This window comes from Azospirillum sp. TSH58 (assembly GCF_003119115.1).
Classification (GTDB): domain Bacteria; phylum Pseudomonadota; class Alphaproteobacteria; order Azospirillales; family Azospirillaceae; genus Azospirillum.
In genome coordinates this window covers 1-90,000 of sequence record NZ_CP022366.1, presented here as the reverse complement: position 1 = coordinate 90,000, position 90,000 = coordinate 1, and the positions used below count along the sequence as shown (strand labels likewise).

At 69.4% G+C, this 90,000-nt stretch carries 79 protein-coding genes, 1 tRNA gene, 2 rRNA genes, 3 pseudogenes and 1 riboswitch (1 of these 86 only partly in view); of the genes and pseudogenes, 35 read left to right on the top strand and 50 right to left on the bottom strand.

Features of this window, described 5'->3' with window-relative positions; translation table 11 throughout:
• From TSH58p_RS19065 to TSH58p_RS19055, 3 genes are all read left to right on the top strand, one after another.
• A 23S ribosomal RNA gene (locus TSH58p_RS19065) occupies positions 1 to 1,175 on the top strand; it begins 1,584 nt to the left of the window's first position.
• A gap of 136 nt (positions 1,176 to 1,311) precedes the next feature.
• Positions 1,312 to 1,427, top strand: a 5S ribosomal RNA gene (gene rrf / locus TSH58p_RS19060).
• 288 nt (positions 1,428 to 1,715) lie between these two features.
• On the top strand, positions 1,716 to 2,876 hold the full coding sequence (locus tag TSH58p_RS19055) for a PQQ-dependent sugar dehydrogenase (protein WP_109072344.1): 1,161 nt from the start codon (positions 1,716 to 1,718) through the stop codon (positions 2,874 to 2,876).
• An 8-nt stretch (positions 2,877 to 2,884) separates the two neighbouring features.
• Here the strand turns inward: TSH58p_RS19055 and TSH58p_RS19050 are convergent, their stop codons facing one another.
• On the bottom strand, positions 2,885 to 3,112 hold the full coding sequence (locus TSH58p_RS19050) for a DUF1127 domain-containing protein (protein WP_109072341.1): 228 nt from the start codon (positions 3,110 to 3,112) through the stop codon (positions 2,885 to 2,887).
• A gap of 149 nt (positions 3,113 to 3,261) precedes the next feature.
• On the opposite strand from TSH58p_RS19050, the gene TSH58p_RS19045 reads away from it, so the two are divergent.
• Positions 3,262 to 4,101: an RNA methyltransferase gene (locus TSH58p_RS19045; protein WP_109072340.1), complete on the top strand. Its 840-nt coding sequence runs from the start codon at positions 3,262 to 3,264 to the stop codon at positions 4,099 to 4,101.
• Here TSH58p_RS19045 and TSH58p_RS19040 read toward each other — a convergent pair.
• Positions 4,087 to 5,022: a LysR substrate-binding domain-containing protein gene (locus tag TSH58p_RS19040; protein WP_109072339.1), complete on the bottom strand. Its 936-nt coding sequence runs from the start codon at positions 5,020 to 5,022 to the stop codon at positions 4,087 to 4,089. The genes TSH58p_RS19045 and TSH58p_RS19040 overlap by 15 nt on opposite strands.
• A gap of 115 nt (positions 5,023 to 5,137) precedes the next feature.
• Between TSH58p_RS19040 and TSH58p_RS19035 the strand changes: the two genes are divergently transcribed.
• Positions 5,138 to 6,607, top strand: coding sequence for a catalase (locus TSH58p_RS19035; protein ID WP_109072338.1), 1,470 nt, complete (start codon positions 5,138 to 5,140; stop codon positions 6,605 to 6,607).
• A 75-nt stretch (positions 6,608 to 6,682) separates the two neighbouring features.
• Here the strand turns inward: TSH58p_RS19035 and TSH58p_RS19030 are convergent, their stop codons facing one another.
• Positions 6,683 to 7,096 carry a helix-turn-helix domain-containing protein gene (locus tag TSH58p_RS19030; RefSeq protein WP_109072337.1) on the bottom strand — a complete coding sequence of 138 codons (414 nt, stop codon included), beginning with the start codon at positions 7,094 to 7,096 and terminating at the stop codon, positions 6,683 to 6,685.
• A gap of 117 nt (positions 7,097 to 7,213) precedes the next feature.
• Between TSH58p_RS19030 and TSH58p_RS19025 the strand changes: the two genes are divergently transcribed.
• Positions 7,214 to 8,062, top strand: coding sequence for an SDR family oxidoreductase (locus TSH58p_RS19025; protein ID WP_109072336.1), 849 nt, complete (start codon positions 7,214 to 7,216; stop codon positions 8,060 to 8,062).
• Between the two features lie 79 nt (positions 8,063 to 8,141).
• On the opposite strand, the gene TSH58p_RS19020 is transcribed toward TSH58p_RS19025, so the two are convergent.
• Genes TSH58p_RS19020 through TSH58p_RS19010 form a run of 3 tightly spaced genes read right to left on the bottom strand, consistent with a single transcriptional unit; the run spans position 8,142 to position 13,132 of the window.
• Complete coding sequence (locus TSH58p_RS19020) at positions 8,142 to 11,219, bottom strand: MexW/MexI family multidrug efflux RND transporter permease subunit (protein ID WP_109072335.1); 3,078 nt, start codon at positions 11,217 to 11,219, stop codon at positions 8,142 to 8,144.
• 10 nt (positions 11,220 to 11,229) lie between these two features.
• Positions 11,230 to 12,426: an efflux RND transporter periplasmic adaptor subunit gene (locus TSH58p_RS19015; protein WP_109072334.1), complete on the bottom strand. Its 1,197-nt coding sequence runs from the start codon at positions 12,424 to 12,426 to the stop codon at positions 11,230 to 11,232.
• Positions 12,416 to 13,132: a TetR/AcrR family transcriptional regulator gene (locus TSH58p_RS19010; protein ID WP_109072333.1), complete on the bottom strand. Its 717-nt coding sequence runs from the start codon at positions 13,130 to 13,132 to the stop codon at positions 12,416 to 12,418. Before TSH58p_RS19010 ends, TSH58p_RS19015 begins: the two co-directional genes overlap by 11 nt.
• A 217-nt stretch (positions 13,133 to 13,349) precedes the next feature.
• Between TSH58p_RS19010 and TSH58p_RS19005 the strand changes: the two genes are divergently transcribed.
• The 4 genes from TSH58p_RS19005 (at position 13,350) to TSH58p_RS18990 (ending at position 17,952) form a co-directional block, all read left to right on the top strand.
• Complete coding sequence (locus TSH58p_RS19005) at positions 13,350 to 13,718, top strand: hypothetical protein (protein ID WP_247874273.1); 369 nt, start codon at positions 13,350 to 13,352, stop codon at positions 13,716 to 13,718.
• A gap of 76 nt (positions 13,719 to 13,794) precedes the next feature.
• Positions 13,795 to 15,342: a multicopper oxidase family protein gene (locus TSH58p_RS19000; protein ID WP_109072332.1), complete on the top strand. Its 1,548-nt coding sequence runs from the start codon at positions 13,795 to 13,797 to the stop codon at positions 15,340 to 15,342.
• 224 nt (positions 15,343 to 15,566) lie between these two features.
• A complete protein-coding gene (locus tag TSH58p_RS18995) occupies positions 15,567 to 16,604 on the top strand; it encodes a polysaccharide pyruvyl transferase family protein (protein ID WP_109072331.1) in 1,038 nt (345 codons plus the stop codon).
• A 73-nt stretch (positions 16,605 to 16,677) separates the two neighbouring features.
• Complete coding sequence (locus TSH58p_RS18990) at positions 16,678 to 17,952, top strand: hypothetical protein (RefSeq protein WP_109072330.1); 1,275 nt, start codon at positions 16,678 to 16,680, stop codon at positions 17,950 to 17,952.
• Here TSH58p_RS18990 and TSH58p_RS18985 read toward each other — a convergent pair.
• From TSH58p_RS18985 to TSH58p_RS18930, 12 genes are all read right to left on the bottom strand, one after another.
• Entirely contained in the window at positions 17,915 to 18,721 is an 807-nt protein-coding gene (locus TSH58p_RS18985) for an ABC transporter permease (RefSeq protein ID WP_109072329.1), read from the bottom strand. The two genes, TSH58p_RS18990 and TSH58p_RS18985, sit on opposite strands and share 38 nt — an antisense overlap.
• 3 nt (positions 18,722 to 18,724) lie before the next feature.
• Positions 18,725 to 19,492: a molybdate ABC transporter substrate-binding protein gene (modA, locus tag TSH58p_RS18980; RefSeq protein WP_109072328.1), complete on the bottom strand. Its 768-nt coding sequence runs from the start codon at positions 19,490 to 19,492 to the stop codon at positions 18,725 to 18,727.
• Between the two features lie 284 nt (positions 19,493 to 19,776).
• Complete coding sequence (locus TSH58p_RS18975) at positions 19,777 to 21,282, bottom strand: tagaturonate reductase (RefSeq protein ID WP_109072327.1); 1,506 nt, start codon at positions 21,280 to 21,282, stop codon at positions 19,777 to 19,779.
• A 41-nt stretch (positions 21,283 to 21,323) separates the two neighbouring features.
• Positions 21,324 to 22,397, bottom strand: a complete 1,074-nt coding sequence (locus tag TSH58p_RS18970; RefSeq protein ID WP_109072326.1) for an aldose epimerase family protein — start codon at positions 22,395 to 22,397, stop codon at positions 21,324 to 21,326.
• A gap of 136 nt (positions 22,398 to 22,533) precedes the next feature.
• Positions 22,534 to 23,586, bottom strand: coding sequence for a GNAT family N-acetyltransferase (locus TSH58p_RS18965; RefSeq protein ID WP_146205961.1), 1,053 nt, complete (start codon positions 23,584 to 23,586; stop codon positions 22,534 to 22,536).
• Positions 23,587 to 23,803: 217 nt separating this feature from the next.
• Complete coding sequence (locus tag TSH58p_RS18960) at positions 23,804 to 24,604, bottom strand: MetQ/NlpA family ABC transporter substrate-binding protein (protein WP_109072324.1); 801 nt, start codon at positions 24,602 to 24,604, stop codon at positions 23,804 to 23,806.
• A 10-nt stretch (positions 24,605 to 24,614) separates the two neighbouring features.
• Positions 24,615 to 25,283, bottom strand: a complete 669-nt coding sequence (locus TSH58p_RS18955; RefSeq protein WP_109072323.1) for a methionine ABC transporter permease — start codon at positions 25,281 to 25,283, stop codon at positions 24,615 to 24,617.
• Entirely contained in the window at positions 25,249 to 26,313 is a 1,065-nt protein-coding gene (locus TSH58p_RS18950) for a methionine ABC transporter ATP-binding protein (RefSeq protein ID WP_094304187.1), read from the bottom strand. The genes TSH58p_RS18955 and TSH58p_RS18950 overlap by 35 nt, the downstream gene beginning before the upstream one ends.
• Positions 26,310 to 27,980, bottom strand: a complete 1,671-nt coding sequence (locus tag TSH58p_RS18945) for an acyl-CoA synthetase (RefSeq protein ID WP_109072322.1) — start codon at positions 27,978 to 27,980, stop codon at positions 26,310 to 26,312. The genes TSH58p_RS18950 and TSH58p_RS18945 overlap by 4 nt, the downstream gene beginning before the upstream one ends.
• Before the next feature lie 68 nt (positions 27,981 to 28,048).
• Positions 28,049 to 28,828 (bottom strand): MetQ/NlpA family ABC transporter substrate-binding protein, encoded by a 780-nt coding sequence (locus tag TSH58p_RS18940; protein ID WP_094304184.1) that lies wholly within the window; start codon positions 28,826 to 28,828, stop codon positions 28,049 to 28,051.
• A 73-nt stretch (positions 28,829 to 28,901) separates the two neighbouring features.
• On the bottom strand, positions 28,902 to 29,102 hold the full coding sequence (locus TSH58p_RS18935) for a hypothetical protein (RefSeq protein ID WP_109072321.1): 201 nt from the start codon (positions 29,100 to 29,102) through the stop codon (positions 28,902 to 28,904).
• A 413-nt stretch (positions 29,103 to 29,515) separates the two neighbouring features.
• A complete protein-coding gene (locus TSH58p_RS18930; protein ID WP_109072320.1) occupies positions 29,516 to 30,655 on the bottom strand; it encodes a c-type cytochrome in 1,140 nt (379 codons plus the stop codon).
• A 150-nt stretch (positions 30,656 to 30,805) separates the two neighbouring features.
• Between TSH58p_RS18930 and coxB the strand changes: the two genes are divergently transcribed.
• Genes coxB through TSH58p_RS18915 form a run of 3 tightly spaced genes read left to right on the top strand, consistent with a single transcriptional unit; the run spans position 30,806 to position 34,754 of the window.
• A complete protein-coding gene (gene coxB / locus TSH58p_RS18925; RefSeq protein WP_109072319.1) occupies positions 30,806 to 31,843 on the top strand; it encodes a cytochrome c oxidase subunit II in 1,038 nt (345 codons plus the stop codon).
• The gene (ctaD, locus tag TSH58p_RS18920) at positions 31,840 to 34,371 is read left to right on the top strand and encodes a cytochrome c oxidase subunit I (RefSeq protein ID WP_109072318.1); all 2,532 of its coding nucleotides are present in this window, start codon (positions 31,840 to 31,842) and stop codon (positions 34,369 to 34,371) included. Before coxB ends, ctaD begins: the two co-directional genes overlap by 4 nt.
• Before the next feature lie 23 nt (positions 34,372 to 34,394).
• A complete protein-coding gene (locus TSH58p_RS18915; protein ID WP_109072317.1) occupies positions 34,395 to 34,754 on the top strand; it encodes a hypothetical protein in 360 nt (119 codons plus the stop codon).
• A 10-nt stretch (positions 34,755 to 34,764) separates the two neighbouring features.
• Here the strand turns inward: TSH58p_RS18915 and TSH58p_RS18910 are convergent, their stop codons facing one another.
• Positions 34,765 to 35,628, bottom strand: coding sequence for a DUF2189 domain-containing protein (locus TSH58p_RS18910; RefSeq protein WP_109072316.1), 864 nt, complete (start codon positions 35,626 to 35,628; stop codon positions 34,765 to 34,767).
• A 245-nt stretch (positions 35,629 to 35,873) separates the two neighbouring features.
• Here TSH58p_RS18910 and TSH58p_RS18905 point away from each other — a divergent pair, with 245 nt between their 5' ends.
• Positions 35,874 to 36,167, top strand: a complete 294-nt coding sequence (locus tag TSH58p_RS18905; RefSeq protein ID WP_109072315.1) for an acylphosphatase — start codon at positions 35,874 to 35,876, stop codon at positions 36,165 to 36,167.
• A 189-nt stretch (positions 36,168 to 36,356) separates the two neighbouring features.
• Entirely contained in the window at positions 36,357 to 36,866 is a 510-nt protein-coding gene (locus tag TSH58p_RS18900) for a hypothetical protein (RefSeq protein ID WP_247874272.1), read from the top strand.
• A 3-nt stretch (positions 36,867 to 36,869) separates the two neighbouring features.
• Here TSH58p_RS18900 and lipB read toward each other — a convergent pair whose 3' ends face one another.
• Positions 36,870 to 37,625, bottom strand: a complete 756-nt coding sequence (gene lipB, locus TSH58p_RS18895; protein ID WP_109072313.1) for a lipoyl(octanoyl) transferase LipB — start codon at positions 37,623 to 37,625, stop codon at positions 36,870 to 36,872.
• Positions 37,626 to 37,750: 125 nt separating this feature from the next.
• Between lipB and TSH58p_RS18890 the strand changes: the two genes are divergently transcribed.
• A tRNA-Leu gene (locus TSH58p_RS18890) sits at positions 37,751 to 37,837 on the top strand.
• A 105-nt stretch (positions 37,838 to 37,942) separates the two neighbouring features.
• On the opposite strand, the gene TSH58p_RS18885 is transcribed toward TSH58p_RS18890, so the two are convergent.
• The gene (locus tag TSH58p_RS18885; protein ID WP_014199893.1) at positions 37,943 to 38,245 is read right to left on the bottom strand and encodes an STAS domain-containing protein; all 303 of its coding nucleotides are present in this window, start codon (positions 38,243 to 38,245) and stop codon (positions 37,943 to 37,945) included.
• Positions 38,246 to 38,542: 297 nt separating this feature from the next.
• Between TSH58p_RS18885 and mgtE the strand changes: the two genes are divergently transcribed.
• The 7 genes from mgtE (at position 38,543) to TSH58p_RS18850 (ending at position 44,085) form a co-directional block, all read left to right on the top strand.
• A complete protein-coding gene (mgtE, locus tag TSH58p_RS18880) occupies positions 38,543 to 39,982 on the top strand; it encodes a magnesium transporter (protein ID WP_109072312.1) in 1,440 nt (479 codons plus the stop codon).
• A gap of 46 nt (positions 39,983 to 40,028) precedes the next feature.
• A riboswitch (TPP riboswitch) is annotated at positions 40,029 to 40,132 on the top strand.
• Positions 40,124 to 41,308 carry a glycine oxidase ThiO gene (thiO, locus tag TSH58p_RS18875; RefSeq protein WP_109072342.1) on the top strand — a complete coding sequence of 395 codons (1,185 nt, stop codon included), beginning with the start codon at positions 40,124 to 40,126 and terminating at the stop codon, positions 41,306 to 41,308. It overlaps the preceding riboswitch by 9 nt.
• On the top strand, positions 41,305 to 41,514 hold the full coding sequence (gene thiS / locus TSH58p_RS18870) for a sulfur carrier protein ThiS (protein ID WP_109072311.1): 210 nt from the start codon (positions 41,305 to 41,307) through the stop codon (positions 41,512 to 41,514). The genes thiO and thiS overlap by 4 nt, the downstream gene beginning before the upstream one ends.
• A gap of 61 nt (positions 41,515 to 41,575) precedes the next feature.
• Positions 41,576 to 42,346, top strand: coding sequence for a thiazole synthase (locus TSH58p_RS18865; protein ID WP_109072310.1), 771 nt, complete (start codon positions 41,576 to 41,578; stop codon positions 42,344 to 42,346).
• A 50-nt stretch (positions 42,347 to 42,396) separates the two neighbouring features.
• Positions 42,397 to 42,840 (top strand): PaaI family thioesterase, encoded by a 444-nt coding sequence (locus TSH58p_RS18860; protein WP_109072309.1) that lies wholly within the window; start codon positions 42,397 to 42,399, stop codon positions 42,838 to 42,840.
• 38 nt (positions 42,841 to 42,878) lie between these two features.
• Positions 42,879 to 43,352, top strand: a complete 474-nt coding sequence (locus TSH58p_RS18855) for a hypothetical protein (RefSeq protein WP_109072308.1) — start codon at positions 42,879 to 42,881, stop codon at positions 43,350 to 43,352.
• A gap of 34 nt (positions 43,353 to 43,386) precedes the next feature.
• On the top strand, positions 43,387 to 44,085 hold the full coding sequence (locus tag TSH58p_RS18850; RefSeq protein ID WP_109072307.1) for an NnrU family protein: 699 nt from the start codon (positions 43,387 to 43,389) through the stop codon (positions 44,083 to 44,085).
• Between the two features lie 37 nt (positions 44,086 to 44,122).
• On the opposite strand, the gene TSH58p_RS18845 is transcribed toward TSH58p_RS18850, so the two are convergent.
• The gene (locus TSH58p_RS18845; RefSeq protein ID WP_109072306.1) at positions 44,123 to 46,252 is read right to left on the bottom strand and encodes a hypothetical protein; all 2,130 of its coding nucleotides are present in this window, start codon (positions 46,250 to 46,252) and stop codon (positions 44,123 to 44,125) included.
• 271 nt (positions 46,253 to 46,523) lie between these two features.
• Here TSH58p_RS18845 and TSH58p_RS18840 point away from each other — a divergent pair, with 271 nt between their 5' ends.
• Positions 46,524 to 46,925, top strand: a complete 402-nt coding sequence (locus TSH58p_RS18840) for a Rid family hydrolase (RefSeq protein ID WP_109072305.1) — start codon at positions 46,524 to 46,526, stop codon at positions 46,923 to 46,925.
• Between the two features lie 18 nt (positions 46,926 to 46,943).
• Here TSH58p_RS18840 and TSH58p_RS18835 read toward each other — a convergent pair whose 3' ends face one another.
• On the bottom strand, positions 46,944 to 47,129 hold the full coding sequence (locus TSH58p_RS18835; protein WP_109072304.1) for a hypothetical protein: 186 nt from the start codon (positions 47,127 to 47,129) through the stop codon (positions 46,944 to 46,946).
• A 230-nt stretch (positions 47,130 to 47,359) separates the two neighbouring features.
• Between TSH58p_RS18835 and TSH58p_RS18830 the strand changes: the two genes are divergently transcribed.
• From TSH58p_RS18830 to TSH58p_RS18820, 3 genes are all read left to right on the top strand, one after another.
• Positions 47,360 to 48,073, top strand: coding sequence for a response regulator (locus TSH58p_RS18830; RefSeq protein WP_109072303.1), 714 nt, complete (start codon positions 47,360 to 47,362; stop codon positions 48,071 to 48,073).
• 120 nt (positions 48,074 to 48,193) lie between these two features.
• A complete protein-coding gene (locus TSH58p_RS18825; RefSeq protein ID WP_014199879.1) occupies positions 48,194 to 48,796 on the top strand; it encodes a 2-hydroxychromene-2-carboxylate isomerase in 603 nt (200 codons plus the stop codon).
• Between the two features lie 99 nt (positions 48,797 to 48,895).
• A complete protein-coding gene (locus TSH58p_RS18820; RefSeq protein WP_109072302.1) occupies positions 48,896 to 49,882 on the top strand; it encodes a potassium channel family protein in 987 nt (328 codons plus the stop codon).
• Between the two features lie 6 nt (positions 49,883 to 49,888).
• Here TSH58p_RS18820 and ccoG (TSH58p_RS18815) read toward each other — a convergent pair whose 3' ends face one another.
• The 4 genes from ccoG (TSH58p_RS18815) to TSH58p_RS18800 all read right to left on the bottom strand — a co-directional run bounded on the left by ccoG (TSH58p_RS18815) (position 49,889) and on the right by TSH58p_RS18800 (position 57,491).
• Positions 49,889 to 51,433 carry a cytochrome c oxidase accessory protein CcoG gene (gene ccoG / locus TSH58p_RS18815; protein WP_109469335.1) on the bottom strand — a complete coding sequence of 515 codons (1,545 nt, stop codon included), beginning with the start codon at positions 51,431 to 51,433 and terminating at the stop codon, positions 49,889 to 49,891.
• A gap of 190 nt (positions 51,434 to 51,623) precedes the next feature.
• Positions 51,624 to 53,090 carry a PLP-dependent aminotransferase family protein gene (locus TSH58p_RS18810; protein ID WP_109071521.1) on the bottom strand — a complete coding sequence of 489 codons (1,467 nt, stop codon included), beginning with the start codon at positions 53,088 to 53,090 and terminating at the stop codon, positions 51,624 to 51,626.
• 410 nt (positions 53,091 to 53,500) lie between these two features.
• Positions 53,501 to 56,308 (bottom strand): phosphoenolpyruvate carboxylase, encoded by a 2,808-nt coding sequence (gene ppc / locus TSH58p_RS18805; RefSeq protein WP_109071522.1) that lies wholly within the window; start codon positions 56,306 to 56,308, stop codon positions 53,501 to 53,503.
• 298 nt (positions 56,309 to 56,606) lie between these two features.
• Positions 56,607 to 57,491 carry an SMP-30/gluconolactonase/LRE family protein gene (locus TSH58p_RS18800; RefSeq protein WP_109071523.1) on the bottom strand — a complete coding sequence of 295 codons (885 nt, stop codon included), beginning with the start codon at positions 57,489 to 57,491 and terminating at the stop codon, positions 56,607 to 56,609.
• A gap of 252 nt (positions 57,492 to 57,743) precedes the next feature.
• Between TSH58p_RS18800 and fbaA the strand changes: the two genes are divergently transcribed.
• Positions 57,744 to 58,823 carry a class II fructose-bisphosphate aldolase gene (fbaA, locus tag TSH58p_RS18795; protein ID WP_109071524.1) on the top strand — a complete coding sequence of 360 codons (1,080 nt, stop codon included), beginning with the start codon at positions 57,744 to 57,746 and terminating at the stop codon, positions 58,821 to 58,823.
• A 45-nt stretch (positions 58,824 to 58,868) separates the two neighbouring features.
• Here the strand turns inward: fbaA and TSH58p_RS18790 are convergent, their stop codons facing one another.
• From TSH58p_RS18790 to TSH58p_RS18735, 13 genes are all read right to left on the bottom strand, one after another.
• Positions 58,869 to 59,687: a hypothetical protein gene (locus tag TSH58p_RS18790; protein WP_109071525.1), complete on the bottom strand. Its 819-nt coding sequence runs from the start codon at positions 59,685 to 59,687 to the stop codon at positions 58,869 to 58,871.
• Between the two features lie 68 nt (positions 59,688 to 59,755).
• Complete coding sequence (locus TSH58p_RS18785; protein WP_109071526.1) at positions 59,756 to 60,610, bottom strand: glycosyltransferase; 855 nt, start codon at positions 60,608 to 60,610, stop codon at positions 59,756 to 59,758.
• Positions 60,611 to 60,891: 281 nt separating this feature from the next.
• Positions 60,892 to 62,370 carry a cytochrome c oxidase accessory protein CcoG gene (gene ccoG, locus TSH58p_RS18780; protein ID WP_109071527.1) on the bottom strand — a complete coding sequence of 493 codons (1,479 nt, stop codon included), beginning with the start codon at positions 62,368 to 62,370 and terminating at the stop codon, positions 60,892 to 60,894.
• Between the two features lie 173 nt (positions 62,371 to 62,543).
• On the bottom strand, positions 62,544 to 65,084 hold the full coding sequence (locus TSH58p_RS18775) for an extracellular solute-binding protein (protein WP_109071528.1): 2,541 nt from the start codon (positions 65,082 to 65,084) through the stop codon (positions 62,544 to 62,546).
• Positions 65,071 to 65,745: a response regulator transcription factor gene (locus tag TSH58p_RS18770; RefSeq protein WP_109071529.1), complete on the bottom strand. Its 675-nt coding sequence runs from the start codon at positions 65,743 to 65,745 to the stop codon at positions 65,071 to 65,073. The genes TSH58p_RS18775 and TSH58p_RS18770 overlap by 14 nt, the downstream gene beginning before the upstream one ends.
• A gap of 61 nt (positions 65,746 to 65,806) precedes the next feature.
• Positions 65,807 to 66,685: a universal stress protein gene (locus TSH58p_RS18765; RefSeq protein WP_109071530.1), complete on the bottom strand. Its 879-nt coding sequence runs from the start codon at positions 66,683 to 66,685 to the stop codon at positions 65,807 to 65,809.
• A gap of 13 nt (positions 66,686 to 66,698) precedes the next feature.
• Entirely contained in the window at positions 66,699 to 67,370 is a 672-nt protein-coding gene (locus tag TSH58p_RS18760) for a TerC family protein (RefSeq protein ID WP_109071531.1), read from the bottom strand.
• Between the two features lie 38 nt (positions 67,371 to 67,408).
• On the bottom strand, positions 67,409 to 68,953 hold the full coding sequence (locus TSH58p_RS18755) for a tripartite tricarboxylate transporter permease (protein ID WP_109071532.1): 1,545 nt from the start codon (positions 68,951 to 68,953) through the stop codon (positions 67,409 to 67,411).
• Between the two features lie 27 nt (positions 68,954 to 68,980).
• Positions 68,981 to 69,469, bottom strand: coding sequence for a tripartite tricarboxylate transporter TctB family protein (locus TSH58p_RS18750; RefSeq protein ID WP_014199998.1), 489 nt, complete (start codon positions 69,467 to 69,469; stop codon positions 68,981 to 68,983).
• A 69-nt stretch (positions 69,470 to 69,538) separates the two neighbouring features.
• A complete protein-coding gene (locus TSH58p_RS18745) occupies positions 69,539 to 70,516 on the bottom strand; it encodes a tripartite tricarboxylate transporter substrate binding protein (RefSeq protein WP_247874196.1) in 978 nt (325 codons plus the stop codon).
• A 61-nt stretch (positions 70,517 to 70,577) separates the two neighbouring features.
• On the bottom strand, positions 70,578 to 71,549 hold the full coding sequence (locus TSH58p_RS18740; RefSeq protein ID WP_109071533.1) for a tripartite tricarboxylate transporter substrate binding protein: 972 nt from the start codon (positions 71,547 to 71,549) through the stop codon (positions 70,578 to 70,580).
• Positions 71,550 to 71,601: 52 nt separating this feature from the next.
• A complete protein-coding gene (locus tag TSH58p_RS33645; RefSeq protein ID WP_199230197.1) occupies positions 71,602 to 71,769 on the bottom strand; it encodes a hypothetical protein in 168 nt (55 codons plus the stop codon).
• A 276-nt stretch (positions 71,770 to 72,045) separates the two neighbouring features.
• Complete coding sequence (locus tag TSH58p_RS18735; RefSeq protein ID WP_247874197.1) at positions 72,046 to 72,798, bottom strand: TSUP family transporter; 753 nt, start codon at positions 72,796 to 72,798, stop codon at positions 72,046 to 72,048.
• A gap of 125 nt (positions 72,799 to 72,923) precedes the next feature.
• Here TSH58p_RS18735 and gcvA point away from each other — a divergent pair, with 125 nt between their 5' ends.
• Entirely contained in the window at positions 72,924 to 73,838 is a 915-nt protein-coding gene (gcvA, locus tag TSH58p_RS18730) for a transcriptional regulator GcvA (protein ID WP_109071535.1), read from the top strand.
• 128 nt (positions 73,839 to 73,966) lie between these two features.
• Here the strand turns inward: gcvA and TSH58p_RS18725 are convergent, their stop codons facing one another.
• The 3 genes from TSH58p_RS18725 to TSH58p_RS18710 form a co-directional block, all read right to left on the bottom strand.
• Positions 73,967 to 75,490 (bottom strand): UxaA family hydrolase, encoded by a 1,524-nt coding sequence (locus tag TSH58p_RS18725; RefSeq protein ID WP_109071536.1) that lies wholly within the window; start codon positions 75,488 to 75,490, stop codon positions 73,967 to 73,969.
• Between the two features lie 168 nt (positions 75,491 to 75,658).
• Positions 75,659 to 77,062, bottom strand: a complete 1,404-nt coding sequence (uxaC, locus tag TSH58p_RS18720) for a glucuronate isomerase (RefSeq protein WP_109469334.1) — start codon at positions 77,060 to 77,062, stop codon at positions 75,659 to 75,661.
• Positions 77,063 to 77,268: 206 nt separating this feature from the next.
• Positions 77,269 to 77,703: a methylglyoxal synthase gene (locus tag TSH58p_RS18710; RefSeq protein ID WP_109469332.1), complete on the bottom strand. Its 435-nt coding sequence runs from the start codon at positions 77,701 to 77,703 to the stop codon at positions 77,269 to 77,271.
• A gap of 260 nt (positions 77,704 to 77,963) precedes the next feature.
• On the opposite strand from TSH58p_RS18710, the gene TSH58p_RS18705 reads away from it, so the two are divergent.
• Both TSH58p_RS18705 and mgrA read left to right on the top strand, forming a co-directional pair.
• Positions 77,964 to 78,770 (top strand): GntR family transcriptional regulator, encoded by an 807-nt coding sequence (locus TSH58p_RS18705; RefSeq protein WP_109469331.1) that lies wholly within the window; start codon positions 77,964 to 77,966, stop codon positions 78,768 to 78,770.
• A 96-nt stretch (positions 78,771 to 78,866) separates the two neighbouring features.
• Entirely contained in the window at positions 78,867 to 79,907 is a 1,041-nt protein-coding gene (mgrA, locus tag TSH58p_RS18700) for an L-glyceraldehyde 3-phosphate reductase (protein ID WP_109469330.1), read from the top strand.
• A gap of 73 nt (positions 79,908 to 79,980) precedes the next feature.
• Here the strand turns inward: mgrA and TSH58p_RS18695 are convergent.
• The 6 genes and pseudogenes from TSH58p_RS18695 to TSH58p_RS18670 all read right to left on the bottom strand — a co-directional run bounded on the left by TSH58p_RS18695 (position 79,981) and on the right by TSH58p_RS18670 (position 84,922).
• A pseudogene (locus TSH58p_RS18695) lies at positions 79,981 to 81,263 on the bottom strand (TRAP transporter large permease).
• Entirely contained in the window at positions 81,254 to 81,793 is a 540-nt protein-coding gene (locus tag TSH58p_RS18690) for a TRAP transporter small permease (RefSeq protein WP_109469329.1), read from the bottom strand. Before TSH58p_RS18690 ends, TSH58p_RS18695 begins: the two are co-directional and overlap by 10 nt.
• A gap of 73 nt (positions 81,794 to 81,866) precedes the next feature.
• A pseudogene (locus TSH58p_RS18685) lies at positions 81,867 to 82,854 on the bottom strand (TRAP transporter substrate-binding protein).
• Between the two features lie 130 nt (positions 82,855 to 82,984).
• Positions 82,985 to 83,320 carry a cupin domain-containing protein gene (locus TSH58p_RS18680; protein WP_109469328.1) on the bottom strand — a complete coding sequence of 112 codons (336 nt, stop codon included), beginning with the start codon at positions 83,318 to 83,320 and terminating at the stop codon, positions 82,985 to 82,987.
• A gap of 34 nt (positions 83,321 to 83,354) precedes the next feature.
• Positions 83,355 to 84,113, bottom strand: coding sequence for a 2-dehydro-3-deoxy-D-gluconate 5-dehydrogenase KduD (kduD, locus tag TSH58p_RS18675; protein WP_109469327.1), 759 nt, complete (start codon positions 84,111 to 84,113; stop codon positions 83,355 to 83,357).
• Entirely contained in the window at positions 84,110 to 84,922 is an 813-nt protein-coding gene (locus TSH58p_RS18670; protein WP_109469326.1) for a GntR family transcriptional regulator, read from the bottom strand. The genes kduD and TSH58p_RS18670 overlap by 4 nt, the downstream gene beginning before the upstream one ends.
• Positions 84,923 to 85,306: 384 nt before the next feature.
• Between TSH58p_RS18670 and TSH58p_RS18665 the strand changes: the two genes are divergently transcribed.
• The 4 genes from TSH58p_RS18665 to TSH58p_RS34120 all read left to right on the top strand — a co-directional run bounded on the left by TSH58p_RS18665 (position 85,307) and on the right by TSH58p_RS34120 (position 87,574).
• The gene (locus TSH58p_RS18665; RefSeq protein WP_109469325.1) at positions 85,307 to 86,152 is read left to right on the top strand and encodes a bifunctional 2-polyprenyl-6-hydroxyphenol methylase/3-demethylubiquinol 3-O-methyltransferase UbiG; all 846 of its coding nucleotides are present in this window, start codon (positions 85,307 to 85,309) and stop codon (positions 86,150 to 86,152) included.
• Positions 86,153 to 86,357: 205 nt separating this feature from the next.
• Positions 86,358 to 86,810 carry a hypothetical protein gene (locus tag TSH58p_RS34130; RefSeq protein WP_247895542.1) on the top strand — a complete coding sequence of 151 codons (453 nt, stop codon included), beginning with the start codon at positions 86,358 to 86,360 and terminating at the stop codon, positions 86,808 to 86,810.
• Complete coding sequence (locus TSH58p_RS34125) at positions 86,750 to 87,220, top strand: S9 family peptidase (RefSeq protein WP_247895541.1); 471 nt, start codon at positions 86,750 to 86,752, stop codon at positions 87,218 to 87,220. Before TSH58p_RS34130 ends, TSH58p_RS34125 begins: the two co-directional genes overlap by 61 nt.
• A gap of 69 nt (positions 87,221 to 87,289) precedes the next feature.
• The gene (locus tag TSH58p_RS34120; protein WP_247895540.1) at positions 87,290 to 87,574 is read left to right on the top strand and encodes a hypothetical protein; all 285 of its coding nucleotides are present in this window, start codon (positions 87,290 to 87,292) and stop codon (positions 87,572 to 87,574) included.
• A 19-nt stretch (positions 87,575 to 87,593) separates the two neighbouring features.
• Here TSH58p_RS34120 and TSH58p_RS18655 read toward each other — a convergent pair.
• A pseudogene (locus TSH58p_RS18655) lies at positions 87,594 to 89,409 on the bottom strand (IlvD/Edd family dehydratase).
• Between the last annotated feature and the right edge of the window lie 591 nt (positions 89,410 to 90,000).

Sequence of the window (90,000 nt, the reverse complement as noted above, 5' to 3'; positions counted from 1 at the left end):
ACTTCGGAAGAAGAGGGCCCCGTTCGTGCGCAAGCGCGGGCGGGGGGCACAGACCAGGGGGTGGCGACTGTTTACTAAAAACACAGGGCTCTGCGAAGCCGTACAAGGCGACGTATAGGGTCTGACGCCTGCCCGGTGCCGGAAGGTTAAGAGGAGGGGTTCACGCTCCGAATTGAAGCCCCGGTAAACGGCGGCCGTAACTATAACGGTCCTAAGGTAGCGAAATTCCTTGTCGGGTAAGTTCCGACCTGCACGAATGGCGTAACGACTTCCCCGCTGTCTCCAACACCAACTCAGCGAAATTGAACTCTCCGTGAAGATGCGGAGTACCCGCGGTCAGACGGAAAGACCCCGTGCACCTTTACTACAGCTTTGCAGTGGTGCTAGGGATCTCATGTGTAGGATAGGTGGGAGGCTAGGAAACCCGGGCGCCAGCTCGGGCGGAGCCAACCTTGAAATACCACCCTTGAGGTCTCTGGCATCTAACCGCGCTCCGTTGATCCGGAGCCGGGACCCTGCATGGCGGGTAGTTTGACTGGGGCGGTCGCCTCCCAAAGTGTAACGGAGGCGCGCGATGGTGGGCTCAGAGCGGTCGGAAATCGCTCGACGAGTGCAATGGCATAAGCCCGCCTGACTGCAAGACAGACAAGTCGAGCAGAGACGAAAGTCGGCCATAGTGATCCGGTGGTTCCATGTGGACGGGCCATCGCTCAACGGATAAAAGGTACGCCGGGGATAACAGGCTGATGACTCCCAAGAGTCCATATCGACGGAGTCGTTTGGCACCTCGATGTCGGCTCATCACATCCTGGGGCTGGAGCAGGTCCCAAGGGTTCGGCTGTTCGCCGATTAAAGTGGTACGTGAGCTGGGTTTAGAACGTCGTGAGACAGTTCGGTCCCTATCTGCCGTGGGTGTCGGAGTTTTGCGAGGATCTGTCCCTAGTACGAGAGGACCGGGATGGACATACCTCTGGTGCACCGGTTGTCACGCCAGTGGCATGGCCGGGTAGCTAAGTATGGACGGGATAACCGCTGAAAGCATCTAAGCGGGAAACCCACCTCTAAACCAGAACTCCCTTGAGAGCCGTGACAGACCATCACGTCGATAGGAGGCATGTGGACGGGCGGCAACGCCTGAAGCTGAGCCTTACTAATCGCTCGATCGGCTTGATCCTTCCCAGCAGGCGGCCCGCGCGCAGCGGCAAGCCCTGGGCGCACGAGCCAACACCGCAAGAATGCAAGAACGCAAACGTCCTCGATCATTGACACCTCTGCCGTCCCTGTCTGGATGGTTCGCGTGTGCCTTGGTGACCTGGTGGTCATGGCGAGGCTCCCAACACCCGATCCCATTCCGAACTCGGCCGTGAAACGCCTCAGCGCCGATGGTACTGCGTCTTAAGACGTGGGAGAGTAGGTCGCCGCCAGGTCACCACGGCACACGCCAAACCAGCCAGGACGTGGACGGACAAGGCTTCAAACACACTTGACAATCGGCTTCATGAACGACAAAGCCGGCGCTTTTCCCTGTGGGAAGCGCCGGCTTTTCGTTGTGTTTGTTGTGCCTGGGGTGTCGGCACGGGCCCCCACCCTAACCCTCCCCCGCGGAGCGGGGGAGGGGATCAAAGAGGGAAACTAGGGGCCGGGCGTCTTGTTCGTGGCCGTGGCGCCCCCACCTACCCATCGAAAGCGACGATGCGGGAGGACGAGGAATGCGCATGGGCCGAACCGCCGCCCTGATGACCGCCACCACCCTTGCGGCTTGCCTGAGCGTCACCGACGCGAGCGCCGTGGACAAGGTGTTCAAAACCGAAAAGGCGATGGTGTCGGTGAAGACCGTTGCCAGCGGCCTCAGCCATCCCTGGGGACTGGCCTTCCTGCCCGACGGGCGGATGCTGGTGACCGAGAAGGACGGCCGGTTGCGCATCGTGGCGCCGGACGGCACGGTGTCCGGCCCGGTGAAGGGCGTGCCGAAGGTCGACGACCGAGGGCAGGGTGGCCTGCTCGACGTGGCGCTGGACCCGGACTTCGCGCAGAACCGCTTCGTTTATCTCAGCTTTTCCGAGCCTGGGACGGAGGATGGCACCAACTCCACCGCCGTGGCGCGCGGCGCGCTGAACGCCGACGAGACCGCCCTGACCGACGTCCAAGTGATCTTCTCGCAGAAGCCCAAGGTGGAAAGCCGCATGCATTACGGGTCCCGGCTGGTCTTCGACCGCCAGGGCCACCTGTATGTGACGCTGGGCGAACGCTCGCTGGAGCAGTTCCGGACGCAGGCGCAGGATCTCGACTCGCATCTGGGCAAGGTGGTGCGGATCAACCGCGATGGCTCCGTGCCCGCCGACAACCCCTTCGTGAACCGGTCCGGCGCGCTGCCGGAAATCTGGTCCTACGGTCACCGCAACATCCAGGGGGCCGCGCTGAACCCGCAGACCGGCGCGCTGTGGATCAACGAGCACGGCCCGCGCGGCGGCGATGAGGTCAATGTGCCGGAGGCGGGGAAGAATTACGGCTGGCCCGTGGTGTCCTACGGCGTGAACTACAACGGGACGCCAATCGGCACGGGGAAGTCGAGCGCCCCCGGCATGGAGGAGCCGGTGTACCAGTGGACCCCGGTCATCGGCTCCTCCGGCATGACCTTCTACACGGCGGACACGGTGCCCGGCTGGAAGGGCAGCCTGTTCAACGGCGGGCTGGCGACCAAGGAGGTCGTCAGGCTCGAACTCGACGGGAACAAAGTGAAGCACGAGGAGCGCATGTTCCGCGATCTGGGTAAGCGCATCCGGCAGGTCAGCCAGGGTCCCGATGGCGCGCTCTATCTGCTGACCGACGAGAACAGCGGCGAGATCCTGCGGGTGACCCCGGCGGGCAAGTCGTAAGCGCCGGTTCAGCGGCCCCCGCTGCGCCGGGGCGGCTTCGTCAGGCGTTCGGCGGCCATCAGGTCGCTGCGGCTGACGCCGATGTCCCTCAGCAATCGGTCGTCAAGGCGGCCAGGGGCGACCGCGGCCCGCCGGTTCCGGCGCTCCCTCAGTTTGCGGCAGGCTCCCAGCAGGGCGGCGGTGAGTGATTTCGGCAGGGTTGCGCCGAAGGCGTGGACGGCGGACAGGGTCGGCATGGGCGATTCCTCCGTTCGGGCGGGGACTGCCGCCCCGCGTTGCCGGACCTGTCTAGCGGGCTTTGGCCGATGGTGAAGTGGCGCCCTTCACACCGGCACCATGCTTTCCGGTCTTCCGGTGGGGCGGCTGGGGCGCTACACAGGCGCCCATGCCATCCATCATTCCCCCTTCAATCATCCCTATCGACGACCCGGACGACCCGCGGATCGCCGCCTACCGCGACGTGAAGGAGCGCGACCTCGTGGGGCGGGAGGGGCGCTTCATCGCCGAGGGGGCGGTGGTGCTGCGGACCCTGCTGACCGCTTCGCGCCACGAGACCCTGTCGCTGCTGATCGCCGACAAACGGATCGCCGGGCTGGCGCCGATGTTGGAGGCGTTGCCCGCCGCGGTGCCCGTTTACAGCGCCCGGCAGGAGGTTCTGGACGCCATCGCCGGCTTTCCCCTGCACCGCGGCATCCTGGGGCTGGGTCGGGCGGCGCCGATGCCGGAGCCGGACGCGCTGCTGGCCGGGCTGGGGCCGCGGGCGACCGTGCTGGTGCTCTGCGGGATCGGCAACCACGACAATGTGGGCGGCATCTTCCGCAACGCGGTGGCCTTCGGGGTGGACGCGGTGCTGCTCGATTCCGGCTGCTGCGACCCGCTCTACCGCAAGGCGATCCGCGTGTCGGTCGGGGCGGCGCTGCGGGTGCCCTTCGTCCGGATTCCGGCGGGGACCGACCCGGTCGCCCTGCTGGAACGGCACGGATTCGCGGCCATCTCGCTGAGCCCGGCGGGGGCGGTGACGCTGGCGGGCCTGCGCCGTCCGGAGCGGGCGGCGCTGCTTCTGGGGGCGGAGGGGCCGGGCCTGCCGGCGTCCGTGCTGGCGCGGACGCGGACGGTGCGCATTCCCATGGCGCCGGATTTCGATTCCCTGAACGTCGCCACGACCAGCGGGATCGTCCTGCACCACCTCGCCTTCATGGCGGAGCCGGACTCAGCAATCGGCTGAGCCGTCGATCCGGCGCAGGCCGGGCGGGGTGGCGTCGCGCAGGCTTTGGGCGAGCGCGTGGAAGCCGGCGGCGCGCGGGTCGCTGGCCCGCCAGACCAGACCGATGGTGCGGCCGGGCGGGTCGCCCTGGAAGTCGCGGTAGGCGACCAGACCGCCCACCGTCGCCGCCTCCCCGTCGCCGGTGGCGAGCCGCGGCATCAGCGTGTAGCCGGTGCCGCTGGCGACCATGTGGCGCAGCGTCTCCAGCCCGGTGGCGTGGCGCATGCCGCGGGTGGTGGCGCCGCAGGCGGCCAGCGCCTGGTCGCGCAGGCAATGTCCTTCCTCCAGCAGCACCAGCTCGCCGGGGTCGAGGTCGGCCAGGGCGATGGAGGGCAGGCTTTCCAGCCGGTGGCCGGTGGGGTGGGCCAGCACGAAGGGTTCGAAGAACAGGGCGTCGCAGGTCAGCCCCTCGGCCTCGACGGGCAGGGCGAGCAGGACCGCGTCCAGCCGCCCCTCGCGCAATTCCTCCAGCAGGCCGTCGGTGCGGCCTTCGGACAGCACGAGTTGGACATCGGGCAGGTGCCGGCGCATCGCGGGCAGGACATGGGGGAACAGGTACGGCCCCAGCGTCTGGATCGCCGCGATGGAGAGCGGACCGTGCAGGGCACCCGCCGTCCCGCGGGCCAGCGCCAGCAGGCGGCGCGCCTCCTCCAGGACGACGCGGGCCTGCCGGATCACCACCTCCCCCTGCGCGGTGGGCAGCACGCGGCGGCTCGTCCGCTCGAACAGGGGGATGCCGAGAAGGTCTTCGAGCTTGCGGATCTGCGCGCTCAGCGACGGCTGGCTGACCGAGCAGCGCTCCGCCGCCTTGCCGAAATGCCGCTGCTCGGCCACCGCCACCACATATTCCAGATCGCGAAGGGACAGGCCGGCGAGATTCATAGGATCAAGCTATCGAAGCATTTGAAACGATGTCTTGGATATATCAACGACGCGGCGGGATAACCAGAGGGCAAAGCGGACGAGCCGACCGATAAGAAACGCAAGGAGTTGAGCCATGAGCACCCTGACCACCGCCGCCGGCATTCCCGTCGCCGACAACCAGAATTCGCTGACCGCCGGCCCGCGCGGTCCGGTGCTGATGCAGGATTTCCACCTGATCGAGAAGCTGGCCCACTTCAACCGCGAACGCATTCCGGAGCGGGTGGTCCACGCCAAGGGGGCTGGCGCCTACGGCGTGTTCCGGGTGACCCGGGACGTGACGCCCTACACCGCGGCCAAATTCCTGTCGGCGGTCGGCAAGGAAACGGAAGTCTTCCTGCGCTTCTCCACCGTCGGCGGCGAGAAGGGCTCCGCCGACGCCGAGCGCGACCCGCGCGGTTTCGCCGTCAAGTTCTACACCGAGGACGGCAACTACGATCTGGTCGGCAACAACACGCCGGTCTTCTTCATCCGCGACCCGCTGAAATTCCCGGACTTCATCCACACGCAGAAGCGCAACCCGGCGACCAACCTGAAGGACCCGACCGCGGTCTGGGACTTCTTCTCGCTGTCGCCGGAGACGATGCACCAGCTGACCATCCTGTTCAGCGACCGCGGCACGCCGCGCGGCTACCGCCACATGGACGGCTTCTCCAGCCACACCTTCTCCTGGATCAACGCGGCGGGCGAGCGCTTCTGGGTCAAGTACCACTTCAAGACCCGCCAGGGCATCCAGAACTTCACGGCGGAGCAGGCCGTGCGCATGGCCGGCGTCGATCCCGACCACGCCACCCGCGACCTCTTCGCCGCCATCCGCGACGGCGATTACCCGGCCTGGACCGTGTCGGTGCAGATCATGCCGGAGCTTGAGGCCGACGCCTACCGCATCAACCCGTTCGACCTGACCAAGGTGTGGCCGCACGCCGACTATCCGCTGGTCGAGATCGGCGAACTGGTGCTGAACCGCAACCCGGAGAACTACTTCGCCGAGGTCGAGCAGGCCGCCTTCAGCCCGGCCAACGTCGTCCCCGGCATCGGTTTCAGCCCGGACAAGATGCTGCAGGGCCGGCTGTTCGCCTACGCCGACGCGCACCGCTACCGGCTGGGCGCCAACCATCAGGCGCTGCCGGTCAACCGCCCGCACGCCGCGGAGGTCCGCAACCACCAGCGCGACGGGGCCATGCGCTTCGACGGCAACGGCGGCGGCAGCCCGAACTACGAGCCGAACAGCTTCGGCGGGCCGGTGCAGAACCGCGCGGTGGCCGAACCGCCGCTGCGCATCGCCGGCGACGCCGCCCGCTACGACCACCGCGAGGGCAACGACGACTACGCCCAGGCCGGCGCGCTGTTCCGCCTGATCGGAGCGGAGGCGCAGGCGCGGCTGATGGACAACATCGCCAACGCGCTGGGAGAGGCGCCGGGCTTCATCCAGCAGCGCCAGTTGAAGCACTTCTTCGCGGCGGACCCCGCCTATGGCGCGGGCGTCGCGAAGCGGCTGGGGGTGACGGCGGCGGCGCTGCCTGAAGAGGCCGCCGTGTCCGGCTGAGGTCAACTCCCAAACACTTGGCACCGCCGGACGCACCCCCTCGCGTCCGGCGGTTTTTTTTGGGGGAAGACGGGTTCAGTCCGCAGAGGCGTCCTGCCGGTTCGCCCAGCCTTCGGCGATTCGCGGCAGGTTGAACTCGATCCAGTCGGCGAGGAGGCGCACCTTCTCCGCGGCCTCCCGTCCCAGCGGCGTCAGGCTGTAGTCGACATGCGGCGGCACCACGTCGTGGGCGGTGCGCCTGACCAGCCCGTCGCCCTCCAGCCATTGCAGCGTCTGGGCCAGCATCCGCTCGCTGACCCCGCCGATGGTGCGGCGGAGTTCGCTGAAGCGGAGCGTTCCACTTTCCAGGGCGATCAGGACCAGGACGCCCCAGCGGCTGGTGACGTGCTTCAGCACCTCCCGCGAGGGGCAGGCCGCCGCCATCAGGTCGCCGCGCTGCATGCGCTCTGACAGCGGCAGCGGAATGTAGCCATCGTCCGGTTCCGGCATCGCCGCCCTCCCGTTGGAAAAAATCTTCACACTTACATTTATGTACGTACTTACGAAAAGTAAGCAAGTGCCTTAGGTAGATGGTCACCACCCAACCGCAAACGGGACACCCGACCCATGACCATCGCCGTCACCGGTGCCACCGGCCAGCTTGGCCGCCTCGTCATCGCCCGCCTGAAGGAGACGGTTCCGGCCTCCGGCATCGTCGCCCTGGCGCGCTCCCCCGCCAAGGCCGCCGACCTGGGGGTCGAGGCCCGCGAAGCCGACTATGGCAATCCCGACGCGCTCGCCCGCGCGCTGGCCGGCGTCGACACGCTGCTGCTGATCTCGTCGAACGAGATCGGGCAGCGGGCGGCGCAGCACCGCAACGTCGTCAACGCCGCGAAGGCGGCGGGCGTCGGCCGGATCGTCTACACCAGCCTGCTCCACGCCGACCGCTCGCCGCTGAGCCTCGCCGAGGAGCATCGCGCGACGGAGGCGGACATCAAGGCGTCGGGCATTCCCTTCACGATCCTGCGCAACGGCTGGTACACCGAGAACCACACCGGCTCGGTCGGCGCGGCGCTGGCCGGGGGCGCCTTCATCGGCAGCGCCGGCGACGGGCGGATTTCCTCGGCCACGCGCGCCGACTACGCCGACGCCGCGGTGGCGGTGCTGACCGGCAGCGGCCATGAGGGCAAGACCTACGAGCTTGCCGGGGACGAGGCGGTGACTCTGGCCGATCTGGCCGCGGAAATCTCCCGCCAGTCCGGCACGGACATCCCCTACCGGAACCTGCCGGAGGCGGACTACGCCGCCATTCTCGCCGGCTTCGGCCTCCCGGACGCCTTCGCGAAGGGCATCGCCTCCTGGGACGTCGACGCGTCGAAGGGCGCGCTGTTCGACGACGGGCGCCGGTTGTCGGCCCTGATCGGGCGCCCGACCACGCCGCTTTCCGCCGCCGTGGCCGCGGCTCTGCCCCGATAAACGCGGGCTGGCAAGGAAAAAGCCCCCCTCGCCTTGCCGGGCGAGGGGGGCTTTTTTCAAGAGTACAGTCCGACGGCGGTTACTGCGAGGCCGCCGCGATCTCCCGCGCGCGGCGGGACACCGACGCCGCGTAGTGGTCCTTCGCCAGCACGGTGTAGACCGCCGGCAGGACGAACAGCGTGAACAGCGTGCCGATCAGCATGCCCGACACGATCACCAGACCGATGGAGAAGCGGCTGGCCGCACCGGCCCCCGCGGCGGTCAGCAGCGGCAGGAGGCCCACCACCATCGCCGCCGTGGTCATCAGGATCGGGCGCAGGCGGACGCGGGCCGCGTGCTCAATGGCGGTGCGGCGGTCCACCCGCTCGTTGATCTGCATCTCGCGGGCGAACTCCACCATCAGGATGCCGTGCTTGCTGATCAGGCCGATCAGCGTCACCAGACCCACCTGGGTGTAGATGTTCATGGTGGACAGGCCGAAGAACAGCGGCAGCAGCGCCCCGCAGATCGACATCGGCACCGAGATCAGGATGACCAGCGGGTCGCGCAGCGATTCGAACTGCGCCGCCAGCACCAGATAGATCACCACCAGCGCGAAGACGAAGGTGACCATCAGCTGGCTGCCCTCGGTCACGTACTGGCGGGACTCCGACAGGTAGGAATGGCCGAAGCCGGCGGGCAGGATCTCGCGGGCCTGCCGCTCCAGGAAGTCCACGGCCTGACCCATCGTCACGCCCGGCATCGGCACCGCGGAGAAGGTCGCGGAGGGAAGCTGGTTGTACTTGGTCAGGGCGTTCGGCTCCGTCGCCATCTCGATCGAGACGACGGTGGACAGCGGGATCTGCGCGCCGTTGCCCGCCGTGACGTAGTAGCGGGTCAGCGTCTCCGGCGTCAGGCGCTTGTCGCGCGGCACCTGCGGGATGACCTCGTAGGAGCGGCCGTTCAGGTTGAAGCGGTTGACGTAGTTGCCGCCGACCAGGACCGCCAGCGTGTCGCCGATCGACTGCATGGACAGGCCGAGGTCCGCCGCCTTCGACCGGTCGACATGCAGCCGGACGACCGGGCTGTTGAACTGCAGGTCGCTGTCGGTGACGATGAACATCCCGCTTTCCATGGCGGCGGTCTTGATCCGCTCCATGGCGTTGAAGATGGTCTGGTAGTCACCGGGGCTGTTGATGACCATCTGCACCGGCAGGCCGCCGGTGGAGCCGGGCAGGGCCGGCGGCGACACCAGGAACACCTGCGTGCCGGCCACCTTGCCGAGATCGGCCTGGACCAGCGGCTGCAGTTCCTTGGCGCTGCGGGTGCGCTCGTCCCACGGCTTCAGGATCATGCCGGCGAAGCCCTGGGTCAGCGTCGGCAGGCCGTTCAGCACGAAGCGGGTGTCGGTCTCCGGATAGTGGGTGAACACCTCGTCCATCTCGCGCCCGTAGGCGTCCATGTAGTCGAGGTTGGCGTACTGCGGCCCCTTGGTGATGCCGAACAGGATGCCCTGGTCCTCCTCCGGCGCCAGCTCCGACATGGTGTTGGCGAAGAGGAAGCCGACGCTGAGCAGAACGCCGAAGCCGAACAGCAGGGTCGCCGCCCGGTAGTCCAGCGCGCCGGCCAGCCGCCGCCCGTACCAGCCGGACAGCTTCTCGAAGGTCCGGTCGACGAAGCGGGCGAAGCGGCCCTCGTTCATGTCGCGGGTCAGCAGGAGCGAGCACATCATCGGCGACAGCGTCAAAGCCACCACGCCGGAGATGATGACCGACCCCGCCAGCGTGAAGGCGAACTCGCGGAACAGCGCGCCGGTCAGCCCGCCGAGGAAGCCGATGGGGGCGTACACGGCGGCCAGCGTGATGGTCATGGAGATGATCGGCCCGATGATCTCCCGCGCGCCGATCAGCGCGGATTCGACGGGCGACTTTCCCTCCTCCAGATGGCGGTGGACGTTCTCCACCACCACGATGGCGTCGTCCACCACGAGGCCGATGGCCAGCACCATGGCGAGCAGCGTCAGCAGGTTCAGGCTGAAGCCCATCGCCAGCATGATCGTCGCGGCCCCCACGATGGACAGCGGGATGGTCACGATGGGGATCAGCACCGAGCGGAAGGAGCCCAGGAACAGGAAGATCACCACGATGACGATGCCGACCGCCTCCAGCAGCGTCTTCTGCACCTCGTCGATGGAGGCCTGGATGAAGCGGGTGGAGTCGTAGACGATCTCCATCTTCAGCGACGGCGGCAGGTTGCGCTCCAGCTCCGGCACCAGCTTGCGGATGTCCTCCACGATGGTCAGCGGGTTGCCGGTCGGCGTGGAGTTGATGCCGATGAAGATCGCCTGCTGGCCGTTCATCGACACGCTGGCGTTGGAGCTTTGCGCGCCCAGCTCGATCTGGGCGATGTCCTTCATGCGGACCAGCGCGCCGTCCTTGGACTTCACCACCATCTGCCGGAACTGCTCGACGTCGGTCAGGCCGGTGTTGGTGGTGATGTTGGAGACGACGAAGACGCCCTTCGCCTGTCCGGGGGCGGACTGGTAGTTGTTGGCCTGGATCGCCGCCCGCACGTCGGCGGCGGCGATGTTGCGCGCGGCCATCCGGTCGGGGTCGAGCCAGACGCGCATGGCGAAGGTCTGCCCGCCCAGGATCTGCGCCTCGGCCACGCCGGACACGGTGGACAGCAGCGGCTGCACGACGCGCGTCAGGTAGTCGGAGATGGCCGCCCCGGACAGCTCCGGGCTGGCGAAGCCCATGTAGAGGATGGAGGTCGTCTCGCCCGTGGACTTCAGGATCACCGGGTCGTTGGCTTCGCGCGGGAGCTGGTATTTGACCTGCTGCACCTTCGACATCACGTCGGTCATCGCGACGTTGGGGTTGAAGTTCAGCCGGATGTAGGCGGTGACGAGGCTCACCCCCTGGGTGGAGGAGGAGGTGATGTAGTCGATGCCTTCCGCCGTCGCCACCGCCTGCTCGATGGGCGTCGTGATGAAGCCCTGCATCAGGTCGGGGGAGGCGCCGGGGTAGGAGGTGGTGATGGTGATGACGGTGTTCTGCAGCTCCGGATACTGCCGGATCGGCAGATCCGTCAGCGATCGGACGCCGACCAGCAGGATCAGCAGGCTGACCACCAGCGCCAGGACCGGCCGTCGGATGAAGATGTCGGTGAATGACATGGCCGGGTCCTCAGTTGCGCGGAACGGTCTGCGGCGGCACCAGCGCGCTCGCTTCCGTCGGCACCACGGCGGCGCCGTTGTTCAGCTTGAGCTGGCCGGAGGACACCAACCGGTCGCCGGGCTTCACCCCGTCGAGGATCTCCACCTTGCCGTCGAAGCGGTCGCCGGTCTTCACCGGAACGCGCTTGACGATGTGGCCGTCCTTGCCCTCGTCGTCCTTCTGGGCGGCGACGACGAAGACGCTGTCGCCGTAGACCGTGTAGTCCACCGCGGTTTCCGGAACGACGATGCGGTTCTGGGCCGGCGGCTGGACGACGCGGATGTTGGCGAACATGCCGGGCAGCAGCTTGCGCTCCGGGTTCTTCAGCGTGGCGCGCACCTTGATGGCGCGGGTGTCCGGGCTGACCTGCGGCTCGATGGTCGAGATCGCCGCGTCGAAGTTGGCGCCGGGGGCGGCGTCGGCGGAGATCAGCACCGGCTGCCCGACGCGGATCTGGCTCAGCGCCTGCTCGGGCAGGGTGAAGTCGACGAACAGGTTGGCGAGGTCGGTCAGCGTGACGACGGGGCCGCCGGCGCTGACATACTCGCCGACATTCACCTGCCGGATGCCCAGCTCGCCGTCGAAGGGCGCGCGGATCAGCTTCTGGGCGATCAGCGCCTCGGTCTTCTTGATGTTGGCGTTGGCCTCGTCGAGCTGGGCCTGGTTCTGGTCGACGGTGACCTGCGGGCCGGCCTGGTTGCGCAGCAGGTTGCGGGCGCGCTGCAGGTTGTTCTCGGCCAGCTTCGCCTGGGCGCGGTAGGCCAGCAGGTCGGCCTGATCCGGGGCGTCGTTGAGCTGCACCAGCGGCGCGCCGGCCTTCACGGTGGCGCCCGATTCGAAGAAGATCTGGGTCACGCGCCCGACCACCTCCGGCGCCACGGTGACCTGCCGGCTGGCGGTCAGGGTGCCGATGGCGGTGGTGTATTTGGGAACGGACTGCGCCGTCGCCTCGGCGACCGAGACGGGGGTCGGCGGCGGCTTGTTGCCGGCGAAGAAGTCGGCGATGGCCTTGTTCCGGAAGTTGTTGAAGGCGTACAGGCCGCCGAACAGCACGGCCAGGATGACGGCCATGATGATGATGCGGAACGCCAGCCGCCCGCGGGTGACCGGACGGCGTGCGGTGGTCCGCTCTGGCGCGTGAGCGGAATGGTCGATGTCACTCGTCACGATCAGCCTCTCTCGAACAGGTCGGTTCTGGTTCTGTTGATTGGGTGCAATGCAATAAAGGCGTGTAAAGCGCAACCGCTTCCTCCCGCAGGCCGAGGCCGCGAAGGATGAAGGCGACCGCGTCGCGGATGGTGCGCCGCGGCTCGGCCAGGGAAGGGACGAGCGGCGTCGGCGGCAGGTGAATGGTGGCCAGGGTCGATCCCAGCATTTCCGCCAGCCAGAAGGCGTTCTCATCCACCGGGGCCGAGGGGATGAGGTCGCCTGAGTCGCGGGCGGCGCGCAGCGAGGCCACGAAGGGCGGCGCGATGTGCTCCGACATCCAGCGGCGCACCATGTGGGCGAATTCCCCGTCCTCCAGCAGGCTCATGAAGTAGAGCCGGTAGCGGGGGAGCATGGTGTCGCGGTCGCTGGGCAGTTCGCTGACGTAGCAGCTGACCATCGCCTGGACGTAGGCGGCGAGCGTCTCCGTGCTCGGCGGCATCGCCAGCAGCTTCGCGAGATCCTCGTCCCCGTCCACGCAGGAGCGGAAGATCGCCTCGTAGAGCGCGGCCTTGCTGGGGAAATGCTTGAAGATCAGCGCCTCCGACACGCCGGCGGCCTGAGCGATCTCCTTCGTCGTGGTGGCGGCGAATCCCTTGCGCGCGAACAGCGGAAGGGCCGCGTCGATGATCGCCGCGCGCCGGGCCGAGTTGTCCAGCCGTCCCATGATTAACCTTATGGCATAAGTGAGTACTAACTCACTTTGTTCGGGCTGGAGATACCATGGTGCGTTCGGGCTGTCCAGGGCGGTGAGCGGGCCGGGACCGCGGCGCGAATTTGCGCTTGACCTTCCCGCCGCTGGAAGGTGGAGACTGTGCGCGGTGATGCCGGTGCAGGAACGGGAAACGGCGATGGCGCGGGGTGGATGCCCCCTTGGCTGGAGGATGCCGATCGGGCGGCTGGTGGCGGGGCTGCTGATGTTGGCCGCGCTGGCGCTGTTCGCGCCGGCCCCCGCGCAGGCGCATGCCCACGCCGGTGCCCACGGTCAGGGCCACGCCGCCTCCGCGGCTCCACCACCGGCCGCGGGCGTCTGGGTGGGCGATGCCGACCACGCGCCCCCGGCGGACGACGCCTGCGCGGGCAAGACCGGGCTGTCCTGCGGCGCCTGCCCGATGCTGCTGTCGGGCATCGCCACCACGGTGGCTTTTCCGATGCCGCCATTCCACCTTTCGGCACCCTTCCGGCCGACCAGCCTGTTGCCGGAGGGAATCGGTCCGCCGCCGGCCCTCAGACCACCGCGCCTGGCCGTTTGACCGGACATCCACGCCCGGGCTGCGCCTTCGTGGCGCGCCAAGGGCCGGCATTTCCCCGAAAACGGACCACCGCATCATGACGATTCTTCAGACCCGCCGCCGTTTCCTGGCGTCCGCGGCTTCGGCCGCCGCGCTGGGCGGCCTTTCCACCCTCATTCCCGCGGTCGCACGCCCTGCACAGGCCGGTGCTCCCCTCCGCCTCGCCGTCGAGCGGCGGGTGCTGGAGGTGATGGGCAAGCCCGCCTCCGTCTTCGGCATCCGCCAGCCGGACGGCACTTCCGGCCTGTTCCTCGATCCGGGGCAGCGCTTCCTGGTCGATCTGGCGAACCGGGCCGGGGAGGACGCGGTCATCCATTGGCACGGCATGACCCCGCCCTACGCCCAGGACGGCGTGGCCGACGCGAACCGCCCGCTGATCCGCGACGGCGCCAGCCAGAGCTACGACTTCGAGCCGCGGCCCGGCACGCACTGGATGCATTCGCACCACGGCCTTCAGGAGCAGCGGCTGATGGCGGCCCCGCTGATCGTCCGCACCGCCGATGACCGGCGCGAGGACGCTCAGGAGGTCACCGTGCTGCTGCATGATTTCACCTTCAAGGACCCCGCCGAGGTCCTCGCCGGGCTGACCGGCGGCATGAATCATGGGGGCATGGATCACGGTGGTGGCCATGGCAGCGATCACGGGGGCCATGGCAGCGGGCATGGCGGGGCCACGCCGATGATGAACCACTCCATGGATATGAAGGGGATGGGGGATATGAAGGGGATGGGGGACATGAAGGGAATGGCCGGCATGACCATGGCCGCCATGGACCTCAACGACGTGGAGTATGACGCCTACCTCGCCAACGACCGCACGCTCGACGACCCGGAGGTGGTGCGGGTGGAGCGCGGCGGGCGGGTCCGCCTGCGGCTGATCAACGGGGCGACCTCGACGGCCTTCCACATCGACCTCGGCGCGCTCGACGGCACGGTGGTCGCGGCGGACGGCAATCCTGTCCAGCCGGTGACCGGGCGGCGCTTCGGCATGGTCATGGGGCAGCGGCTGGACATCCTCGTCCAGCTTCCCGCCGAGAACGGCGCCTTCCCCATCCTGGCGCAGCGGGAGGGGGAGCGCCAGCGCACCGGCATCGTCCTCGCCACCCCCGGTGCGGCGGTGGGCAGAATCGCCGGCCTCGCGGACGGCGCCGCCGGGCCGGTGGACCTGTCGCTGGAGCGGCGCTTGACGGCGCTCGACCCCCTGGCGCCGCGCCCCGTGGACGCGGCCTTCACCATCCGGCTGACCGGCGGCATGGCCCCCTATGTCTGGACCATCGACGACCGGCCCTTCGGCGAGCACCGGCCGCTGACCGTCCGCAAGGGGCAGCGCGTGACGGTCACCATGGTCAACGAAAGCCCGATGGCCCACCCGATGCACCTGCACGGCCAGCATTTCCAGGTGACGGCGCTCAACGGGACGGCGCTGGCCGGGGCGGTGCGCGACACGGTGCTGGTGCCGATGAACGGTTCCGCCACCATCGCCTTCGATGCCGACAATCCGGGGCGCTGGCCGTTGCACTGCCACAACCTTCTGCACATGGCGACGGGGATGATGACCGAATTGGTGTGCGACCAAACCATATGAACACGAATATTCCGGCGCGGCCCGACCGCGCCGGAAAGGTTACCGCAAATGCTCCATGCCCGTTCGGACGGGTGAAATCGGCGAATCCAGGGGCATTCCTTTGGGAGCGAACTTTCACGCATCACTCCCATTCACATTGGACCGGGACGTGTCACTTCTCTTCCATCTCCGGGGGCGGCAACCAATGTTCCGGGACCAATCTTCTGCGGGGGCGGCCATTGGCCATGGATACGTGGTGTTATGACGGCGGTGCCGGGGGGCGCTCGGCCGCCGGGTCTGGTGGCGGGTCTGCCGGCGGTGCCGCCGGTGCGGCGGACCTGTGGCTGGACCCGGATCTTGCGGCCCTGGAGGCGCTGTCGCTGCGGGTGCGGGACACGGTTTTGCCGCATCTGGGCAGCGGACCGGCCGTCTATGCGGACATCCCGGTCCATCTCAACGTCGGGGACCTGCTGATCAACCAGGCGGCGGAAACCCTCTTCACCGACGGCGGGGTGGAGATTCGCGAGCGGGTGACGCTGGGCAACGCCCGGCGCCTGCTGCGCCGCCAGCGCGACGGGCAGGCGGCGATCCTGCTGCACGGCGGCGGCAATTTCGGCGACCTCTACCCCCATCACGAGACGTTCCGGCAGAAGGTGCTGGAGAGTTTCCCGTCCAGCCGCATCGTGCTGCTGCCGCAGACCGTCTACTACCGCGACCACGACCGGCTGCGCCACGACATGAAGCGCTGGGCGGCCCACCGCAATCTGGTCTTCATGGCGCGGGACGCGCCGTCGCTCGATCTGGTGCGGCCCTTTCTGGGGGAGCGGGCGATCCAGGTGCCGGACCTCGCCCATTACCTGACCCGCTACCCGACGCGTCTGACGCCGGTCCGCCCGGCCCACGACACGACCCTGCTCGTCATGGCCCGGCGCGACCAGGAATGCGCCGGGCGCCACTGGCTGCGCCAGGACTCGCCGGTCTTCGACTGGGAGGATCTGTGCGGGCCGGAGGATTTCGCCGGCTTCGCGCTGGCCGCCCGGCTGATCCGGCTGGACGACGCGGTGCCGCTCCCGGCCGATCCGCTGCGCAGCTGGTATCCCATCCGCGACCGGCTGGTCCGCAAGGCCGTCGCCCATTTCGGCGCGGCCAACGCGGTTGTGACCAACCGCCTGCACGGGATGCTGCTGGGCCTGATGATGGGGCTCCCGGTGCAGGTGCGCGACAACTCCTACGGCAAGCTGACCAACTACATCGACAGCTGGCTCACCGGCTGGAAACGATAGGACCCCTGGGAACGAATGCGCCCCGCATCCGTCTGTCTTCCCGGAACACGGGCTGGAGAAGGCGTCGGGACGCATGGCGGGCAAGGGGCTGCACATCGGATTCGAGGAGACGGCGAGCGGCGGTCTGGTCCGCCGCACCGTCCTGCTGTCCGAGGACGGCGCCCGCCGCCGGGACCGCGTGGTCTACGAGTTCGAGGACCCGGCCGGGACCTTGGTGGACCGGCCGATGGACGGGTCGGTCATGGCCGTCCTGTTCCACGCCATGCAGCGGGGCCTCCCCGTCCATGTGCACGGGCCGCTGACGCGGACGGCGCTGCACAACATCGACACGCTCCAGGGGGTGTGGCGGCGCTGGCGTCCGGACCGCTACCGCACGGTGGAGATCATCCCGGAAACGGTCGTCGACCGCACGGAGCCCAAGCCGGGGCGGCGGGCCATCGCCGCCTACTCCAGCGGGTTGGACAGCACCTTCACCATCCTGCGCCATCGGCTTCTCCTGCCGCCGGAACGCCGCCACCATGTCGGCGCGCTCCTCATGGTGCACGGATTCGACGTGGAGCTGGACCGGCCCGAGGATTTCGAGCGGCTGGTCGAGCGCACCCGGCCCTTCCGCGAGCTGGTCGGGCTGGACCTGCGCGTGGTGCGGACCAACAGCAAGGAGCTGCATCTCCAGAACTGGCAGGACTCCCACGCGGCGGAGCTGGCGGCCTGCCTGCACCTCCACGCGGCGGAGTTCGAGTTCGGGCTGATCGGCAGCACCAAGCCCTACGACGCGCTGGTCATCCCCTACGGCACCACGCCGATCGCCGATCATCTGCTGTCCGGCGACGGCTTCTCCATCGTCCATGACGGGGCCGCCTATTCCCGCACGGAGAAGGCGGCGGCGGTCGCCGCCCATCCGGAGGCGGTGCGTTCCTTGCGCGTCTGCTGGGAGGGGGCGGAGCAGTTCCGGAACTGCGGCGTGTGCGAGAAATGCGTGCGCACCCGGATGAACTTCGCCGCGGCCGGGGTGATCGCCCCGGACTGCTTCGACGGGCCGCTGGACCCGGCGCGCATCGCCGGGATTCCCGTGCGCAACGAGCCGCAGGCGGCGGAACTCCGTTCCATCCTCGACTACGCCCGCCAGCACAAGGTGGAGGGGGAGTGGCTGGAGCGGCTGAAGGAGCGGGTGCGCGCCATCCAGCCGGATTTTGGCCAATCCGAGCGTGGCTCTCCCGAGCCCCGTCCGGTCCGGGCGGTGAAGGGCGCCGCCGCGTCGCTGCGGCAGGCGGCGGTGGGGCTGCTCGACGCGATGGAGCTGAAGCAGCCGCTCAAGCGGGTCCGCAACCGGCTGCGGACCCGCGGCTGAGCCTGTCGTTCCGCCGCGCGCCGAGCAGCCGCATCGCCACCAGCATCAGCAGCGCCGCCGCCAGAAGCAGGATGGCGCAGGCCACGGCGATGCCGGTTTCCCCGGTCGCGATGTTGAGGAAGACGGCCATGGGCAGCGTCTCGGTCTTCAGGCGGGTGGCCCCGGCGACCATCAGCGTGGCGCCGAACTCGCCCAGCGCCCGCGCCCAGGCCAGCACGGCCCCCGCCGCGATGCCCCTGGCGGCGAGCGGCAGCTCCACCCGCCAGAACACCGCCCACGGGGTGGCGCCCAGCGACTGCGCCGCGACGGCGTAGGTCCGGTCGACGGATCGGAAGGCCGCCGTGGCGGTGCGCACCACCACCGCCGTGGAGACGAAGGCCAGGGCCAGCACCACGCCCGCGGGGGAAAACAGCAACTCCATCCCCAGCGCCGGAAACGGCCCGTTGCGCCCGAGCAGGAACAGCAGCCCCAGCCCGGCGACCAGCGGCGGCATGATCAGCGGCACGTCGAGCAGCGTGTCGAGCAGGAGCTTGCCCGGAAAGCGCCGCCGCGCCATCAGATAGGCGGCCGGCAGGCCGAGGACCAGCGCGATCCCCAGCGCCGCGACGGAGGTCAGCGCCGACAGCCGCAGCGCGAACAGCGTCTCCGCCGCGGTCAGGGCGGCCCAGAGATCGCCCGGGGGAAGGCGGGCCAGCAGGGCGCCCAGCACGCCCGCGATCGTCAGCGCCACGATGGCGAGCGGCAGGGCCAGCAGGGCGGCGAAGCCCATCCGTCAGGTCTTCGGGGCGGGCGGGAAGCCGAAGCGCTGGAAGGTGGCGAGGCCGGCGTCCGAGGCCAGGAAATCCGCGAAGCGCCTGGCCGCCTCCGGCGCGGCGCTGGTCTTCAGCACGGCGACGGGGGCGTATTCGGCCTCGTACCATTCCGGCGGGATGGCGATGACGGACAGCTTGCCGGGATTCTGGGCCGCCTCCGACGCGCCGATGATGGCGGCGTCCACGTTGCCGTCCAGCACATAGAGGGCGAGCTGCTTCACGGTCGCGGCGCGGACGGTGACGTTGCGGCGGATCGCCTCGCCCTGGCCGGACTTGTCCAGGATGTCCTCCGCGGTGCGGCCCAGCGCCATGGCCTGCGGGTCGCCCAGCCCGACGCGGACGCCCGGCTTGGCGAGGTCGGCGAAACCGCGGATCGCCTCGGCCTTGCCCTGCGCCACGGCAAGAACGGGGCCGTGCACCACCAGCACCTTGAGGTCGGCGACGGCGTCCAGCTCCTTCAGCTTGTCGGTGTAGAAGGTCGTGCCGGGGATGAACAGGTCGCCGCTCTTCGTCTCGGCGAAGCGGGCGAGAAGCTGGCCCGACCCGCCGTACTCGACCGTCACGGTGATCCCGGTCTCCTTGCGGAAGTCCTCGATCAGCGCCTCGACCGGCGGGCGGAGGCCGGCGCCGACATAGGCGTGGAGGTCCTGGGCGGCCGCCGCGGCGGTCTGGGCGGCGGTCTGGAGGGCCAGCAGCCCGACGGCGAGGGCGAGGGCTTTCAAACGCATGGACACGGTTCCTTCGGTTCGTTGCGGAATGGTGACTCGCCCGACGCTGTATCCATGCGGATACTGCGCTGAATGGGCGCTGTCAACAGGCCGTTATACGCGAAGGTATATAGCGGGTGGGGACATGGGACGTTCCCCTCTCCCCCCGGGGAGAGGGTCAGGGTGAGGGGGTTGCACGTGTGCCGGACGTTAGCGCCACGCGCATCCCCCTCACCGGCCCTCCGGGCCACCCTCTCCCCAGAGGGGAGAGGGTTATTATGAAGAGCCCATGTGGCTTAAGCGCCTCAGCTCACCAGCGCCTCCAAAGCGCCGCGCATGCCGCGTTCCTCGATCACCGCCAGATGGGCGGCGGTGCGGTGCGCCAGACCGGGGATGCGGGTCAGGTCCTCGCCCCACAGCGCGGCGTTGGACAGCACGGCCTCCACCAGCGCCGCCGGGTCGCCGCCATGCGCGGCCCAGGCGCCGGACAGCGCCGTCAGGACCGCCGCGTCGTCGCGGATCGGGTAGGGGCCCGCGTCGCGGCTGCCGGTGCAGGCGCCGTCCGTCGTCCGCGTGCCCTTGTAGAAGCGCAGCAGGGCGGCCAGCGAGAAGGACAGGCCGTCCGGCGCCTCGCCATGGGCGGCGGCGTAATCCTTCAGGCTGGGCAGGACGCGGACCTGCCACTTCGACACCGAGTTCAGCGCGATGGCGATCAGCTCGTGCCGGATGTAGGGGTTGCCGAAACGCTCCATGATCGTGCGGGCGTAGTCCTGGCGCTCGGCGTCCGGCAGCGGGACGAAGGGCACGATCTCGCCGAACATCACCGTGTTGAGGTAGGCGGACAGGGTGGCGTCGTCCATCATGCCCTTCACCGTGTCCACCCCCGCCACGAAGGCGGCGAGCGCGCTGGCGGTGTGGGCACCGTTCAGGATGCGCACCTTGCGCGTGCGGTAGGGCTGCAGGTCGTCGGTCCAGACCACGTTGAGTCCGGCCTTGTGCAGCGGAAACTCCTCGGCCAGGGCCGCCGGGCCTTCGATGACCCAGACGTGGAAGGGCTCCCCGGCGACGGCCAGCGGGTCCTCGTAGCCCCACGCGGCGGCCAGGGCGGCGGCCTCGTCGCGCGGGTAGCCGGGGACGATGCGGTCGACCAGCGTGTTCAGGAAGTGGTTGTGCGCCTCGACCCAGGCGGCGAAGCCGGACTCCAGGCCCCAGCGCTTGGCGTGGGCCAGGACGATCCGCTTCAGCTTGGCGCCGTTGGCCTCGATCAGCTCGCAGGGCAGCAGGACGAGGCCGCTCTCCGGCGTGCCGCCCAGCGCGGTGAAACGGGCGTGCAGCAGCGCCGCGACCTTGGCCGGGAAACTCTGCTGGCAAATGCCGGGGGTGTAGGGTTCCGCCACGTCGGCGATGCCGGCCTCCGTCGTGTTGGACACCAGGAAGCGCAGCGCCGGGGACGTGGCGAGGGCCAGCATGCGGTCCCACTCGGCGTAGGGGTTCAGCGCGTCGGACACGCAGCTCACCACCCGGCGGGATTCGACCTCCTTGCCCTGCTCGATGCCGCGCAGCAGGACGGTGTAGAGGCCCTCCTGTGCGTTCAGCAGGCAGGCGACGCCCTGGTCCAGCGGTTGGGCGACGGCGACCCCGGCGCTCATCAGCCCGGCGCCGTTGGCGACGTCCACCATCCAATCGACGAAGCCGCGCAGGAAGTTGCCGTCGCCGATCTGAAGGACGGTGACGGGCAGCCGCGGGGCGCCCGCCGTGTGGGCCACGTCGAGAGCACCGGCGGCGAGCGATTCACGGGAGAGAAGAGGCATGACGGAGGGTCCTTTGAGAAACGCGATTCAAGAACGCGGGGTCAGGCGACGCCGAAGCGGTAGACGATGCGGCCCGTGCACCACTGGCCGGGGGCCAGCGCCGTGGAGGGGAAGGACGGGATGTTGACGGCGTTGGGGAAGTGCGACGGCTCCAGGCAGAAGGCGCTGTGCCGGGTGTAGAGCGCGCCGCCCTTGCCGAGGTCGCGCGGCGTCTGGCCGTCGAGGAAATTGCCGGTGTAGACCTGCACGCCGGGTTCGGTGGAGAGAACCTCCAGCACCCGCCCGCTGCCCGGATGGACGACGTGGGCGTGCAGCCCCAGCGCGCCGTCCGGCTTGTCCACCGCGTAATGCAGGTCGTAGCCCTTGCCGAGCGCCAGCATCGGGTGGTCGGCGGCGATCCGCGCGCCGAAGGCGGCGGGGCTGCGGAAGTCGAGGGGGGTGCCGGCCACGTCCACCAGTTCCCCGGTGGGGACGGCGGTGGCGTCGAGCGCCAGATAGCGGCTGCCGTTGACCGTCGCCACATGGTCGAGGATGGAGGATCCGGCGTCGCCCGACAGGTTGAAGAAGGTGTGGTCGGTGAAGTTCGCCACGGTCGCCTTGTCCGCCGCGACGGCGGTCCAGGCGATGGTCAGGGCGTTGTCCTCGTCCAGCGCATAGACCAGCCGGACGGGCAGGGTGCCGGGGAAGCCCTCCTCCCCGTCCTGGAAGACGTAGGTCAGCTCCAGGCTCGTCTCGTCCAGCTGCCGCGCGGCGAACGTGCGGAAGCGGGAGCCGCGCTGGCCGCCGTGCAGGGTGTTGGGCGGCGCGTTGACGGCGGTGCGGTGCTCCACCCCGTCCAGCATGAAGCGTCCGCCGCCGATGCGCCCGCAATAGCGCCCGATGAAGGAGCCCATGGAGGGCTGGCCGGCCATGGTCCGCTCCAGCGTCTCGTAGCCCTGCACCACGTCGCCGAGGGCGCCGTCGCGGTCGGGCGCCAGGATCTGGACGATCTTGCAGCCGTAATTGGTGATGCGGACGGCCATGCCCCGGCGGTTTCGCAGGGTGAACAGGTCGGTCGGCGTGCCGTCGATGGTGGCGCGGAAATCCTCGCGCCGGAGGTCGGCATAAGGCGTCATGGCGTGGGTGCCCCTTGGACCGGATGAATGCCGGAAGGATATCGGATATATTAATATATCAGTTATCGGGGCGGAAGGAGAAAAGCGCCCGCCGCCGGAGCGGGCGTTTTTGCCGCACGTCGACGGTTTGGAAGCGTCAGCGGGTCAGGGCCGCGCCGAGGTCCTCGACGCCGATCTGGTGGGTTCGGAGAATCTTGTGCTCGGCGTAGCCGAGCTGGCGGTTGATCGCCAGCATCGGGCCGTTCGTCGCCGCGTTGCGGGTGATCATCAGCCGGACGGAGGGCCGGGCGGAGCGAAGATGCCGCAGCAGGGCGGCCTTCAGCCCCTTGCCCACCCCCCGCCCGCGCCGGTCACGGCGCACGCCGGTGACGATCTGATGAACCCGGTCCGTCATCTCCGGGTGCCAGAAGACGTCGCTGAAGCCGATCACCGACCCGTCGGCGTCGCGCAGCACGACCATGTGATGCTCGACCCGCTGGAACTGGATGTTGCGCTTCCATTCCATGGCCATCGCCATGGTCACCGGGACCAGCGGCTGGTCCAGCCGGTCGCGCGGCAGGTCGGGAAGCAGGGCGTTGTGCAGCGGCAGGATCGCTTCGAATTCCGCGTCCGGGACCTCGCCGGCATGGATGGTTTCCGTCAGGCCGGGTACCGCAAGGGGCATCGCCGCATGCCAATCCTCCACCATCGCCCAATCGACGGTGTCCAGCGCCAGCCGGCTGTCCACCGACCGCAGCCGTTCGTCGGCCCCGATGGCGCGGAGGAAGCCGTGACCGTCCGCATCGTCGGTGACCAGGGTCAGCAGGCTCTTCCCGTGCGCGGTCATCAGGCCGTGGATTTCCGCCAGCAATCGCCGGCCGATCCCCCGGCGCCGCCATTCCTTCAGCACGAAGCCGTCGGCGTGCAGGTGGAGCAGCGCCGCCTGGATGTCCGGCTGGTCCGGGTTGGGCAGGAAGGCGCCGACAATGCCGACGATTCGCCCCTCCGCCCGCGCCACCCAACAGACGCTCCGCCCGAAAGCGCTCGGCTGGCGTTCGATCGCTTCGAACCAGGCGTCCGAGGGCGGGAGGTCGTCCGCGCCGGACTGTGCGTGCCGGGCGCGGCGGAAAACATGGCGCTCCGCCCACAGCCCCGGCGGAGCGCTGTGCGGGTCGAAGGGAAGGATATCGAAGGCGGGCGGAGCGGTCATGAACACCCCCGGCAGGACTGACGCACGGATCGCGGGAGTGTGAGGTGTCCCGCCACGCTCCGGGGCTGCGTCGGATCGTCGCAAGCCGAGGGACGCCGACGGTCGGAGTCACGCCCGTTCGGGCGGCCGGCTGAAGCACGAAAACGACGTTGCCCCGGCCCGTCGACCGGGCCGGGGCAATTCGCGGAACGCAGGAGGGGTCTGTCCTACCCGGCGGTTACCAGGCCGGGACCACCGCGCCCTTGAAGCGGTCGAGGATGAACTGCTTCACCTCGTCGCTCTGGTACACCTTCACCAGCGTGGCGACCCACGGCTTGTCCTGGTCGGCCTTGCGGACGGCGATGACGTTGGCGTAGGGGCTCTCGCTGGCCTCGCGGGCGATGGCGTCCTTGTTCGGGTCCAGGCCGGATTCCATGGCGAAGTTGGTGTTGATGACCGCCACGGTCACGTCGTCCAGCGAGCGCGGAAGCTGGGCGGCGTCCAGCTCCAGGATCTGGAGCTTCTTCGGGTTCTCGGAGATGTCGAGCGGCGAGGCCTTCAGGCCGGCGCTCTCCTTCACCTTCAGCAGCCCCTTGGCCTGGAGCAGCAGCAGGGCGCGGCCGCCGTTGGTCGGGTCGTTGGGGATGGAGATCTTGGCGCCGTCGGGCAGCTCGTCCAGGCTCTTCACCTTCTTCGAGTAGACGCCCATCGGGAAGATCACCGTCTTGGCGACGCTGACCAGATCGTAGCCGCGGTCCTTCACCTGGTTGTCCAGGTAGGGCTGGTGCTGGAAGGAATTGGCGTTCAGGTCGCCCTGCGACAGCGCCTGGTTCGGGATGACGTAGTCGGAGAACTCCAGAACCGTCAGGTCGAGGCCTTCCTTGGCGGCCAGCGGCTTGACCTTCTCCAGGATCTGGCCGTGCGGGCCGGGGGTGACGCCGATCTTCAGGGCTTCGGCCGACGCGCCGACGGCGGTCGTCAGGGTCGCGATGCCGGCCACCAGACCAAAGGCCGCGCCGAGCACACGGGTACGGAACATCTCCAACTCCTCAGGACTTCAGGTTGCGTTTGTTGACGCGGCGGGCGATCCAGTCGCCCGTCGATTGAACGATCTGCACCAGCACGATCAGCACGACGACCACGGCCAGCATCACCTCCGGCAGGAAGCGCTGGTAGCCGTAGCGGATGCCGAGGTCGCCCAGGCCCCCGCCGCCGACGGCGCCGACCATGGCCGAATAGCCGATCAGGCTGACCACCGACAGGGTCAGGCCCAGCGCGATGGCGGGCATCGCCTCCGGCAGCAGGACCTTGCGGATGATCTGGAAGGGCGTGGCGCCCATGGACTGCGCCGCCTCGATCAGGCCGCGGTCGACCTCGCGCACGGCGCCCTCGACGATGCGGGCGATGAAGGGCACGGCGGCAACCGTCAGCGGCACGATGGCCGCGGCGGTGCCGATGGAGGTGCCGGCGATCAGCCGCGTGAAGGGGATGATGGCCACCACCAGGATGATGAAGGGGGTGGAGCGCGTCATGTTCACCAGCACGCCGGCGATCCGGTTGAAGGCGAGATTCTGCAGCAGCTCCCCCCGGCCGGTGACGGCCAGGAGCACGCCCAGCGGAAGGCCCAGCGCCGTGCCCAGAAGGCCCGACACCGCCACCATGTAGAGCGTGTCGAGAAGCGCCTTAAACAGCAGCGCGTAGATTTCCGGGGACAGCATGACCGAGCACCTCGACACCGAGCTTGTTGACGTTCAGGAGGCTGATGGCCGCCTCGATGGACTGCGGGTTGCCGATGGCCTCCACCACCAGCGTTCCGAAGGGCGCGCCCTGGATCTCGTCGATCTGGCCGTGCCAGATGTTCAGGTCCAGGTTCAGCTTGCGGCTGATCGCGCTGATCACCGGGGAGGTCGCGCGCTCGCCGGTGAAGGTGATGCGCAGCACCATGTTCGACCCCGGAACCGGCGTCGCCGACAGGCGGGCGCGCAAGCTGTCCGGGATGCCGCGGTTGATCACCGGATCGACGAAGGTCTTCGTCGTCTCGTGCTTCGGGTGCGCGAAGATGTCGAAGACCGGCCCCTGCTCGATGATGCGCCCGTTCTCCATCACCGCCACCTTGTGGCAGATCTCCTTGATGACGGCGATCTCGTGGGTGATGAGGACGATGGTCAGCCCCAGCCGCTTGTTGATGTCGGCCAGCAGGTGGAGGATCTGGGTCGTCGTCTCCGGGTCGAGGGCGGAGGTCGCCTCGTCCGACAGCAGAACCTTGGGCTTGCTGGCCAGCGCGCGGGCGATGCCGACGCGCTGCTTCTGCCCGCCCGACAGCTCCGCCGGGTAGCGGTCGCGCTTGTCGGTGAGGCCGACGAGGTCGAGCAGCGGCTCCACCGTGGCGCGGATCTGCGCCTTCGCCACCCCGGCCAGCTCCAGCGGCAGGGCGACGTTGTCGAACACCGTGCGCGAGGACAGCAGGTTGAAGTGCTGGAAGATCATGCCGATGCTGTGCCGCGCCTCGCGCAGGTCGCGCGGCGACAGGGCGGTGACGTCCACCCCGTCCACCAGCACGCGCCCCGACGTCGGCTTCTCCAGCAGGTTCACGGTGCGCAGCAGCGTGGATTTGCCGGCGCCCGAGCGGCCGATGATGCCGTAGATCTCGCCGCGGCCGATGGTCAGGTCGATGTCGGCGAGCGCCTGGACCGGCTGGCCGGTGCCGCGGGACGGGTAGGTTTTCTGAAGCTGTTCGAAGGTTATCATACGCTCTTGGCCTCCCGACGCGCGCCCAGATCGCGGGCCGCGTCGCGCAGGACGGTCTTCTGGATTTTACCGGTCGATGTCTTCGGCAGATCGCTGAACACAACGGTGCGCGGGACCTTGTAGTGCGCAATGCGGTCGCGGCACCATTGAATTATGTCGGACTCAGAGGGGCGCGCCGCGCCGGGCTTCACTGTCACGAAGGCGCAGGGGCTCTCCCCCCAACGGTCGTCGGGGCGGGCGACCACGGCGGCCTCCAGAACGGCGGGATGCCGGTACAACGCTTCCTCCACCTCCAGGGACGAGATGTTCTCGCCGCCGGATATGATGATGTCCTTGCTGCGGTCCTTCACCTCGATATAGCCGTCGGGGTGCAGCACGCCCAGGTCCCCGGTGCGGAACCAGCCGTCCTTCAGCGCCTCCTTCGTCGCCGCGGGATTCTTCAGATAGCCCTTCATCACCGTGTTGCCGCGCAGCGCGATCTCGCCGATGGTCTGCGCGTCGGCGGGCACCGGGCGGCCGGTTTCGCGGTCGAGCACGGTGGCGTCCTCCACCGCGACGTGGTTCACCCCCTGCCGCGCGAATTGCAGCGCCAGCCCGTCGGCGTCGAGCCCGTCCCAGCCCGGCTGCGGGGCGCAGACGGTGGCCGGGCCGTAGCATTCCGTCAGCCCGTACATGTGCACCACCTCGAAGCCCAGCGCCGCCATGCCGGCCAGGACGGCGGACGGCGGAGCGGCGCCGCCGGTCCCCACGATCACCGGACGGGGCGCGCGCTGCCGCACCGTCTCCGGGGCGTGGATCAGCAGGTTCAGCACGATCGGCGCGCCGCACAGGTGGGTGACGCCCAGCTCCGCGATGGCGTCGAAGATCGCCGCCGGCTCCACCCGGCGCAGGCAGACATGGGTGCCGCCCGCGGCGGTGACCGCCCAGCTGTAGGTCCAGCCGTTGCAGTGGAACATCGGCAGCGTCCACAGGAAGACGCTGTCGGGCCGGACGTTCAGGGTGAAGGCGTTGCCAAGCGCGTTCAGATAGGCGCCGCGGTGGTGGTAGACGACGCCCTTGGGGTTGCCGGTGGTGCCGCTGGTGTAGTTCAGCGCGATGGCCTGCCACTCGTCGTCCGGCCCGCGCCAGGGGGCGGGGTCGGCGGCGGCCAGGAAGTCCTCATACTCCACCGCGCCCAGCGACGGGGCGTCGGGAACCTGCTCGTCGGCGATCTCCACCACCGTGACGGGGCGCTCCGTCCGGGCGAGCGCCGCCCTGGCGACCGGCGACAGCTCGCGGTCCACGATCAGGAGCGTCGTCTCGCTGTGGTCGAGGATGAAGGCGATGGCCGCGGCGTCCAGCCGGGTGTTCAGCGCGTTCAGCACCGCGCCGGCCAGCGGCACCGCGTAGTGCGCCTCCAGCAGGGCCGGGACGTTGGGCGCCAGCACCGACACCGTGTCGCCGCGCCTCACCCCGGCCCGGAGCAGCGCCCCGGCGAAGCGCCGCACCCGGTCGAGGAACCCCGCGTAGGTGATGGTCCGGCGGCCATGGACGATGGCCGGCTTGTCCGGATAGACCTTCGCCGCGCGCTTCAGGAAGCTGAGAGGGCTGAGCGGGACGTGGTTCGCGGGATCGGGGGCGAGGCCGCGGTCGAAGATCGAGGCGGTGCGGCTGAACGGGCCGGTCATGACGGAACTTCCTGAAAAGAAAGACCCCTCTCCCCTTCAGCCGGGGAGAGGGGAAGAACGTGTGGCGATCACCAGGTCGGGATGATGGTGCCGTTGAAGCGCGTGTTGATGAAGTCCCGCACCTCGGCGGAGCGGTACAGCTCGATGAAGCGCTTGATCGCCGGGTCCTCGGCGCGGTCCTTGCGGACGGCCCAGACGAGGTGCCATTTCGACTGGTCGTCCTCCAGAACCAGGGCGGTCTTCGGGCTCAGCCCGGCCAGGACCGCGTAGTTCAGCGTGATGACCGAGGCGTCCACGTCGTCCAGCGAGCGGGGAAGCTGGGCGGCGTCCAGCTCGACCAGCTTGATCTTCTTCGGGTTGGACGCGATGTCGGCGATGGAGGTGTTCAGGCCCGCCCCGTCCTTCAGCCCGATCACCCCGGCCTTGGCCAGCAGGAACAGGGCGCGGGCGCCGTTGGTCGGGTCGTTGGGGATGGAGACGCTGGCCCCTTCCTTCAGGTCGGCCAGCGACTGCACCTTCTTCGCGTAGATGCCCATGGGCACGACGATGCTCTTGGCGACCGGCACGATGTCGTAGCCGCGCTGCTTGATCTGGTTGTCCAGGAAGGGCTGGTGCTGGAAGTTGTTGGCGTCGATGTCGCCGGACTGGAGCGCGGCGTTGGGCATGTTCCAGTCGGTGAACTCGATCACCTCCGCCTTCAGACCCTCCTTGGCGGCGATCTTCGCCGTGTATTCCAGGATCTCGCCATAGGGGCCGGCGGACACGCCGAGCTTCAGGGCCGCAGCGCCGGCGCCGGTGGAGACGGTGAGAAGGGCGGCGGTGACAATGGACGTCAGAAAGGCTTTCACGGAACGGGTCCTTTGTGGGCGGTGTGGAATGTCCGGATCGGGCGCGGGGTCGGTGTGAAATGCAGGCGCGCGATCAGCGCCGCCGCACGCCGGAGCGCCGGGCCGCCAGCTGTTTGGCGGCGCGCTCGGCCTGTCCGACGTTGCGGAAGGTCTTGCGGTCCAGGTCCTTGAAGGACCAGTCGGACACGAAGAAGGTGAAGCCGCCCTGGCCGGCGACGACGATGCCGGCGGACCGGCCCTGGACCTCGATGGCGTAGGCGCTGGACGTGCTCATGACGGTGTTCTCCCTCGGCCCGCGGCGCAGCGGCGCGCGGGTTTCATGCGGATCGGATGCTGGATGGGACGGGACGGCGCGCTGGGATCAGCGGCGACACGGGGCGTTGCGCATTCGGCAACACAGGCCCGTCACGGTGCCGGTCCGATCGGCTGGGGAGGGGATGGTCATCATGGTCATTCCGGTCACTCCTTCCAGAGTTCCACGACCGGTATCGTGGCGCTTTAGCGTTTGGTGACGCGGCGCAAGCTGGCGATCAAATTGCCGCGGGGCGCCCCCCTTGGGCGTCCGGGTTTTTATCTACAATGAGAGTGGGCATTCGGTCAAGGCGGAAAGTGAATTGAATTTGTGAAAAGGCGTATACCGCTGTTAAAATTTGTTGAATGGTCCGGCCTGGCCATGGCCGACGGGTTTCACCGCCGGTCCTCCTCGCTCGCCGTTTCCCGCGGACGGCTCTGCGCGTAATGCAGGGACAGAGCGCGAATCTGCTCCTCCGTCAGGTTGCGCACGGCGGCGCCCATGATTTTGGACAGCGGCGTGTCGCCGTGCGCGTCCCTCTGCCAGAGGCGGAGCTGGTCGGCGATGTAGCTCGCGTGCTGCCCGTCGAGGCGGGGGTAGCGGGGGTCGCGGTCCTCGCCGTGGCAGCCGGAGCAGGCCGGCACCCCGGTGTCGCGGTCGCCGGACCCGGCCAGCCGGGCGCCCAGTTCCAGCAGGGCCGGATCGGCGTCGGCGGACGGGGGCGGGTAGGGTGCCGTCTGCTCCGCATAATGGTCGGCGAGGCGGCGCAGGATCGACTCGTCGAGCCCGGCGGCGACCGGCTGCATGATGCCGCTGTGCCGGCCGCCCTCGGCGTAGGCCTTCAGCGCGTGGAAGAGATACTCGGCGTTCTGGCCGGACAGGCGGGGGAAGGCGGCGGCGCTGTCCGCAGGGCCGCCCCCGGCGCCGTCATAGCCGTGGCAGCGGGCGCAGTTGTCCAGAACCTCGCGGGCGGAGCCGTCCAGCATCTGCAGATCGGACAGGGCCGAGCGGTCGCCGTCCGGCGTCGTCTCCCCGAAGGCGAGGCGGCGGTACTCCTCGGCGCTCATGCCGTCCAGCCGGCGCAGGAAGGCGGCCACCGCCCACGGCTCGTCGTCGCGCGCCTGCGCGGGCCAGGCGGGCATGCCAGCGTATTTGATGCCGTTGTAGGTGATCCAATAGAGCTGCTTGTCCGTCCACTCGTTGGGCTGGCCCGGCAGGAAGGGCGGGGCGGGCAGCATGTGGCGCGAGATCGGGTTGCGGCCGACATCCGGCGCGCCGTGGCAGGGGGCGCAGCCGTCCTCGTAATGGCCGGCGCCGCGCCGGATCAGCGCCGGGTCGTCGAGGTCGGGCGGATCGCTCACGAAGGCGGCGTGCGTCTCGATGGAGCTGCGCATCGCCATGCCGAAGAACCAGTGGACCGGCGGCCAGTGCTCCTTGCTGGCGGCGATGCTGTAGAGCCCCGACCAGGCGAACAGGAAGCCCCCAACCGCTTGGGCGCCCAGAACCAGCCCGATGATCGTCAGAACTCTGCGCATGGATGGGACGCTCCGGCGGTTGTGAGTGATCGTCCCCGAATGAATGCTCCCCCGATGACCGAAGTTCCGGCGGAACCTGTGGCCTTGCCGTGAGTTTAGCCGTGCAACGACGCCGCCCGCCGCCGCGGGCCAACGCCGCGAGGGGGGTGCATGGACCGCAGGTCTGGCCGCAGCGAGGGACGCAGACGGAACTGGCGGGGAGCGGCCCTGGCCGGCGGAATGGCGCTCCTGGCGGCCTGCGAGCGGGGGCCGCAGTCCGCGCTCCACCCCGCCGGGCGCAACGCCGAGGCGATCCTCGACCTGACGCTGATCCTGGTCGCCGGGGGCGGGGTCATCTTCCTTTTCGTCATGGCACTGGCGGGGTACGCCGTCATCGCCCGGCCGGAACGCTTTCCCGGAAGCCGCGCCTGGATCATCGGCGGCGGCCTCGTCTTTCCCATCGTCACGCTGACCGCGCTTCAGGTCTACGAATTCGCCGTGGCCCGGCAATTGTCGGACACCGGCGGGGTGGAGCCGCTGCGCATCGAGGTCACCGGCTACATGTGGTGGTGGGAGGTCCGCTATCCCGACGTGAGGGTGGAGGGCGCCGGGGCGGGAGGTGAGGTGCTGCGCACCGCCAACCGCCTCGTCATTCCCGCCGGGCGCCCGGTGGAGGTGGTGGTGACCGCGGCGGACGTCATCCACAGCTTCTGGGTGCCCAGCCTGGGCGGCAAGATGGACATGATCCCCGGCCACGAGAACCGGCTGGTCCTGGTCGGGGAGCGGCCGGGCACCTACCGCGGCCAATGCGCCGAATATTGCGGCGCCCAGCACGCGCTGATGGCCTTCGACGTGGTGGTGGAACCGCCCGACCGCTTCGAGGAGTGGCTGGCCGCCGAGCGCCGCCCCGCCGCCGAACCCGACGGGCCGCAGCAGGCCGCCGGGCGCGACGCCTTCCTGCGCGCCGGTTGCGGGTCCTGCCACACGGTGCGCGGGACTCCGGCCAACGGTGCGGCGGGGCCGGACCTGACCCATGTCGGCGGGCGCGGGGCGCTGGCCGCCGGGACGCTGCCCAACACGCCGGAGGCCCTGGCCGGCTGGATCGCCGGGTCGCAGCACATCAAGCCGGAGAACCGCATGCCGTCCTTCCCGATCCTGGGCGGCGACGATCTGCACGCCATCGCCGTCTGGCTGGAGAGCCTGAAATGACCCCACCGCTCGACGATGCCGCCCTGCCCAACCGCCTGCCGCGCCCGAAGGAGGAGCTGGAGGCGCTGAAGCGCGCCTGGAAACCGACCTCCGGCCTCGGCCTGCTGAAGGAGGTGAACAACAACATCATCGGGGTGATGTACATCGGCACGGCGCTGCTGTTCTTCGTCATCTCGGGCACGCTGGCGCTGGTCATGCGGGCGCAGCTCGCCGTGCCGGAGAACGACGTGCTGGGGCACAGCCTCTACAACCAGTTCTTCACCGTGCACGGCACGGGCATGATGTTCCTGTTCGCCGTGCCGATCGTCGAGGCCATCGGCGTCTTCCTGCTGCCCTCCATGCTGGCGGCGCGCGACCTGCCCTTTCCGCGGCTGTCCGCCTTCGCCTTCTGGGCCTATCTGTTCGGCGGTTTGGCCTTCTTCTGCTCGCTGATCTTCGAGGTGGCGCCGGACGGCGGCTGGTTCATGTACCCGCCGCTGACCAGCATGAAGTTCTCGCCCGGCATCAACGCCGATTTCTGGCTGCTCGGGATCGGCTTCATCGAGATCTCGGCCATCGCCGGGGCCATCGAGATCATCGTCGGCATCCTGCGCACCCGTCCGCCCGGCATGACGCTGGACAAGATCCCGGTCTATTGCTGGTCGATGCTGGTCATGGCGGGGATGATCGTCTTCGCCTTCCCGGCGGTGATCATCGCGACCGCGCTCCTGGAGATCGAGCGCGCCTTCGACTGGCCCTTCTTCATCGCGGAGCGGGGCGGCGACCCGCTGCTGTGGCAGCACCTGTTCTGGTTCTTCGGCCATCCGGAGGTCTACATCATCTTCCTGCCGGCGGCGGGGCTGGTGTCGATGATGGTGCCGGCGCTGGCGCAGCGGCCGCTGATCGGCCACGACTGGGTGGTGGTGGCGCTGGTCGGCACCGGCTTCTTCAGCTTCGGCCTGTGGGTGCACCACATGTTCGCCACCGGCATCCCGCCGCTGAGCCTGAGCTTCTTCTCCGCCGCCAGCATGGCCGTGTCGGTGCCGGCGGGCATCCAGGTCTTCGCCTGGATCGCCACCCTGGGCAAGGGGCGGCTGCAATGGACGGTGGCGACGTGGTTCCTGCTGGGCTTCCTGTTCATCTTCGTGGCCGGCGGGCTGACCGGCGTGATGGTGGCGGTCATCCCCTTCGACTGGCAGGCGCACGACAGCTACTTCGTGGTGGCGCACCTGCATTACGTGCTGATCGGCGGCATGGTCTTCCCGGTCTTCGCCGGGCTGTATCACTGGTGGCCGACGCTGAAGGGCACCATGCTGTCGGAGCGGCTGGGGCGCTGGGCCTTCTGGATGATGTTCATCGGCTTCAACGTCGCCTTCTTCCCCATGCATGTCAGCGGCCTGATGGGCATGCCGCGGCGCGTCTACACCTATCCGGGCGATCTCGGCTGGAACGCGCTGAACATGGTCTCGACCGTCGGGGCCTTCGTGATGGCCTTCGGCGTGTTGCTGGTGCTGATCGACATGGCGCGCGACGCCTTCGGCCGGGGCCGCCCGGCGCCGGAGAATCCGTGGAAGGCGGGAACGCTGGAATGGATTCCGAACGACGACTACGCGACGCGCAGCATCCCGCACGTCCGCTCGCTCTACCCGCTGTGGGACAACCCGAACCTGTCGCGCGAGGTGCAGGAGGGCGCCCATTACCTGCCCGGCGCCCCGACCCGCCGGCGCGAGACCATCGTGACCAGCCCGATCGAGGCCCGGCCCCAGTATCTCATGCCGATGCCCGGCCCGCACTGGAGCCATTTCCTCGCCGGGCTGTTCACCGCCGCCCATTTCATCTGTCTGGCCGTGCAGCTCTACTGGGTGTCGCTGGTGCCGGGGGTGCTGGCCATCGCCTCGGTCTTCTGGTGGGTGTGGAGCCTGGACCGGGGCGCCGACCATCCGCCGCAGGACGTCGGCGGCGGCTGGCGCGTGCCGGTCTATCTCCAGGGATCGGAGAACCATTCCTGGTGGGGGACGGCGGTCCTGCTGCTGGTGGACGGGACGGCCTTCGCCTGCCTGTGCTTCACCTACGTCTTCCTGTGGACGGTCAGCCCGGACGTCTGGCCGGCGGGCACCGACGCCCTGCCGGGGTTGGGGTGGCTGTTCGGCGAGGCGGCGCTCTGGGTCGTGGCGGCGGGGGCGATGCTGCTGGCGAGCCGCGCCGTGGCCGGCAACCGATCCTGGGCGATGCGGGGCGCTCTGCTTGTCGGTCTGCTGCTGATGCTGGCCGCCGCGGTGGCCGAGCCCTACAACCGCATCGGCAGCGGCCTCGTGGCGTCGGAGAGCGCCTACGGCGCCATCGTCTACATGCTGGCCTCCTGGCAGGTCTTCCACGTCGTGATCCTGGTCCTGATGACCGGCCTCGCGCTGGCGCGCTCCTTCGCCGGGCGGCTGCACGCGCGGCGGCGGGTCACGTTCGACAATGTGATGCTGGTGTGGCTCTACACCTGCGGGCAGGGCGTGGTGTCGCTCCTGCTGGTGCATCTGTTCCCGCGTCTGGCGGTGTGAGCCCGGAAATTGTGAGGTTGACCATGGAGAAGACGGCGTTCACCGCGACCTTCACCGGGATGATGTCGGCCTTCCTGATCTGGGCGGCCCATTTCGCGGCGGTCTACGGCATCAACGGCCTGATCTGCGCCCGCGAATGGGACGGGGTGGAGCTGTACGGCCACCCCGTCGCGGTGGTGCTGATCCTGGGCGCCACGGCCATCGCCCTGCTGCTGGCCGCGGGTGTGCTGGCGGCGGCGCTGTGGGGCGCCGCTCCGGGCCGGCGGACCAGCGAGGACCCGCGCCGCTTCATCCGCCTGTTCACCGCGCTCGCCGCCGCGGGATCGCTGGTCGCCATCCTGTGGAACGGGCTTCCCGCCCTGCAGGTGCCGGCCTGCGGCTAGCCCGGCCGCCTCACTCCGGAATCAGCCGCCGGTAGAGGTGCCATGTGGCGTGGCCGAGCACCGGCATGACGATCACCAGCCCGACGAAGGCGGGCAGCGAGCCGAGCAGCAGCCCGCCCGCCACGATCAGACCCCAGAGCGCCATGGGTTCCGGATTCTTCAGCGTCGCGCGGACGGAGGTGCGGATGGCCGTCGCCACGCCGACCCGGCGGTCCATCAGGAGCGGGAAGCTGACCACGCTGATCGCCAGGGCCAGGACGGCGAACAGGAAGCCGACACCCATCCCGAGAACGATCATGCTCCAGCCGGCGCCGGTGGTGAACAGGGCCTGGGTGAAGGCCCTCCAGCCCTCCGGCGCCAGCGGGGCGAGGGTCGCCATGTAAATGAGCTGCGCCGCCACGAGCCACAGCAGGAACACCGCCGTCAGGATCGCCCCCATCGCCAGGATGGCTCCGAAGGCCGGGGAGCGCGCCACCGCGAAGGCGTCGGCCCACGACACCCGGTCGCCCCGCTCGCGCCGGCGGCTCATCTCGTAGAGGCCGACCGCGGCGAAGGGGCCGATCAGCACGAAGCCGGAGGCCAGCGGGAACAGCAGATGCAGCGCGTCCCCGTCGAGCAGGAGTTCGGCCAGCAGCAGCCCGACCAGCGGGTAGATCAGGGCGATGAACAGGACGTCGGTGCGGCAGGCCATGAAATCATGGAGCCCCTTCCTCAGCGCGTCGCGCAGGTCGTCGCTGCGGATGCGCCGCAAGGTCGGCTCCAGCGCCGCCCGCTCCTGCGCCGGTGGGGCGATGGCGTGGCCCGCTTCGGCGAGGCCGTGGGACCAGGATTTGAAATGGGCCGCACCCCATTCCGCAGGGTTTCGGATGGTCATGTCCGTTCCTCCCGAACCGTTCGTTCAGGGGGTGCGAGCCCGCCCGTGCCCGGTCGCGGCCTTCGCTGTCGCGGCCCGGCGGTCACAGGAGGTCCCGCGCCCCGCCATGCACGGATGATACGCCGACGAATGGTTGGCGGCACTGTTCATTGGGGGAGGGGCGGGCGCGGGGCGGCGCCGGGTTTTCCGGAGGCGGCGCCTGTCCTATTGTCCTTGGCCTTACGGAAACGACACCGGGGATGGGAATGGCGGATAAGGAAGACCGCAAGGCCGTGCTGGCCCGCGTTCATGGCAAGGTGCAGGGCGTGTGGTACCGCGGCTGGACCGTGGAGACGGCGAGCCGGCTGGGGCTTGACGGCTGGGTGCGCAACCGCGGCGACGGCACCGTGGAGGCGCTGTTCGCCGGCCCGGCGGACGCCGTGGACCGGATGCTGGAGGCCTGCCGCCGCGGCCCTTCCGCCGCCATCGTCAGCGACATCGCCGTCGAGCCGGCCCGCGATCCCGGCCCGGGGGGCTTCGAGCAGCGCCCGACGCTGTGACGGCTGGGGATGGTTAGCGTTCTGTTAGCCATGCGGGGCTAGGCTGTCGGGTGTGGATGAGGGGATGCATCGCCTTGCCCCCACCCCGGCCCTCCCCCGCTGCGCAGGGGAGGGAGATATTCGCGGAGCGGCGGCAGTCCCCTCCCCTGCGCAGCGGGGGAGGGTTAGGGAGGGGGCAAGCGGGTCAGGATGAGCGGCAAGAGGCCAGAATCAGCGCTCCGGCTCCTGTGCGGCGCCCTCCTGTCGCTCGGCGCGCTGGCGAGCGGAACCGCCTGGGCCAGGGGGCCGCTCGACCGGACGGAGCCGGGGCACATGCCGCCGGTGCCGCCCGGCGGCTACGACCTGCCGCTGTCGCCGCCGGTGGTCCAGTTCCCGCTGCCGCCGCAATGGGTGACGATCCGCTCCACCCAGGACTGGCGGCATGCCGGGACCTTCGAGAAGGAGCTGAGCAAGGCCTGCGCCGCCCGCCAGTTCCGGGAGCAGATGCCCATGCGCTACCGCGCCATCTTCAAGGGCGAGGTTCTGGGCGTCGCCTTCGGCCACGGGCTGAACCTGCACGACCCGAAGAAGCAGGCGAACCGCAAGCTGATCTATCTGTTCCGCAACGGCGACAGCACCGGCTGCACCATCGTGTCGATCACCAACGAGGATCTGCGCGTCCTCAACGACGCGCAGGCCGGCGGGGCGCCGAAGCGGTAGGGGTCATTCCTCCTCCGGCCCGCCGCCCCCGACGGCACCGCCGAAGACCTCCGCGAAGCTGGCCATCAGGGCGGCGTCCACATCCTCCATGGCGACGAGATGGCCGAGCGCCACGATGGAGGTCACCCCATGCTCGCTGATGCCGCAGGGGACGATGCCGGCGAAGTGGGACAGGTCCGGCTCGACGTTCAGGGCGACGCCGTGGAAGCTGACCCAGCGGCGCACCCGCACGCCGATCGCGGCGATCTTGTCCTCCTGGCCGGGGGCGCCGCCGTAGGGCCCCTTGTCCACCCAGATGCCGACCCGGCCCTCCCGCCGCTCGCCGCGGATGTTGAAGGCGGCCAGCGTGCGGATCAGCCACTCCTCCAAATCCTGGACGAAGGCGCGGATGTCGGCGCCGCGCGTCTTCAGGTCCAGCATCACATAGGCCACGCGCTGCCCCGGCCCATGGTAGGTGAACTGCCCGCCGCGCCCGGCCTGATAGACGGGGAAGCGGCCCGGCTCCAGCAGGTCCTCCTCCCGCGCGCTGGTGCCGGCGGTGTAGAGGGGCGGATGCTCCAGCAGCCAGACCAGCTCCGGCGCGGTGCCGGCGCGGATGGCCTCGACGCGCGCCTCCATCTCGGCCAGCGCGTCGGGGTAGGGGACCGGCGTGTCGCTGATGCGCCACTCCACCGCCCGCGCAGGGGCGGCAGCGGCGGCGGGAACGGCATCGCCAATGGCGTCGGCGGAGGGCGGAAGGGGGGCGGTGAGGTCGGTCATGCCGACGTTATGAACTTTCTTGTCGGAAAACGCGAGACGCCGCTTGATCGGCCGTCGGGGATCTGCTATTCCCCCGCTCCACCCGATGACGGGAGCAATTCCTTCGTCGGTTCTACCAGCCTTGTGCGGTCGTGGCGGAATTGGTAGACGCGCAGCGTTGAGGTCGCTGTGGCAGAGATGCCGTGGAAGTTCGAGTCTTCTCGACCGCACCATCCCCCCGAAACGGGGGATCTGGCAAACAAACGAAAAGCCCGCCGGTCCATCGGACCACAGCGGGCTTTTTCGTTTTCGGGCCGCCCTCTCCGGGCCGCTTCCCTTCAGCGGAACTCCACATACTGGTCGAGCGCGACGCGGCGCATGGTCTGCACGATGTAGGGCTGCGCGTTGTGCACCGTCACCAGCCCCTTGGCGTCGCGGCAGCGGTTGGCGAGGACGAACAGCATGCCGATCGCCGCGGAGTCGAGAAAGGTCATGTAGCGCAGGTCCAGCCGCACCTCGGGCCGCGCGCCGATGTCCCAGTCCGCCAGCAGGTCGTGGAACTTGCGGCTGTCGTCGTAGGTGAAACGCCCCGACAGCATGATCCCCTCCTGACCGTCGATGTCGGTGTAGGCGTACTCCATCGTCACATCCGCTGGCCGGTGGTGTCGGTTCTTCTCGGGCTGCGCGAGGTCAAAAGCCCCGCGCGCATTATGGGTGCACGAATTGTGAAGCCCACGCAAGCAATTGCGCGCAGGGCCGGACGCCCCGGAATGGCCCGCCGGGCTGGACAAAACGGCGGCACACCTATATTCGGTGGTCGCCCCGGCGGGAACCCGCGAGGGCTCCCCACCAACCCGCAAACGCCGGTGCGCCATGGTCGGCCGATCGCAGGACCATGCCGTCACGCCGCATTGCCATCGTGAAGGGAGGGTGCCGCCATGCACACCGACCGCCAGGAACCGGATCGTATCCAGGACGATGTGCCGCACCCGGCCGAACGCCCCGACCCGCCCCGCGAGGACGACGAGGAGGAGCGCGCCTATGGTGTGGAGCCGGAGTTCGTCGAGGAGGTCGTCGAACGGCTGCACGCCGGACGGCGCGACGAGCTGCGCGCCGAACTGGACAAGCTGCACCCCGCCGACGTCGCGGACCTGATCGAGCAGCTCGGCCACGACGACCGCGAGGCGCTGGTCGGCGTCCTGCGCCCCGACTTCGACGGCGAGGTGCTGAGCTACCTCAACCACGATCTCCGCGAGGAGATCGTCGAGCTGTTCGAGCCGAAGGAGCTGGCCGCCGCCGTCGCGGAACTGGACACCGACGACGCCGTCGACGTCATCGAGGACCTGGACGAGGACACCCGGCGCGAGGTTCTGGAGAATCTGCCGGCCGCCGACCGCGCGCTGGTCCAGGAGAACCTGACCTACGACGAATACACCGCCGGTCGCCTGATGCAGCGCGATCTGGTGGCGGTGCCGCAGTTCTGGACGGTCGGCAAGACCATCGACTATGTCCGCGCCGCCACCGACGAGCTGCCGGAGGATTTCTACGACATCTTCGTCGTCGATCCCATGCACCGGGTGGTCGGGGCGGTGCCGCTGTCGCGCCTGCTGCGCCAGAAGCGGTCGGTCCGCATCGCCGATCTGGTGACGGAGGAGGTGGACACCATCCCCGCCACCATGGACCAGGAGGAGGTGGCGAACCTGTTCCGCCAGTACGCTCTGGTTTCCGCGCCCGTGGTGGACGCCGGCGGTCGGCTGATCGGCGTCATCACCGTCGACGACGTGGTCCACATCATCGACGAGGAGGCCGAGGACGACATCGGCAAGCTCGGCGGCGTCGGCGACACCTCGATCTACCGCTCGGTTCTGGAAACCTCGCGCTCGCGCATTTCCTGGCTTGGGCTGAACCTGTTCACCGCCTTCGCGGCGGCGGGCGTCATCTCGCTGTTCGAGGCGACCATCGAGCAGATCGTGGCGCTGGCCGTGCTGATGCCGATCACCGCCTCGATGGGCGGCAACGCCGGGACCCAGACGCTGACCGTGGCGGTGCGCGCCCTGGCGACGCGCGAGCTGTCGTCGTCCAATGCCCCCCGCGTGGTCGGCAAGGAGGTGCTGGTCGGGCTTCTCAACGGCGCCGTCTTCGCCACGCTGGTGGGGGCCATCGCCGCGACGTGGTTCGAGCCGATGATCGGGCTGGTGATCGGCTGCGCCATGGTCATCAACCTGTTCGTCGCCGGGCTGTGCGGGGTGCTGATCCCCATCGGTCTGGACCGGATGGGCGTCGACCCGGCGGTGGCGAGTTCGGTCTTTCTGACCACGATGACCGACGTCATCGGGTTCCTGTCCTTCCTGGGGCTGGCGTCGCTTTTGTTGCTGTGACCAACGAAAAGGGGCTTGCCAAAGGCGGCTCTCTTCCGGATGATCCGGGCATTGGCTGGGGTGCCGTGCGGGATGCGCTCGCGCGGCTGAGATCACACCCATCGAACCTGTCTGGATAATGCCAGCGAAGGGAGCCGCCGCATGGTATCCGCGCCCTTATTTCATTCTGAGTCCGCCCATTCCGGGTCCGCAAAACCCACCGTCGCCGTGGTCGGCGCGGGGGTGATCGGCCTGTCCATCGCCTGGAGGCTGGCCGCCGCCGGCTGCCGGGTCGAGGTCTTCGACCGTGGCGCTGCCGGCCGGGGCGCCAGCCACGCCGCGGGCGGCATGCTCGCCGCCTGCGTGGAGACCGAACCCGGCGAAGAGAGCCTTCTGCCGCTGACCCGCGCCTCCCAGGATTTGTGGCCCGCCTTCGCGGCGGAGCTGGAGGCCGCCTCCGGCCTGGCGGTGGACCTGCGCGACGAAGGCACGATGGTCATCGCGCTGAACGCCGACGACGCGGCCAAGGTACGCTTCCTGCACGAGTTCCAGAGCAAGCTCGGCCTGCCGGTGGAATGGCTGAGCGGGGCGGAGGTGCGGCGGCGCGAGCCCTACCTCCAGCCGGGCGTGGCCGGCGCGCTGTTCTGCGCCGGCGACCATCAGGTGGACAACCGCAAGGTCGCCGCCGCCCTGCACGCCGCCGCCCTGCGGGCCGGCGCCGTGGTGCACGAGTACGCCGAGGTCAGCCGCATCGAGATCCGCGGCGGCCGTGCCGTCGGCGTCCAGGTCGGTGACCGGCTTTTCGAGGCCGACCGGGTGATTCTGGCCGCCGGGGCGTGGTCGGGCTGGATCGACGGGCTGTCCCCGGCGGTGCGCCCGCCGGTGCGCCCTGTGAAGGGGCAGATGCTCTGCCTGCGCATGGACGCCCGGCTGCCGCTGCTGCGCCACGTGGTGTGGACCCCCGGCACCTACCTGATCCCGCGGCTGGACGGGCGGCTGCTGGTCGGCGCCACGACGGAGGAGCGGGGCTTCGACGACCGGCTGACCGCCGGGGGCCAGTTCGCCCTGCTGGAAGGGGCGTGGCGCGCCCTGCCGGGCATCGCCGAGCTGCCCATTGAGGAAGCCTGGGCCGGTTTCCGCCCGGGCACCCGCGACGACGCCCCGATCCTCGGCCTCTCGGAGGTGGAGGGGCTGGTCTACGCCACCGGGCACCACCGCAACGGCATCCTGCTGACCCCGGTGACCGCGGATTCGGTGGCGCGGCTGGTCCTGACCGGGGAGACCGATCCGGTGATCCGTCCCTTCGCGCTCGACCGCTTCGCCCAGCCCAAGGGGGCCGCGGCATGAGCGTCCGCATCCGCGTCAATGGGCGGGAGGAGGATCTCGCCGCCCCCACCGTCGCCGCCCTGCTGGCCGAACGCGGCATCGCCGCGGGCACGCGCGGGGTCGCCGTCGCTCTGAACGGCGCCGTCCTGCCGTCCCGCCGCTGGGACGAGACGCCGCTGTCCGCGGGCGACGCCCTGGAGATCATCCGCCCCGTCCAAGGTGGTTGAGCGCAGGGCGGTTGAGCTTCCCACCCGCCGAAGCGCGGGTCCGACATCCAAGGAAACATCCATGAACGACACGCTCACCATAGCGGGCCGTGAGTTCCGCTCGCGCCTGTTTCTCGGCACCGCCGGCTACCCGAACCAGCAGGTCATGCTCGACGCGCTGGAGGCCAGCGGCAGCGAACTGGTCACGCTGGCCATCCGGCGGATCAGCCTGGACGGCTATTCGGAAAGCCTCGTCGACGTCATCGGCGACCGCGCCGGGCTGCTGCCCAACACCGCCGGCTGCCTGACCGCCAAGGAGGCGGTGCTGACCGCGCAGCTCGCCCGCGAGGCGCTGGGCGTGGATTGGATCAAGCTGGAGGTCATCGGCGACCGCGAACTGCTCTATCCCGACGTCGAGGAACTGCTGCGCGCGACCGAGGAGCTGGTGGCCGACGGCTTCACCGTTCTGCCCTACTGCAACGACGATCCGGTGACCTGCCGCAAGCTGGCCGACCTGGGTGCTGCGGCGGTGATGCCGCTGGGCGCCTTCATCGGTTCGGGGCTGGGCATCCGCAACCCGCACGCCATCGAGACGATCTGCGCGCGCAGCCCGGTGCCGGTGGTTCTGGACGCCGGGATCGGCACGGCGTCGGACGCCGCCCTGGCGATGGAGCTGGGCTGCGCCGCCGTCCTGCTGAACACCGCCGTGTCGAAGGCGCGCGATCCGGTGCGCATGGCGGCGGCGATGCGCGACGCGGTGGCGGCGGGGCGGTCGGCCCGTCTGGCCGGGCGCATGCCGAAACGCGCCTTCGCGGAGGCGTCGAGCCCGCAGCTCGGCTTGATCGGAACGTAAGGCTGGCGCAGGGTAGGGGCCGCCCGAAAACGATCAGAGAGACCCGAGACGTGGCCAAGACCTTCGAACCGCGCGATCCCGACTGGGAGGCGCGCTGCCGCGCCGGCTTCGAACGCCAGCCGATCTGCAAGACGCTGGGGATCGAGCTGACGCGGCTGGAGCCCGGCTTCTGCGAGATGCGCCTGCCGTTCCGCGCCGACCTGACGCAGCAGCACGGCTTCTTCCACGCGGGCATGGTCAGCACGCTGGCCGACAACGCCGGGGGCTACGCCGGCTACACGCTGATGCCGGCGGGCAGCGAGGTTCTGGCGGTGGAGTTCAAGGTCAACCTGATGTCGCCGGCCAAGGGCGAGGTGATGATCGCCCGCGCCCGCGTGTTGAAACCGGGCCGCACCCTGACCGTCACCAGCGTCGAGATTTCGATGCTCGACGGCGGGGTGGAGAAGGACTGTGCCATCATGCAGCAGACCCTGTTCTGCCAGGCCCCCGCCTGACCCGCTCCAACTTTTTCCGTCCGATCCAGGAGGTTCGCATGCCGCTGTCGCGTCTTCTCGGTGCCGCGTTGATCGCGGGCATCGCCACCATTGCGTTTGCCCAGCCGGCCCTTGCCCAGAAGAAGGAGCCGCCGGCCTGCGGCGCCGTGTCCTTCCGCGCCATCGCCCCCGGCGCGCCGGACGGCGAAACCGACGCCGGCCTCTACAAGTCCCGATTCGGCAAGATCGAGGTGAAGGCCGAGGTGAAGGGCGGGCAGGCTACCAACTACTACATGGTGCTGAACGGCAAGCGCGTCGACGCGTCGGCCAACCCGCCCAAGGCCGCCGATTCCTGCCTGAAATCCAAGAGCGTCAAGCTGCCCTACCAGAAGCAGGCGGCGGGCGCCTGCACCGGCAACCGCTTCCGCGTGGTGATCGACCGATCCGGCAAGCAGCCGGTGGCCCTGTTCTTCGGCCTGCACGGCGACGATTGGGCCTATTGCAGCGGCACGACGCTGGAAAAGGGCGCCTGACGAGGGTTGTAGGAAAGCGACCGGGAGACCGCGCATGACCGGCACCATCGCCCATCTGTCCGCCGCGGGGCTGTTCCTGCTGCTGACGCATTTCGGCATTTCCAGCACGCCGCTGCGCGCGGCGCTGGTCGGACGGTTGGGCGAGAAGCCCTATCTCGGCCTCTATTCGCTGCTCTCGGCGCTGGCCTTCTGGTGGCTGGTGGCGGCCTACAACGCGGCGCCCCATGTGCCGGTGTGGCCGCCCGCCGGCGGGCTGGCCTGGGTGCCGGTCCTGATGGTGCCGGTCGCCCTGTTCCTGCTCGTCGCCGGGCTATCCACCCCGAACCCGACCTCGGTCGGGCAGGAGAAGCTGCTCTCCGGAGACCGGGAGCCGGTCCGCGGCATCCTGCGGGTGACGCGCAACCCGTTCCTGTGGGGCGTCGGGTTGTGGGCGGTCGCCCATATGGTGCCCAACGGCGATCTCGCCTCGCTGATCCTGTTCGGCACGCTCGCCCTGCTGGCGCTGGGCGGCAGCGTCCTGATCGACGCGAAGCTGGCGCGGCGGCTGGGGGCGGAGTGGGACCGCTACGCCGCGCGCACCTCCAACCTGCCTTTCGCGGCGATCCTGGCCGGGCGCCAAAGCCTCGTCTGGAAGGAGATCGGCTGGTGGCGCCCGGCGGTGGCTCTGCTGGTCTATGGCGGGCTGCTGCACCTGCACCGGATGCTGTTCGGCGTGTCGCCGCTGCCCTGGTGACGGTCCGTCAACCCGCCGCTGTTTCGCCCGCCTCCGTTCAGAAGGTCATGCCGCGCACCTGATCGCGCAGCGTGTTGCGGGCGGTGTCGGCCTCCTTGCGGGCGGTGCCCAGTTCGCGGGACAGGCCGTCCAGGCGGGTTTCCTGCTCGCCCATCTTGGCGATGGTCCGCTTGAACAGGTCGCTGTCGCGCGGCAGCGTGGCGAGGTTCTGGCGCAGCCGCTCCTGCTCCTTGCCGATCTCCGCCTGTTCGCGCTCCAGCTCGGCGACGCGGCGCTCCTTGTCGGCGACGGCGCCGCGCAAGGTCGCGACCTTGCCCAAGGCCTCGCGCGCCGCGGGCGGCAGCTCCGTGGAGGAGGCGTAGGCCCGCACCTGCTCCGGCGACATCTCCGAGATGCCGAAGCGTTCGATCCGCGGCCGCTCCAGCGCGACCGACAGGGTCACCGTCTGGCCGGCGGGCACCGCCACCGGCAGGCGGTAGGCGTCGGCGGTCAGGTCCGGGGCGGCCCCATCCGAAGGCTGCACCAGCTCCCAGCCGGAACGCCGCGGATGCTCGACGATGACGGTGCGGTCCTCGCCCGCCGCGCCGGCGATCCGGTAGGTGGTGGTCTGGCGGTCGGTCACGGTCAGCTGCAGCACCCCGTCGGCCAGGGTGGCGCGGGAGAGGGTGCGGCTGGGCTGCTCGGAGCGGTCCACCGTCACCGCCTGATCCACCGCGAAGCTGAGGATTCGGCTCTCGCCCGCCGGCAGGGTGGCCAGCCGCGCGTCGCCCACATAGGCGGCGGCCCCGCCCAGCCGTTCATAGAGCGTCAGCACGCCCGGCGGCAGGCCGGTCTCGCCCGAGTCGCCGTTGCTGAGGCGCAGCGCGGCCAGCGGGTGGCGCGGCTGGGTGTTGGGCTGGTAGAGCGACAGCCGCTCCGCCGGGATGGCGCGGGCGGTGATCGGCATCATCATCGTGCCGCCGTTGGCCAGCGTCACCGGCTGCGGGTAGCGGAACAGCACCTGTGCCGTCGCCTCCGTGCTCTCGGCGGGGGTGGTCTCCGCCGCGCGCTGGGGCATCGCCCCGGCGAAGGGCGCGCTCATGGCCGGCGCCGGGGCGGGCGGGGGCGGGGCGGCCATGGCGGTCGGGGCGCCGGACTCGGCGGCGGCGCGCGAGCGGACGGCCGAATCCTGCGCCTTCGCCATCACGTCGGCGGCCACCGCGCCCTCGTCGGGAGGCGGCAGGACGCGGCCCAGAACCTCCACCGGCACCTCCGGCCGGTTCACGAAATAGGCGGAGTAGAGCGCCTGCCGGAAGGTGACCGGGTTGCCCGACGCCACCGACAGCTCCACCCCCTTCCAATCGTCGCCGCTGAGATTCTCCAGCACGGCCCAGCCCTGAAGATCGCCCGTGCCGCCCTCGGTTCCCTTTGCCGATCCGGGCGCCGATCCGGGCGCCGATTCGGGCAGGGTCAGGCGGTAGGTCGCCTTCCACAGCGGGGCGGCGACCACATAGGCGACGCGCACGGTCCGCTCGGCGCCCGCGTCCGTCTGCGGGGCGGTGGTGCGGATGGTCAGGCGCCGCCGCTCCTTGCCCGCGGCTCCGGCGACGGCGGCCAGCGCCGAGTCGAGCTGCGCCTGCACCCGCGGATCGGCGAAGCGCAGGGAGTCGGTCTCCTCCAGGACGAGCTGGCGCAGCCCCTCCGCCGTCATCAGGCTGACGCGGTTGCGGGTGACGGTGCCGCCGCCGTTGGGAAGCTGGGTGTATTCCTCGGTCACCGAGAGCAGCCGGCCCGACACCGCGCGGGAGCCGCTGGTCTGCACCTCCGCCCCCTTCATGGCGTTCAGCAGGGCGGTGGGGGAGGCGAGATCCTCCGGCGTGAAGGGCAACTCGCGGAAGGCGGTCTCCAGCGGTTCCTGCCCCGGCAGGTCCACCGTGCCGATGCCGCCGCGGTCGTCGTAGACCACGATGCTCTTCAGCACGTCGTCCACCTGATCGCGGCGCACCTCCAGGGTCAGCGCCGCATCGCCGGAGACGCGCGCCTCATGCTCGAAATAGCCGACGCCGCCGGTGGACAGCAGCACCCGCTTCAGCGCCAGCGCTCCCGGCGGCTGGTCCGCCGCCAGGGCGGGCGCGGCCAGCAGCGGCACGGCAAGGGTGAAGAGGGCGGCTTTCGTGATCCCGGACATGCGGGCTTCTCCCGTTATGGACGATTGGGCGCTCTTGGCCTGACTGGCTGGGCCTGACAGATTGGGCCCGACTGGCTGGGCCCGGCTTCCTGGCCCGGCTTACGCTTGGATTTGGGAAAGATTTGGGCAGACGGAAAGACGCAAACCGCGCCGACATGCCGCGGAACCGCCGCCGGTCAGGCTTTGTGCGGGTTCGGCGCTCTGTGACATAAAGGCGCCAAGGCGGTTTTGCTGACTATAAAGAACACGAACAATAAGGGATGGAAGCGCCATGGATCGTGGCGGGAGCAACGCCGAAGGAATGCCCGGCGGCTGGTGGAACACCGGTGCGCGGGCCCTCGTGGCGGGGGGTGCGGGCGCTCCGGACCGGCGGTGGGTGTTCGTGTCCGGCACCTCCGGCTTCGATGCGGAGCGCCGGACGATGGCTGGCGACGTGGAGGAGCAGGCGCGCCAGACCCTGCGCAACATCCGCGGGACTCTGCGGCGGTCGGCGGCGGATTTGTCGGATGTGGTGCGGATGCGGGTCTATCTGGCGGATGCCGCCGATTTTGCCCGGGTTCAAGAGGTCCTGGCGGAGGCGTTCCGCGACCGCCCGCCCATCGGCACGACCATGGTCTGCCCGCTCGCCGACCCGCGCATGAGAATCGAGATCGAGGTCACCGCCCGCTGTTGAACGTTCCGCGTTCCCGTATCATACGTCGCCGACCAGCGTGCGCGCCGATTCGATGTGGCGGCGGGCTTCGGTGAGCAGCGCGCGATGCTGGGCCAACGCTTCGCGGATCGGCAGGCGGTTGTTGTAGACGCGCACCTCGTTCAGCAGGCGGTCGGCGCGGTCGAGATGGGCCATCCGTTCCAGGCATTGGTCGAGCACGAACATCGTTATTCCCCTTCGGTGCGGGCTTTTGCCTTTCGCCTCGCGGCAGAGAGGAATAAACCAACCTGTGATGACCGCGTGATTTCAGGAAACCGGCTTTTTCGTTTCGATCGCGCGGCAGGATGTTTCAGCCGATTCACCCATCGGTCGTGCGGCGAGTGCCTGTTACGGGCTTGTAACCGATTGCGTGCACCCATGGCGGTGAGCTATGAAGAGGACGGGAGGTAACGGCCATGCACATTCTCGCGGTCGATGACGATGAGCCGGTGCGCGAACTTCTGGAGTCCTATCTGGCTTCGGAAGGCTACCGCGTGACCACCGCACCGGACACGGCCGCGGCGAAGAAGGCGTTGGAGAGCGATTCCGTCGATCTGGTGGTCTGCGACCTGCGGCTTCCCGACGGCGACGGGCTGGGGCTGGTCCGCCAGATCCGCACCGAATCGCACATTCCCGTCATCATCCTGTCGTCGAAGGACCAGGATGTGGACCGCATCGTCGGGCTGGAACTGGGCGCCGACGATTACCTGACCAAGCCGTTCAACCCGCGCGAGTTATTGGCCCGCATCAAGGCCGTGCTGCGCCGCGTTTCCGGCGAGGGGCGCCCCCCGCGCAGCCCCGACGACCTGCGCGCCGTCGTGCAGTTCGCCAATTGGGAATTGGACCTGACCGCCCAGCGCCTGCGCAGCCAGGACGGGCGCGAGGTGGAGCTGACCAAGGCGGAGTTCGGTCTGCTCGCCGCCTTCGTGAAGCGCCCGCAGCGCGTGCTGACCCGCGACCAGCTTCTGGACCTGACCCGCGCCGACGGGGCCGAGGTGTTCGACCGCTCCATCGATGTGCTGATCCTGCGGCTGCGCCGCAAGATCGAGGCGAATCCGAAGGAGCCGCGCATCATCAAGACCGAGCGCGGCGCCGGCTACGTCTTCGACGCCAAGGTGAAGACGGTCTGATCACTCGGAAGACCGTCTGACCGTTCGGCGGATCATGTGGGGATCGGCCAGCCGGCGGCTGGACGGAACCTCCGGCGCGCGCTAGCCTTTCCGGAAAAGCAGAACCGGGAGGATGCGCGGATGGCCGACCCCATCGATTTCTATTTCGACTTCGCCTCGCCCTACGGCTATTTCGCCAGCCGCCGCATCGAGGAGCTGGCTGCGGCGCATGGCCGCACTGTCACCTGGCGCCCGATCCTGCTCGGCGCCATCTTCAAGGTGACGGGGATGAAACCGAACCTCCAGCAGCCGTTGCGCGGCGAGTATCTGGTCCATGACGTGGGCCGCATCGCCCGGCTGACCAACGCGCCCTTCACCTACCCCGACTCGGCCCCCGCCAACAGCGTCGCCGCGTCGCGCGCCTTCTACTGGCTGACCGACGAGCATCCCGAGCAGGCGAAGCTGCTGGCCCGCACCCTCTACCACGCCCATTGGGGGGAGGGGCGCGACATCGGCCCCGCCGAAACGGTGGTGGAGATCGCCGGCACGCTCGGCCATGACCGGGCGGCGGTGGCCGCGGCCCTGCAGGACCAGACGGTCAAGGACCGCCTGCGCGCCGAGAACGACGCCGCGGTGGACCGGGGCGTGTTCGGGTCCCCCTTCGTGATCGTCGACGACGAGCCCTTCTGGGGCTGGGACCGGCTGGACATGGTGGAGCGCTGGCTGAGCACCGGCGGCTGGTGAGCCCGCCACAAAGCCTGTTGGGGGAGGGTGGTTGAAAGTCCTGCCATCGGGACCGGCCATGGCGCTATAAGGTGGGCACCACCGACAACCGGTTCGCGCATGGACCAGATCCTCCCCGACCGCCGCACCAGCAAGGCCGCCGGCCCCGCCCATACGCCCCGGCCGCGCGCCCGCCGATCCTGGCTGACCGGCGCGGTGTTGACCGCGCTGATGCAGGGAATGATCGCCCTGTCCATCCGCTCGGTGTCGGGCGATCTGGCCTTCGCCCTGCTGGGGTCGGTCGGCCTCGTCGTCGGGGCATTCCACTATCTGTTTCCGGGAAGCCAGTTCTTCAGCCTGGCCCTGGCGAACTTCATCGGCGTCTACGCCTGCGTCTTCGTCTTCTTCCTGGAAAGCAACTTCCACAGCATCCCGTCGCACATCCAGGCCGCCGCCTTCGCGATTCCGCTGATCGCCTTCCTGGGGGGCGCGTGGTGGCGGGCCGACACGATCCGCAGCATCGTGATGTCGCGGCGGCTGCGCGACGGCGGGCATTTCGACCGCATCTTCCTGTGGATGGCCTCGGTCTGGGGCATCGGCGCGCTGACCTTCCTGCTGCCGGGGCGGGAGGTGTCGCCGGAGATGCTGACGGCGATCTTCCTGCTGTCGATGTCCGCCATCGGAGTCGTCGTCGCCCTGGTCGCCCGCGACATCGCCGTCTTCCTGCTCGACGCCGGGCTGCTGTTCGAAGGCTTCTTCCAGCAGGCGGCCCGGCTGGTGCTGCCGGCCTTCGCCTTCCTGACCTTCTATTCGCTGTGCATCATCATGTTCGGCGCCTTCTACACCATCCTCGACCGCTTCATGGTGGAGCCGAACTTCATCATCGACGGCGTGCGCCGCGACCTGACCTTTCCGGAGGGGCTGTACTTCTCGCTGGTGACCTTCGCCACGGTCGGCTACGGCGACATCCACCCGGTGACGGGCGCGGTGCGGCTGATCTGTGGGGTCGAGATCGTGATGGGCGTCCTGCTGCTGCTGTTCGGCTTCAGCGCCATCATCGGCCACGCCGCCCCGCGGGACCGCCGCGACCGCGACGGTCCCCTCTGAAGCGCATCAGGGGGCGAGGAACACCGTCTCGGCCTGATGGACCACCCCGTCCGACAGGCGGGTCAGGGTGAGGGTCAGCGGCATGGAGCCGGCCACCGCCGCACCCGCCGGGGCGCGGACATGGATGCGGTGGGTCTGCACCGTGTCGGGTTCGGCGCCCAGCACCGGCGCCGCGCCGCCGGCCGCCCCGCTATCGACCGCCCCGCCACCAACCGCCCCGCCACCAACCGCCGTCACCGTGGCGCCTCGCGGCCCCGAGACGGTGAGGCGATAGCCCTGCGGGGCACGGGTCATGTTGGAGATCTTGACCGTGTAGCTGTTCTGGATGGCGCCGTCGGACAGGGTGACGTAGAGCGGCGCCCGGTCGCGCAGAACGGAGACGTCCACCGTCGGCTCCAGCAGCACGCCGATGGTCATCATCCCGCCGACCACCAGCATCACCAGCGAATAGATGATGGTGCGCGGGCGGACCAGCCGGTAGGGCTCCGGCTTGCGGGCCACTGCCTTGGCCTCCTGGGCGGCCTGGGTGTCGTAGCGGATCAGCCCGCCGGGGCGCCCGATGCGGCCCATCACGTCGTCGCAGGCGTCGATGCACAGGCCGCAGCTGATGCAGTCCATCTGCAGGCCGTCGCGGATGTCGATGCCGGTCGGGCAGACCTGGACACAGGCCTTGCAGTCAATGCAGTCGCCGAGGCCTTCGGCGGAGCGCTCCGCCCAGCTCTGCTCCTTGCGCAGCGGCGCCCGGCCGTCGCCGCGCCAATCCTGATAGGTGACGGTGAGGCTCTCGTCGTCGAGCAGGGCGGCCTGGATGCGCGGCCAGGGGCAGACATAGACGCACATCTGCTCCCGCATGAAGCCGGCCATGGCGTAGGTGCAGGCGGTCATGAACAGGATCCAGCCCGTCGCCACCGGCCCCGGCTGGAAGCGCAGCAGATCCGCGACATAGCCCGGCGCGTCGACGAAATAGAACAGGGCCGAGGCCCCGGTCGCCAGGGCGATCAGCAGCCAGACCGCGTGCTTGGCCGTCTTCCTGGCCAGCCAGTTGGCGTTGCGCGGGCCCTTGTCCAGCCGGATGCGGGCGCCGCGGTCGCCCTCGATCCATTCCTCCACCTTCACGTAGAGGTCGGTCCACACCGTCTGCGGGCAGGTGTAGCCGCACCAGACCCGGCCGGCGAGCGCGGTGGCCAGGAACAGGCCGACCGCCGCCAGGATCATCGCGCCGGTCAGGTAGTAGATGTGCTGCGGCCAGAGTTCGAGGGCGAACAGGTAGAAGCGCTGGCTGTCCAGGTCGAACAGGATCGCCTGGTTCGGCAGGCCGGCGCCGCGGTCCCAGCGCAGCCAGGGCAGCAGCATGAACAGCGCCAGCAGGCCCACCATCAACGCCGACTTGATCCGCCGGAACCGGCCGCGCGCCGCCTTCGGGTAGATTTTCTGATGCGGTGCGTAGAACGGAACCGGGGTGGACGGTTCCGGGGTTGACGGGGTCGGGATTGACTGGGCCGGAGCGGAGGGCGGCGGGGGAAGGCTGGACGAGCGGGCGAGATTCTGCATGGCGTGCCTCTGCGCAAACATCCGGACCACCCGAGCGGTGGCCTGCGGCATGGCGCCGACTGTATGCCTTCAATCGCCAAATCCGCAAGTGCGATTGAATGCATTCAATGGAGGCTGTGTATGGAAAATCCTGATTCTTCGGGAGGCGATCCCAGCAATGCGACACTCTGAAGCAGGCTGTTGACCGGATTCAGATGATGACGCCCGCGGTGGCGGGGGGCAGGACCAGGGCGTCGGCCAGGATCTCCAGCGCGCGGCGGGTCTCGTCGCGGTCCAGCGGCGCGCCCAGGCAGAAGCGCAGCGCCGCGGGCACGTCCGGGGTGGTGGCGAAGGCTTCCGCGGCCACCGCGGAAATGCCCCGGCTGCGCAGATGGGCGGTGAACTCCCCGCCGGTCCAGCCGTCCGGCAGGGTGAGCCAGAGATGGAAGGCCTCCCGCTTGGTGACGATCCGCTCGGCCGGCAGCAGCGATTCGGCGAGCGCCCGGCGGGCCATGGCCTCGGTCCGGATGGCGTCGCGCACGGCCTCCGCGGTGCCGTCGGCGATCCACAGCCGGGCGATGGCGGCGGACAGGGGGGCGGCGATCAGCGTGGTCGCCCGCTGGGCCACCGCCACCCGGCGGGCCTGCCGGGCGTCGGGCGCCGCCACATAGGCGATGCGCAGCGCCGGGGACACGCATTTGGCAAGCCCGGCGACGTGATAGGTCAGCTCCGGCGCGAAGGCGGCCAGCGGCGGCGGCGCCGCTTCGGGCAGCGGGCCGTAGATGTCGTCCTCGATGACCGGAACGCCGTGGTCGCGCAGCGCCGCGGCCACCGCCCGCCGCCGCTCTTCCGGCATGGTCGCGGTGGTCGGGTTGTGGAAGGTCGGGATGCAGTAGAGCGCCTTGGGCCGGTGCTCGGCCAGCGCGGCGCGCAGGGCGTCGGGATCGATGCCGTCCGCGTCCATCGGCACGCCGACCACCCGCAGCCCGAGCTGCGCCGCGGCGGCGCGGAAACCGGGATAGGTCAGCGCCTCCGCGCAGACCGTGTCGCCGGGGCGGGCCAGGGCGGAGAGCAGGGCGAGCAGGGCGGCCTGCGTGCCGGGGGCCACCAGCACCCGCTCCGCCGTCAGGCCGGGTAGGCGATGGCGCAGCCAGCGGACCGCCGCCTCCCGGTCGTCCGGGCTGTCGGCCCCGTCCGGGTAGCGCAGCAGGTCCGGCAGGCCCAGAGCCGCGGTGGCCGCGGCGATGCCGCGGTTCATGCGGGCGGTCAGCGCGGCGGAGTCCTCCGGTTGCGGCGGCTGGTTCATCGCCATGCTGACGGCCAGCGGCACCGTCGCAACGGTGGTGTGCGGCTCCGCGGCGAAAGGCGGGGGAACATGGCCCGTCTTGCGCACGAAGGTGCCCTGCCCGACCCGCGCGTCGACCAGCCCGCGGTGGCGCGCCTCCCCGTAGGCGCGGCTGACGGTGGTGAAGTCGATGCCCAGCCGGTCGGCCAGGATCCGCTGCGGCGGCAGCCGGTCGCCGGGCCTCAGCCGCCCCGTCCCGATGTCCGCCGCGATGGCGTCCGCGATGGCGATGTAGACGGGCCGGCTGCGGTCCTCCAGGGACGGCGCCCAATCGATGGCTTGGGAGGCGGGCTGGGAGGCGTTTGGGGCGGGGATGGAGGGAAGCGGCGGCATGGCGGTCCTTGCGGGGGCGGAGCGCTCCCTTCCAGACATAAGGCCTGGAATTGTATGGATTGTCAATATGAGTGTCGGGAAAGTTCGACCGGCGGCGTCATCACCGCAGCGGCGGCGCCGTTCCTCCCACCGCGACGACCGGCTCCACAGCCAAGGCGCGCGCAGAAAAAAGGCCACCGGGGCGGACCCCGATGGCCTTCGAGTCTAGGGAGGAAACGTCCAGGACGTCGCGCCAGCCGCCGCAACGGCGGCCCACAACGCTTGAACACAAGAGGAAGCATACTAATATATTAATATGAAAGCAAGGGGGAAATCGAGGGTGGCAATCCATTTTCGATGCCGGCCCGCGATATCGCCGCTCCCGCTTCCATCCCGCCACGGCGACGGGATGGAAGCGGCGCCCGCCGAGGTCAGCCGCTGTTGCGCAGGCCGGCGGCGACGCCGTTGATCGACATCAGGATGCCGCGCCGCACCCGCTCGTCGCTGCTGCCGGCGCGGTGGCGCCGCAGAAGCTCGACCTGGACGTGGTTCAGCGGGTCCATGTAGGGGAAGCGGTTGCGGATCGACCGCGCCAGCAGCGGGTTCTCGCCCAGCAGCTCGTCATGGCCGGCGATGGCCAGCAGATGGCGGCGGGTGCGCTGCCACTCCTCGCGGATGCGGCCGAAGATGCGCTCGCGCAGTTCGACGTCCTCCACCAGCTCGGCGTAGCGCGAGGCGATGGCGAGGTCGCTCTTGGCCAGCACCATGTCCATGTTGGACAGCAGCGACTTGAAGAAGGGCCAGGCGCGGTTCATGCGCTGGAGCAGGGCGAGCCCGTCCGGCTCCTCCTTCAGCCACGCTTCCACGGCGCTGCCGAAGCCGTACCAGCCCGGCAGCATCAGGCGGCACTGCGCCCAGGAGAAGACCCACGGAATGGCGCGCAGGTCCTCGATGCGGTCCGACTTGGTGCGCGAGGCCGGACGGCTGCCGATGTTCAGCGTGGCGATTTCCGAGATCGGGGTGGCCGTGCGGAAATACTGGGTGAAGCCCGGCGTCTCGTAGACCAGCCCGCGGTAGGCACCGAAGGCCAGCTCCGACAGCCGCTCCATCGCCGCGTAGAAGGACTCCGCCGGCTCGACGCGGTTCTCCAGGTCGAGCAGGGTGGCCTCCAGCGTCGCCGCGGTCAGGACCTCCAGGTTGCGCTGCCCGACCTCCGGACGCCCGTACTTCGACGCGATGACCTCGCCCTGCTCGGTGATGCGGATCTGGCCGGACACCGCGCCGGTCGGCTGGGCCAGGATGGCCTGATAGCTGGGGCCGCCGCCGCGGCCGACCGAGCCGCCGCGGCCGTGGAACAGCCGCATGCGCACGCCGTGGCGGTCGAACAGCTTCGCCAGCTCGATCTCCGCCTTGTACAGCTCCCAGCCGGAGGTCAGGAAGCCGCCGTCCTTGTTGCTGTCCGAATAGCCGAGCATCACCTCCTGCTCGTCCCCGCGCGAGGTGACCAGGGCGCGGTAGGCGGGCAGGGTGAACAGCCGCTCCATCGTCGCCGGGGCCTGCCGGAGATCCTCGATGGTCTCGAACAGCGGGACGATGTTGAGGCCGAGCGCCGGGTCGCCCTCCGCCCCTGGACGCAGCAAGCCGGATTCCTTGAGCAGAAGCGCCACCTCCAGCAGGTCGGACGCGCCGTCCGTCTTGGAGATGATGCTGTTCGGCAGGGCGGCGGGTCCGTAGGTCTCGCGCAGCTGGCGGGCGGCGAAGAAGATCGCCAGTTCGCCCGCCGTCTCCTCCGAATAGTCGTGGTAGGGCGAGTGGAGCGGGCGCGGGCTCTGGATTTCCTCGGCCAGCAGGGCGATGCGCTCGTCCTCCGACAGGGCGGCGTAGTCGGCGCAGCGCCCGGCGACGGCCAGCAGCTCCGCCACCGTGCGCTGGTGCACGTCGGAGTTCTGGCGCAGGTCGATGGGCGCCAGATGGAAGCCGAAGGTCTTGACCGCGATGATCAGGCGGCGCAGCCGCCCGGCGGCCAGACGGCCCGCCCCGTGGGCCTTCAGCGAGGCGGCCAGAATCTCCAGATCGGCCAGCAGCTCGGCGCTGGTGGCGTAGGGATCGCCCTTGCCGACCGCGTTGCGCAGCGCCTCATGCTGGTCGAGCGTGCGCGAGGTGGCCGCCAGACGGGCGTAGATGCCGGTCAGGGCGCGGCGGAACGGCTCGTCGGCGCGGTGCGGCGAATGGTCGGGCGAGCGCTTGGCCAGCTCCTCCAGCTCGGGCGAGGTGCCGAGCAGCAGTTCGGACAGCGGCAGCTCGCCGCCCAGCTCGTGGATCTCGGTCAGGTAATGCTCGAGGGCGGCGGTGGATTGCAGGCGCATCGCCTCGCGCAGGATCGGCGCGGTGACGAAGGGGTTGCCGTCGCGGTCGCCGCCGATCCAGGAACCGATGCGGAAATAGGGCGGCAGCGACCAGTCCCGGTCGGGGAAGCGCTTGGCCAGCAGATCCTCGAAGCGGCAGAACAGCTTCGGCAGCTCGGCGAAGAAGGTGTCGGTGTAGTAGGAGATGCCGTTCTTCACCTCGTCGATCACGGCGAGGCGCTGCGGGCGCAGCATGCGGGTGCGCCACAGGGTCAGGATGGCCTCCTGAAGCGCGTCCATGTTGGCCTCCGCCTCCTCCGGCGTCAGGCGGGAGCGGTCGCGGGTGTCCAGCAGGGAGGCCACCTTGTGCTCCAGCGCCAGAATGCTCTTGCGCTGGACCTCGGTCGGGTGGGCGGTCAGCACCGGGCTGACCTGGGCGATCTCCAGCATGCCGGCCAGCCGGTCCGGCGCGACGCCGGCGGCCTCCAGCCGCTCCAGCGCGTAGGGCAGGGTGCCCTCGCGCGCCGGCGAGCCGGCGATGGCGTGGTCGCGGGTGCGGCGGATGTGGTGCTGGTCCTCGGCGATGTTGGCGAGGTGCAGGAAGTAGGAGAAGGCGCGCACCACCGACATCATCGTATCGCGCGGCAGGCCGTTCAGGATCTCGGCCATCTCGCGGCGGGCGGAGTCGTCGTCGTCGCGGTTGAAGCGGACCGAGGCCTGACGCACGCTCTCGATGACGCCGTAGACGCCGTCGCCCTCCTGCTCGCGCACAGTGTCGCCGAGCAGGCGGCCGAGCAGGCGGATGTCCTCGCGCAGCGGGAAATCCTTGTCGTCGGTGCCGGTTTCGGCGTCGGTGACCGGAGCGGTGGGGCGGAGGGCGGCGTCGGTGGTCATCGTGGGTCGCTCCGGCTGTGCGAAGGTGGAACCGTCGAAAAAGGATATGCGTGCAACTGTAAAGCAGTTTGCTGCACCCGCTAAAGCCCTTTTTCCCTTGTGGGAGAACGGCTTCGGCATGGTTGCGGACGCCGCCGCCCGGGGGCGCCGGTTGCGCTGCGGCGTACGCACAGATCTATCACCTGGAGGAGGGACCCGCCACGGCGGCGCGCGATCCTTCCGCCATGCGGTGACGGCGGCTGTCCAGCGCCGCAGTTATACTAGTATATCAAATCCGCTGGCAAGACTCGCGGCCTGTTCAGGGCGCGCCGAACCGTCCCGGCGGCAGGCCGGCGACGCCGGGCGTGCAGACGAACAGCCCGCCGGCCAGCGGTTCCCCGGCCGGCGCGTCATGGGTCGTGGTGGCGGCGGCGGCGGTGATGAACAGCCGGTCCAGGGCCGGCCCGCCGAAGGCGCAGGAGGTGACGTTGGACACCGGCAGCCGCACCACCCGGTCCAGCGTCCCGTCCGGCCGGAAGCGGCTGACCCGCCCGCCGCTCCAGTGGGCGACCCAGAGATGGCCCTCGGCGTCGCAGGTCATGCCGTCGGGATAGCCGTCGTCCTCGCCGAAGCGGATGTGGACGCGCTTGCCGGACAGGGCGCCGTCCGCGGCCAGGGCGAAGGCGTGGATGGTCCGGGACGGGCTGTCGGTGTGGTAGAGCGTCCGGCCGTCCGGGGACAGGGCCGGGCCGTTGCTGACCGTGTAGCCCTCGTCCACCCGTGCCACGGAACCGTCCGGCCCGACGCGATAGAGTGCGCCGGAGGCGTCCTGCTCCGCGTCGTCCATGCTGCCCACCCACAGCCGGCCTGCGGCGTCGGCCATGGCGTCGTTCAGCCGGTTGCCGGGCGCGTCCTCCTCCAGCCGCATCAATTCAGGGCCCACCGAGAGCCGGTCGCCGTCCAGCGTCAGGCCGACGAGCCGGCGGGAGCGCAGCCCAGCGACGAAGCCGCCGCCGTCCGCCCGCTCGACCAGCCAGCAGGCGGCCTCCTCCAGAGGCCAGTCGCGCCCCGTCCCATCGGCGGGGGTGTAGCGCAGCAGGCGCGACCCGCGGATGTCCACGGCGAACAGGGCGTCGCGCGACGGCGACCAGACCGGCCCCTCGCCGAGCTGCGCGTTCGCCTCCCAGACACAGTGAGCGTCCATGGTCCCGGTCTCCTTCCTTGTCTTGGGTGGCGTTGTCTTTGGCGGCGGTCCTGCGGGACGCCGCGGGTCTTTTCGTCACAGGCCCGGGGTGGCTTTCGCGGCAAGTCTTTTGCAGCGTTCCGGCGCGGGAAGTGGCAAAAAGAGCGCGTGGCGTTCGCCGGTCCCATGCCCATATGGGGCTTGACCGAACGATCGAACCGACGTTTGAACCGACGTTTCAAGGCAGTATTTTTCCGAGGGAGGAATTCACCCATGTCTGCCCCGACCCGACTGAAGCCCGGCGTCGTGACCGGAGAGGACTACCGCGCGCTGATCGCCGCCTGCCAGGACGGCGGTTACGCTCTGCCGGCGGTCAACGTGGTCGGCACCAACGGCATCAACGCCGTCCTCGAAGCGGCGGCGAAGAACCGCTCCGACGTGATCGTGCAGCTGTCCAACGGCGGCGCCCGCTTCTACGCCGGCGAAGGCATGAAGGACGCGCTCCAGGCCCGCATCCTGGGCGCCGTGTCGGCGGCCCAGCACGTCCATCTGCTGGCCGAGCAGTACGGCGTCTGCGTCGTCCTGCACACCGACCACGCGAACAAGGGCCTGATCCCCTGGGTCGAGGGCATGATCGGCCATGGCGAGGAGCATTTCCGCCGCACCGGCCGTCCGCTGTTCAGCTCGCACATGCTCGACCTGTCGGAGGAGTCGCTGGACTTCAACCTGTCGGAATGCGCCCGCATCCTCAAGCGCCTCGCCCCGCTGGGCATGAGCCTGGAGATCGAGCTGGGCGTGACCGGCGGCGAGGAGGACGGCATCGGGTCGGAGGACCTGGACGCCGCCAACAACGCCCACCTCTACACCCAGCCGGAAGACGTGCTGCGCGCCTATGAGGAGCTGTCGCCCATCGGCCATTTCTCGGTCGCGGCCTCCTTCGGCAACGTGCACGGCGTCTACGCCCCGGGCAACGTGAAGCTGCGTCCGGAGATCCTCGGCGCCTCGCAGTCGCTGGTGTCGGAGCGTCACGGCGGCGGCGCCAAGCCGCTGGCCCTGGTGTTCCACGGCGGTTCGGGGTCGGAGAAGGAGAAGATCGCCCAGGCGGTCGGCTTCGGCGTGTTCAAGATGAACATCGACACCGACACCCAGTTCGCCTTCGCCGAGTCCATCGGCGGCTTCGTGCTGGAGAACGAGGCGGCCTTCCGTCACCAGATCGACCCGCAGTCGGGCAAGCCGCTGAAGAAGCTGTACGACCCGCGCAAGTGGCTGCGCCTGGGCGAGCAGGGCATGGTCCGCCGTCTCGACGAGGCCTTCGCCGATCTGGGCGCCGCCGGCAAGTCGCTGGCCGGCTGATCGGTCTTGGGAGTGGGGGTGGGGGCCCGGCACGGCCGCCCACCCCTACACCGACGGCACGACCCCGATCACCGGCTCCGGCGGCGTCGCAAGCATCGCCGGAGCCGGGGGCGCCGTGAAGTCCACGGCCAACTGATCGATCGTCATCGACCCGGCGCCCGCCGCCACCTCCGCGCCGAACTGGAAGCCCAGAATCCAGTCCGTCTCGCTGACGATGCCGCGGGATTGAAGCTCGTCCAGCAGCCCATCCAGGTCCAGCGTCCCGGCCAACCGGTCGTCGCCGTATTGCAGGACCGTGTATTCCCAGTCGATCGGATTGCCGTCCACCCCGCCGCTGAACACCGGCTTGTTCCACAGGGTGGCGTTCCCCTGCGCGTCGCTCAGCGTGGCGACCGGGTCCCCGGCGGGGGTGAAGTAGCCGCTGTGCAGCCAGACCATCACCTCGTCGGTCACGCCCTCGATCCCCTTTTTCGGGTCGTCGCCGATCCACAGGCTGACGGCGACGTTGTAGAGGTTTGTCGCGCCGGTCAGCCCGACCTTGTAGGTCACGTCGAAATTGGGCAGGTCGGCGATCCGCGCCGGCAGGACCGTGCTGGTGGACGGTGCCCCGTTCCACGGATTGATGCCGTGCGTCAGCTCCGGATAGGCGCGCACCGGGTAATTCTCGTAGGTCAGGGCGCGCCGGCTGTCGTAGGGCCAGCTCCAGCTGATCGCCGTGCCGTTCGGAAAGGTCGCCTCGTCGATGGCGATGGACTGGGTGAAGTCCTTGCCGTTGCGGAAACCGCCCGGATTCCAGACATTGCTGCTGGCCGCCCAGTGGTTGGCCTCCAGGCGGTCGGCGCTTCCCGTCAGCGTCGTGGTCATGGCTGGTCCCCGCTCCGTCCTGCGTCGGGGGCTTCAACAGGGTCGGTCAAGGAAGATCGCGGCGGCGTTCAGCGCCCGGCGGACAGCCGGCGGTCGATGTCGCGCGCCAGCCGCTCCATCGGGCTCGCCGGCTCGATGGCGTCGAACCACTTGTTGTGCCAGTGGAAGCAGAAGGCGCCGGGAAAGAAGTTGTCGAGGTCGTAGGCGACCGGCGACGCCTTCATGAAGTCGTTGAAGTGAAGCACCGGGTTGTCGATCCACCCGGCGTCGAACCAGGGGCACGGCAGCACGAGGATGTCCATCGGCGTGTCGTACACCAGGCCGGCCTGCTGGAAACCCCAGCCGCAGCCACGGTTCCGGATGAACTCGATGTTTCCCTTCATCGCCTCCGACCGCGGCGTGGGGGAAATGTAGATCGCGCCGTTGGGATAGTTCTTCTGCTCCCACCGGTAGGCCAGGATCTTGCCGGGAAACTGGTTCAGGAGCGGCGTGACGCTTCTCAGGAACAGGCAGTCGAGGTCGAACCACACGCCGCCGTACTTGTAGAGAAGAATGTACCGGACGATGTCGGAATAGAAGGACGCGTCGATCGACCGTCCGAAAACATGCCCCTCAAGAAAGGTGCCGCGGCATTCGTCGCGCTCGGAAAAGGCGCGTATTTCGGCGTATTTTCTGATTTCGCGCCGATAGTCGTTGTCGGCGCCATTCTGCGTCCAGACGATGATCCTGTTCGCGCCGCCGCGGACGTTGAACAGATGGCAGCTTTTCACCGAAATCAGATGCTTCTCGTTCAGCGCGCCGTCCCAATAGGCGTGGAAGGTGAGCGGTTCGGCCGGAGGCGTCTCGTCCTTGATGAGCTTGGCGACCTCCAGCGCCAGAAGTTCATGGGAGAAATCCTCCGGTGCGAACCTCAGCACTTCCATCGATGGACCCTTCATGACGCCATTCTCGGGGAAAGCTCCCGCGAACGCCGTTATGCAACAGCTTCGGCACGGCAAGCAATCTCACCCCCCCCATGGAAGGCGGACGCCCGGGGACCGGACGCCCGCTTTTCCTGCAAAAGCCGTCACTTGCCCTTGCGGGTCAGCAGGAAGGCGAAGACCCCGATGGTGACGACGAACACGCTGACGGCGCCGACCAGGGCGATGTAGGTGGTGGTGTCGAAGTTCATGGCGCAACCTCCTTTGTGTGAAGACAGGCAGGGTCAGGGCGCGAGAAAGACCGTCTCGTGCTGGACGGTCAGCCCGTCCGGCTGGCGGGTGACGACGAAGGCCGCGGGGGTCGAGGGCTGGCGCAGCGCCTCCTTCGGCACGCGGACCAGCACGCGGTGGGTCGCCACGCTGTCGGGATCGGCCTGGACCAGGACGGCGCCTTCCGCCGCCTCGCCTTCGCCGCCGGCCACCGACAGGACGGCGCCGGGAAGCCCGGCGACGGACAGGCGGTAGGTCTGGGCCGCCCGCGTCATGTTCAGGACCTTGACCGTGTAGGCGTTCTGGACGTCGCCGTTGGACAGGGTGACGAACAGCGGCGCGCGGTCGCGCAGGATGCTCACGTCCACCGTCGGCTTCAGCACCAGCCCGGCGGCCATCATCCCGCCGACGACGGTCAGCAGCAGCGTGTAGATGATGGTGCGCGGGCGGACCGGCTTGAACGACGGCGTAGCGCCGTTGGCCCGCGCGATCTGGGCGTTCAGGGAATCGAAGCGGACCAGATCGCCGGGCCGCCCGATCTTCGCCATCACGCCGTTGCAGGCGTCCACGCACAGGCCGCAACCGATGCAGGCGAGCTGCGGGCCGTTGCGGATGTCCACCCCGGTCGGGCAGACATGGACGCAGGCCCCGCAATCGATGCAGTCGCCCAGCCCCGTCACCCTGCGCTCCTCCCAGCTCAGCGAGCGCTTCAGGTGGCCGCGGCCCTCGCCGCGCCAGTCCTCGTAGGTGACGGTCAGGCTCTCCTCGTCCTGCATCGCCGCCTGGAAGCGCGGCCAGGGGCACATGTAGATGCACACCTGCTCGCGCGCGTGGCCGGCCAGCAGATAGGTGGTCGCGGTGAACAGCCCGATGAACAGCAGCACGGTCGAGGACGCCTCGAACCGCAGCATCTCCAGCGCCAGGGTCGGGGCGTCGTTGAAGTAGAAGACCCAGGCGCCGCCGGTCAGCAGCGCGATCAGCAGCCAGGCGGCGTGCTTGGTTGCCTTCCTGCCCAGCTTGGCCGGCGACCAGGGGGCGTTGTCGAGGCGGATGCGGTCGCCGCGGTCGCCCTCGATCCGGCGCTCCACCCACAGGAACAGGTCGCTCCACACCGTCTGCGGGCAGGCGTAGCCGCACCAGACGCGGCCGGCGAGCGCGGTCGCCAGGAACAGGCCGATGGCCCCCAGGATCAGCGCGCCGGTCAGGTAATAGACCTGCTGCGGCCACAGCTCGATGAAGAAGAAATACAGGCGGCGGCCCGGCATATCCACCAGCACCGCCTGATCCGGCGCGTTGGGGCCGCGGTCCCAGCGTATCCAGGGGGTGACGTAGTAGAGGCCCAGCAGAAGGACCAGCGTCAGCCATTTCAGCCGGCGGAAGGTGCCGGCGACCGACTTCGGGTAGATCTTGTCGTGCTTGGCGTAGAGGCCGCTCCTGTGCGCGGGATCCGCGGGGTGGGGGGCGGTTCGCGGTTCGGTGGTGGAAACGCTCATCATGCTCGTCCGTGGTTCGGCCCGCGGACACATGGGCAGGGGGTAGGGCAGAGGGCGGGCCTTCCCCGCAGGCTAGGGAGACGGCGCGGCGCTGCCTTTGCGAATCCGCAAACGGATGGGGCGGGGCGTCGATTTTCGGTGGGGGACGCGGTGGGGGCGGGGCTATCCCCGGCTCAGGGCAGCAGGATCGCCGACTGCCATTGCTGGAGGAAGCGCTCCCGCTTCAGCCGGTCGAGAAACACCAGCAGGGCCGGGCTGAGGGCGATGGGGTGCAGCGGTGCCGCCGTGCTGGAGCGCAGGCCCGACGCCGAGGCCTCCCGCTTGATGCCGGAGGAGATGGCGTAGAGGGCGGAGCGGTCGGCCACCACCTCCTGCCCGCGCGGCGACAGCAGATAGTCGATGAACTGGCCGGCGAGCTGCGGCCGGGGCGCCGTCCGGGGGATCACCGCGACGCGGGAGATGACCAGCGTGTAGTCCTCCGGCACCACGATGCCGATGGGCGCCCCCGCCGCCGCCCGCGCCCGCGCGTAGGAGCCGAGGACGTTGTAGGCGATCAGCACCTCCCCCCGCTCGACCATGTCGAGGATGTCGCCGGAGCAGCAGGCGAGCCGCGCCTGGGCGTTCCCCATCATCGCGACGAGCTGCCAGTACTGGCCGAACAGCAGGGCGTCGTGGGAAGCCAGCAGGTAGCCGATGCCGCTGGTGGCGGTGTCGTAGGTGGCGACGCGCCGGCTGAAACGCGCCGGGTCGTCGCGCAGCAGCCGGATCAGCGCCGGGCGCGTGCGCGGCACCTCCGCGTCGGGCAGCAAGTCGCGGTTGTAGGCGATCACCGCCGGCTCGAAGGTGAAGCCGAACGCCTCGTCCCGCCAGTTCGCCCAGTCCGGCAGCGCGTCGGTCAGGGCGGAGCGGTGGGGCTGGGTGTAGCCGTCGTTGACCAGCTTCACCTGCAGGTCGGAGGCGGAGCTGATGAGCAGGTCGGGTGTCTCCGCCGCCCCCTTGGCCGCATCCCCCTTGGCCGCATCCCCCTTGGCCGGCATGGCCACCGCCTCGGCGTAGAGGTCGGCGGTGTCCATGTCCTTGTACTCGATGGTGACGTCGGGGTGGAGCTGCTGGAAGTCGAGGACCAGCGGCTCGATCGCCTGCCGGTCGGTGGCCGAATGGATGCGCAGCCGCTCCCGCTCGCCGCCGGGGGCGGGGTAGGTGAGCAGTTGCGCCGCCTGCGCCCAGGGGGACCAGAGCAGGGCGCAGAGGACCAGCAGGGGCAGCAGGGCCCGCGCCGCGCTTCCCCCCGCCGGGACGGCGCCGTCCGCCGCCGGGAAGTCGATGCGGGCGACCAGCCCGCCGCCGGGACGGTCGAGCAACGCGAAATCCGCCCCGTGCGCCTCCACCACCGAGGTGACGATGGCGAGGCCCAGACCGCTGCCCGCCACCCCGGCGGCGGAGCTGCCGCGCCCGAACCGCTCCAGCACGCGGCGCTTCTCGGCGTCCGGCACGCCGGGGCCGCGGTCGGCGATCTCCACGCGCAGGCCGCGCCCCTCCGGCCGGGTTGTCAGCGACAGGTCGATGGGGCCGGACGGGCCGGCGTACTTCACCGCGTTGTCGAGCAGATTGGTCAGCGCCTCGCGCAGGCTGATGGCGTCGCCGGGGACGGTGGCCGGCTCGGCGGCGCGGTCGATGTCCAGGCGGATCGCCGTGTCGCCGGCGACCGCGCGGGCGCGCTGGAACACCTGCTCCAGCAGGGCGCCGAGATCGACGTCCTCGGGCTTCAGCGCCTCGCTGCGGTGGATCACCATGGCGTGGTTGAGGAGCTGGCTGGTGAGCTGGCTGGCCTCCACCGCGTTGCGGTGCACGCGCTGGGCGATGCGGTGCAGGGCGTCGGGATCGTCCTCGTCGATGGCGAGTTCGGCCTGCAGGCGCAGGCTGGCCAGCGGGGTGCGGATCTGGTGGGCGGCATCGGCCAGAAAGGTCTGCATGGTGTCGAGGTTGGATTGGAGCCGCGCCATGAGCTGGTTGATCGCCTGGACGAGCTGGGAGACCTCCTGCGGCGGCGGCATGGCGATGGGGGAGAAGTCGTGGGGCTGCCGCTCGCGGATCATCCGCTCCAGCGAGCCCAGCGGGGCCAGCGCCTGCCGCACCCCGAACCAGATCAGCCCGCCCGCCGCGACGACGGTGAAGGCGATGGGCAGGAAGGCGTTCGCCAGGATGTCGCGGGCCAGCGCCCCGCGCTCCTCCCGCGTCTGGGCGACGGCGATGGTGACCCAGCCGCCAAGCTCCGGCTGCGCGGCGAAGCGCTTCAGGACGGCGACGCGCACCGGCATGCCGCGGAAGATGGCGTTGTCGAAGCGGGTGGCGGAGTCGCTGCCGGCCGCGCCGGCGACCCCGGCCTTGGCGGGCGCCATCGGCAGGTCGTGGTAGCCGGTGACCAGCTCGCCGTCCGGGGCGGTGATCCGGTAGAACACGCGGTCGCGCCGCGCCTGGGCCAGGATGCCCAGCGAGGAATAGGGCAGGTCGACGGAGAAGCGCCCGTCCTCCACCCGCACCGTGTCGGAGATGGACAGGGCCGACGCCATCAGCAGCCGGTCGAAGGCGGCGTCGGCGGCGCGCTGGGCGTAGGCGCTGACGAACAGGAACAAGCCGGCGGTCAGGACGGCCAGGACGCCAAGCAGCCGGATGAACAGCCGTCGCCGCAGCGAGTATCCTTCAGCCTTCGGCACACACTTCCGCCACATACCCCAGCCCCCGAACCGTCCGGATCTCCACCGACGCGCCCTCCAGCTTGCGCCGGAGGCGGGAGACATACAACTCGATGGCGTTGAGCGCGGTGGGCTGGTCGAGGCTGAACAGCCGGTCCATCAGGTCCTCCTTGGACAGGACGGTGTTCAGGTTGCTGAGGAACAGCTCCAGCAGCCGGAACTCGCGGCCCCCCAGATCGACGGGGCGGCCGTCGATCAGAACCTTCTTGGCCGCGGCGTCGAAGACCAGATTGCCGAACTGCGTGCGCGAGGAGGCGAGCCCGTGCGAGCGGCGCAGCAGGGCGCGGCAACGGGCCTCCAGTTCCCGCAGGTCGAAGGGCTTCACGATGAAGTCGTCGGCGCCGAGATCGAGCAGGTCGACCCGGACATTCACCTGGGAGCGGGCGGTCATCACCAGGACCGGCGTGGCGTCGCGGCGCTGGCGCAGGCGGTTCAGCAGCGTCTGCCCGTCCACCCCCGGCAGCATGATGTCGAGCAGGACGAGCTGGTACGCCTCCTGGCGCAGCAGCTCCTCCGCCTCGTCCCCGGTCGGCGCCCAGTCGACGGCGTAGCCCAGCTTGCGCAGCCGGTGGACGATGGCGTCGGCCAGATCCTCGGTGTCCTCGACGACGAGTATGCGCATGGTCCGTCTCCGGCCGTAATAGCCCTCTCCCCTCCGGGGAGAGGGGACATGAGCCCATGTATCAGTGCGCCATGAAGATGGGAATGGCGGGCGGCTCGCGCAGCACGTCGAGCGTCACGCCGCCCCACACCCGTTCGCGGACCCGGCTGTGGCCGTAGGCGCCCATCACCAGCAGGTCGCAGCCGGCCTCCGCCGCCGTCTCCTGCAAGGCGCGCCCGACCGCGCGGCCCGACGCCGCGACCCGGCGGATCGACGCCGCGACGCCGTGCAGCGCCAGATAAGCGGACAGGCGGTCGGGGTCGGCGGAGCGGCCGGGGTCGGCGACCTCCGCCGACAGGATGACCGCCTTGCCGGCGCGTTGCAGAAGCGGCAGCGCCGCCGCGACCGCCCGCGAGGCCGCCGCCCCGCCGTCCCAGGCCACGGCCGCCGCGGACCCGACCGACGCCGGTTCGGCCGCCGGGGCCAGCAGCAGAGGACGGCCGGAGCCGAACAGGGTGGCCTCGATGGCCGGACCCATGGCGTTGGTCCCGTCGGAGGTCTGGGCGATCACCACCAGATCGGCGAGCCGCGCCTCCTCCGCCAGGGTCTCCGCCAGCGGGCCGGTCGCCTGCTGCCAGGAGGCGGAGAGCCCGTCCGCGTCCTCGCCGCCGCCGGTCAGGCTGTCCGCCTCGGCTGCGCCGAAACGGTTGCGGAATTCCTCGAACAGGCCATGGGCGGAGTCGACCACCCGCGCCTGATCCTCCTGCCCGATGCGGATGAGCTGCTCGACCAGAGCCTTGGGGATGGCGGCGCTTTCCACGGAGGTGCGGATTTCGACCTGCGGCATGACGCTCAACCCTTCCACATGGGCGCGGAAGCGGGTGGCGAGCAGGAAGGCCGTGGCGATGGCGCGGCGGTCCAGCGGCCGTCCGGTCAGGGGAACGAGTACCTTCTTGATCATCGGAAGCGCTCCGTCACGATAGCCGGGAGGTGTGCATGAGGACTTCGTTGCTGCCGCGCCAGATCATGTCGAGCGCCACATAGGTGATGATGACGAGACCGACCCAGCCGATCCAACGGTGCTTGTGCAGGACATGCGCGATCATGTTGGCCGCGGCACCCATCAGCACGACGGACAGCAGAAGGCCGATGACCAGGATGGTCGGGTGGTCCTTGGCGGCGCCGGCCACCGCCAGCACGTTGTCGAGCGACATCGACACGTCGGCGACCACGATCTGCCAGATCGCCGCCCCCACCGTGACGCCGCCGACCGCGGCACCGGCGGCGGCGTTTCCGGACACCCCCACCGGCGTGTCGGGGGCCTCCATCGCCTCGTCGGGCGCCACCTCGTCCGTCCCGTGGGAGCGCAGCTCGCGGAACATCTTCCAGCAGACCCAGAGCAGCAGCACGCCGCCGGCCAGGGTCAGGCCGATGATGGCGAGGAGCTGCGTGGTGATGAGCGCGAAGAAGATGCGCAGGACGATGGCCGCGCCGATGCCCCAGAAGATCACCTTGCGGCGCTGCGCCAGCGGCACCGCGGCGGCGGCCATGCCGACGACGATGGCGTTGTCGCCGGCCAGCACGAGGTCGATGGCGATGACCTGTCCCAAGGCGGCGAGCTGCGACCAGAGATCGACGCTTTCCATGGAGAAGTCCTTCGAAGAATGGCCGAAGAATGGCGGTCTTACGTCGCGGGATGGGTGCCGGACGGGGAGGCGTTGTCGCCCTTGCCCGCGCCCTTGCCCGTGCCGTTGCTCCGATAGCGCAGGACCAGCGGACCGATCACCAGCAGGGCCGCGATGATGAGCAGGGCCGCCGAGATCGGGTGGGTCAGGAAGACCGACGGGTCGCCCTGGCTGATTGCCAGCGCGCGGCGGAACTGCTGTTCGGCCAGCGGTCCCAGGATGAGGCCGACCACGCAGGGCGCCACCGGCACGTTCAGAACGCGCATGCCGAAGCCGAGCAGCCCGATCACCCACAGGATGACCAGATCGATGACGTTGTTGTTCAGCGTGTAAGCGCCGAGCGACGAGAAGACCAGGATGCCGGCATACAGCCAGGGGCGCGGGATCAGCAGCAGCTTCACCCAGAAGCCGACCAGCGGCAGGTTCAGCACCAGCAGGAGCACGTTGCCGATGTAGAGGCTGGCGATCATGCCCCAGACCAGCTCGGGGTTGTTGTCGAACAGCGTCGGGCCGGGCTGCAGGCCGTACTGCTGGAAGGCGGCCAGCATGATGGCGGCGGTCGCCGAGGTCGGCAGGCCGAGCGACAGCAGCGGCGCCAGCACGCCGGCGGCCGACGCGTTGTTGGCGGCCTCCGGTCCGGCGACGGCCTCGATGGCGCCCTTGCCGAACTCCTCCGGCTTCTTCGCCAGACGCTTCTCGACCAGATAGGACAGGAAGGTCGGGATCTCGCTGCCGCCCGCCGGCAGGGTGCCGATGGGGAAGCCCAGCAGCGTGCCGCGCAGCCACGGTTTCCAGGAGCGTGACCAGTCCTCGCGGCTCATCCATTTGGAGCCCTTGAGCGCGTAGATCTCCTCCGTCTCGAAGCGGTGGCGGGAGGCGACGTAGAGCGTCTCGCCGACCGCGAACAGGCCGACCGCGACGACCACCGTGTCGATGCCGTCCAGCAGCTCCGGCACGCCGAAGGCCAGCCGCGCCTGACCGGTCTGCATGTCGATGCCGACCAGACCCAGCGCCAGACCGAGGAACAGGCTGGCCAGACCGCGGGCCAGCGAGCTGCCCAGCACCGCGGTGACGGTGGTCAGCGCCAGCACCATCAGCGCGAAATACTCGGCCGGGCCGAACAGCAGGGCCATCTTGACCATCAGCGGGGCGACGAAGGTCAGCGCCGCGGTGGCGATGGTGCCGGCGATGAAGGAGCCGATGGCGGCGGTCGCCAGCGCCTGTGCGCCGCGGCCCTGGCGGGCCATGGCGTGGCCGTCGATGGCGGTGACGATGCTGCCGGACTCGCCCGGCGCGTTCAGGAGGATCGAGGTCGTCGAGCCGCCGTACATCGCGCCGTAATAGATGCCGGCGAACATGATGAAGGCGGAGGTCGGCTCCAGCCCGTAGGTGACCGGCAGCAGCAGCGCCACGGTCAGCGCCGGGCCGATGCCGGGCAGCACGCCGACCGCGGTGCCCACCGTCACGCCGATCGCCGACCACAGAAGGTTGTAGGGGGTCAGCGCCACGAGGAAGCCGTGGCCCAGGGCGGCAAGGGTGTCCATTGTGCAGTTTCCTTCCCGAAACGGGGCTTACTCGGCGTCGGCTGACGTGAGCCGTTCGACGATGCTGCCCTCGGGCAGGTTCAGGCCGAGCCCGTAATTGAAGGCCACGAAGGTGAAGGCGGCGAGCGCCAGCCCGATGGCGAGGTTGACCATCAGCCGCCGGCCGCCGAAGGCGCGGGAGACCGCGGCGAACAGGATGGTGGTGGAAGGAATCCAGCCCAGCGTGTCCAGCAGCAGGAACTGGACGGCCAGCCCGGCCGCGACCAGCGCCACCGCCCAGAGGTCAAGCTCCAGCCCCTCGGCGTGGGCGACGGCCCCGGCGAAGGCCTCGCGCAGCAGGGACAGGCCGACCAGGACGAGGCCGCCCGAGATCAGGTAGGGGAACAGGGCGGGGCCGACCACCGCCCGGCCGACGCTCGGGGTCAGCATGGTCTCGACCGCGATCAAGCCCCCCAGGGCGATCAGCCCGCCGCCCAGCACCGCCTCTCCGGCGCGCATGCTCCGACCGGTGGTCATCGCTTCATCCTCCCAGACTGTTTTTTGCGGACCGGTGGGCGCGGCGACCGCGCCCACCTGGTTCGGTCCTTACTTCACGAGGCCGATGTCCTTCAGCGTGCCCTCGATCTGCGCGCGCTCCTGCTTCAGGAAGGAGGCGAACTCGGCGGAGGGCTGGTAGAGGTCGATCCAGCCGCGCTGCTTCACGGCCTGCTTCCACTCGTCGCTGGCGACGGCCTTGGCGACGGCCTCCTGGAGTTCCTTCAGCTCCGCCGGCTTGGCGGAGGCCTGGGCGAAGACGCCGCGCCAGTTCACGAACTCCAGGTCGATGCCCTGCTCCTTCATGGTCGGCGTGTCGGAGCCCGGCAGGCGCTGCGGGGCGGAGACGGCGATGGCGCGCAGCTTGCCCGCCTGGAACTGCGGGGCGAACTCGCTGTAGCCGCCCATGCCGAGCGTCACATGGCCGCCGAGCGCCGAGGCCAGCAGCTCGCCGCCGCCCGCAGTGGCGACGTAGTTGACCTTGTTGGGATCGACGCCGACCGCCTTGGCGATCAGGCCGGCCAGGATCTGGTCGCTGCCGCCCGCCGAGCCGCCGCCCCAGGAGACCGAGCCGGGGTCCGCCTTGAACTTCTTGATCAGGTCGTCGAAGGTCTTGATGGGCGACTCCGGCGGGACGACGATGGCGGTGTATTCGCCGGTCAGCCGGGCCAGCGGGGTCACCTGATCGAGCGTCACCGCCGACTTGTTGGTGACGATGGCGCCCAGCATGATCTGGCCACCGACCAGGATCGTCGGCGAACGCTTCTTGGCGGTGACGAACTGGGCGAGGCCGACCGTGCCGCCGGCGCCGGGGATGTTCACGACCTGGATGTTCGACGCCAGCTTCTGGTCCTGGAGAACCTGCTGAAGGGTGCGGGCGTGCTGGTCCCAACCGCCGCCGGGGCTCGCCGGGGCGATGATCTCCAGCCCCTTGATCTCGGCCAGCGACGGGGTGGCGGCGAGGGCGGCCGTGGCGAGAACGGCGGCGGTCAGGACGCCCTTCACGGCGCCCGGCATGCGGATGGTCATGACATTTCGCTCCATGGCTTTGTTTTGTTTTGAAACCCGACGGCCTACCGCCGGCTGTCGGTCACTTGACGAGGCCCAGCTCGGTCAGGACGCCTTCGATCCGGGTCCGCTCGTCCTTCACGAAGGCGGCGAACTGGTCGGACGGCAGGTAGAGGTCGATCCAGCCGCGCTCCGCGGCGATGCGCTTCCAGTCGTCGGTGCGGACCATGGCGCCGACCGCGTCGTCGAGAACCTGCTTTTCCGACGCCTTGAGGTTGCCCGGCGCCATCACCGCGCGCCAGTTCACCAACTCGACATCCACGCCCTGCTCCTTGAAGGTCGGGACGTCGATGCCGGGGATGCGCTGCGGGGCGGAGATCGCCAGCGCGCGCAGCTTTCCGGCCTGGAGCTGCGAGGCCATCTCGTTGTAGCCGCCGGTCGCCACGGTGATGTGGCCGCCGAGCACCGAGGCCATCATCTCGCCGCCCGCTCCGGCGGCGATGTAGTTCATCTTGGAGACGTCGCCCCCGATCGCCTTGACCAGCAGTCCGTAGAGGATGTGGTCGGGGCTGCCGACGGCGAAACCGCCCCAGGAGACGGAGCCGGGGTCGGCCTTGAACTTCCGGACGAGGTCGTCGAGCGTCTTCAGTGGCGAATCCGCGGCCACGACGATGGGCTGGTACTCGCCGGTCAGGCGGGCCAGCGGGGTCACCTGATCGAGCGACACCGGCGACTTGTTGATCAGGATCGCCCCGATCATGCCGAGGCCGGAGATCATCAGGCCGGGGTTGCGCTTCTTCGCCGTGACGAACTGGCTGAGGCCGATGGTGCCGCCGGCCCCCGGAATGTTGACCACCTGGACGCTGGAGGCCAGCTTGTGGTCCTGCAGGACCTGCTGCATGGCGCGCGCGTGCTGGTCATAGCCGCCGCCGGCGTTGGCGGGGGCGATGATCTCCAGATTCTTGATCTCCGCCGACGCGGGAGCGGCGAACAGGGCGGCAGCGGCCAGCACGGCCACCGCCAGCATCCCCTTGGCGGGGTTGCCGAGGCTCATGGTGTTTCCTCCGAGTGGACTTTCTTGTTTTTTGGATGGCGCTTGCCGCGCCTTACGGTGCCTTGGCGGCGGGACGCTGCGGACGCACCTCGTAGAGGAGGACGGAACCGCCGGCCCCCGCGCCGCAGGCGGCGCCATAAAAGAGCGGCGCCCGCTCATCCGCCGATGCGGTCTTCGCCGTGGTTTCCGCCGGCTTCCTGGCTGCGGATTCGGTCGCCATGGTGGAGTTTCCGGGAACGGTGGTTGGTTGTTCCAACTGTTTAGCAGGCGAACCTGTCATGAACCTGTCAGCCACCAGCCGGGCATGCAAAATTTCGGCGCTCCACCCCGAATGGGCGGAGACCGTTTGGTGGCGGATTCTATCCCCCGCCGGGGTGACGGGGAGGTGGCGTGGCCCCCTCCCTAACCCTCCCCCGCTTCGCAGGGGAGGGGATTTAAAGCTCCCTCCCCTGCGTCAGCGGGGGAGGGCCGGGGAGGGGGCAATAACCTCCCGCACTCACCGCACCACCAGCAGGAACAGCCCCTGGCCGAGATAGACGGTGCCGGTCAGGGCGACCAGACGCTGGCTCCAGGTGCGGAACTGGGCGTCGCTCATCGCGTCGAGCACACGGCGCGACAGGTTCGTTCCCAGAACGGCCATGCCGATGCACAGGAGCGTCGCCGTGACGTCCAGCGCCTCCGCCTCCGACGCCGCGACGAGGGAGCCGAAATAGACCGTCTTGAACAGATGGCCGAAGACCTGCATCGTCGCCTTGGTCGCGACGACGCTCTGCCGCGACAGGCTGGACTTCACGAAGAAGACGTCGAGCAGCGGCCCCGAGATGCCGGCGATCAGCTGCACGCCCATGCAGAGGAGGCCGGCCAGCGCGCTGTGCCCGCGCCGCGACACGTTCGGCGACCAGTGCGACGGAACCGCCATCGCCATGAAGGGCGACAGGCCCAGCACGATCAGCGCTTCCGCCTTGCCGGGCACGTAGCGGATCAGGGTGAAGGCGGCGACCGCCGCCGCCCCGCCCACCAGGAACCGGGCCACGATCCCCCATTGCACGTGCCGCCGCCACAGCCACGCCCGCCAGCCGTTGGCGGTCATCTGCGTGATCCCGTGCAGCAGCATGGCGGAGGACACCGGCAGCAACACCAGCAGCAGCCCCATCAGCACCATGCCGCCGGCCATGCCGAACAGGCCCGACAGGAAGGAGGTCACCAGCGCCGCAAGGCCGAGTCCGAGTGTCAGGGGAACCGTCAGCATCCCGCTCATCCGAAAGTTTTCTTTGGCTGTGGACGGCATGATGGCCTTGCCGGGCTTGTCCCGCAAACGGGATTGTCTGATGCTGACCCCCAGGAAATGTTGGGGTGCAAGGGGGAGGGGATCGGATGCGGCGCCTGCCATCGCTGAACGCCCTGCGGGCGTTCGAGGCCGCGGCCCGCCACGGCAGCTTCACCGGGGCGGCGGGCGAGCTGAACGTCTCGCAGGCCGCGGTCAGCCGCATGGTCCGCCTGCTGGAGGAGCGGATGGGCTTCCCGCTGTTCGAGCGGCGGGCCAACGCGCTGGAGCTGACCGACCGCGGGCGGGCGCTGCAACCCGGCCTGACCGGCGCCTTCGACGCGATCGCCGAGAGCGTGGAGCGGGTCGCCGCCATGCGCGACGGCCCGGTGCTGACTCTGGGGGTGGGCGCCACCTTCGCGGTGCGCTGGCTGATCCCGCGCCTGTCAGCCTTCCATGAGAGCCACCCCGACGTGGAGGTGCGCATCGCCACCGGGGGTGCCGGCGCGCCGATCCGCGAGGACTGGACCTGCGCCCTGCTGCTGGGCGACGGGCATTGGCCGGGCTACGAGGTGGAGGAGCTGTTCACCGCCGACATGCTGCCGGTCTGCGCGCCCGCCCTGGCGCGGACGTTGCGCCGTCCGGAGGATCTGCTGTCGGCGACCCTGCTGTCGGTGTCGCACTGGGCGGACGACTGGCCGCACTGGTTCGCCTCGGCCGGGCTGGCGCCGCCGGCCGTGAAGGGGCTGTCCTTCAGCAGCTACGCCATGACCTTGCAGGCGGCGGCGGACGGGGTGGGGGTGGCGCTGGGGGCGCGGCTCTACATCGCCGACGATCTGGCGGCGGGCCGGCTGGTCACGCCCTTCGCGCTGGCCGTGCCGATGGGGCGGGCGTGGTATCTGGTCTCGCGCCCGGCGCGGCATCGGGAGCCGGGCTTCACCGTCTTCCGGGACTGGCTGCACGCCGCGGTCGGGTCGCCGGATCCGGGAAAGAAAAGACCGCCGGAGAATACTCCGGCGGTCTGAAGTCGCACTTTGGAGAAACGTCACTCGGCGGAACCACGCGCACGGTGCGGCCTGCCGACTGGGTTTCAAAGGATAACCGAACGAAAACACTTATACTAGTATATCACTCTGAGCGCAAGCCCTTTCGCTCACATGACGGCGCCCATCTGCCAGGGCGTGAATTCGTCGGAGCCGAAGCCCAGCTCCTCGCTCTTGGTCTTCCGGCCCGACGCGGTGTCGAGGATGAGCTGGAAGATCGCCCGCCCGACCTCCTCGATGGTGGCGTCGCCGGTGGCGATGGGGCCGCAGTCGATGTCCATGTCATCGGGCATCTTGCGGAACAGCGGCGTGTTGGTGGCGAGCTTCAGCGAGGGCGTCGGCTTGCAGCCGAAGACGGAGCCGCGGCCCGTGGTGAAGCACAGCACGTTGGCGCCGCCCGCCACCTGTCCCGTGGCCGACACCGGGTCGTAGCCCGGCGTGTCCATGAAGACGAGGCCCGGCCCGGTGATCGGCTCGGCGTAGCGGACCACCTCGACGAGGTTGGTCGTGCCGGCCTTGGCGACCGCGCCCAGCGACTTCTCCAGGATGGTGGTCAGGCCGCCCTTCTTGTTGCCGGGCGACGGGTTGTTGTTCATCTCGCCGCCGGTGCGGCTGGTGTAGTCCTCCCACCAGCGGATGCGCTCGACCAGCGTCTCGCCGACCGCCGGGCTGACGGCGCGGCGGGTCAGCAGATGCTCGGCGCCGTAGACCTCCGGCGTCTCGCTCAGCACCGCGGTGCCGCCGTTGCGGATCAGCAGATCGACGGCGTGGCCCAGCGCCGGGTTGGCGGTGATGCCCGAATAGCCGTCCGACCCGCCGCATTGCAGCGCCAGGATCAGGTGGCTGGCCGGCACGGTCTCGCGCCTCACGTCGTTGACGCGGGGCAGCAGCGCGCGGATGCGCTCCACGCTCGCCCGCACGGTGGCGGCGGTGCCGCCGCTGTCCTGGATCGCCAGCGTCTGCAGCGTGTCGCCGACGGTCAGCCCCTCGACCTCGACCAGCTTGTCGATCTGGTTCACCTCGCAGCCGAGGCCGAGCACGAGCACGGCGGCGAAGTTCGGGTGGCGGGCGTAGCCGGCGATGGTCCGGCGCAGCGCGTCGATGGCGTCGCCCTGGGAGCCCATGCCGCAGCCGTAGGCGTGGGTCAGCGCGACCACCCCGTCGATGTTGGGGTAGGCGGCCAGCGCGTCGCCGCGGAACTGGTCGGCGATCATCCGCGCGGCGGTGGCCGAGCAGTTCACCGTGGTCAGGATGCCGATGTAGTTGCGGGTCGCCACGCGACCGTCCGGACGGACGATGCCCTGGAAGGTGGCGCGTTCGGCCTCCGGGAGGAGGTCGGTGGGGTGAACGTCGGCGCCGAAGGCGTAGTCGCGCTCGAAGCTGTCGCCCACGCCGATGTTGTGGACATGGACATGGTCGCCCGGCGCGATGGGGGCGGTCGCGAAGCCGATGACCTGGTTGTACTTGCGCACCGGCTCGCCGACCGCGATGGCCTGCACCGCGACCTTGTGGCCGGAGGGGATCGTGGTCCGGGCGACGACGTCGGTGTCGGGCAGGGGAGTGCCCTCCGGCAGGTCGGCTCCGGCAACGACGACGTTGTCCGCGGGATGCAGGCGGATGGTCAGCGATGCCATCGGGATTCCTTTCACTCCTTAATGTTCCCTCTCCCCTCTGGGGAGAGGGTTAGGGTGAGGGGGCGCCCGTCAGGGCGTTCACGCACGGCAATCAGTGTGCGTTGTCGGCCTGCGGCCGCCCCCTCATCCCACCCCTTCTCCCCAGAGGGGAGAAGGGCAAATCCAACGTCAGAGCTTGTAGGCCTTCTTGGCGAGGGTGTAGGCGAGATCCACCGCCAGCTCCGCGGCCTCGTCCTCCTCCAGCCGGTGCTCGGCGACGAGCCGGGCCAGGAAGGCGCAGTCGACGCGGCGGGCCACGTCGTGGCGGGCCGGGATGGAGCAGAAGGCGCGCGTGTCGTCGTTGAAGCCGACCGTATTGTAGAAGCCGGCCGTCTCCGTGATCATCTCGCGGTAGCGGCGCATGCCTTCGGGGCTGTCGTGGAACCACCAGGCCGGGCCGACGCGCAGCGCCGGGTAATGGCCGGCCAGCGGCGCCAGCTCGCGGGCGTAGCTGGTCTCATCCAGCGTGAACAGGATGATGGTCAGGTCGCGCTCGTTGCCGACGCGGTCGAGCAGCGGCTTCAGCGCCCGCACATACTCGGTGCCGGTCGGGATGTCGGCGCCCTTGTCGCGGCCGAAGCGCTCGAAGACGCCCGGGTTGTGGTTGCGGAAGCTGCCGGGGTGGATCTGCATGACCAGCCCGTCGTCCAGGCTCATCTTGGCCATCTCGGTCAGCATCTGGCCGCGGAAGATCTCCGCCTCGGCCGCCGTGATGGTGCCGCGCAGCGCCTTCTCGAACAGCCGCTCGGCGTCGGCGTCCGACAGGTCGGCGGTGGTCGCCGTGGCGTGGCCGTGGTCGGTCGAGGTGGCGCCGCCGACCTCCTTGAAATATTGGCGGCGGTTGCGCAGGGCGGCGAGGTAGCCGGCCCAGGTCGCGGTGTTCTCACCGGACAGCGCGCCCAGCGTCTCGACATTGGCCTGGAAGCCCTCGAACTCCGGATCGACGACCGGGTCGGGGCGGAAGGCGGTGATGACGCGGCCCTTCCAGCCGCTCTCGCGGATGGCGCGGTGATGCTCCAGCGTGTCGAGCGGCGACTCGGTGGTCGCCAGCAGCTCGATGTTGAAGCGCTCGAACAGGGCGCGCGGCAGGAAGTCCGGCTTCTGCAGGCAGGCGTCGATCTGGTCGAAGATGCGGTCGGCGCTGGCCCCGCTCAGCCGCTCCGTCACGCCGAACACCGTCTCGAAGGCGTGGTCCAGCCACATGCGCGTCGGGGTGCCGCGGAACAGGTGCCAGTTCTGCGCCAGCTGGCGCCAGATCTTGCGGGGATCGCTCTCCACCGCCCCGCCGTCCTTGCGCGGCACGCCCAGGCTCTCCATCGTCACGCCCTGGCTGTAGAGCATGCGGAAGGCGTAATGGTCGGGCACCACGAACAGCGACGCCGGGTTCGGGAACGCCTCGTTCTTGGCGAACCAGGACGGGTCGGTGTGGCCGTGCGGGCTGATGATCGGCAGGTGGCCCACCTCCGCGTACAGCCGGCGCGCGATGTCGCGCTGCGTGGGATCGCTGGGGAAGAGGCGGTCGGGGTGGAGCATCGTTCATCTCCGGAAAGAGGGATGCCGGACCGGGGTCCGGTGCCCATTTGAATGGGTGGTTCGGGTGTGGCGCCCTGTGCGGCGCCGGTCATGCCCCGCATGACGGAATATATTAATATATCAGTTCCGGATGCAAGGACTTTGTGCGTCCCGCCCACAATTCTGTCGGCGGGACGCGCAATTCAAGAGGTGGTCAAGAGGGCCGGTCAGAGGCTGCGCGAATTGTGGGCGGCGAAGTCCACGGCCCGCGGGCGGTAGCCGCTGGTGAAGAGGGGGGAGGATATCACCATGTCGGCGGTCGCCTCGTTGCAGGCCATCGGGATGTTGTAGAGCGTGGCGAGGCGGGTCAGCGCCTTCACGTCCACGTCGTGGGGCTGGGCGGTCATCGGGTCGACGAAGAAGACGAGCAGGTCGATCCGGCCCTCCGCGATCATCGCGCCGATCTGCTGGTCGCCGCCCAGCGGGCCGCTCTTCAGCGAGGTGATGTCCAACTGGGGATGGGCCTCGCGGACCAGCCGGCCGGTGGTTCCGGTGGACCAGAAGACGTTGCCCTCCAGCGCGCGGATGTTGGCGCCGAGCCAGCCGATCAGGTCGGGCTTGCGGGCGTCGTGGGCGACGAGGGCGATGCGTTTGCGGTCCACGGTGACGGTCCTTGCGGCTGTGCGCTCCGCGGTGGAGCTTTCTTCAATATACTAGTATACTGATGGACGGCGCAACGCGCTTCCCGGTGGGACAAACTGGCGCGGAACCGGGGCGCCGCGCGGGGCCATGGCGTTTGACCCACCCCGCCGGGTATTAGTATATTGCGATGAAGGGCGGACCGTCTGCGGCGTGAACCAGTGGGTTCGATGCCGGCATTCCGAAGATCCGGCGCCCTGAATCGTCCTGGCAGGAGCGGGTGTTGAAAAAGGCGGCGCAGACATCGACGGCGGATTCATCGACGGCGGATTCGGAACAGGCCGAGGGCGTCAAGACGCGGACCCGGCGCCGCACGGCGGCGGCGGTCGCCCGTCCGGCCCAGCGCGGCACCACCGTGGCCGCGACGATCTACCGTGACCTGCGCAACGAGATCGTCTCGCTCCGCCGCAAGCCGGGCGAGCCGGTCGCGGAGAAGGTGATCGCCCAGGATTACGGCGTCAGCCGCACCCCGGTGCGCGAGGCCGTGCTGCGTCTGGCGGACGAGGGGCTGATCGAGATCTTCCCGCAGTCGGGCACCTTCGTCTCCCGCATCCCGCTGGGCGCCCTGCCGGAAGCCATCGCCATCCGCAAGGCGCTGGAGGAGGCGACCGTCCGCTACGCCGCCAAGCGCGCCACCCGCAGCCAGATCGCCAAGCTGCGCGCCAACCTGGAACTCCAGCGCGAGATGGAGGCCGCCCAGAATTTCGAAGGCTTCCATCAGGCCGACGAGACCTTTCACGCGCTGCTGGCGGAGACCGCCGGCTATCCCGGATTCTGGAACCTGACGCAGCAGGTGAAGGTGCAGGTCGACCGTTACCGCCTGCTGACCCTGCCGGTGCTCGGCCGCGTGCCGGACGTGATCGCCGAGCATTCGGTCATCATCGAGGCCATCGCCAACAACGACCCGGAGGCGGCGGCGAAGGCCATCGACCTGCATCTGGACTATCTCCAGGTCACCATCGCCGACGCGCAGAAGGCCAACCCGCTCTATTTCACCGCCCCCTCGGAGGACGAGGCCGAGCCGGTCTGAAGGCTGTTCTGCGCTCTTGGCTTTGGATCGCGGCTGATTTCTAATATATCAGTCACGATCCCTCCCAACACCGCGCAAGACAGCCAGGAGACCGCGATGCAATCGCTCTACCGCGCCGATCCGGCCCGCTACACCGCCATGACCTACCGCCGCAGCGGGCGGAGCGGGCTCGACCTGCCGGCCATTTCGCTGGGGCTGTGGCAGAATTTCGGCGGCACCGACGTCTTCGAGACCGGGCGCGCCGTGCTGCGCCGGGCCTTCGACCGCGGCGTCACCCATTTCGACCTCGCCAACAACTACGGCCCGCCGCCGGGCTCGGCGGAGGAGAATTTCGGGCGCGTCCTGGCGACCGACTTCAAGGCCCACCGCGACGAGCTGATCGTCTCCACCAAGGCCGGCTACGACATGTGGCCCGGCCCCTACGGCAGCTGGGGCTCGCGCAAGTACCTGACGGCCAGCCTGGACCAGAGCCTCAAGCGGATGGGGCTCGACTATGTGGACATCTTCTATTCGCACCGCGTCGATCCGCGCACCCCGCTGGAGGAGACGATGGGCGCGCTCGACCACGCCGTGCGGCAGGGCAAGGCGCTCTATGTCGGCATCTCCTCCTACTCGCCGGAGATGACCCGGCGGGCGGCGGCGATCCTCAAGGACCTCGGCACGCCCTGCCTGATCCACCAGCCGTCCTATTCGATGCTGAACCGCTGGATCGAGGGCGGGCTGCTCGACGCGCTGGAGGAGACCGGGATCGGCTGCATCGCCTTCTCGCCGCTGGCCCAGGGCATGCTGACCACCAAGTACCTGAACGGCCAGCCGACCGACGCCCGCGCGGCCAAGGGCGGCACGCTGAAGGCGCACTTCCTGTCGCCGGAGAATCTGGAGCGCGTGCGCGCCCTGGACGCCATCGCCACGCGGCGCGGCCAGACGCTGGCCCAGATGGCCATCGCCTGGGTGCTGCGTGACCCGCGCGTGACCTCCGCCCTGGTCGGCGCCCGCAACGTCGAGCAGCTCGACAACTCGCTCGACGCGCTGAAGAACACCGCCTTCACGCCGGAGGAACTGGCCGAGATCGACCGTCACGCCGTCGATGGCGGGCTGAACCTGTGGCAGAACTCCTCGAACGCCGAAGCCGGCTGATCCGCCGGAAGCCGACATGAAAAGGGCCGTGCCGGGGATGCCGGCGCGGCCCTTTTTCATGACCCTGTGTGCCTCAGCGCATGAGGAGGTGGGGGAGCCAGAGGGAGAAGGCTGGGACGTAGGTGACGAGGAGGAGGGTGACGAAGAGGGCGCCGTAGAAGGGGAGGATGGAGCGCATGACCTGGCCTACGGAGATCTCGCCGATGGCGCAGCCGATGAACTGGGTGGTGCCGACCGGCGGGGTGTTGAGGCCGAGCGCGCAGTTGATCAGCATGACGATGCCGAACTGCACCGGGTCCATGCCGTACTGCATGGCGATGGGCAGGAAGATCGGCGTGCAGATCAGGATCGTGCTCGCCATGTCCATGAAGGTGCCGAGCAGGAACAGGATGATGTTGATCAGCAGGAAGATGACCAGCGGGTTGGTCGAGATGCCGGCCATCAGCTCGCCGGTGATCTCGGCCACCTGATAGAGGCCCATGATGTACTGGAACATCGTGGAGACGCCGATCAGCAGCAGGACGACGCCGGTCGTCTTGACCGTCTTGGCGGCGGCGGCCAGGAAATGGTCCCAGGTCAGCGTGCGGTAGACGAAGGTGGTGAGCAGCAGCGCGTAGATCACCGCGATGGAGGCGGACTCGGTGGCGGTGAAGACGCCCGAGGTGATGCCGGCCAGGATGATCACGACGATGAGCAGGCCGGGCGCCGCGGCGGCGAAGGAGCGGCCCAGGATGGACCAGCCGGGGAAGGTGCCGGGGGGGTAGCCGCGCTTGACCGCGACGTAGTAGGCGGCACCCAGGTTGCAGACCATCAGCAGCAGGGCGGGGACGATGCCGGCGGCGATCAGCGCGCCGATGGAGGCTTTGCCGCCGGCGGCCAGCGCGTAGATGATCATGTTGTGGCTGGTCGGCATCAGCGCGCCGACCAGCGCGGCGTGGGTGGTCACGTTGACGGCGTAGTCGGCGTGGTAGCCTTCGCGCTTCATCATCGGGATCATCACCGCACCCATGGCCGAGACGTCGGCGACGGGGGAGCCGGCGACGCCGCCGAACAGGGTGCAGGCGACGACGTTGGACATGCCGAGGCCGCCGCGGATGTGGCCGACCATGTTCTTGGCGGTGGCGACGATCTTGTCGGCGACGCCGCCGTGGAGCATCAGCTCGCCGGAGAAGACGAAGAACGGGATGGCGAGGAAGGAGAAGACGTTCATGCCGGACATCATCTGCTGGAAGATGACGGCGACGGGGAGGCCTTCGTAGAGGATGGTGCAGAGCGCGACAGGCCGATGGCGAAGGCGACCGGGATGCCCAGGACGAGGAAGCCGAAGAAGGTGACGGCGAGAATGGTCAGTTCCATGACGGCGCGACCTCCTCGCCGCGGATGATGGCGACGATGTGCTCGATCGAGAAGAGCACGATCAGGACGCCCGAAAGCACGAGCGGGATGTAGCGGACGGCTTCGGAGACGTGCAGGTTGGGGATGTAGTAGGCGGCGACGGAATTGCCGAGCACCCAGCCGTTGTAGGCCATGCAGGCGCCGAAGACGCCGACGAGGGCGTAGATGACGATCTCGACCTTGCGGCGGATGACGTCGGGCAGCATGACGAGGAAGGATTCCAGGCCGATGTGTCCGGCGTCGCGGACGCCGACGGCGGCGCCGATGAGGGTGACGTAGAGGACCAGCACGATGGCCAGGCTCTCCGCCCAGGTCGGCGAATCGTTCAGCACGTAGCGGCCGAAGACCTGATAGAACACCACCCCGACGATGGCCATCAGGCCGACCATCGCCACGCACATCCCCGACCGCGCCAGCCGCGCGTTCACCCGCGTGAGCAGGCCCGCGCTCTGCGGGGGGCTGTGGTCCATTGCTTGCAGCTCGATTTCCATGCCGCCGGCTCCCCTCAAAGGACGCGGCGCCGCCCTTCGGTCGGCCGAAGGGAAGCGCCGCGTTCGACTGTGCTTACTTCGTGTCCTGGATGCGCTTCACGAGGCCGTCCAGCTTCGGCGTGCTCGCGAACTGCTTGTAGACGGGAGCCATCGCGTCGATGAACTCCTGCTTGTTCGTAACCTCGACGATCTGGGCGCCGGCCTTCAGGACCACGTCCTTGGACTTCTGCTCACGCTCGTCCCACAGCTTGCGCATGTAGGGGACGGAGTCCTTGGCGGCCTTGCGGATGGCGGCCTGGTCGTCCTTCGACAGGCGGTCCCACGAGACCTTGGAGAAGACCAGCACTTCCGGCGCCATCGCGTGCTCGGTCAGGGTGAAGTACTTGGCGGCCTCGAAGTGGCGCGAGGACTCGTAGGACGGGTAGTTGTTCTCCGCCGCGTCGACGATGCCGGTCTTCAGCGCGGTGTAGACCTCGCCGAAGGGCATCGGCGTGGCGTTGGCGCCCAGCGCCTGGATCATGGCGACGAACAGGTCGGACTGCTGGACGCGGATCTTGGCGCCCTTCATGTCGGCCAGCGTCTTGTAGGGCTTGGCGGCCGAATACATGCTGCGCGAGCCGCTGTCGTAGAAGGCGAGGCCGATCATGCCCTGGCTTTCCATGGCGGCGAGGATCTCGTCGCCGATCGGGCCGTCCAGCACGGCGCGCATGTGCTCGGTGGAGCGGAAGATGAAGGGCAGGGCCGTGACCATCGTCTCCGGACGACGTTGTTCAGCGGCGCGACGTTGATGCGCATCATGTCGAGCCGCCGATCTTCAGCTGCTCGATGGTGTCCTTCTCGGTGCCGAGCGCGCCGTTCGGGTAGACCTTCACGCCGAGCTTGCCGCCGGTCCGCTCCTTCAGGAGCTTGTCGACGTACTTCACGGCCTCGACGGTCGGGTAGTCGGCCGGGTGGATGTCCGCGGAGCGGAAATCGCGGGCCACGACCGGGGTGGCGAGCAGGGTGCAGGCCGCGCAGGCGGCGAGAAGGGCGGCGCGGATACCGCGGGTCGAAAGATGCATAGCGTGTCCTCCTGGCGATTCTTAAGCAGCGGTTTTTAGGCTGGTTCTTTGGTTTGGACGGTCGGGTCCGGGAGCCGCCCGGCGCGTGTTCCCGCGCGCCGGCCAGCGGGTGATGGTCGGTGGTGATCCGTCAGGCGAGGAAGTCCTCGCGCGGGGGCGTGAAGATGTCGAGCAGGACGCCCGGCTCCAGCGCCACGACGCCGTGCAGGGCGTTGGACGGCACCATGTAGCCGTCGCCGGTGCCGAGCCGCCGGGTGACGCCTTCGATGGTGACGTCGAAGGAGCCCTTCTCGACCACGGCGCACTGGACGTGCGGGTGGCGGTGCTGCGGCCCGATGGCGCCGGTCTCGAACTCCACGCGCACCATCATCATGGCGTCGTTGTGGCCGAGGATCTTGCGGCGCACCCCGGCGCCCAGGTCCTGCCACGCCACCGCCTCGTCGATCACGAAAACGTCCGTGCTCATCCTCGTCTTCCCCTTACTAGTGCAAGCCAACCCGTCAGCGGGCGAGCCAGCCGCCGTCCACCGGCAGGATCGTGCCGTGGACGTAATCGGACGCATCGGAGGCCAGGAACACCGCGGGTCCGCCCATGTCGGCGGGCTCGCTCCAGCGTCCGGCGGGGATGCGGGCCAGAATTTCGGCGTTGCGGCGCTCGTCGGCGCGCAGCGCGGTGGTGACGCTGGTCGCGACGTAGCCCGGCGCGATGGCGTTCACATTGATGCCCTTGCCCGCCCATTCGTTGGCGAGCAGGCGGGTGATGCCCGCGATGCCGCTCTTCGACGCCGCGTAGGAAGGCACGCGGATGCCGCCCTGGAAGGACAGCATGGAGGCGATGTTGATGATCTTGCCCTTCCGCCCGTTGCCCAGCGCGTAGCGCCCGAAGGCCTGGCAGAGGAAGAAGACCGACTTCAGGTTCACGTCCAGAACGGCGTCCCAGTCGGCCTCGGTGAAGTCCAGCGGGTCGTCGCGGCGGATCAGGCCGGCGTTGTTGACCAGGATGTCCAGCCCGCCGAGCGTGCCGACCGTCTCCTCCATCACCGCGGGGATCGGGGCGATGCTGGACAGGTCGGCGGGGATCGCGGCGAAGCGGCGGCCCAGCCCCTCGACCAGGGCGCGCGTCTCGTCCGGCGGGGTGCGCCCGGCGACCGCGATGTCGGCGCCGGCCCGCGCCAGGGCGACGGCGATGGCCTGCCCGATGCCGCCGTTGCCCCCGGTGACCAGGGCGGTCCTTCCGGTGAGGTCGAAGGGGTTGGTCATGACGGGGTGCTTTCTTTCTTCGTCTTCGACGGGCTGTCCGGCTGCACGCCGGAGAAGAAGAAGGGGTTGGCCCCCTGGGTGTTCGGAACGGATTCCAGCAGCGCGCCGAGATGGATGGTCATCAGCCGCTCCGCCTCGGCCGGGTCGCGCGCCGCGATGGCGTCGACGATGCCGCCGTGCTCGGCCAGGACATGCGGGATGCGGCCCGGCTCCGGCAGGGTCAGGCGGCGGTAGCGGTCCACCTGCATCTTCACCTGCTGGGCCATGTTCCACAGGCCGGGGAAGCCGGCGATCTCGGAAATCAGGCGGTGGAACTCCTCGTCGGCCTCGTGGAAACCGTCGAGATCGCCCGCCGCCATGGTCTCCTGCTGGAGCAGGATGTTGGCCCGCAGCGCTGCGATCTGGCTGCGCGCGGCACGGACGGCGGCGTAGCGGACCGCGGTGCATTCCAGCGAGGTGCGGATCACCACCGCTTCGGGCAGGGCGTTGACCGGGATGCGGGCGACGAAGGTGCCGGATTGCGGGAAGATCTCGACCAGCCCGTCGTCGGCCAGCCGCAGCAGGGCCTCGCGCACCGGGGTGCGGCTGACGCCGAAGGACTCCGCGACGTGCTTCTCCACGATGGGCTCCCCCGGCTTGCGCCGCATGGCCACGATGTCCCCGCGCAGCGACCGGTAGATCTCCGCGGTGGCCGTCGCGCGGGCGGACAGGCGCGGTTCCTTGGCGGTTCCGAGCGTCTTTCCGGGCACGGTCCCCGATGCGGTTCCGGGCGTTTGGGCATCCAGGGCGGGCCTGGAGGTCGAAGCCATTGCGGTCCTCCCATATGCCGGCCCGTGCCCCATCCGGGGCCGTTCCGTGCTGTTCCTTGAGGAAGAGCATATTAATATATCAGCGTGCCGCGCAAGCCTGATTTTGAGGAAGGGGCGAACATTTTTCCGGAGGGAGGGGAAACGGTGGTGTCGAAGAGTTTCGCCAGCACGGGTGGTAACGGCCGTTGAGCATCCGAAGCGATTCGCGGATGGTGGGGGTGCCGGAGGCGTCGCCCCCATGTGTCCGCTTCGCGCTGGATTGGAAATGAGGGGGGGCACCCACCAACACCGATGGACCCGTCGCGAAACGGCGCCGGCCTCCGATGTTGCGGCAGGAGGTGGTGTGTGTTTGCGTGGTGTTTGCCTGGAGACGAGAGAATATTCATGCCGCATGAAATGCACGAGGCCAATCGCAGGTCCTGGAACGCAGCGACCGTTGCGCATAACAGCCACAAAGGCGATCAGGCCGATTTCTTTAGGAATGGCGGCAGTACCCTCTACAATGAGGAATTGACTTTGCTTGGCGACATTGCGGGCGTCGATCTCCTGCACCTTCAGTGCAACGCTGGTCAGGACAGCCTGAGTCTTGCGAATCTTGGCGCCAGGGTGACGGGCGTCGATATCTCCGACGAGGCCATCGATTTCGCCTCCCGGCTTTCCGACGAAAGCGGCATTCCCGCCCGCTTCGAGCGCGAGGATCTGTTCGCATGGTTCGAGCAATCGGCCAGAGACGGGCGGACCTTCGATCGGGTTTTCGCCTCCTACGGGACCATATGCTGGTTGTCGGACATCGACACGTGGGCGCGGGGCATCTCTTCGGTGCTCAGGCCGGGAGGGAAATTCGTCCTTGTGGAATTCCACCCCTACGCCATGGTTTTCGATGAGCAATGGCAGCCGCACTACGATTACTTCAGAACCGAGCCCATCAAGGAGCCCGGGGTGGGCGATTACGTGGCGGAGTCGGGAGAAGGTCTGGCTCTTGAAGGGTATCAGACCGGAATTGAGAACTTCGTCAATCCGCACCCCTGTTTTGAGTTCTATTGGGGAATCGGCGACGTCGTGTCGGCGCTCATCCGTGCCGGACTGACTCTCGACCGGTTGGTCGAGTATCCCTATTCAAACGGTTGGCGTGGTTTCGAGGGCATGCGTGCGCTTGATGGCAAGCGCTGGGTGCCGCCGGAGACGATGCCCAGCCTTCCTCTCATGTATGGTGTCGCTGCAAGCAAATGACAGGGCGCCCGCCGTTTCGGAGCGGAAGCGGCTTCCAGGCCGTCATGGGAAGGCGGCTTGCGAGGGTCGCCGCGCGAATGCGCCGTCACGCCACGGCCGTTCGGGCGTCTCACCTTCTGCGCGGTGGCGGGCTGGCGTTGGCGGGGCGACAATTGGGGGTTGCCGGGGCTTCGTGAACCGGCCGGCGGGACTGGGGAGGACAGCCGTGAGCACCCTCTTTCGCGACGCTCTGCACGAGGATTTCGGCACCTGGCCCGTCGCCTACATCCCCTACGGCGGGGCCGATTTCGGCGAGATCAGGGCGGTGGCGGAGGCCATCGGCGACGGCGACGACGGCGCTTACTACGACGCCTGGACCGCGGCGGGCGACCGGCTGGCGCACGAGGCCGATGCCGCTCTGGCCAAGGGGCGCAAGGCGACCGCCCGTGCCCTCTATCTGCGTGCGAGCGCCTTTTACAACGCCTCGTTCCACCCGCTCTACGGCGCGCCCGTCGATCCGCGGCTGATCGCCGCGTTCCGTAAGGGGACGGCGGCGCTGGACAAGGGGCTTTCGCTCGGGCCACGCCCGGCCATCCCGCTGGCCATTCCTTCGGCGCGATGGCGCTGCCCGGCCGCTTCATCCCGGCGGAGGGCTTCGAGACCCGGGTCCGCCCGCTGATCGTCTTCACCAACGGCTACGACGCCACCATCACCGACCTGTATTTCGCGTCGGCGGTGGCGGCCTCGCGGCGGGGCTATCACTGCCTGCTGTTCGACGGCCCCGGCCAGGGGGCCATGCTCTACGAGCACAACGTTCCGCTGCGGCCGGACTGGGAAACGGTGATCGGGGCGGTGGTCGATTTCGCCGAGACCCTGCCGCTCGTCGACGCGGCGCGCATCGCGCTCAGCGGCTGGAGCCTGGGCGGGCATCTCGCCCCGCGCGGCGCGTCGGGCGAACCGCGCATCGCGGCGCTGATCGCCGATCCCGGAACCTGGAGCATCGCCGACGGCTTCCGCGACGTGGTGGTGCACACGCTCGGCGTCGCGCCGGAGGAGGCGGCCGACCTCGGCGCCCTGACCAGGCCGTGATCGACCGCATGGACGCCTTCATCCGCAGCCACCGCCAACTGAACTGGAAGTCGTGCAGCGCGCTTCTGGGTGCACGGCGTCGCGGACCTGCGCTCCTACCTCGCCTCGGCGGAGCAATTCACCATGCGCGGGCGGGCGCATCTCATCGCCTGCCCCACCCTGATCACCCAGGCGGAGGGTGACGCCCTGTCGGCCGGCGCGGGCGCCTTCTTCGACGCGCTCGGCGCCCCGAAGACGCTGATGCGCTTCACCGCCGCCGAGGGCGCCGACGGCCATTGCGAGATGGGCAACCGCTCCCTCCTGAACCTCCGCGTTCTCGACTGGCTGGACGACCGGTTCGAGGTGGGAGGCTGAGCGCTTCCCGTCCTCCCGTTCAGTGGTTGTCGCGCGGGATGCCCATGGTCTGGGCGACGCGCTGGTACTTGACGGCGGGCTTCAGCACCATACCCTCGTCGAGCTGGTCGACGATGCCGCGCTGGATCTCCTGCCAGGGAGTCTGCGACGGCGGGATGGGTAGCCGCCGCGGCCTCCAGAGCGGCGCGGCGGTCGGCCAGTTCCCCTTCCGGAATCAGGATGTCGGCGCTGCCGCGGCGCAGGTCGATGCGAACCCGGTCGCCGCTGCGCAGCAGGGCCAGCCCGCCGCCCGCCGCCGCCTCCGGCGAGGCGTTGAGGATGGAGGGCGAGCCCGAGGTGCCGGACTGGCGGCCGTCGCCGATGCAGGGAAGGGAATGGACACCCTGCTTGATCAGCGTGGCGGGGGGCCGCATGTTGACCACCTCCGCCGCCCCCGGATAGCCGATGGGCCGGTGCCGCGGATGACCAGGATGGTGTAGGCGTCGATGCCCAGGGCGGGGTCGTCGATGCTGTGATGGTAGTCCTCCGGCCCGTCGAAGACGACCACCTTGCCCTCGAACGCCTCCGGGTCCTGCGGTTGGACAGGTAGCGTTCGCGGAATTCGTCGGAGATGACGCTGGTCTTCATGATGGCCGCGCCGAACAGGTTGCCGCGCAGCACCACGAAGCCGGCGTTGGGCATCAGTGGCTCGTCGATGGGGTGGATCACCCGCGTGTCGAGGATCGGCTGCTGGCGGCAGTTCTCGCCGATGGTCCGGCCGTTGACGGTGGGCGCCCCCTCGCGGATCAGCCCCTTGCCCATCAGCTGGGCGACGACCGCGGGCACGCCGCCGGCGCGGTGGAAGTCCTCGCCCAGATACTCGCCGGCCGGCTGGAGGTTGACCAGCAGCGGCACGTCGTGCCCATGGGTCTGCCAGTCCTCCACCGTCAGCGGCACGCCGATGTGCTTGGCGATGGCGTTGATGTGGATCGGCGCGTTGGTCGAGCCGCCGATGGCGGAGTTGACGACGATGGCGTTGAGGAAGGCGTCGCGGGTCAGGATGTCGGACGGCTTGAGGTCCTCGCGGACCATCCCGACGATGCGCTTGCCGGTCTCGTAGGCGGCCTGCTGGCGCTCGCGGTGGGGCGGGGATGGCGGCGGAGCCGGGAAGCTGCATGCCCAGCACCTCGGCCAGCGAATTCATCGTGGAGGCCGTGCCCATCGTGTTGCAGTAGCCGGTCGAGGGGGCCGAGGAAGCCACCAGCTCGATGAAGCCCTGATAGTCGATCTCGCCGGCCGCCATCATCTGGCGCGCCTTCCACACGATGGTGCCCGAGCCGTGGCGCTCACCGCGGAACCAACCGTTCAGCATGGGGCCGACCGACAGGGCGATGGCCGGGATGTTCACGGTCGCCGCCGCCATCAGGCAGGCGGGGTCGTCTTGTCGCAGCCGATGGTCAGCACCACCCCGTCGAGCGGGTAGCCGTGCAGCACCTCGACGAGGCCGAGATAGGCGAGGTTGCGGTCGAGCGAGGCGGTGGGCCGCTTGCCGGTTTCCTGGATCGGGTGGACGGGGAACTCGATGGCGATGCCGCCGGCGGTGCGGATGCCCTCGCGCAGGCGTTCGGCCAGGACCAGATGGTGCCGGTTTGCAGGGGCTGAGATCGGAGCCGGTCTGGGCGATGCCGATGATCGGCGCCCGATTGCAGCTCCTCCCGCGTCAGCCCGAAATTCAGGTAACGCTCCAGATAGAGCGCGGTCATGTCGGGGTTGTCGGGGTTGTCGAACCACGCGCGCGACCGCAGCCGCCGGGCGGAACCGGACTCCGGTGGGGGGAGGGGTTTCGTATCGGGCATGTCGGCACCAATTCGGGTTGGGGGCGCGGACCGGGGCGGCCGGCGCCGGGGTCGTTCGGAGCCTCGTTCGGGCGTCGTCGGGAGTCGGCCGGGTGGCGTGCCCGGCGCTTTACCAGTGGAAGGCGTCGGTTGGTGCGCCAGCGCCCGACCAGACAGGCGTCCACCAGTTGCAGCGGACGGGCGTCGACGTCGCCGGCCGCGTCCGCGATCAGATGGCGGAAGCGGCGGTAGATGCCCTGGTACTCGGCGTCGGGCTCGGCCAGCACGGGCACGCCGTCCACGCTCAGCCGCGTGCCGCCATGGGTCAGGTCGAGCCGCCCACCCTCCGCTCCCCGTCCGTCTCGATGGCGATGGTCCAGGTCTGCTCGCCCTCCTGGAGGAAGTCGAAGGCGGCCGTCACTGTCCCGACGGCGGAGCCCGCAGCCCCCTCCATCCTCAGGGTGGCGGCGATGGGGGTGTCGCGGTTGGCGGGGACCCGCAGCTCGGCGTCGCGGACGACGACGGGTGCCGGCAGGATCTCGGTCAGGATCGACAGGGCGTTGATGCCCGGATCGAAGACGCCGAAGCCCCCCGCCGCGAAGATCCAATCCT

What these genes read in the sequence shown, in the direction of transcription:
- TSH58p_RS19040 (WP_109072339.1), bottom strand. Translation starts at nt 5,022, where the DNA reads ATGAATCTCGCCGGCCTGTCCCTTCGCGATCTGGAATATGTGGTGGCG.
- TSH58p_RS18905 (WP_109072315.1), top strand. Translation starts at nt 35,874, where the DNA reads ATGGCGGATAAGGAAGACCGCAAGGCCGTGCTGGCCCGCGTTCATGGC.
- TSH58p_RS18960 (WP_109072324.1), bottom strand. Translation starts at nt 24,604, where the DNA reads ATGTTCCGTACCCGTGTGCTCGGCGCGGCCTTTGGTCTGGTGGCCGGC.
- fbaA (WP_109071524.1), top strand. Translation starts at nt 57,744, where the DNA reads ATGTCTGCCCCGACCCGACTGAAGCCCGGCGTCGTGACCGGAGAGGAC.
- TSH58p_RS18845 (WP_109072306.1), bottom strand. Translation starts at nt 46,252, where the DNA reads ATGTCCGGGATCACGAAAGCCGCCCTCTTCACCCTTGCCGTGCCGCTG.
- TSH58p_RS19000 (WP_109072332.1), top strand. Translation starts at nt 13,795, where the DNA reads ATGACGATTCTTCAGACCCGCCGCCGTTTCCTGGCGTCCGCGGCTTCG.
- TSH58p_RS18810 (WP_109071521.1), bottom strand. Translation starts at nt 53,090, where the DNA reads ATGCCGCCGCTTCCCTCCATCCCCGCCCCAAACGCCTCCCAGCCCGCC.
- coxB (WP_109072319.1), top strand. Translation starts at nt 30,806, where the DNA reads ATGGACCGCAGGTCTGGCCGCAGCGAGGGACGCAGACGGAACTGGCGG.
- TSH58p_RS19050 (WP_109072341.1), bottom strand. Translation starts at nt 3,112, where the DNA reads ATGCCGACCCTGTCCGCCGTCCACGCCTTCGGCGCAACCCTGCCGAAA.
- TSH58p_RS18670 (WP_109469326.1), bottom strand. Translation starts at nt 84,922, where the DNA reads ATGGCTTCGACCTCCAGGCCCGCCCTGGATGCCCAAACGCCCGGAACC.
- mgrA (WP_109469330.1), top strand. Translation starts at nt 78,867, where the DNA reads ATGCAATCGCTCTACCGCGCCGATCCGGCCCGCTACACCGCCATGACC.
- TSH58p_RS19010 (WP_109072333.1), bottom strand. Translation starts at nt 13,132, where the DNA reads ATGGGACGGCTGGACAACTCGGCCCGGCGCGCGGCGATCATCGACGCG.
- TSH58p_RS18835 (WP_109072304.1), bottom strand. Translation starts at nt 47,129, where the DNA reads ATGTTCGTGCTCGACCAATGCCTGGAACGGATGGCCCATCTCGACCGC.
- TSH58p_RS18910 (WP_109072316.1), bottom strand. Translation starts at nt 35,628, where the DNA reads ATGACCATCCGAAACCCTGCGGAATGGGGTGCGGCCCATTTCAAATCC.
- TSH58p_RS18825 (WP_014199879.1), top strand. Translation starts at nt 48,194, where the DNA reads ATGGCCGACCCCATCGATTTCTATTTCGACTTCGCCTCGCCCTACGGC.
- TSH58p_RS18840 (WP_109072305.1), top strand. Translation starts at nt 46,524, where the DNA reads ATGGATCGTGGCGGGAGCAACGCCGAAGGAATGCCCGGCGGCTGGTGG.
- TSH58p_RS18955 (WP_109072323.1), bottom strand. Translation starts at nt 25,283, where the DNA reads ATGCTGTCCCCGGAAATCTACGCGCTGCTGTTTAAGGCGCTTCTCGAC.
- TSH58p_RS18665 (WP_109469325.1), top strand. Translation starts at nt 85,307, where the DNA reads ATGCCGCATGAAATGCACGAGGCCAATCGCAGGTCCTGGAACGCAGCG.
- TSH58p_RS18765 (WP_109071530.1), bottom strand. Translation starts at nt 66,685, where the DNA reads ATGATCAAGAAGGTACTCGTTCCCCTGACCGGACGGCCGCTGGACCGC.
- TSH58p_RS19055 (WP_109072344.1), top strand. Translation starts at nt 1,716, where the DNA reads ATGGGCCGAACCGCCGCCCTGATGACCGCCACCACCCTTGCGGCTTGC.
- TSH58p_RS18690 (WP_109469329.1), bottom strand. Translation starts at nt 81,793, where the DNA reads ATGGAAATCGAGCTGCAAGCAATGGACCACAGCCCCCCGCAGAGCGCG.
- TSH58p_RS18900 (WP_247874272.1), top strand. Translation starts at nt 36,357, where the DNA reads ATGAGCGGCAAGAGGCCAGAATCAGCGCTCCGGCTCCTGTGCGGCGCC.
- TSH58p_RS34125 (WP_247895541.1), top strand. Translation starts at nt 86,750, where the DNA reads ATGGCGCTGCCCGGCCGCTTCATCCCGGCGGAGGGCTTCGAGACCCGG.
- ppc (WP_109071522.1), bottom strand. Translation starts at nt 56,308, where the DNA reads ATGACCACCGACGCCGCCCTCCGCCCCACCGCTCCGGTCACCGACGCC.
- TSH58p_RS18750 (WP_014199998.1), bottom strand. Translation starts at nt 69,469, where the DNA reads ATGACCACCGGTCGGAGCATGCGCGCCGGAGAGGCGGTGCTGGGCGGC.
- TSH58p_RS19020 (WP_109072335.1), bottom strand. Translation starts at nt 11,219, where the DNA reads ATGTCATTCACCGACATCTTCATCCGACGGCCGGTCCTGGCGCTGGTG.
- TSH58p_RS18760 (WP_109071531.1), bottom strand. Translation starts at nt 67,370, where the DNA reads ATGGAAAGCGTCGATCTCTGGTCGCAGCTCGCCGCCTTGGGACAGGTC.
- mgtE (WP_109072312.1), top strand. Translation starts at nt 38,543, where the DNA reads ATGCACACCGACCGCCAGGAACCGGATCGTATCCAGGACGATGTGCCG.
- TSH58p_RS18770 (WP_109071529.1), bottom strand. Translation starts at nt 65,745, where the DNA reads ATGCGCATACTCGTCGTCGAGGACACCGAGGATCTGGCCGACGCCATC.
- ccoG (WP_109071527.1), bottom strand. Translation starts at nt 62,370, where the DNA reads ATGAGCGTTTCCACCACCGAACCGCGAACCGCCCCCCACCCCGCGGAT.
- TSH58p_RS18950 (WP_094304187.1), bottom strand. Translation starts at nt 26,313, where the DNA reads ATGATAACCTTCGAACAGCTTCAGAAAACCTACCCGTCCCGCGGCACC.
- TSH58p_RS18830 (WP_109072303.1), top strand. Translation starts at nt 47,360, where the DNA reads ATGCACATTCTCGCGGTCGATGACGATGAGCCGGTGCGCGAACTTCTG.
- thiO (WP_109072342.1), top strand. Translation starts at nt 40,124, where the DNA reads ATGGTATCCGCGCCCTTATTTCATTCTGAGTCCGCCCATTCCGGGTCC.
- TSH58p_RS18865 (WP_109072310.1), top strand. Translation starts at nt 41,576, where the DNA reads ATGAACGACACGCTCACCATAGCGGGCCGTGAGTTCCGCTCGCGCCTG.
- kduD (WP_109469327.1), bottom strand. Translation starts at nt 84,113, where the DNA reads ATGACCAACCCCTTCGACCTCACCGGAAGGACCGCCCTGGTCACCGGG.
- TSH58p_RS18975 (WP_109072327.1), bottom strand. Translation starts at nt 21,282, where the DNA reads ATGCCTCTTCTCTCCCGTGAATCGCTCGCCGCCGGTGCTCTCGACGTG.
- TSH58p_RS18855 (WP_109072308.1), top strand. Translation starts at nt 42,879, where the DNA reads ATGCCGCTGTCGCGTCTTCTCGGTGCCGCGTTGATCGCGGGCATCGCC.
- TSH58p_RS18995 (WP_109072331.1), top strand. Translation starts at nt 15,567, where the DNA reads ATGGATACGTGGTGTTATGACGGCGGTGCCGGGGGGCGCTCGGCCGCC.
- TSH58p_RS18915 (WP_109072317.1), top strand. Translation starts at nt 34,395, where the DNA reads ATGGAGAAGACGGCGTTCACCGCGACCTTCACCGGGATGATGTCGGCC.
- uxaC (WP_109469334.1), bottom strand. Translation starts at nt 77,062, where the DNA reads ATGCTCCACCCCGACCGCCTCTTCCCCAGCGATCCCACGCAGCGCGAC.
- TSH58p_RS19035 (WP_109072338.1), top strand. Translation starts at nt 5,138, where the DNA reads ATGAGCACCCTGACCACCGCCGCCGGCATTCCCGTCGCCGACAACCAG.
- TSH58p_RS19005 (WP_247874273.1), top strand. Translation starts at nt 13,350, where the DNA reads ATGCCGATCGGGCGGCTGGTGGCGGGGCTGCTGATGTTGGCCGCGCTG.
- TSH58p_RS18850 (WP_109072307.1), top strand. Translation starts at nt 43,387, where the DNA reads ATGACCGGCACCATCGCCCATCTGTCCGCCGCGGGGCTGTTCCTGCTG.
- TSH58p_RS18755 (WP_109071532.1), bottom strand. Translation starts at nt 68,953, where the DNA reads ATGGACACCCTTGCCGCCCTGGGCCACGGCTTCCTCGTGGCGCTGACC.
- TSH58p_RS18990 (WP_109072330.1), top strand. Translation starts at nt 16,678, where the DNA reads ATGGCGGGCAAGGGGCTGCACATCGGATTCGAGGAGACGGCGAGCGGC.
- TSH58p_RS18820 (WP_109072302.1), top strand. Translation starts at nt 48,896, where the DNA reads ATGGACCAGATCCTCCCCGACCGCCGCACCAGCAAGGCCGCCGGCCCC.
- TSH58p_RS18680 (WP_109469328.1), bottom strand. Translation starts at nt 83,320, where the DNA reads ATGAGCACGGACGTTTTCGTGATCGACGAGGCGGTGGCGTGGCAGGAC.
- TSH58p_RS18930 (WP_109072320.1), bottom strand. Translation starts at nt 30,655, where the DNA reads ATGCGCAGAGTTCTGACGATCATCGGGCTGGTTCTGGGCGCCCAAGCG.
- TSH58p_RS18790 (WP_109071525.1), bottom strand. Translation starts at nt 59,687, where the DNA reads ATGACCACGACGCTGACGGGAAGCGCCGACCGCCTGGAGGCCAACCAC.
- modA (WP_109072328.1), bottom strand. Translation starts at nt 19,492, where the DNA reads ATGCGTTTGAAAGCCCTCGCCCTCGCCGTCGGGCTGCTGGCCCTCCAG.
- ccoG (WP_109469335.1), bottom strand. Translation starts at nt 51,433, where the DNA reads ATGCAGAATCTCGCCCGCTCGTCCAGCCTTCCCCCGCCGCCCTCCGCT.
- TSH58p_RS18740 (WP_109071533.1), bottom strand. Translation starts at nt 71,549, where the DNA reads ATGAGCCTCGGCAACCCCGCCAAGGGGATGCTGGCGGTGGCCGTGCTG.
- TSH58p_RS18800 (WP_109071523.1), bottom strand. Translation starts at nt 57,491, where the DNA reads ATGGACGCTCACTGTGTCTGGGAGGCGAACGCGCAGCTCGGCGAGGGG.
- TSH58p_RS18885 (WP_014199893.1), bottom strand. Translation starts at nt 38,245, where the DNA reads ATGGAGTACGCCTACACCGACATCGACGGTCAGGAGGGGATCATGCTG.
- TSH58p_RS33645 (WP_199230197.1), bottom strand. Translation starts at nt 71,769, where the DNA reads ATGGCGACCGAATCCGCAGCCAGGAAGCCGGCGGAAACCACGGCGAAG.
- TSH58p_RS18965 (WP_146205961.1), bottom strand. Translation starts at nt 23,586, where the DNA reads ATGACCGCTCCGCCCGCCTTCGATATCCTTCCCTTCGACCCGCACAGC.
- gcvA (WP_109071535.1), top strand. Translation starts at nt 72,924, where the DNA reads ATGCGGCGCCTGCCATCGCTGAACGCCCTGCGGGCGTTCGAGGCCGCG.
- lipB (WP_109072313.1), bottom strand. Translation starts at nt 37,625, where the DNA reads ATGACCGACCTCACCGCCCCCCTTCCGCCCTCCGCCGACGCCATTGGC.
- TSH58p_RS19045 (WP_109072340.1), top strand. Translation starts at nt 3,262, where the DNA reads ATGCCATCCATCATTCCCCCTTCAATCATCCCTATCGACGACCCGGAC.
- ctaD (WP_109072318.1), top strand. Translation starts at nt 31,840, where the DNA reads ATGACCCCACCGCTCGACGATGCCGCCCTGCCCAACCGCCTGCCGCGC.
- TSH58p_RS18970 (WP_109072326.1), bottom strand. Translation starts at nt 22,397, where the DNA reads ATGACGCCTTATGCCGACCTCCGGCGCGAGGATTTCCGCGCCACCATC.
- TSH58p_RS18945 (WP_109072322.1), bottom strand. Translation starts at nt 27,980, where the DNA reads ATGACCGGCCCGTTCAGCCGCACCGCCTCGATCTTCGACCGCGGCCTC.
- TSH58p_RS18935 (WP_109072321.1), bottom strand. Translation starts at nt 29,102, where the DNA reads ATGAGCACGTCCAGCGCCTACGCCATCGAGGTCCAGGGCCGGTCCGCC.
- TSH58p_RS19030 (WP_109072337.1), bottom strand. Translation starts at nt 7,096, where the DNA reads ATGCCGGAACCGGACGATGGCTACATTCCGCTGCCGCTGTCAGAGCGC.
- thiS (WP_109072311.1), top strand. Translation starts at nt 41,305, where the DNA reads ATGAGCGTCCGCATCCGCGTCAATGGGCGGGAGGAGGATCTCGCCGCC.
- TSH58p_RS18745 (WP_247874196.1), bottom strand. Translation starts at nt 70,516, where the DNA reads ATGACCATCCGCATGCCGGGCGCCGTGAAGGGCGTCCTGACCGCCGCC.
- TSH58p_RS18725 (WP_109071536.1), bottom strand. Translation starts at nt 75,490, where the DNA reads ATGGCATCGCTGACCATCCGCCTGCATCCCGCGGACAACGTCGTCGTT.
- TSH58p_RS18735 (WP_247874197.1), bottom strand. Translation starts at nt 72,798, where the DNA reads ATGCTGACGGTTCCCCTGACACTCGGACTCGGCCTTGCGGCGCTGGTG.
- TSH58p_RS18985 (WP_109072329.1), bottom strand. Translation starts at nt 18,721, where the DNA reads ATGGGCTTCGCCGCCCTGCTGGCCCTGCCGCTCGCCATCGTGGCGCTG.
- TSH58p_RS19025 (WP_109072336.1), top strand. Translation starts at nt 7,214, where the DNA reads ATGACCATCGCCGTCACCGGTGCCACCGGCCAGCTTGGCCGCCTCGTC.
- TSH58p_RS18785 (WP_109071526.1), bottom strand. Translation starts at nt 60,610, where the DNA reads ATGGAAGTGCTGAGGTTCGCACCGGAGGATTTCTCCCATGAACTTCTG.